The sequence below is a fragment of the Steroidobacteraceae bacterium genome (assembly GCA_041395505.1).
Taxonomy (GTDB): domain Bacteria; phylum Pseudomonadota; class Gammaproteobacteria; order Steroidobacterales; family Steroidobacteraceae; genus JAWLAG01.
The window spans coordinates 315001-430343 of the sequence record JAWLAG010000002.1 but is presented as its reverse complement, the minus strand read 5'-3'; the positions used below and the strand labels follow the sequence as shown (position 1 = coordinate 430343).

General features: G+C 64.5%; 95 protein-coding genes, 1 pseudogene and 1 riboswitch (1 of these 97 running past the window's edge). Of the genes and pseudogenes, 46 read left to right on the top strand and 50 right to left on the bottom strand.

Translation table 11 applies throughout. The features are described 5' to 3' along the window. The 12 genes from R3E77_14675 to R3E77_14620 all read right to left on the bottom strand — a co-directional run. Positions 1-314, bottom strand: the beginning of a protein-coding gene (locus R3E77_14675; protein MEZ5500654.1) for a type II secretion system F family protein. 883 nt of this gene lie to the left of the window's left edge; only the first 314 of its 1197 coding nucleotides appear in the window; its start codon is at positions 312-314; its stop codon lies off the left edge, out of view. A gap of 22 nt (positions 315-336) precedes the next feature. After that, positions 337-771, bottom strand: a complete 435-nt coding sequence (gene gspG / locus R3E77_14670; GenBank protein MEZ5500653.1) for a type II secretion system major pseudopilin GspG — start codon at positions 769-771, stop codon at positions 337-339. Further along, on the bottom strand, positions 764-2155 hold the full coding sequence (locus tag R3E77_14665; GenBank protein MEZ5500652.1) for a histidine kinase: 1392 nt from the start codon (positions 2153-2155) through the stop codon (positions 764-766). The genes gspG and R3E77_14665 overlap by 8 nt, the downstream gene beginning before the upstream one ends. 52 nt (positions 2156-2207) lie before the next feature. After that, complete coding sequence (locus R3E77_14660) at positions 2208-3980, bottom strand: S8 family serine peptidase (GenBank protein MEZ5500651.1); 1773 nt, start codon at positions 3978-3980, stop codon at positions 2208-2210. Positions 3981-4240: 260 nt separating this feature from the next. Further along, positions 4241-4855, bottom strand: coding sequence for a lytic transglycosylase domain-containing protein (locus tag R3E77_14655; protein ID MEZ5500650.1), 615 nt, complete (start codon positions 4853-4855; stop codon positions 4241-4243). Positions 4856-4950: 95 nt separating this feature from the next. Then, on the bottom strand, positions 4951-5607 hold the full coding sequence (locus R3E77_14650) for a response regulator transcription factor (GenBank protein ID MEZ5500649.1): 657 nt from the start codon (positions 5605-5607) through the stop codon (positions 4951-4953). A gap of 24 nt (positions 5608-5631) precedes the next feature. Continuing rightward, positions 5632-6192, bottom strand: coding sequence for a hypothetical protein (locus tag R3E77_14645; protein ID MEZ5500648.1), 561 nt, complete (start codon positions 6190-6192; stop codon positions 5632-5634). Between the two features lie 22 nt (positions 6193-6214). Then, a complete protein-coding gene (locus R3E77_14640) occupies positions 6215-8641 on the bottom strand; it encodes a hypothetical protein (protein MEZ5500647.1) in 2427 nt (808 codons plus the stop codon). Further along, positions 8601-12569 (bottom strand): hypothetical protein, encoded by a 3969-nt coding sequence (locus tag R3E77_14635; GenBank protein MEZ5500646.1) that lies wholly within the window; start codon positions 12567-12569, stop codon positions 8601-8603. Before R3E77_14635 ends, R3E77_14640 begins: the two co-directional genes overlap by 41 nt. Before the next feature lie 8 nt (positions 12570-12577). Next, positions 12578-14116, bottom strand: a complete 1539-nt coding sequence (locus tag R3E77_14630; GenBank protein MEZ5500645.1) for a cytochrome c3 family protein — start codon at positions 14114-14116, stop codon at positions 12578-12580. Positions 14117-14165: 49 nt separating this feature from the next. Then, complete coding sequence (locus R3E77_14625) at positions 14166-15263, bottom strand: hypothetical protein (protein ID MEZ5500644.1); 1098 nt, start codon at positions 15261-15263, stop codon at positions 14166-14168. Positions 15264-15285: 22 nt separating this feature from the next. Further along, complete coding sequence (locus tag R3E77_14620) at positions 15286-16581, bottom strand: hypothetical protein (GenBank protein ID MEZ5500643.1); 1296 nt, start codon at positions 16579-16581, stop codon at positions 15286-15288. 251 nt (positions 16582-16832) lie between these two features. On the opposite strand from R3E77_14620, the gene R3E77_14615 reads away from it, so the two are divergent. Both R3E77_14615 and R3E77_14610 read left to right on the top strand, forming a co-directional pair. Then, positions 16833-18149 (top strand): NAD(P)-binding domain-containing protein, encoded by a 1317-nt coding sequence (locus R3E77_14615; protein MEZ5500642.1) that lies wholly within the window; start codon positions 16833-16835, stop codon positions 18147-18149. A gap of 18 nt (positions 18150-18167) precedes the next feature. Next, on the top strand, positions 18168-21998 hold the full coding sequence (locus tag R3E77_14610; GenBank protein ID MEZ5500641.1) for a heme lyase CcmF/NrfE family subunit: 3831 nt from the start codon (positions 18168-18170) through the stop codon (positions 21996-21998). A gap of 21 nt (positions 21999-22019) precedes the next feature. Here the strand turns inward: R3E77_14610 and R3E77_14605 are convergent, their stop codons facing one another. The 6 genes from R3E77_14605 to R3E77_14580 all read right to left on the bottom strand — a co-directional run bounded on the left by R3E77_14605 (position 22020) and on the right by R3E77_14580 (position 27798). Next, on the bottom strand, positions 22020-22421 hold the full coding sequence (locus R3E77_14605; GenBank protein ID MEZ5500640.1) for a response regulator: 402 nt from the start codon (positions 22419-22421) through the stop codon (positions 22020-22022). Then, positions 22418-23905: an ATP-binding protein gene (locus tag R3E77_14600; GenBank protein ID MEZ5500639.1), complete on the bottom strand. Its 1488-nt coding sequence runs from the start codon at positions 23903-23905 to the stop codon at positions 22418-22420. The genes R3E77_14605 and R3E77_14600 overlap by 4 nt, the downstream gene beginning before the upstream one ends. Then, complete coding sequence (locus R3E77_14595; protein ID MEZ5500638.1) at positions 23893-24312, bottom strand: hypothetical protein; 420 nt, start codon at positions 24310-24312, stop codon at positions 23893-23895. The genes R3E77_14600 and R3E77_14595 overlap by 13 nt, the downstream gene beginning before the upstream one ends. 29 nt (positions 24313-24341) lie before the next feature. Further along, positions 24342-25436: a hypothetical protein gene (locus R3E77_14590; GenBank protein ID MEZ5500637.1), complete on the bottom strand. Its 1095-nt coding sequence runs from the start codon at positions 25434-25436 to the stop codon at positions 24342-24344. 110 nt (positions 25437-25546) lie between these two features. Further along, positions 25547-27199: a c-type cytochrome gene (locus R3E77_14585; protein MEZ5500636.1), complete on the bottom strand. Its 1653-nt coding sequence runs from the start codon at positions 27197-27199 to the stop codon at positions 25547-25549. Further along, the gene (locus R3E77_14580) at positions 27178-27798 is read right to left on the bottom strand and encodes an SCO family protein (GenBank protein MEZ5500635.1); all 621 of its coding nucleotides are present in this window, start codon (positions 27796-27798) and stop codon (positions 27178-27180) included. Before R3E77_14580 ends, R3E77_14585 begins: the two co-directional genes overlap by 22 nt. Positions 27799-28146: 348 nt before the next feature. Between R3E77_14580 and R3E77_14575 the strand changes: the two genes are divergently transcribed. From R3E77_14575 to R3E77_14560, 4 genes are read left to right on the top strand one after another with little or no spacing between them, the layout of a single operon-like run. Beyond that, positions 28147-35520, top strand: coding sequence for a multicopper oxidase domain-containing protein (locus R3E77_14575; protein ID MEZ5500634.1), 7374 nt, complete (start codon positions 28147-28149; stop codon positions 35518-35520). 20 nt (positions 35521-35540) lie between these two features. Next, complete coding sequence (locus tag R3E77_14570) at positions 35541-36983, top strand: multicopper oxidase domain-containing protein (protein MEZ5500633.1); 1443 nt, start codon at positions 35541-35543, stop codon at positions 36981-36983. Positions 36984-37011: 28 nt separating this feature from the next. Continuing rightward, positions 37012-38799 carry an Ig-like domain-containing protein gene (locus R3E77_14565; protein MEZ5500632.1) on the top strand — a complete coding sequence of 596 codons (1788 nt, stop codon included), beginning with the start codon at positions 37012-37014 and terminating at the stop codon, positions 38797-38799. Between the two features lie 5 nt (positions 38800-38804). Continuing rightward, positions 38805-39251 carry a hypothetical protein gene (locus R3E77_14560; protein ID MEZ5500631.1) on the top strand — a complete coding sequence of 149 codons (447 nt, stop codon included), beginning with the start codon at positions 38805-38807 and terminating at the stop codon, positions 39249-39251. A gap of 39 nt (positions 39252-39290) precedes the next feature. Here the strand turns inward: R3E77_14560 and rpoD are convergent, their stop codons facing one another. From rpoD to rpsU, 4 genes are all read right to left on the bottom strand, one after another. Then, positions 39291-41603 (bottom strand): RNA polymerase sigma factor RpoD, encoded by a 2313-nt coding sequence (gene rpoD / locus R3E77_14555; protein MEZ5500630.1) that lies wholly within the window; start codon positions 41601-41603, stop codon positions 39291-39293. A 212-nt stretch (positions 41604-41815) separates the two neighbouring features. Then, positions 41816-43603: a DNA primase gene (dnaG, locus tag R3E77_14550; protein MEZ5500629.1), complete on the bottom strand. Its 1788-nt coding sequence runs from the start codon at positions 43601-43603 to the stop codon at positions 41816-41818. Between the two features lie 310 nt (positions 43604-43913). Further along, positions 43914-44360, bottom strand: coding sequence for a GatB/YqeY domain-containing protein (locus R3E77_14545; protein MEZ5500628.1), 447 nt, complete (start codon positions 44358-44360; stop codon positions 43914-43916). Then, positions 44357-44563, bottom strand: coding sequence for a 30S ribosomal protein S21 (rpsU, locus tag R3E77_14540; GenBank protein ID MEZ5500627.1), 207 nt, complete (start codon positions 44561-44563; stop codon positions 44357-44359). Before rpsU ends, R3E77_14545 begins: the two co-directional genes overlap by 4 nt. A gap of 98 nt (positions 44564-44661) precedes the next feature. Here rpsU and tsaD point away from each other — a divergent pair, with 98 nt between their 5' ends. From tsaD to folK, 3 genes are read left to right on the top strand one after another with little or no spacing between them, the layout of a single operon-like run. Continuing rightward, positions 44662-45705 carry a tRNA (adenosine(37)-N6)-threonylcarbamoyltransferase complex transferase subunit TsaD gene (gene tsaD, locus R3E77_14535; protein MEZ5500626.1) on the top strand — a complete coding sequence of 348 codons (1044 nt, stop codon included), beginning with the start codon at positions 44662-44664 and terminating at the stop codon, positions 45703-45705. Further along, complete coding sequence (folB, locus tag R3E77_14530; protein MEZ5500625.1) at positions 45702-46073, top strand: dihydroneopterin aldolase; 372 nt, start codon at positions 45702-45704, stop codon at positions 46071-46073. The genes tsaD and folB overlap by 4 nt, the downstream gene beginning before the upstream one ends. A 2-nt stretch (positions 46074-46075) precedes the next feature. Further along, on the top strand, positions 46076-46573 hold the full coding sequence (gene folK, locus R3E77_14525) for a 2-amino-4-hydroxy-6-hydroxymethyldihydropteridine diphosphokinase (protein MEZ5500624.1): 498 nt from the start codon (positions 46076-46078) through the stop codon (positions 46571-46573). A 5-nt stretch (positions 46574-46578) separates the two neighbouring features. Here folK and R3E77_14520 read toward each other — a convergent pair whose 3' ends face one another. After that, positions 46579-47337 (bottom strand): pteridine reductase, encoded by a 759-nt coding sequence (locus R3E77_14520; protein ID MEZ5500623.1) that lies wholly within the window; start codon positions 47335-47337, stop codon positions 46579-46581. A gap of 21 nt (positions 47338-47358) precedes the next feature. On the opposite strand from R3E77_14520, the gene R3E77_14515 reads away from it, so the two are divergent. Further along, positions 47359-48540 (top strand): SAM-dependent methyltransferase, encoded by a 1182-nt coding sequence (locus R3E77_14515; protein MEZ5500622.1) that lies wholly within the window; start codon positions 47359-47361, stop codon positions 48538-48540. A gap of 22 nt (positions 48541-48562) precedes the next feature. Continuing rightward, a complete protein-coding gene (locus R3E77_14510) occupies positions 48563-49366 on the top strand; it encodes an undecaprenyl-diphosphate phosphatase (GenBank protein MEZ5500621.1) in 804 nt (267 codons plus the stop codon). Between the two features lie 18 nt (positions 49367-49384). Here the strand turns inward: R3E77_14510 and R3E77_14505 are convergent, their stop codons facing one another. Together R3E77_14505 and R3E77_14500 are read right to left on the bottom strand one after the other, a co-directional pair. After that, on the bottom strand, positions 49385-49630 hold the full coding sequence (locus tag R3E77_14505) for a hypothetical protein (GenBank protein MEZ5500620.1): 246 nt from the start codon (positions 49628-49630) through the stop codon (positions 49385-49387). Between the two features lie 92 nt (positions 49631-49722). After that, positions 49723-50955 carry a multifunctional CCA addition/repair protein gene (locus R3E77_14500; GenBank protein MEZ5500619.1) on the bottom strand — a complete coding sequence of 411 codons (1233 nt, stop codon included), beginning with the start codon at positions 50953-50955 and terminating at the stop codon, positions 49723-49725. Between the two features lie 7 nt (positions 50956-50962). Between R3E77_14500 and R3E77_14495 the strand changes: the two genes are divergently transcribed. Then, a complete protein-coding gene (locus R3E77_14495) occupies positions 50963-52078 on the top strand; it encodes an aminopeptidase (GenBank protein MEZ5500618.1) in 1116 nt (371 codons plus the stop codon). After that, complete coding sequence (locus R3E77_14490; GenBank protein MEZ5500617.1) at positions 52078-53445, top strand: amidohydrolase family protein; 1368 nt, start codon at positions 52078-52080, stop codon at positions 53443-53445. The genes R3E77_14495 and R3E77_14490 overlap by 1 nt, the downstream gene beginning before the upstream one ends. A 41-nt stretch (positions 53446-53486) precedes the next feature. Here the strand turns inward: R3E77_14490 and R3E77_14485 are convergent, their stop codons facing one another. After that, positions 53487-54434, bottom strand: a complete 948-nt coding sequence (locus R3E77_14485; protein ID MEZ5500616.1) for a complex I NDUFA9 subunit family protein — start codon at positions 54432-54434, stop codon at positions 53487-53489. A 3-nt stretch (positions 54435-54437) separates the two neighbouring features. After that, on the bottom strand, positions 54438-55832 hold the full coding sequence (locus tag R3E77_14480) for a Do family serine endopeptidase (GenBank protein ID MEZ5500615.1): 1395 nt from the start codon (positions 55830-55832) through the stop codon (positions 54438-54440). 415 nt (positions 55833-56247) lie between these two features. On the opposite strand from R3E77_14480, the gene R3E77_14475 reads away from it, so the two are divergent. The 3 genes from R3E77_14475 (at position 56248) to R3E77_14465 (ending at position 61864) form a co-directional block, all read left to right on the top strand. Next, positions 56248-58395: an adenosylcobalamin-dependent ribonucleoside-diphosphate reductase gene (locus R3E77_14475; protein ID MEZ5500614.1), complete on the top strand. Its 2148-nt coding sequence runs from the start codon at positions 56248-56250 to the stop codon at positions 58393-58395. A gap of 2 nt (positions 58396-58397) precedes the next feature. Continuing rightward, entirely contained in the window at positions 58398-59123 is a 726-nt protein-coding gene (locus tag R3E77_14470) for a hypothetical protein (GenBank protein ID MEZ5500613.1), read from the top strand. A gap of 458 nt (positions 59124-59581) precedes the next feature. Then, on the top strand, positions 59582-61864 hold the full coding sequence (locus R3E77_14465; GenBank protein ID MEZ5500612.1) for a transglycosylase SLT domain-containing protein: 2283 nt from the start codon (positions 59582-59584) through the stop codon (positions 61862-61864). A gap of 35 nt (positions 61865-61899) precedes the next feature. On the opposite strand, the gene R3E77_14460 is transcribed toward R3E77_14465, so the two are convergent. Then, positions 61900-62460, bottom strand: a complete 561-nt coding sequence (locus R3E77_14460; protein MEZ5500611.1) for a hypothetical protein — start codon at positions 62458-62460, stop codon at positions 61900-61902. 94 nt (positions 62461-62554) lie between these two features. On the opposite strand from R3E77_14460, the gene R3E77_14455 reads away from it, so the two are divergent. The 3 genes from R3E77_14455 to R3E77_14445 all read left to right on the top strand — a co-directional run bounded on the left by R3E77_14455 (position 62555) and on the right by R3E77_14445 (position 64862). After that, positions 62555-63115 (top strand): L,D-transpeptidase family protein, encoded by a 561-nt coding sequence (locus R3E77_14455; GenBank protein MEZ5500610.1) that lies wholly within the window; start codon positions 62555-62557, stop codon positions 63113-63115. Next, positions 63116-64501 carry a nucleotide 5'-monophosphate nucleosidase PpnN gene (gene ppnN, locus R3E77_14450; protein MEZ5500609.1) on the top strand — a complete coding sequence of 462 codons (1386 nt, stop codon included), beginning with the start codon at positions 63116-63118 and terminating at the stop codon, positions 64499-64501. Positions 64502-64637: 136 nt separating this feature from the next. Beyond that, positions 64638-64862 carry a hypothetical protein gene (locus R3E77_14445; protein MEZ5500608.1) on the top strand — a complete coding sequence of 75 codons (225 nt, stop codon included), beginning with the start codon at positions 64638-64640 and terminating at the stop codon, positions 64860-64862. Positions 64863-64880: 18 nt separating this feature from the next. On the opposite strand, the gene R3E77_14440 is transcribed toward R3E77_14445, so the two are convergent. Beyond that, positions 64881-65588, bottom strand: a complete 708-nt coding sequence (locus R3E77_14440; GenBank protein MEZ5500607.1) for a ParA family protein — start codon at positions 65586-65588, stop codon at positions 64881-64883. Between the two features lie 119 nt (positions 65589-65707). Between R3E77_14440 and R3E77_14435 the strand changes: the two genes are divergently transcribed. From R3E77_14435 to R3E77_14410, 6 genes are all read left to right on the top strand, one after another. Then, on the top strand, positions 65708-65878 hold the full coding sequence (locus tag R3E77_14435) for a hypothetical protein (GenBank protein ID MEZ5500606.1): 171 nt from the start codon (positions 65708-65710) through the stop codon (positions 65876-65878). Between the two features lie 97 nt (positions 65879-65975). Beyond that, positions 65976-67859 (top strand): molecular chaperone HtpG, encoded by a 1884-nt coding sequence (htpG, locus tag R3E77_14430; protein ID MEZ5500605.1) that lies wholly within the window; start codon positions 65976-65978, stop codon positions 67857-67859. Between the two features lie 7 nt (positions 67860-67866). Next, a complete protein-coding gene (msrB, locus tag R3E77_14425) occupies positions 67867-68271 on the top strand; it encodes a peptide-methionine (R)-S-oxide reductase MsrB (protein MEZ5500604.1) in 405 nt (134 codons plus the stop codon). Further along, the gene (locus R3E77_14420) at positions 68268-68714 is read left to right on the top strand and encodes an FKBP-type peptidyl-prolyl cis-trans isomerase (protein MEZ5500603.1); all 447 of its coding nucleotides are present in this window, start codon (positions 68268-68270) and stop codon (positions 68712-68714) included. Before msrB ends, R3E77_14420 begins: the two co-directional genes overlap by 4 nt. Before the next feature lie 32 nt (positions 68715-68746). Next, entirely contained in the window at positions 68747-70036 is a 1290-nt protein-coding gene (locus R3E77_14415; protein MEZ5500602.1) for an amidohydrolase family protein, read from the top strand. Further along, positions 70033-70680 (top strand): alpha/beta fold hydrolase, encoded by a 648-nt coding sequence (locus tag R3E77_14410; GenBank protein ID MEZ5500601.1) that lies wholly within the window; start codon positions 70033-70035, stop codon positions 70678-70680. Before R3E77_14415 ends, R3E77_14410 begins: the two co-directional genes overlap by 4 nt. A gap of 61 nt (positions 70681-70741) precedes the next feature. Here R3E77_14410 and R3E77_14405 read toward each other — a convergent pair whose 3' ends face one another. The 4 genes from R3E77_14405 to R3E77_14390 all read right to left on the bottom strand — a co-directional run bounded on the left by R3E77_14405 (position 70742) and on the right by R3E77_14390 (position 73399). Beyond that, positions 70742-71050: an HU family DNA-binding protein gene (locus R3E77_14405; GenBank protein ID MEZ5500600.1), complete on the bottom strand. Its 309-nt coding sequence runs from the start codon at positions 71048-71050 to the stop codon at positions 70742-70744. Positions 71051-71303: 253 nt separating this feature from the next. After that, positions 71304-71834 carry a YggT family protein gene (locus R3E77_14400; GenBank protein ID MEZ5500599.1) on the bottom strand — a complete coding sequence of 177 codons (531 nt, stop codon included), beginning with the start codon at positions 71832-71834 and terminating at the stop codon, positions 71304-71306. A 13-nt stretch (positions 71835-71847) separates the two neighbouring features. Beyond that, complete coding sequence (gene proC, locus R3E77_14395; GenBank protein ID MEZ5500598.1) at positions 71848-72669, bottom strand: pyrroline-5-carboxylate reductase; 822 nt, start codon at positions 72667-72669, stop codon at positions 71848-71850. Positions 72670-72697: 28 nt separating this feature from the next. Then, positions 72698-73399 (bottom strand): YggS family pyridoxal phosphate-dependent enzyme, encoded by a 702-nt coding sequence (locus R3E77_14390; protein ID MEZ5500597.1) that lies wholly within the window; start codon positions 73397-73399, stop codon positions 72698-72700. Positions 73400-73459: 60 nt separating this feature from the next. On the opposite strand from R3E77_14390, the gene R3E77_14385 reads away from it, so the two are divergent. The 3 genes from R3E77_14385 to R3E77_14375 are packed head-to-tail and all read left to right on the top strand — an operon-like array spanning position 73460 to position 76785. After that, positions 73460-74494: a type IV pilus twitching motility protein PilT gene (locus tag R3E77_14385; GenBank protein MEZ5500596.1), complete on the top strand. Its 1035-nt coding sequence runs from the start codon at positions 73460-73462 to the stop codon at positions 74492-74494. A gap of 12 nt (positions 74495-74506) precedes the next feature. Beyond that, on the top strand, positions 74507-75661 hold the full coding sequence (locus R3E77_14380; protein ID MEZ5500595.1) for a PilT/PilU family type 4a pilus ATPase: 1155 nt from the start codon (positions 74507-74509) through the stop codon (positions 75659-75661). After that, entirely contained in the window at positions 75658-76785 is a 1128-nt protein-coding gene (locus tag R3E77_14375; protein ID MEZ5500594.1) for a PilT/PilU family type 4a pilus ATPase, read from the top strand. The genes R3E77_14380 and R3E77_14375 overlap by 4 nt, the downstream gene beginning before the upstream one ends. A gap of 45 nt (positions 76786-76830) precedes the next feature. Here R3E77_14375 and R3E77_14370 read toward each other — a convergent pair whose 3' ends face one another. Next, the gene (locus tag R3E77_14370) at positions 76831-77034 is read right to left on the bottom strand and encodes a hypothetical protein (GenBank protein ID MEZ5500593.1); all 204 of its coding nucleotides are present in this window, start codon (positions 77032-77034) and stop codon (positions 76831-76833) included. Between the two features lie 31 nt (positions 77035-77065). On the opposite strand from R3E77_14370, the gene R3E77_14365 reads away from it, so the two are divergent. Continuing rightward, the gene (locus R3E77_14365) at positions 77066-77782 is read left to right on the top strand and encodes an NAD(P)H-binding protein (protein ID MEZ5500592.1); all 717 of its coding nucleotides are present in this window, start codon (positions 77066-77068) and stop codon (positions 77780-77782) included. 31 nt (positions 77783-77813) lie between these two features. On the opposite strand, the gene R3E77_14360 is transcribed toward R3E77_14365, so the two are convergent. From R3E77_14360 to gshB, 6 genes are all read right to left on the bottom strand, one after another. Beyond that, the gene (locus R3E77_14360) at positions 77814-78689 is read right to left on the bottom strand and encodes a dihydroorotate dehydrogenase electron transfer subunit (protein MEZ5500591.1); all 876 of its coding nucleotides are present in this window, start codon (positions 78687-78689) and stop codon (positions 77814-77816) included. Further along, positions 78686-79645, bottom strand: a complete 960-nt coding sequence (locus R3E77_14355; protein ID MEZ5500590.1) for an aspartate carbamoyltransferase catalytic subunit — start codon at positions 79643-79645, stop codon at positions 78686-78688. Before R3E77_14355 ends, R3E77_14360 begins: the two co-directional genes overlap by 4 nt. After that, positions 79642-80088, bottom strand: a complete 447-nt coding sequence (ruvX, locus tag R3E77_14350; protein ID MEZ5500589.1) for a Holliday junction resolvase RuvX — start codon at positions 80086-80088, stop codon at positions 79642-79644. The genes R3E77_14355 and ruvX overlap by 4 nt, the downstream gene beginning before the upstream one ends. Next, the gene (locus tag R3E77_14345) at positions 80081-80647 is read right to left on the bottom strand and encodes a YqgE/AlgH family protein (protein ID MEZ5500588.1); all 567 of its coding nucleotides are present in this window, start codon (positions 80645-80647) and stop codon (positions 80081-80083) included. The genes ruvX and R3E77_14345 overlap by 8 nt, the downstream gene beginning before the upstream one ends. Before the next feature lie 34 nt (positions 80648-80681). Next, the gene (locus tag R3E77_14340; GenBank protein ID MEZ5500587.1) at positions 80682-81620 is read right to left on the bottom strand and encodes a TonB family protein; all 939 of its coding nucleotides are present in this window, start codon (positions 81618-81620) and stop codon (positions 80682-80684) included. 63 nt (positions 81621-81683) lie between these two features. Beyond that, positions 81684-82640 carry a glutathione synthase gene (gene gshB, locus R3E77_14335; protein ID MEZ5500586.1) on the bottom strand — a complete coding sequence of 319 codons (957 nt, stop codon included), beginning with the start codon at positions 82638-82640 and terminating at the stop codon, positions 81684-81686. A gap of 197 nt (positions 82641-82837) precedes the next feature. On the opposite strand from gshB, the gene pilG reads away from it, so the two are divergent. The 6 genes from pilG to R3E77_14305 are packed head-to-tail and all read left to right on the top strand — an operon-like array spanning position 82838 to position 92079. Next, positions 82838-83209, top strand: coding sequence for a twitching motility response regulator PilG (pilG, locus tag R3E77_14330; protein MEZ5500585.1), 372 nt, complete (start codon positions 82838-82840; stop codon positions 83207-83209). A 5-nt stretch (positions 83210-83214) separates the two neighbouring features. Further along, a complete protein-coding gene (locus R3E77_14325; GenBank protein ID MEZ5500584.1) occupies positions 83215-83580 on the top strand; it encodes a response regulator in 366 nt (121 codons plus the stop codon). A 1-nt stretch (position 83581) separates the two neighbouring features. Further along, positions 83582-84145 (top strand): chemotaxis protein CheW, encoded by a 564-nt coding sequence (locus tag R3E77_14320; GenBank protein ID MEZ5500583.1) that lies wholly within the window; start codon positions 83582-83584, stop codon positions 84143-84145. A gap of 15 nt (positions 84146-84160) precedes the next feature. Beyond that, positions 84161-86197 carry a methyl-accepting chemotaxis protein gene (locus R3E77_14315; protein MEZ5500582.1) on the top strand — a complete coding sequence of 679 codons (2037 nt, stop codon included), beginning with the start codon at positions 84161-84163 and terminating at the stop codon, positions 86195-86197. A 17-nt stretch (positions 86198-86214) separates the two neighbouring features. Beyond that, positions 86215-91590 carry an Hpt domain-containing protein gene (locus R3E77_14310; GenBank protein MEZ5500581.1) on the top strand — a complete coding sequence of 1792 codons (5376 nt, stop codon included), beginning with the start codon at positions 86215-86217 and terminating at the stop codon, positions 91588-91590. Positions 91591-91602: 12 nt separating this feature from the next. Next, positions 91603-92079, top strand: coding sequence for a chemotaxis protein CheW (locus R3E77_14305; protein MEZ5500580.1), 477 nt, complete (start codon positions 91603-91605; stop codon positions 92077-92079). On the opposite strand, the gene R3E77_14300 is transcribed toward R3E77_14305, so the two are convergent. Together R3E77_14300 and R3E77_14295 are read right to left on the bottom strand one after the other, a co-directional pair. Continuing rightward, positions 92062-92811 (bottom strand): 16S rRNA (uracil(1498)-N(3))-methyltransferase, encoded by a 750-nt coding sequence (locus tag R3E77_14300; GenBank protein ID MEZ5500579.1) that lies wholly within the window; start codon positions 92809-92811, stop codon positions 92062-92064. The genes R3E77_14305 and R3E77_14300 overlap by 18 nt on opposite strands. Further along, a complete protein-coding gene (locus R3E77_14295; GenBank protein ID MEZ5500578.1) occupies positions 92802-94163 on the bottom strand; it encodes an adenosylmethionine--8-amino-7-oxononanoate transaminase in 1362 nt (453 codons plus the stop codon). Before R3E77_14295 ends, R3E77_14300 begins: the two co-directional genes overlap by 10 nt. 53 nt (positions 94164-94216) lie before the next feature. Between R3E77_14295 and ampD the strand changes: the two genes are divergently transcribed. From ampD to R3E77_14280, 3 genes are all read left to right on the top strand, one after another. Continuing rightward, positions 94217-94789, top strand: coding sequence for a 1,6-anhydro-N-acetylmuramyl-L-alanine amidase AmpD (gene ampD, locus R3E77_14290; GenBank protein MEZ5500577.1), 573 nt, complete (start codon positions 94217-94219; stop codon positions 94787-94789). Then, positions 94786-96027, top strand: a complete 1242-nt coding sequence (locus R3E77_14285; protein ID MEZ5500576.1) for an MFS transporter — start codon at positions 94786-94788, stop codon at positions 96025-96027. The genes ampD and R3E77_14285 overlap by 4 nt, the downstream gene beginning before the upstream one ends. Positions 96028-96210: 183 nt before the next feature. After that, positions 96211-98364, top strand: a complete 2154-nt coding sequence (locus tag R3E77_14280) for an EAL domain-containing protein (protein ID MEZ5500575.1) — start codon at positions 96211-96213, stop codon at positions 98362-98364. Here the strand turns inward: R3E77_14280 and R3E77_14275 are convergent. Further along, on the bottom strand, positions 98358-98915 hold the full coding sequence (locus R3E77_14275) for a cob(I)yrinic acid a,c-diamide adenosyltransferase (protein ID MEZ5500574.1): 558 nt from the start codon (positions 98913-98915) through the stop codon (positions 98358-98360). The genes R3E77_14280 and R3E77_14275 overlap by 7 nt on opposite strands. Before the next feature lie 4 nt (positions 98916-98919). Next, positions 98920-100674, bottom strand: a complete 1755-nt coding sequence (locus R3E77_14270; protein ID MEZ5500573.1) for a TonB-dependent receptor — start codon at positions 100672-100674, stop codon at positions 98920-98922. 94 nt (positions 100675-100768) lie between these two features. Further along, positions 100769-100978: riboswitch (cobalamin riboswitch) on the bottom strand. Positions 100979-101019: 41 nt separating this feature from the next. On the opposite strand from R3E77_14270, the gene R3E77_14265 reads away from it, so the two are divergent. Beyond that, a complete protein-coding gene (locus R3E77_14265; protein ID MEZ5500572.1) occupies positions 101020-101781 on the top strand; it encodes an inositol monophosphatase family protein in 762 nt (253 codons plus the stop codon). A gap of 6 nt (positions 101782-101787) precedes the next feature. Here R3E77_14265 and R3E77_14260 read toward each other — a convergent pair whose 3' ends face one another. Genes R3E77_14260 through pdxH form a run of 3 tightly spaced genes read right to left on the bottom strand, consistent with a single transcriptional unit; the run spans position 101788 to position 104017 of the window. After that, the gene (locus tag R3E77_14260; GenBank protein ID MEZ5500571.1) at positions 101788-102546 is read right to left on the bottom strand and encodes an ABC transporter ATP-binding protein; all 759 of its coding nucleotides are present in this window, start codon (positions 102544-102546) and stop codon (positions 101788-101790) included. Between the two features lie 2 nt (positions 102547-102548). After that, entirely contained in the window at positions 102549-103319 is a 771-nt protein-coding gene (locus R3E77_14255) for a hypothetical protein (GenBank protein MEZ5500570.1), read from the bottom strand. 17 nt (positions 103320-103336) lie between these two features. Continuing rightward, positions 103337-104017: a pyridoxamine 5'-phosphate oxidase gene (gene pdxH, locus R3E77_14250; protein MEZ5500569.1), complete on the bottom strand. Its 681-nt coding sequence runs from the start codon at positions 104015-104017 to the stop codon at positions 103337-103339. Between the two features lie 120 nt (positions 104018-104137). Here pdxH and R3E77_14245 point away from each other — a divergent pair, with 120 nt between their 5' ends. Continuing rightward, a complete protein-coding gene (locus tag R3E77_14245; GenBank protein MEZ5500568.1) occupies positions 104138-105244 on the top strand; it encodes a bifunctional chorismate mutase/prephenate dehydrogenase in 1107 nt (368 codons plus the stop codon). Positions 105245-105259: 15 nt separating this feature from the next. On the opposite strand, the gene R3E77_14240 is transcribed toward R3E77_14245, so the two are convergent. After that, positions 105260-106240, bottom strand: a complete 981-nt coding sequence (locus tag R3E77_14240) for an iron ABC transporter permease (GenBank protein MEZ5500567.1) — start codon at positions 106238-106240, stop codon at positions 105260-105262. Between the two features lie 86 nt (positions 106241-106326). Between R3E77_14240 and R3E77_14235 the strand changes: the two are divergent. From R3E77_14235 to R3E77_14215, 5 genes and pseudogenes are all read left to right on the top strand, one after another. Beyond that, positions 106327-106779, top strand: a pseudogene (locus R3E77_14235) (RNA pyrophosphohydrolase). Positions 106780-106900: 121 nt separating this feature from the next. Further along, complete coding sequence (locus R3E77_14230; GenBank protein ID MEZ5500566.1) at positions 106901-107626, top strand: DUF6776 family protein; 726 nt, start codon at positions 106901-106903, stop codon at positions 107624-107626. 46 nt (positions 107627-107672) lie between these two features. After that, positions 107673-108101 carry a polymer-forming cytoskeletal protein gene (locus R3E77_14225; protein MEZ5500565.1) on the top strand — a complete coding sequence of 143 codons (429 nt, stop codon included), beginning with the start codon at positions 107673-107675 and terminating at the stop codon, positions 108099-108101. 71 nt (positions 108102-108172) lie between these two features. Next, entirely contained in the window at positions 108173-108517 is a 345-nt protein-coding gene (erpA, locus tag R3E77_14220; protein MEZ5500564.1) for an iron-sulfur cluster insertion protein ErpA, read from the top strand. A gap of 29 nt (positions 108518-108546) precedes the next feature. Then, positions 108547-110082, top strand: a complete 1536-nt coding sequence (locus tag R3E77_14215) for a Ppx/GppA phosphatase family protein (GenBank protein ID MEZ5500563.1) — start codon at positions 108547-108549, stop codon at positions 110080-110082. Positions 110083-110112: 30 nt separating this feature from the next. Here R3E77_14215 and ppk1 read toward each other — a convergent pair whose 3' ends face one another. Further along, positions 110113-112176 (bottom strand): polyphosphate kinase 1, encoded by a 2064-nt coding sequence (ppk1, locus tag R3E77_14210; protein MEZ5500562.1) that lies wholly within the window; start codon positions 112174-112176, stop codon positions 110113-110115. Positions 112177-112268: 92 nt separating this feature from the next. Beyond that, on the bottom strand, positions 112269-113606 hold the full coding sequence (locus R3E77_14205; protein MEZ5500561.1) for a peptidoglycan DD-metalloendopeptidase family protein: 1338 nt from the start codon (positions 113604-113606) through the stop codon (positions 112269-112271). A 112-nt stretch (positions 113607-113718) separates the two neighbouring features. Here R3E77_14205 and tyrS point away from each other — a divergent pair, with 112 nt between their 5' ends. Beyond that, positions 113719-114921 carry a tyrosine--tRNA ligase gene (gene tyrS / locus R3E77_14200; protein MEZ5500560.1) on the top strand — a complete coding sequence of 401 codons (1203 nt, stop codon included), beginning with the start codon at positions 113719-113721 and terminating at the stop codon, positions 114919-114921. Positions 114922-115343 lie beyond the last annotated feature (422 nt).

The following is a 115343-nucleotide window of genomic DNA, read 5'->3' as shown; positions in this document are numbered from 1 at the left end:
CGTGCACGAATGGCCGCCAGGGACCGCTCGATCGCCGGATTCGTCTCCTTCTCCGCCAGCGTGTCGATGGCTTCGACCAGCGACAGACCGGCATCCAGCAGCGCAATGAGTTCCTGGCTGAAGCTGATCAGCGGAACGCGGGTGCCACGCGCTGTAAACGCAGCGCCTATCGAGTAGTCGCGCTCCTCGCGCATGCTGATGATGGCGCTGCCATCGGCCGTCAGCTGCCGACGCGCATCGGTCTCGTCGATTGCCTCGATCAACTGCTCGGTCAGGCTCGAGTCGGTCTTTACGGTTTTGGCTATGAAGCGCATGGTCGGTCGATTGGCCGTCTGGCTATTCCCAGTTGCCGATGTCGGCACTCTCGCCGGTGCCGCCCGCCCGGCCGTCCTTGCCGTAGGAGTAGAGGTCTATCTCCGTGCGAGTGCCCGGTTCCTGGTAAATGAACTCGCGGCCCCAGGGATCCTTCGGAACCGCCTTTTTCAGATAGGGCCCCGCCCAGCCTGGCGCGGTTGCGGGTGCCGCATTGAGTGCCGCGAGACCTTCTTCGGTGGTCGGATAGCGCCCGACGTCGAGCCTGAACTGATCGAGGGCGGATTCGAGCGCATTGATCTGCGCGCGCGCCGCCTTGACCTGCGATTTGCCGACCTGCGAGAAGTAACGCGGCGCAACGAACGCGGCCAGCAGGCCCACGATTACCATCACCACCAGCAACTCGAGCAGCGTAAAGCCGGCCGCCGTGACGCCATGTGTGGATCGAACGTCATGCATGATCGTGGCCCTCCACTTCGTCAGGCAGGAGACGCCATTCGATTCTTGCCACGGTACCGCCCCTCGGTGGCGAGTCGATCGTGAAGGCGCCGCCGCTCAACTCCGCACGCTCGCGGACATTGCGCAGGCCATGCCCCTGGCTGGTCACGGCGGCGCGGTCGAAACCAATGCCGTCGTCGCGCACGTCGAGGTTCAGGGTGAGATCATCCATGCGCAGCGCGACATTGACGCGACGCGCACGTGCATGCTTGGCGACATTGTTGAGCAGCTCCTGTACGCAGCGGAAGATTTCCGTATCCAGTCGATCCGGAATCTGCCTGTCATCGACCGCAACGTCGCAGTGCACATCGAGCCGGGTATAGATTTCGCCGAATTCGCGACAGAACCACGATACGGCCGACGCAGCTCCGAGATCGTCGAGCACCGTGGGTCGCAGGTTCATGGCGATGTTGCGGCTGCTCTCCGCAACCGCGCGCACGCCGCGCACGGCAAGATCGAGCGCCTTACCGGCGTCGTCGGCTTGACCCGCTGCGAGCAGCTGCACGGCGCGCTCCAGAGAATATTTGAGCGCGCTCAAGGTCTGTCCAACCGAATCGTGCAGCTCGAGTGCGATGCGTCGCCGCTCAGATTCCTGCGCATCGATCAGGCGTTCGGACAGCAGCACGAGCTCCGAATGCGATTCGCGCAATTTGCGTTCTGCGTTTTCGCGCCGCAGCACTTCGTTACGCAGCACACGGTTGGTGCTCCTCAGTTTGGCCGTGCGCTCCCTGACACGGTCCTCGAGCTCAGCATTGAGCGACTGCAATGCATCGCGCGCCTGGTGGAGCTCGGTTGTATCGGAAATGACCAGCACCGCACCTGGGTCGCGGACCTCGCGCGTGGCAGCGTCCCTCGCGAGCAGGCGCAGCCGAAAGCGCAGGCGACGCTCGTCGCCCCGAACCGCAACATTGTGCGCGAACTCCGTTTCGGTAACTTCGGCCAGCCGTTGCCAGGCGGCCCGCATCTGCTTGCGCAATGAACAGGCATCGTCACTGCAATCGCCGTGCAGCAATGCATGCGGTGAGCGGCCGGCTGCGTCCATGACCGTGGCGAGACTCCAGCGCTCGACGGTGCGGTTGGCACGTACGATGGTCATGCCCGGATCGAGCAGGCACACCACATCCGCGAGCGAGTCAGCTGTCGATTCCCACTCGAGCTTGGCGCGGGCAATGGCGTCGTTCAGCTGCTTGCGCGTCCTGCCGGTCCGGTTGCCGTCGCTTGCAGGGCCGTTGCGCAACATGCGCCGCGTGATACGCACGCCGTTGCCGATGGTTCGCGCGGGCTCGGCGATCGACAGGGACTCCGGCGCGAATGCCGCCAGCGATTCTTCGTATGCTTCGCTCATCTTCCATTTCCCTCGTTGCTGTGACGGTGCAAATCCCTGTGCACCATGACCTTTAGCGTCTGCGCGTAGGTTGGCGCGGCCGATCCTGAACCTCGCCTTCGGGACCGCGGATCGTCAATACGTCCTGCACGGCGCCGGCACTGGCCTGGTAAACCCAGTCGCGACGTGATTCACGCCAGGTCATCGAGCCTACGTCGACGATTTCAAGATTCGCGTCCGGGCCGAGTGCACTCGTTACGCGCACGTTCAGGCTTTTGCCGTCGTGCGAATAGACCGCGTATTTGACGTCGATGGTGAGGTCGAAACCATTGCAGTCCTGATCGATGCCATCACGCCGCGCTTCGGGAGCGCCCGGATGAATGCTCGCATCCTGGTCGTTGCAGTCGGTCTGCAGCGGGAAACCATCGTTGTCATCGTCGATGGGTTTCGCAATGGCATCGAGCGCACTCACCGCATCGACGAATCCGTAGCCGCTGTCGTTATCCGGCCCGGGCACACCGACATCGCGCGCCGTGGCGGCGATGGCGGCTTCGACTTCGCCGGCGGTTGCGGTCGGCCGGCCGCTGCGCAGGAGCGCGCTGACGGCAGCAACCTGGGGTGCGGAATAGGATGTGCCGGTGACATTGGCGTAGACAGGATTGCCGCCAGCGGAGAAGTCGGCAGTTCGCAGATCCTCGCCGGGGGCGACGACCTTGGGAAATATCGTGCCGTCGCAGGCCGACGGTCCGCGGCTGCTGAATCCGGAGACGGCGCCGCTGCGATCGACCGAACCGACACTCATGATGCCCGTGAGATTGGCCGGCGAGACGCTGGTCGCCGCGGCCGGGCCGTAATTGCCGGCCGAGAAGACGACGCTGATGTCTGCGGCCTTCAGTGCCGCGATGGCATCGGCGAATACCGACGAACAGGTATTCTCATCGGCGATGTCCCAGGCATTGACGACGACATCGGGCGCATCGTCGGTCGCAGGATCGCCGTCGGGGTCCAGCAGCCAGTCGAATGCGAGCAGGATCGCGCTCTCGAGTGCCCGGCCGGAGTCATCGAAGATTTTCGCGGCGATCCATTGGCTCTGCGGCGAAACGCCAATGGCCGTACCGCCGGCGCTGCCACCGACCATGAGCCCCATCACCTGGGTGCCGTGACCAAGCAGATCGGCAGGTGTCGCGTGCTGTCCGTAGGGGTCGTACCAGCTGTTGTTGCCGCCACGGTAGGCGCTGGCCAGGTCCGGATGCTGGTCATCAACGCCGCTGTCGAGACTTGCGATGACGATTCCCTGGCCTTCGATGCCCGCGTCCCAGAGTTCACTCGCACGCAGCGCGTCGATATTCCATTCGGCGGCTGCCGCCTGCGCGCTGATGCCTATCGGTGCCTGGCGCACGGCATCGAGCCGCACATCGAGGATGCGCGAGTCGGCGAGCAACTGCCAGATGACGCCGCGTGGCGCGCGCAGCGCGACGGCATTGGCCGACCAGATCAGCTGGACGTTGGTGGCGCCCGCGGCCTCGAGCATTTGCACCAGGTCATTGCCGCGCAGTTCGGCCTGCGTGCGCAGATCGCGTACCAGCGCGGCGCGGGTACGCTGACGAACACGCGCGACCCGAGCCGGTGATTCGCCGCCGTCCCAGTACGGCACTTTGCGAAAAGCCTCAGGCGCTGCGCTGCGCTGCAGTCGTGCAATCACCGCAATGGGCTCGGCATCGCCAGCACGATCGAGCGCGGCCTGCAGTTCGATCGCAGCGGATGAGTCTTTGGTTGCGGCGGCCGCCGGGCGCGGCGATCCGGCCAGCCAGGCACTCAAGCATATGACCAGGCATGCCGCTGCCATCAAGCGTCCGCCCGGATGCGCGAGCGGGCGTCCCGGTTGACGATCTGCGGCGGTAGGTTGGATCAGCTGGGTCAACGCGGTCCCTGACATTGCGATTGTCTGCGCACATTCGGCAAGGCTGCAGCACTCCCTGTTACTGCCGCCCGTGCTTGGCGCTCCTTGCATGCCAGACTAGGCCCTGGGACGGGCGCTGACAGCTGGGTCGATCGCTTAGCCGCGCTAGGCGATGGCCCCAAGGTCCGGTAGGGAAAGACTGTAGTTCAGCCCGATTCGGTCAAGCCGCGCAATTTATTGTATAAATCAAGGACTTTCGGAACGTATTCCCGGGTTTCGCGGTAGGGGGGAATGCGTTTTCCATAGCGCTCGACCGCTGCGGTCCCGGCATTGTAGGCAGCCAACGCGAGCTGCAGATCATTGCCGAATCGATCCATCAGCCGACGCAGGTATCGCGCACCCGCATCGACATTTTGCGCCGGGTCATGGGGATCGCGAACGCCGAGCGTGCGCGCTGTTGCCGGCATCAATTGCATGAGGCCACGCGCGCCTTTCGGCGAGACGGCATTGGGATTGAATCCAGATTCGACCACGATGACCGCGCGCAGCAATTCCGCAGCGACATCAGCGCTGTCCGCGGCACGTTCGATGATTTCGTCGTATTGGCTGGCGCGCGCCAGCATGCGGGGTGAAATACGCTCGCCCGCCTTGGAGTACTCAGGCGCCGCCTTGAGGATCAACTCGTAACGTGATTCGGTCGGGACATTCGAGTAGTGGGCGGTGCCCTTGGCGTCGACGTAATAGAAGATATCCGACGCCGAGGCCGACGTTGCGCCAAGCCAGCACGCCGCTGCCAGCCAGATTATCGTGCCGAGCCTCATGCACGACAGCAGAACCCAATTCCGCCGCGATGACTAGGTAGGAAAGGACTGTAGCTGCGTCGTTCTACCGATCCCTCAGGCCCGTTACCTGTGCGTCAGGGGTTGCAGTAGCCGTTGGCAATTGCGTAGGCGGTGACAGCGGCGGCGCTGCGTAGCCCGAGCTTGCGCATCAGGGAACCGCGGTGTTTCTCGATGGTCTTGGGGCTGAGCGCCAGCAGATCGGCGATTTCCCGGGTCCGCAGGCCGCTCGCGACCAGCTGCAGGACTTCACGTTCCCGCCGGCTCAGGCTGTCATCCTCCGCACGTGTACGCGCCATGGGGCTACGCATCAGGATGCGAATGATGTCGCGGCAGATACCGGGGCTCAGGTACTGCCGGCCGTCGAGGAGACTGCGCATCGCGAGGCGCAGTTCATCGTGCGGGTCGTCCTTAAGGACATAACCGTCGGCGCCGCTACGCAGGGCGGCATCGACGACCGTGTAGTCGCGCAGGAACGTCAGAGCGAGCAGTGGCAGTTGTGGATAGGCCGTGCGCAACTGGCGGATGGTTTCGATGCCACCGGCGTCGTTGGTGAGGGTGATGATGGCGAGTTCGACGCCGCGCTCCGAGACGTTGTTGATCGCATGGTCGGCCGAATCGAAGACGTCGACGGGTTCGAATTGGTCGTCCGCATCCAGGAGCTGCTGCAGACCATCGCGCAGCAGGCCCGGTTGTTCGATGATGATGATTCGGGGCTTGCGCGAGTGTTCCATGACCGATGGAGCCGTCAGCGGGGATTATTTTTCTGGGACTTCGCTCAGGAACTCCCGCAGTGCTTGCCGGCCATCCTGCCACAAACCATAGGGTCGTGTCGCCTTGTCGCCGTCGAAAAACGCTGCCAGGTGCTCGCTGCCCGCCATGTAATTCAATGTGGCCCAGTCGATGGCGAATGCGCCGGTGGAGTATTGGCTGACCGGCGGCGCGCCAAAGCGCGTTTCGGTGCGAAAACTGTCCAGCACCTCGGACATGGCCGGAAAGCGGATATCGCGGCCGTCGGCGACGACGACCAGTTTGGTCAGGTCCGTTTCGATTTCGCCGCCCACGCGAGAGTCGATGGTCGACCAGCGATAGACGACGAGGACGGTATTGATGCTACCAGCGCGATTCTCCGACACGGCGGTTGCCGTCAGATAGTCGCGTGCGTTGGCGGCCACGTCCTTTCGTTCGCGCGCGAAGACGATGGGTTCGTGCGCGATGGTCAGCGTTACGCCGGTATTGGGGTCGAGAAAGACCTGCGCGTCGGGCACCGGCGCAGCGGCACAGGCCGCGACTGCCAATGTCGGCAGCAGCCGGATCATGATCGCAACTTTCCGCAAGTGGTCAGAAATTGAAACGGTAGCCAATCCCAAAATAATATCTGCGTGATTTCTCTTTGTCCGCAGGAATATCCCGCTGGCCGAGTTCCGCCCCGGCTTCGAATTCGAACCAACTCGGCCCGCGCTGGTAATCGAGGCGCAATGCCGGTACGTAGAGTATTTCATCGGCGGCATCGACGCGGGTGGTGCGCATATCGACGCGCAGACGCGGCCCCAGGCGCCAATTCTGCGCGACCGGCAGTCGGGCCGCGAGGCCAACGGAGTCGAGATCGAAGGCATCGCTGCTCTGATGCCGCGCCGTGAGCGAGAACAGGTCGCCGGAGCGTAACCAGCTCGCCGCGAACAGCTGCAGCTGATAGGTCATATCGAGGCCCGACTCGGGCGTCGCCGCTACACCACCGGAGGCCGGCGTATCGGCATAGCGCGTGGCATAGGCGTCGAGCGATAGCTGGAAACGCTCGCCGAGCGGGCGCGCGAGCGAGACCGTATAGAGATCGCTCAGCACCGTGCGATCCTCCGCAAGCTGGCGGATTTCATCGTCGCTGAACAGCGTCCGCAATTCCGCGAGTGTCGCCACGGGCTGACCGATCAGCGCGTTGCGGGTGGTGAGCACGGGCGCATTGCGGTGATCGAGGTTGAAGCTCAGCGTCCAGCGCGCGGGCAGCGACCAGTTGCCCATCAGCACTGCGGTATTGAGCGTACCGAAGTAGGTGTCGAAATCGACGAGCGCGATCAGCGTGCGCCCCGGCACGAAGTAACGACCTTCGAAGCCGACGGCACGGCGGTCGGTGTCGCCCGAATACTGCTGGCCAACGACAAAGGTACCAAAGTCCCACTTGTCGTTGAAGGGGCCAAAATTGGCGGACAGGCCGACGAACTGGCGCGCAGTCGTCGGCGACTGGCGAGTCGATTCGACCGGGAAACCGGCCGCGGCGTTGACCGTGACACTGGGTTTCAGCTGGTATGACAGGTGCAGACCGTCGAAGGTGCCGAGCAGGCCCTCGGCGTTGCGTGCCTGGCGACCGACCCGGCCGGTCAGGCCGCGCTCGCGATCGCTGAGTTCGGCATAGGCATAGGAGACCCGGGTTTCATCGCCCGGTCCGCCGGTCAGCATGTCCTTGGCGAAACCCGCGGTCACGCGTCCGATGAAATCGAAGCGATCGCCGCGGTACTGGGAGATGAAATCGCCGTCCGTATACACGGCATTCTGGCTCTGGCGATCGATCGCCACTTCCGGGGCGTCCAGGGTGAATCGTTCCCAGCGATAGAGCTGCGAAGCACCGCCCCGAAAACTCCAGCCATGCTCGAATGCACCGAAGACATCGCGTGTCCCACGCTTGCCCGCCCGCCCCGCGAAGCGCAGCGCGCGCAGGCGCGAGCGAATGCGCCTGACGGCCTCGCCGTCGGGATAGCGGCGCAGATACTCCTCGTACTCCGCCTTGGCATGCGCGAGCTGGCCGGAGCGCTCGCGCGCAAGACCCAGCAATTCCTGCGCCTTGGCGCGCTGCAGGAATTCCGGTTGGCGGGTCAGTTTGGTGAGCAGCTCCACCGCTTTGGGGTAGTCCTTCTTGCGCAGCGCCGTTTCCGCCTGGTCCAGCAAGGCATTGCGCTCGGCGTCGGATAGTGGCGGATCGACCGGTACAGTGGCCGCAACGCTGGGATCGACCAGCGTACCTCCATCGGCCATGGTGACGGATTCGTCGTCGTCGATACCGAGCCAGGCGCGGGGGTATTGCTCCTTGGCCTTGCCAAGGAGGCGCTTGGCGTCGCGATCGTTCGCGATGGGGCCTACGCGCAGGCGATACCAGATCACGCCCTCGAGCTCCAGCGTCGAGACGCGGGCAGGAAGGCCAAGGAAGGCGCTCGCCGCGTCGATGTCGGTCTGCGAGAACTCGTTGCGCGATGAATCGAGATTGACCGCAAGACCGCTATAGGGCTGGTCGAATTCCTGGATCCGTACCGACGCCGGTTTGGCGGGTAGGGCATCGAGCAGGCGAAAACGAAAGCCACGGCCGTCGGTCGTTGGCGCCCACACGAAGTGCGACTCGTACTTCCAGCCGATGGTGATCAGCACCTCGCCAGGTACCGAGTCCTCGACGCGCACGCTGCGCACGAAATCCTCGCCGCCCACCAGCGGCGGTCGCTCACCGCCAATGAATTGCGGCGTGCCGCAATCCGCGCCGAGGCGCATGCGCACGGTGACTTCCTTGCCGAGATCCGCCGGTGAGTGCGACAGGTAGCGCAGCGAACAGTTGAACTGCAGGTAGATGTTGACGTTGCGCTCGGCCGCGCTGACATCGACGGTGTCTACCAGCCGCGTGACGCCCTGCGCCAGTGTCGTGCTCGACACAACACTGGCGAGGAGCGTAATGGCCGCAAGTGCCCGACCCTTAATTGAAGCCGTTGTCAGTAACTCGGTGTTGCGGGCCATTGCGGCGGCTCGAGATCGTGGTCAGGGTCGAATCGGTGTAGATATGACAGGCGCCCGAGCAATTACGCAGCTCGGAAACGGTGTACCTCGTATTGCCGTATTTTTTGTGCGGATCGGACTTGTATTGACCCGCATGGCAGCCCGCGCAGGCCGGGCGATAGGTTGCATTGCTCCATGTTGCCTGGTCCGTGTTGGTCGTATGGCAACTGGTGCAGGTCGTCGCCCGTCGGTGATCGCCCGGATACTCCGACGAGGTATGCCGGAAGGTGAGCGGTGTCCAGGCCGTGACCGAATGGCAGTAGATGCACTCGCGGCTCGTCTGCATGTGGCCGGTCGGCTTGCCCGTCGCCGAGGTGCCGTTGTGGCAGTTGTTGCAGCCGGTCGTCACGCCGGTATGGTCGAAGCCCGCCGGCAGCCAGGCGGTGGTGCTGTGGCAGACGTCGCACTCGGAATTCGTCTGCACGTGGTTGGTCGGCTTGCCCGTCGAGCGAATGCCATTGTGGCAAGTGCTGCAGGTGCCCGGCGCAACGCCCGCATGATCGAACACGGCCGGCCGCCAGGCGTTGGTGGTGTGGCAAGTGTCGCAGTTGTTGTCGCTCGGAATGTGGTTCTGCGTCTTGCCGGTGGCCGTGGTGCCGTTATGGCAGCTGAAGCAGGTGCCGCTCACCTGCGTGTGATCGACGCGCAGTGCCGGACGCCAGGCGGCCGTCGAGTGGCAGGACGCGCAGTTGTTGGTGCTGTTGATATGCGTCGGGTTCTTGCCCATCGCGATCGTGCCGTTGTGGCAGCTCTGGCACGTCCCCGTCACCTGGGCGTGATCGACGGTCGACACTGGCTTCCAGCCGGCCACCGTATGGCAGGCCTCGCAGGTATTGGTCGACGTGATGTGGCCCTGGTTCTTGCCGGTGGCATCGGTGCCGTTGTGGCAGCTGAAGCAGTTGCCCGTGATGCCGTTGTGGCTGAAGTTCGCCGGCAGCCAGGCCGTCGTGGTGTGGCAGTTCTGGCAGTTGTTGTCGCTCGCTATATGGTTCTGCGACTTGCCGGTCGCCGTCGTGCCGTTGTGACAGCTGAAGCAGCTGCCCGTCACCTGGGTGTGATCGACGCGTGAGACCGGTTTCCACGCCGCGACGGTGTGGCAGTTCTCGCAGGTGTTCGTCGAGTTGATATGACCCTGGTTCTTGCCCGTGGCATTGGTGCCGTTATGGCAGCTGAAGCAATTGCCCGTGATGCCGTTGTGGCTGAAGTTGGCCGGCAGCCAGGCGGTGGTGGCGTGGCAATTCTGGCAGTTGTTGTCGCTCGCGATATGGTTCTGCGACTTGCCGGTGGCGATCGAACCGTTGTGACAGCTGAAGCAGGTGCCGCTCACCTGGGTATGATCGACGCGCGTGACTGGAATCCAGGTCGTGGTCGAATGGCAGTTGCTGCAGTTGTTCGACGAATTGATATGGCCCTGGTTCTTGCCTGTGGCATTGGTGCCGTTATGGCAGCTGAAGCAAGTGCCCGTCACCTGCGTGTGATCGACGCGCGAGACCGGCTTCCAGACGTTCACCGTATGACAGGCCTCGCAGGTATTGCTCGTGTTGATATGGCCCTGGTTCTTGCCCGTGGCGTCGGTGCCGTTGTGGCAGCTGAAGCAATTGCCCGTGATGCCGTTGTGGTTGAAATTCGCAGGCAGCCAGGCGCTGGTGCTGTGGCAGTTCTCGCAGCTGTTATCGCTCGCCGGGTGATTCTGCGACTTGCCCGTGGCGGTCGTGCCGTTGTGGCAGCTGAAGCAGGTGCCGGTGACCTGCGTGTGATCGACACGCGTTGCCGGCTTCCAGGCGACGACCGAGTGGCAGCCTTCGCAGGTATTGGTCGAATTGATGTGGCCCTGGTTCTTGCCGGTGGCATCCGTACCGTTGTGGCAGCTGAAGCAATTGCCGGTGACGCCCGCGTGGTTGAAGTTCGCCGGGATCCAGGCATTGGTCGTATGGCAGCCCTCGCAGCTGTTGTCGCTCGCGATATGGCCCTGGTTCTTGCCCGTGGCCTGCGTGCCGTTGTGGCAGCTGAAGCAGTTGTTGGTGATACCCGCATGACTGAAATTGGCCGGCAGCCAGGCCGTCGTCGCGTGGCAGGTCTCGCAGTTGTTGCTGCTCGGAATATGGTTCTGCGTCTTGCCGGTCGCCGTGGTGCCGTTGTGGCAGCTGAAGCAGCTGCCCGTGACCTGAGTGTGATCGACGCGCGTCACCGGCCGCCAGGCCGTTACGGTATGGCAGGTCTCGCAGTTGTTGCTGCTGGCGATGTGATTGGTGTTCTTGCCAGTCGCCTGCGTGCCGTTATGGCAGCTGTAGCAACTTCCGGTGATGCCATTGTGGCTGAAGTTCGCCGGTAGCCAGGCGTTGGTGCTATGGCAGTTGTCACAGCTGTTGTCACTCGGAATGTGGTTCTGGGTCTTGCCCGACGCGGTCGTGCCGTTGTGGCAGGAGAAGCACGCGCCCGTGACCTGGGTGTGATCGACCCGCGTGACCGGCGCCCAGCTCACGACCGAGTGGCAACCCTCGCAGGTATTCGTCGAATTGATGTGACCCTGGTTCTTGCCGGTCGCATCGGTGCCGTTGTGACAGCTGAAGCAATTGCCCGATATGCCGTTGTGGCTGAAGTTGGCCGGTATCCAGGCGTTGGTGCTATGGCAGTTATCGCAGCTGTTGTCACTCGCGATGTGGTTCTGGCTCTTGCCCGTGGCGGTCGTGCCGTTGTGGCAGCTGAAGCAGCTGCCGGTCACCTGGGTATGGTCGACGCGCGTCACCGGCACCCAGCTCACGACCGAGTGGCAGCCCTCGCAGGTATTGGTCGAGTTGATATGGCCCTGGTTCTTGCCCGTGGCGCCCGTGCCGTTGTGGCAGCTGAAACAATTACCGGTGATGCCATCGTGGTTCACGTTCGCCGGCAGCCAGGCGGTCGTTGCATGGCAGTTCTGGCAATTGTTGTCGGTGGCCGGGTGATTCTGTGTCTTGCCGGTGGCCGTGGTGCCGTTGTGGCAGCTGAAGCAGCTGCCGGTGACTTCGTTGTGATCAACCTTTGTCGCCGGTACCCAGGCGGTGAAGGTGTGGCAGCTCTCGCAGCGATTGGTCGAACTGATGTGATCGGGCGCCTTGCCGGTCGCCTGCGTGCCATTGTGGCAGCTGTAGCAGTTGCCGGTGACACCCGTGTGATCAAAGCTCGAGGGCACCCAGGCCGTGGTCGAATGGCAGCGCTCGCAATTGTTGTCGCTCTGGATGTGGTTCTGCGACTTGCCCGTGGCATCGGTGCCGTTGTGACAGCTGAAGCAGGCGCCGATGACCTGGGCGTGATCGACGCGTGTCGGTGGCACCCAGAAATTGACGCTATGACAGGACTCGCAGGAGTCGGTTGAATTGATGTGGCCCTGGTTCTTGCCGGTCGCCTTGGTGCCGTTATGGCAGCTGACGCAGTTGCCCGTGACATTGGCGTGATCGAAGGCCGCGGGCAGCCAGGCCGAAGTCTTGTGGCAGGCTTCGCAACCCTGGGTGGTCGGAATGTGAGTGTCCGGCTTGCCGGTCGCCTGCACGTTGTTGTGGCAGGTCTCGCAGCTGCCGAGCGCGTCCGAGTGGTCGAAACGCACGGCCGGGGTGAACGTGGTTTCGTTGTGGCAGGCGTCGCAACGGTCGGTGCTGAGTATGTGAGTCGACGGTTTCGGCGTGGCGTTGATCTGCGTGCCCTTGGCATGACAGGCGGCGCAGTCGCGCGGCGTGCCGGAGAACACGGCATTGACGTGGCACAGCTCGCAGTTGACTTCGCGGTGCTTGCCGAGGAGCTCAAAGCCCGTCGTCAAATGGTCGAACTGCTGTTGCTGTTCTGTAGGTGCCGCTCCCGCGGCCAGCGAAACGAGAAGCAATATCGGCAACAGCAATGTAAGAGTGGATTTACGCATGGCGTCCCTCACTGGATGCGAGCGCCCTTGAATGTGATTGTTGTATGGCAGCGCTGGCATTGACGGCCGTACTGGCCGAGATGAATATCGTCGTCGCGATGGCATGACGCGCAGTCCTGCGCGAGCTTCACCTCACCGGCAGGTCGGCGGTGACAGTCGGCGCATTTCAACTTGCCGTGCGCACCGGTCAACGCGAAACCTGTTTCCTTGGCGTGGTCGAAATCCCAGATTTCCCAGCCATTGGTGTTGTGACAGTTGGCGCATTCCTCGCCGAGGCCACCCTTGTGCACGTCGCGATCGGCATGGCAGCCGTTGCACTCCTGGGGCGCGTCCTTGAACTCGAGCGTGCGATGGCACTGCGCGCAGCTGACGGCCACGTGCATGCCGAGGAGCGGAAACTCGGTCAGGTCGTGATCGAAGGCGATGTCGCTGTGCCAGTCATTCGTGCCGTGGCAGCTGTCGCAGGCAATGCCTAGTTTTTCGCCGTGCGGGTCGGTCGCGCGGTGACAGTCGATGCACTCCTTGCCGGGCTTCGCCTTGGCCACGGCTGTCGTGTGGCAGGCGTGGCAATCGAGTTTGGCGTGGGCGCCTTCCAGCGCGAATTTGTTCCGCGCCAGATGATCGTAGTCCATGTTCGCCCAGCCGTCGTTGTTGTGGCAGTCGTTGCACTTCTCGCCAAAGCGTCCGGCATGCGAGTCGTCGGCCGCGTGACAGCCGATGCAGGTGTTGGGGATTTCGTCCTCCATACGACCCGTCTTGTGGCAGTCGTTGCAGGCGATGACATTATGACGGCCGAGCAGCGCGAAACCGGTTTCCTTGGCGTGGTCGAATTTCGATACGGTCCAGCCGCTCGGCGTGTGGCATTCGGCGCAGTTCTCGCCGCGATCGCCACGATGCGCATCATCCGGCAGATGGCAGGAAATGCACGAGAGCGGAGCATTCTTGTACTTGCCGCCGAGGTGGCAGGCATTGCAGGCGACGTCCTTGTGCTTGCCGACCAGGGCGAATTTGGTCTTGCCATGGTCGTACTTGGCGGCGGCCCAGGTCGAGTTGTTGTGACAGTCGCCGCACTTCGCGCCGAGCTGGCCATCGTGCAGGTCGTCATCCTTGTGGCAGTTGCCGCAGCTCGATGACGCTTCGCGATAGAGTTTGCCTTTCTTGTGGCAGGCGGTGCAGGCCACGCTCTGATGTGCCCCTTCGAGCTTGAAGTCGGTCTGCTGGTGATTGAAGGTGGCGGGATTGAAATTGAGCACATCGCCATCGCGGCCATGGTGCTCGCTATGGCAGGCGGCACAGGCACCCGTCTCGATGGCGGCGAGGCGGCCGTGAAAACCGCGTTTCGCCTTGATGTCGTCCATGACCTTGTCGTGGCAATCGAGGCACAGCGCCGTCTGGCGGCTGCGGTCGGTCTTGTCGTGGCAGTTGCTGCAATCGGCTTCGTATTTGGCATGGGCAGCCGCGAGCTTGCCCGGCATGAGCAGCGTTTCGACATTGGCGGCCTGCCCCCTGGGGGCGAGCCCTGCAATGCTGCCGACGGCAATCACCAACCAAATCCTCCTGATCAACGAAGTCACTTTCATGCGTGCCCGGGCACGCTCAATAAACATGCACCGCAATGACGTGCACGATCCCGGCGATGAACAACAGGAACAGCAGCGGGACGTGCATCATGTGCCAGAGGGAGAACAATCGCTCATAGGTCTGGAACTCGGCCACCTCGCGCGTTGCTTTGAGGCGGTTGTTGATGTAGCGACGCAGCGCGCGCGAGAATCGCTCGTGCTGGGCGCTCAATGCCGGTGTGCGCACCGCAGCCTGTTGCATCTGGCGCAATACGATGCGCGTGACCCACCAGCGCTCGCGATACATGCGCAGTGGAATGGCGAACGGGCGCGTCAGAATCGAAAATGCGCCAGGCTTGTAGGCGAGGATGCGTTTCTCGGCCGTGTCGAGGTTCTCGAGCAGGTCCGGCACCAGCGCTGATCCGGACACTTTGCGCTTGAGGTCATCGGCTGCGACGCGCAATTCGCCCAACGAAGTCTTGCGACCATACAAACCGTGGTGGATGCGCGTGTAGAAGTATCGACCGACGAAACCGCTGCCGGCCACGGTGAGCATGGCGATCAGCGCCGCATTGCTGTTGGTGGCGCCGAGCGAGAAATTGGAGTGATACAGAATGAGCAGGGGTCCGATGATGCCAAGCAGCATATGGCCCTGGAACCAGACTTTCATGCCGCCCAGGACCTTCAGCCAGGTGAAGCGCTTGCGCAGCGGGTAGAGCAGGATCAGCAGCATGCTGCTGCCGCCGATGATGCCGAGCCAGTAGCCAACGCCTGTCTCCGGCGTGAGGTAACGCTCGGTCGGGAAATAGAAGCCGAAGATGATGGCAACGGCGGCGAGGCCGAAACCGAAGCGGGCCGACAGGAGCAGCGCGAGAAATTTCGATTCGACCGGTGCGACATGGTCCTCTTCGGCCGCTGCGGGTGCCGGCGCTGGCGGCCTGGGCTTGGGAGGAGTGGCTCCGGCCTGCGGTGGCGCGGCAGGTTTCGGCGCGCGCTGTGCGGTTGCCGTGCGGGCCGGATTGCGCGCCGGCGCTGCGGGCCGGGGCTGCGCAACCGGCGGACGCTTCGCTGCCGGAGCGCTGCGCGGAGGGGTCGCTTCGAGATCAGCGACGACGATTTTCTGTGGTCTGCTCATTTGTTGTTATCGCTTTGCCTGACTAGCCGACTTCTTCGTTGATGAGGACACGAACTGGTGCGCTCGCGGCTGACTGATCGATGACCTTGCTGCGTCCGCGGAGATCCCCGGGCGCCGGGTCTGCGGAACCACTTTGGGAAATCCGCGCCTCGACGACGACTCGCTGGAACTGCGAGAGCCGGCGGGTCGGCATCATGGCCTGACTGTCATCGAGACGAAATGTCACCGGCCAGGACTTCACGGCCGTGCGCAACACCGCGAGCGGCGGGCCGGGCTGGCCCTCGGCTTTTGCGAATACGTAGAGCACCGCGCCGGGCGCCGCCTTGGCCCGCCACCTGGCATCGATTTCGATCTCGCCGCTGATACCGGCGGACCTGGCAGCTGCGGGTGCCGCGGCTGTTGGTGCGCCGGTCATTTTCGCGCGGGCTTCGTCGAGATTGGCGCGGATGATGCGGGCATCGGAGGCATCGGCCGGCAACATTGCCAGCATTTTCTCCCAGGTGGCGGCCGCCGCCTTGTAATCGTCCTGCCGCGTCTGCCAACTGCCCTTCAACCACAGGCCTTTCATGTGATTGGGATCGAGCGCGAGCGCGGAGTCGATCATGCGGGCACTGTCGGCATTGAGGCCGCCCGATGAAGCCGCCGTTGCGTCCGCATAGTCGGCCCACAGATCGGCGTTCATGGCCTTCAACTGCACCAGGCGCTCGAAAGCAGCGAGCGAATTGGTGAAATCGCGTCGCTGCCGGTAGCCCTCGGCGAGCAAGGCCCAGGAATCGGCGTCGTTCGGGTTGTCACGCACGCGGGCACGCAGCGCCTCGAGACCCTGGTCGCTGCGCTGGCTACCGCCGAATTCCTCGGCGTTCCACGGCGAGACCTCGGTACCTGCACGCACGGCGTCGGCACGGGCCTGCGCGGCTTCTGCGGCAGCACTGCGTTGCTGGAATGCATAGGACTGCGACAGCAACTCCCAGCCATCGGCATCCTGTGGGCTCGCGCTCAAACGCGTCTCGAGATTGGCAATGGCCTGGGTCATGTCGCCCGCGGCCGCGCCGTCGCCCATGGCGCCGGCGTGAGGTGGCGCGCCCGCGGCCTGCGCGGACGCCGAGACTCCCGTCAGCGACCAGGAGCCAACCCAACGATAGGTGGCGAGTGAGGCAACGGGCACGATGATGGCAATCGCGAGTGCGATCAGCAGTCGACGCTTCTTGATGGCTGCGGCTTCGTCAGCTGTTGGCGCGCGCCAGAGCACCGGAGCGATCAAGGTGGCGCACACGGCGACGACCAGAACGGTAGCGATGGTCCAGAAGACTGGGTTCACAGGCGGGCTCCATTGCCGTCGCCGAAAAGCGACAGTAAGTTCCTGATTTGCAAACTAAACCGAGCGTGCAGAGTCTATGTTTTGGGCGCCCCCAACAAGTAGGGAATGCCCCCAAACAGGCGTCACAGCTCACATTCCCGGCGACAGCCGCCACGTTTCGGCAAATTGATCAAGCGACAGGCCGCAAGGGCAGGCTAAATTGCGCCTGCATCTGTTAAACGGCAAGTCCGGTTTCGAGGCGAATTCGGGTTATGGCGGAGTATTGGCAATGGGCGGTCTATGTCGCGCCGCTGGTTTTTCTGTGGTGGTGGTTTCATCGCCGCGCGAAGACCCGGCATGTCGCGAGTCTCGAAGTGCTCGAGGAAGCGCGCGAGGCCGGACTGACCGAACCGGTCTCGCTGCATCCGGTCATTGATCCCAACAAGTGCCTCGGCTGCGGCGCCTGCGTGCGCGCCTGTCCCGAGCAGCCGGAACACACGGTGCTCGGTCTCGTGCAGGGCAAAGCGCAGCTGATTTCGCCGACCGACTGCATCGGGCACGGCGCCTGCAAAATCGCCTGTCCGCTCGATGCCATCGATCTCGTGTTTGGTACGGAGACGCGCGGCGTCACCATTCCCGTCGTCTCGCCCACTTTCGAGACCAGCGTCCCCGGTATCTACATCGCCGGCGAGCTCGGCGGCATGGGGCTCATCAAGAATGCGTTGACGCAGGGGCGACAGGCGGTCGAGGCCATTCACCGCCTGCGCAAGAATCCGCATGCCAAAGTTGCCGACCTGATCGTGATCGGCGCCGGGCCGGCCGGTTTTGGCGCCGCGCTGACGGCCACGTCGCTCAAGATGAAATACCTCGTGCTCGAGCAGGAATCGCTCGGCGGCTGCGTTTTCCAGTACCCGCGCGGCAAGCTGGTCATGACCCAGCCCGCCGAGCTGCCCATCGTCGGGCGCATCAAGATCACGACCACCTCGAAGGAGGACCTGCTCAGCTTCTGGCAGGAGACCGAGCGCAAGGTACGCATGCCGATCCGCTATCAGGAGCACGTCAAGAGCGTCGAGCAGACGCCCCGCAAGACTTTCATTATTACGACTTCCAAGACACGTTACGAAACCAACTCCGTGCTGCTCGCCATCGGCCGGCGCGGTACGCCGCGCAAGCTGGGGGTGCCCGGCGAGGACTTGCCGAAGGTCGTCTATCGCCTGGTCGATCCGGATCAGTACAAGGGCCAGCGCGTGGTGGTCGTGGGGGGTGGTGACAGCGCGCTCGAGGCGGCCGCCAGCATCGCGGAAATCAACGACAAGCCCGTCATACTGTCGTACCGTGGCGACGCTTTCCAGCGCGCGAAACAGAAAAACCGCCAGCGTGTGGCGGCGGCAGAGCAGAATAAGCAGCTCACCGTGCTTCTGAAGTCGAATGTGCGCTCCATCGAGGCCGATACCGTTGTGATCGAGCACAATTCCAAACTCCTCAAGGTGGGCAATGACGCCGTCATCGTCAATGCAGGTGGCGTGCTGCCCAACGATTTTCTGAAATCGATGGGCGTCGCTGTGGAAACCAAGTACGGCACCGCCTGAGATCACTCCGGAGTCACCATGCTTGCAGAACTCGGTAGCCTCGCGCTGGTATTGGCATTGCTGCTCGCTCTCGTGCAATCGGTGACCGCGTTCGCATCGCTCAGCAATCCGCGACCCGAATGGGCCCTCATCACCCGCAATGCCCTCGTGGGTCAGTGCCTGTTGGTGTTCGCGGCTTTCGCTTGCCTGATCGCCCTGTTGGTGAGGCTGGATTTTTCAGTGCTTTACGTTGCGCAGAATGCCAATAGTGCGTTGCCCGTCTTCTATCGCGTGGCGGCGGCCTGGGGCGCGCATGAGGGATCGCTGTTGCTGTGGATCGTGGTGCTCAGTATCTGGAGCCTTGCGGTCCTCGCGACCAGCCGGCAAACACCGAACCATCTGACCCAACCCGTCTATGGCGTGTTGGGCGCCGTATCGGTCGGTTTTCTTGCGTTCACGGCCTTGACCTCGAATCCCTTTGCGCGACTATGGCCCGCGGCCGCGGATGGCAATGACCTCAATCCACTCCTGCAAGACGTCGCGCTCGCGGCGCATCCACCGATGCTCTACATGGGCTACGTCGGGTTTTCCGTTACTTTCGCATTCGCATTTGCCGGCATGGTCGTCGGGCGCATCGATCCGGACTGGGCGCGTACCACCCGCCGCTGGGCGAACCTCGCGTGGATCTTCCTGACGGTTGGCATCACGCTCGGCAGCTGGTGGGCGTATTACGAGCTCGGCTGGGGCGGCTGGTGGTTCTGGGATGCCGTCGAGAACGCATCCTTCATGCCCTGGCTGGTGGGCACGGCATTGATCCATTCGTTGATCGTCACAGAGAAGCGTGGCCTGTTCCAGAGCTGGACCTTGTTGCTGTCGATCATTGCCTTCTCGCTTTGCCTCCTTGGCACCTTCCTGGTCCGCTCCGGGGTCATCGTATCGGTGCACTCCTTCGCGGCGGATCCGGGCCGCGGCGTTTTCATCCTGGCCTTGCTGCTCTTCTATATAGGCGGCGCATTGGTCATGTATTCGTTGCGCGCCAAGTCGCTGCGCTCGACGGCGGGTTTCGCGCTGTGGTCGCGGGAGTCCTTCCTGCTGTTCAACAACATGTTGCTGCTCGCCGCAACGGGCGTGGTCTTCGTCGGCACGCTCGCACCGCTGTTCGCCGATGCGCTGGGCCGTCAGGCGTTGAGCGTCGGTCCGCCCTATTTCAATGCGACCTTCCTGGTGCCGATGCTGCCGATGTTGCTGCTGCTCAGCGTCGGTATGCACGCGGCCTGGAAACGGCCGCACTTCCTGCGGCCGGTGCGCAGGATCCTGCTGGTGGCCGCGATCGTACTCGTCCTCGCGCTCACCTCGCAGTGGTTCATGTACAGCCACCTCGACTGGCGCGCGACCTTGTTGCTGGTTGCGGGTCTGCCGGTGGCGGTTTCGGCGCTCGCCGAAATCGTGCTGCGGCTGCGCGAGCGGCAGACATTCACGCGCGAGCATCTCGGCATGTGCGTGGCGCATCTTGGAGTCGGCGGCTTTGCGGTGGCGATTGCCGTGGTGGCGGCGTTCTCCACCGAATCGGATACGCGGCTTGGCGTCGGCGATTCGGTGACCGTGGCGGGGTATCAATTCACCTTCAAGGCGCTGCGCAACAACGACGGGCCCAACTACCAGGCCGTGCAGGCGGATGTCGTCATCGCCAGGAACGGCAAGGCGGTCGCAACCCTCACACCAGAGAAGCGGGTTTATCGCGTCCAACAAAATCCCATGACCGAGGCGGGCATATTGCCGGGCATCACGCGCGACCTGTTCGTCGCGCTTGGTGAACCGCTCGGTGAAAATGCCTGGAGTTTCCGGATCCAGTACAAGCCCGCATTGCGCTACGTGTGGTTGTCGGCGTTGCTGATGGCGCTAGGCGCATTGCTGTCATTGAGTGGCCGGCGATTGCGGCAGGCGGCCGTCGCGGCCGCCGCAAGCGTGGCACTGGTGGGTAATGCAGCGGCCGCCGATGGCATCGAGAGCGCACGCGTTGCGATCCAGACCAAGCAATTCGCCGCGGCCGTGAAGCAGCTCGAGACGCCAGCCAGGGCGGGTGAGGCCGATGCACAATACCTGCTCGGCGTCGCGGCGTTGAACGGACTCGGCATGCCCGAGGATGACGCGCTTGCAAAGGAGTGGTTGCGCAAAGCGTCCGAGCAGCGCCATGGCGCTGCGGCATTCGCATTGGCGGGGATGCTTTCGCAGGAAGATGGGGCCTCGGTCGAAGAAATCTGGCGGCTGGTGCAAGTGGCCGCCGATGCGAAATACCAGCCGGCCATCGACGCTCTCAAGGACAAGCGCCTGCCCATGGCAGCCGTGTGGCCGGGTCGCGATGCAGCGCGGGAACTTCGCTTCGGCGTCGCGCGGCTTGCGGCTGCAGACGATGACAGTGGTCGGCTCGATGCCGTAGGGGCCGCCGAGTTCGCTACGACCCAGGACGGCTTCGGTCGCGGCTTGCTGCACGCGGCAGCCATGGCCGGTGCCGAGCGCAGCACCCGCTGGCTGCTCGAAAAGCAATTCCCCATCGATGCAGCGGATCAGTTCGGAACCACGCCGCTCATGCTGGCAGCCGAAGCCGACAAGCCGGCGGCGCTCGGCGTGCTGCTCGCTGCGGGCGCGAAACCGCAGCTGCGCGACAGCGCGGGCCGCGATGCGCTCGCCTATGCGACCTGGGCCAATCGCACCGGGTCGCTGACCCTGCTTCTCGACGCCGGCGCCAAGATCAATGCGACCGACAAGCGCGACTGGACGGCGCTCGACATTGCGATCCAGAGATCGCGCGATGAGGCGGCGGAACTGCTGCGCGCACGCGGCGGAGTTGCCAAGCAGGGCAGTCGCAGCAATGCGCTCGCGACCAATCTCGACACGGCGCGGCTTGGGCGTCTGTACCAAGGCTGGGAGCCACTGCAGCTGGCCGCGAGTCGCGGCGACGTCGCGTTGATGCGCCAGTCGCTCGCGCAGGGCGGCAAGGTCAACGCCGCTACGCCCCAGGGCGATCGTGCCATCCATTTGGCGGCGCGTGCAGGCTCCGTCGAGGCCGTCGACTTGCTGTTGAAGTCCGGCGCCGACGCTGCGGCAACAAACGCCAGCGGCCAGTCGTTGCTGACCCAGGTGGCCGCGAGCGGCAATGTCGATCTGGTGCAGCTGCTGCTGCGGGCCGGTGTCAGCACCGGCAAGGATGAGCCCGTATTGCTGGTGCAGGCGGCATCGCGTGGTGATGCAGCGATGGTGCGCACGGCGCTCGCCGCCGGGGCGGACGTCGAGAGCCGTCACGACAGCTGCGGAACCGCGCTGCTGTGCGCAACGCGCTCGGGCGATGCCGATACCGTGCGTGCCTTGCTCGAAAAGGGCGCGAACCCCAATGCCAATGACAAGGACCGGCGGGCAGCGCTGTGGTATGCCGCGAGTGCCGGCCGGGCCGATCTCGTTGCTCAATTGCTGGCGGCTCGTGCTTCGGTCGACGCCATCGACCGCAATGGCAGTACGGCGCTGATGGCCGCAGCCGGCAATGGCGATGGCAAGGTCGTGGCCGCTTTGCTGGCGGCCGGCGCCAACGTCAATGCCAGCAATGATCGCGGCAATACGCCGCTCATCGCTGCGGCGGAAGCGGCCGATGTTGCCGTCATCAAGTCGTTGCTCGCGGCTCGCGCGCGGATCGATGCGCAGAATACCCATGGCGACACGGCGTTGATGATCGCCGTGCGTCGCGGCCACGTGGCCGCCGCGAAGCTGCTGGTCGAGGGCGGCGCATCGCGCAGCATCCGCAACAAGGATCGCGCCACCGTGGTGGATGTCGCGAAGGAACGCGGGCTGAGCCAGCTGCTCGCCGTGCTCGGGTCCTGAACCGCGACGTCCGGGCCAGGCCTAGTGTTTCGCGTTGCCGCCCAGTGCGGCGAGTAATTCCTCGCTTGCGAACGGCTTGGTGAGCACGACGTCAGCGCCGCTTTTCTTTGCTGCCGCGAGATAGGCCGTGGTGGTGATCGCCCCGGGTTTGTAGGCGCTCGGTCCGAAGTTGCCGCCACCCGAAATGGCCACCACTCGCAGGGACGGTTGCAATTCTCGCGCAACGCGAATGAGTTCGACGCCATTGCCCTTCGGCATGATGATGTCGGTCACGAGCACATCGAAGCTCGATTCGCGCAGGGCGCTGACGCCGGCGTCAAAGCCCGACGCGACGGTGATCGTGAAATTCGATCGTTCGAGCACACGCTTGATGGCGTCGCGAACGTCGGGTTCGTCGTCTACGATGAGTACCGATGGCATCATGATGCTCCGCTGCTTGGTTCATTGTCGCCTGCGGCGATCGGAAATGACAGTGTGATGGTCGTGCCCTGTCCCGGTTCGCTGTCAACATCGATGCTGGCATTCAAACTGGTGGCGATACCGTGCACGACGGACAGGCCGAGCCCGGTGCCTTCGCCCACCTCGCGTGTCGTGAAGAAAGGCTCGAAAATGCGTTCGGCGACCTGTTTGTCCATGCCATGACCGCTGTCTGAAATCGCGAGCCGCAGCCAGCCCTGCGGCGCCTGCGAATCCGCCGGAGCGGTGCCGAGCGACACCGCGAGCCGGCCGCCGTCGGGTTGCATTGCCTGGTAGGCATTGCTGCAAAGGTTCATCACCACTTGCGTGATCAACGTATCCTGGGCACGGATCGGTGGGCATCGCACCGGGATATCGACAGCGAGCTCGATGTTTGGAGCAATGAGGGCCTCGAATACGTGCAAGGCATCCCGCACGACCGGTGCGATATCTATCGGTGTCAGCACCTCTTCATCGAGTTGCCTGCTGAAGGTGAGTATCTCGCGCACGATGCGTTTCGCACGGCCGGTGGCCTGCAGGACCCGATCGAGGTCCCTGCGCGCCTGGCTGTCGGCTGCCGTGTCGTCTCGCGCGGTTTCGGTAAAGAGCTGGATCGGAACGAGCGTATTGTTGATCTCGTGGGCGATGCCACCTGCCAATGTGCCGATGGTCTCGAGATTCTTCTTGTGACGCAGCTGACGCTCGAGCGCGAGCCGCTCGGCCTCGAGGCGCGCGCGCCGATCGATTTCGCCGCGCAGCCGCTCATTGACACCCACGAGCTGCTGGCGCATGCGTTCGAGATCGTGCGCCAGATCGCGTACCTCGACGAAAGTCGAATCGGTTGCGAGCGGCAGCGATGTTTCGCCCGATGCGACCCGGCGCGATGCCAGTGCGAGCACCTGCAGCGGACGTGACAGACGTGTCGCGAGATAGATGCCGAAGGTGAGCAGCAGCGTGAAATACACGGCCATCGCGAGCAATACCCGGGTCTTCGACGTGGCAATTTCGGCGGCAGTCAGTGTTTCGTCGAATCCGAGGTGCAGCGTTGCCGACAAAGGTGGTCGTTCGATCGGTACGGTGAGGAAATAGGTCGAGTCGCCGCCCGCGCCGAACTGGAAGTCGTCGGCGGGCGGGTGCTCGAGCTGCAGGGTGCCCACCGAGCTGCGCAGCTGCTGGTCACCGACAACGAGCGTGGCATAGACCCCTTCGCCGCTCAGTATCACGCTGTCGAGCAGGCTGATCGAGCGCACGTCGGATTGCAACGCGTCACCCAGTTCGAACTCATCGGCGACCAGGCGCGCGAAGGTGCGCACCTGGCTCACGAACAGGCTGGTGTGACTTCGCGTCAGGATGTATGACAGGCTCAGGTACAGCGCCGGCAGCAGCACGGCATGCACGAGGATCACGGCCAGGGCGATCCGGCCGCGCAATGTTCCGGTCAGTTTTTCCATATGACCCGCAGGATGCGCAGCGAGTCGATGTTGCCGACATCGCTGCGCCGGGCAAAGGCGATCGAATGCGGAAAATCGCGCAGTGCTTTCAGCAATTCTTCGCGCGACTTCACCTCGAGCGGGCGCAGGCGCCCCTGTTGCATGCCGAGTGTCAGCAGGCGATGGTCATAGGCCCGCTCGGACATCGCCGTGACGTTCTGCAGGAACACCTCGTCCATGCGGCCACCGTCGGTATGGCGAATGGCGCGAATGATGCGCCCGTTGCGCGCGACCGGCAGGCCAAGGAACAGCTTGCGAACCTCGATCGGATCGACGGATTCGATCCTGCTCGAGACCGGCGTGACCAGGACATACTCTTCCCGGCCGTCGGCCGCGCTAACCGCGCAGCCCAGGGCCAACGCGAACAATAGGATTGTTGCTCGGCGTGACATCGCGCTTACGGAAATGCCGCACTCCACTGCAGGCGCGCCTCGAAGAAATCGTCCTGCAAGGTCGTGGTATCGGCCAATTCGAGCGACAGCGCATTGCGGCGGCTGAGGGCGAAACGCAGGCCCGCGGCACTGCGGCGCGTGACCACATCCGGGAACAGTCGCAAATAGCGCGAGTCCGGCGCCTGCCCCATCTGCTCGTGGCGCGCAAAGGCGGCGAGGCGGTCATTGATGGGTGCTTCGATCTGGAGGTAACCAATAAGCAGACCATCGTGGCGCGGGTCCACAGCATCGACCAAGACCGTGTCGAGCCAGTACAGGGTGCCAAGAATGCGCAGATCGCCGACATTCCAGTTCACGCTGGCGCCGTACAACCATTGATCGATATGGTCGAATGCAGTGCTCGCAATGAGATCGCCGGTCTTTCCGACTTCGTTATGCGCGACCGACAGCGACAGCCGGTTCTCGCCCAATTGATGGGGCAGGTAGTCGATGCGCGCCGCATAGGCCGCCAGGTCGGGCCCGGTGCGGTTCTGGATGATCTCCGCAGGCTGCAACGCGAGATCGCCGACCAGCGGCGAAATGCCCGCGGCGAATGCGATGAACAGGCCCGCTTCGTTTCGAAGCGCGCGGCGCGACTCGATCATCAATCCTTCGACATGTTGGGGAATGATGCCGCCCAGGTCTTCCCAGCGCTCGGCAGCGGGCCGGGTAATCGCGGTCTGCAGGAACTGGCCGTGGTGGTGATCGGAATTCCAGAAGCTTGCCGGCTGATGGAAACGCCCGATCCAGATCAGGGTGTCGGGCAGGGGTTCCCATCCGATCTGGAAGCGCTCGAGGTCGGATTCATCGGTCGAGGCGACGAATTCCCCGAGCACGCGGAATTTGCCGAAACCGGCACTTCCCAGAATGTCGACGCTCGCGACAGCATCGGAGGTCTCGAAGCCGGCCTCACCCGCGGCGCCGTTGTCGCGCAATTCAATGCTGGGGAAAAACAGCAACTGCCCCATCGCGTGTTGATGGTCGGCAGCAGCAACCGGCAGCGCCACGAGCAATCCAAGCACCGCGGCAAGGTGCAAAAAGTGAGTCCGCGAGAACGGCATGACGAGGTCCCAAGAACGGCAATCCCGCCGCATTGTGCGGCGAGTGGTGGTTTACCACCAGTGCAGGGTGCCGCTTTCCAGCGGTTTTATGTCAGCTGACGGCGCCCGGTTCAGGGCTCGATCCATTCGCGACGGCCCACCTGCGGGTTCCCCGCCGCAAGGCTCACGCCCACCACGAAGGCACCGCGCGCCAGCGTGCGCTGGTCGGGCCCCAGGGTCGTGATCGGGTAGACCGTCGTCATCTGGGTGCCGTCGAGCGTGTGTTCCAGTGTCTCGAGCAGGTAGTCGCGGTAGAAATTGCTCTCCATGTCGGCCAGTGCTTCGCCGACCACATGGCAGGCGAACAGCACCTTGCCGGCCGGAACCGCTGCGAGGTGGCTCAAGCCGTAGCGACGCAGCCACATCACTTCGCGTGGAAAAGCGCGTGTGTCTGAACCCGGCAGACTATAGGGGTGCACGTGACGTATGAGCGGTAGCAGCGAATCGGGCAGATCGTGATCCCAGCGCGTGAAGGCTGCGGTGGTGTAGATGTCGTGGAGCGTGTAGCCCGGACTGGCGATGGCGAGCGCCGCGAGGGATTCAGGGTCGACCCAGGCAACGACCTGCTGCGAAACGCCGGCACGAAGCCAATCGCGCCATTGTTTCGCTGTCACGACTCGACCTGGGGCGATCGATCGTACGACGAGCGACGCCTGTTGCGCAGTTGGCCAGCGCTCCTTGAAAGCGCCCAACGCGGCCCTGCCGCGAGCATCATCGACATATACCAGCAAGGTTTCTTGCATCTGCGACAGTCGAGCACTGGCGTGGGCCGCCGTCACTTCGGCTTCGAGCGCCACGCCGCGCGAGAAGTACAGTGGATAAAAATCCCTGCGATGGCCCTCCGGGGCATCGGCCAGCGGCAGGATGCAAGGGATCTCCCGCGCTTCACAGAATTCATGCACGCCCGCCCAATCATCTCCGGCGGCGCCGGACAGCAAGGCAAAGGGCGGATTCGCCTCGTAATAGGCGTCGAGCTGCTCGCGCCAGGTGCTTGCCGGGCCGTGCAGGCGCCAGATGCGGAAATTCCAGTGCCGGAAAGCACGGTCCCGGCTTTGGCCATAGGCATGCTGGGCAGCCGCCGCGCGATCGGCTTCGCGCCGCGAGCCGCCATTCTTGAGCGCGACATATTGCGCCGTGACTTTTTCCACAGCGAGGCGCTCCTCTGCGCTTGCGCTGTCGGCAATGACGGTCGCCAGTTCAATTTCCTCGTCGGTTACGCCGGGTGCGGGGCTCCGTCCCAGCGTCTGCAGATAGGCAAATAGTGCATCGGCATCGGTTGCAGTCAGCTGGTATCTCGGCATCAGCGGATCGAGTGCGCGCCCATCGGCGGCGATGCCGGCGACCACAGCACGCAGGAGTGTCGACTTGTCATAGGCCGGCCGCAGGGGCGGGCGCTTGTTGGGCGCGAACAATGCAGGAGACGTCAGATTGAGAGAACGCGAATAGCCACCCTCGGCAATGCCGATGCCGCTGCGCCGATGGCAACTGGCGCAGGCACCCGCGCCTGCCGGCAGTGAGACATCGCCCTGTACGATGGCCCGCACGGGTCCACCGTCGACAGCGATCGCCTGGCGATAGATTCGCTTGCCGAGCCGCTCAGGACTGTCAACGGTTGTCGCTGTGGCGAGCGTCGCCGCAATCGCCAGCAGTGAGGTGCCGATCAGCGCCTGGCGACGCGCAGGTCGATTCGGTCGGGCTGCCGTCAGGAACTGATGTCCTGCCAAATGCTCGCCAGCTCCTTGGCCGACGTCAGTCCTTCGACACGAGTCCACTCGTGTGCGCCGCTCGGTCGGAGCAAGGTCAGGGCAAAGTGGTTGACCTTGCTGCCACGGTAGGCATCGAACACCCTGAGTACGCGCAGCACGTCGGCGCTGGAGCCTGTCAGAAATGTCCATTCGGCGCCGTATCGGGCGGCGTAGGCTTTGAGTACATCGGAGGAATCGTAGCTCGGATCGATCGAGATCGACACCATCACGGGCCGATGCGGATCGTCGGCAACCGCGCGCCCAAATTGCAGCATGGTCGCTGTCATGACCGGACAGATCGTGGTGCAGGTCGTGAAGATAAAGTTGAGCGCGATCGGACGCCCTTCGGCCAGCAGCTGTCTGAGATCGACTTCCTCACCTGTTTCGTCGCGCAGGCTGACGGCGGGAACGTCGTAGCTCACACGCGAGGTCGAAGTGGGTGTGGGGTGGGCCATCATGGCGTGATGCGCAGCGTGATCCTCCATGCCATCGGCTGCCGCAACGCTCGCCGCAACGCACAGGGCGAGGCAGGCGATCAGGTCGCGTGATGTTCTTTGCGCGCGGGCCAGGTAGCGCATGTCTTATCCCTCGAATGCCTCATCCGGCGACGGGGTAATTGTCGCCGCATGGACGGTGATTTTCCCATGGGCTTGGGCGCGCAATGCGATCTACAGTGTTGTGCTACCTCGCAAGCAGATTCTGCTGACGGTCGCCTGCAATACTTGACGTAATGTTGCTCGCCGCAAGTCAACTACCGACTTTACCCCACGGCCCTACAGGGTGTTGCGCCTCACGCGCTAGGGGTTGAGCCCGAGTTCCTTTCGTAGTCATTCAGGCTAGGTTTATGCCTGAGCGCAACTGCGCACGCGGCCATCTTGTGGGTCGCTAACGATTGCACAGCTTTGCCGTGCTAGGGGACGAAGAAGATGCACTACCAAACACTGGGTTTTGCCTTGCGACGATGCAGCATGATCATGGCAGCGCTTGTTGCCATCGCGTCTGCATCGACGCTCAACGCGGCTACCGTCAACGTCACGGTCACCAATCCGACGAATGATTTCGATCCCGCGCTGGGCGTTCGCTGGGTGCTCGAAGAAGACGTCACGCACGAGATCGATCCGGCCAATCCCGTTGCGCCGATCAGTCCGTCGGCAACACCGCCGATTTCGGGCGCGCAGATCGATACCGCGACGTTTACGTTTCACAAGAGCTACATGCCCCTGTCGCGCAGCGGTGAATCGGCCGGTCCATCCTTCGCAATTCCCGATGTCGACCCGGGCAAGCGCTACTACCTGAGCGTACTTCCCAATCGTCCCGCGGATTCGACCTGCACCACGACCGGCGCTGTCTGCTACACCATGTCCGGTGCTCCCGTACGTTTCCCGATCGGCGCGGCCGCCGATGCGGCGCTCGCGGTGCGCGTGGTACTCACCCCGCAACCCATTCCACCCGCCCAGGCCCGGGTCTATGTGTTCGATGACCGCAATCCCATCAACAACTCGCCCGACGCGACCGAGCCGGGCCTCGGCGGTTTTGCCGTATTCATTTATGACGCCGGTGGCGGTCCGATGGTCACCGACGCCTTCGGCAATCCGCTCGGCACGGTCTATGTCCTGTGCCCCAATGGTGAATGGCTGGATGACGATGCGGCGCCCTGCATCAATCGACTGGGCGATGGCACGATCCACACCATGACTGCAGCCGAGGTCGATGACCCGGTTTTGAACCCCAATCGCCTGAAAGTGGGTGAAGTGCTGATCCAGAATCTCGCACCCGGCAAATACGGCATCCAGGTGGTGCCGCCCGCGGGCCAGGGTTGGAAGCAGACGACGACCATCGAAGGCACGCCGGGCATCGATGTCTGGTTGCGTTCGGGTGAGCCGACGATCGCTGTCGAGTTCGGCCCGACGTTCGCGCATGCCTTCTTCGGCTTCGTCAAGGAATTCAACAATCTCTCCGGCACACACAGCATTTCCGGCAACGTCGTCACGCAGCGCATCGCGCGGCCCGGGCTCGACCCGACCATAGCCCGTCAGCTTTATCCGGGCGATCCGGTCAGCGCCTGCTGGATTGGTCTCAACGATTCAGCCACCGGCGAAGGTGTCTACGTCGGCAAATGCAGTGCGAGCGGTGACGGCACGTTCACCATCCCGAACGTGCCCGATGGTACCTACCAGGTTGTGGTATGGGATCAGTACCTCGATTTGATCATCACTTTCGCAACCGCTGTTGTCGATGGTGCCAACGTAACCGATCTCGAAATTCAGGCGCCCAACTGGTTTGCCGATCAAGAGCACTTCGTGTTCAACGATCTCAATGGCAACGGCGTACGAGACGCCGATGAACCCGGTATCCCCGAGCAGGCCATCAACATCCGTTTCCGCGATGGCAGCATCAATTTCGCCTCGGCGACCGACGTCGACGGCTACCTGCCGATCGAGGAGCTGTTCCCGTTCTTCAGCTGGGAAGTCGCTGAAGTCGATTTCGCGCGTTTCGATGCGTCGAGCGTGCGGGTTACCGTCGACGAGGGCGGTCCCCTCGGCAACACCCAGCCACCGCGCATCGAGACCACCGGCTCCTGCGGTGGCGCGGCCAATTGCGAGCAGGTCGACGCGCCGCCCTTGCTCGAGGGCTTCCAGTCCTTCTCGGGCACGAATCACACCTTTGAATGGGGCAAGAAGGCCTATGCGCCGGGCAAGAACGGCGGTATCACCGGCGTTGTGTACTACCAGGTGACGCGTGCGGAGAACGATCCGCGCTTCGCCGCGCCGGAGACCTGGGAGCCTGGCATTCCGCGCGTGCAGGTCAACCTGTACTCGGCGGACGCCAGTGGCAATATCCAGGACATCAATGGCATCGCGGGCATCCAGCTCGCGGACGTCGATAACTATCCGTTCTGCTGGTCGGATCCGGACTCAGTCGCCGACACCACGCTCTGCCCCACAGGCATTGCGCGCGGCCCCGAGGACGAAGTGCGTAGCGGCAATGGCGTTGCCTTCAGCCAGGGCGATGCCCTTGAAGTGACCCACACCGACAGCTGGGACGATAACCTGCCGACGGACTGCGTCAACGACACCCTGCTGGGCGATGGCCCCTGCTATGACGGTCTGCGCAACTGGACCCAGGTCCGCCCCGCGGTCTTCGACGGTGGCTATGCCTTCGGTGAGCCGTTCACCAGCTTGCACCTGAACCCCGGCACCTATGTCATCGAAGCCAATACGCCGGATGGCTATTTGCACCAGACCGAGCAGAGCAAGAACGTGGACTTCGGCGATACCATCCGGCCCCAGGCGCTGCCGCCGGTCTGTGTTGGCGATCCGACCCATGTACCTGGATTGCAGGTCGATGGCGTAACGCCAAACCAGGATTGGAACAATGTTCCCGGCGAGCTCGAGCTGTTCCCGGGCGTCCCGATCGATGCACGTTACACCGGCGACCGGCCGTTCTGTAACTTCAAGCAAGTCCTCGTGACCGACGGCAAGAACGCCGCGGCGGACTTCTTCATGTACACCCTGGTGCCGCTCGCGGGCCACATCCAGGGCAATTCGACCAACGACATCGGCTCGACGGCCAACCCGAATTCGCCGGCTTTCGGCGAGAAGCAGCCGCCGGCCTATATCCCGATCTCGATCCGTGACTATGCGGGCAACGAAGTCAATCGCCTGTACACCGATCGCTATGGCCGATACAACGGTCTCGTTCCCTCGACCTATCGCATCAATGCGCCGATGCCCACGGGCGTGTCGCCCAATATGGTGCAGGTCTGCCTGAATGCGCCGACGATGCCGAATCCGGCCGACCCCAGCATGCAGATTCCGGATCCGTATTTCGATCCGCGCTTCTCGCAGGGCTGCTACACCTTGAACTTCTCGCCGGCGACCACGACCTATCTCGATACGCCAGTGCTGCCGGTGGCCGCGTTCACGACGGCCGAAGAGTGGCAGATCGATACGAACTATCCGAGCGGTACGCCGGTTATCTATTCCGCCAGCGCAGCCGCCAACGGCGTCGGTGGCGGACCCTTCGTGCCAACTGGCGTTGCGACCACGCTGACATTGCGCGCGCTCGGCACGATCCAGGTACCGAATCCGGCGCTTGCGCGTCCCGCGACCGAGCCGCGTGATTACGGCTTCGGCAGCGGCGGTACGGTCACATTGAACGGCCAGCCACTCGCCCTGGTTGGTGCCTGGGATGCCAATGAAATCTCCGTGACGATACCGGCGGGTGCGACGACCGGTCAGCTGATGATCCAGCGCACCGACTCCCAGCTCTCCACGGTGACCGGTGTAACGGTCATCGTCGGCAACCCGGCCGCCGTGCGCGCGGTCGCACCGGGCGGCACTGTTCAGGATATCCAGGCGCAGATCGACGCCGCGGGCCCCGGTGGCATCGTGCTCGTTCCGCCCGGCCTCTACTACGGTGGCCTGATCGTGACCAAGCCTGTGCAACTGCAGGGCTGGGGTGCGCCGTCGGTCATCATCAACTCCGGCCGCAACGTCAATTACGCCAATTTCCTCGCCTGGCAGCGCGATGTGCACAACCGCGCCAACTGCACTGGCGAGATCGGCTTGCTTCCGGGACAGCCTAACAATATCGGCGGTGGCACCAATCTCTGCAATGGACTGCCCGGCAGTGGACTGTTTGCGACCGAGGAAAACGCCGGCGTCCTGATCGCACCGCGCTCAGGTGTGTTCGGCAGCGCCCCGGCGCGGGTCGATGGTTTCACGTTCATGAGCTCGGACTATGCGGCGGGCGTGCTCGTCAATGGCTATACGAGCAATCTCGTCATCAGCAACAACGTGGTGTCGAACAACCAGGGTCTGTCTGCCGGTGGCGTGCGCATCGGTCACCCGAACCTGGTGGATGGCAACGGCCAGTTGGTCAGCGCCTATAACAGCAACGTCAACATCCACCACAACAAGATCGCGAGCAACAGCTCGACCTTCGATCATGGCGGCGGCGTGGCGCTGTACCAGGGGAGCGACAATTATCGCGTCACCGACAACTACATCGTCGGCAACTTCACGCAAGGTGATGGTGCCGGTATCGCCCACTATGGGCGCAGCCCCGGCGGCGTCATCGAGCACAACCAGGTGCTCATCAACCAGTCCTATGACCAGACCGCGCAATCGCGCGGCGGTTCAGGCGGCGGCATTTTTGTCGCCGGTCACGAGGCGGCGGCCGGTGCCGTGGTCAATGTCAGCACCGGGTCGGGCTCGGTTCGCATCAATGCGAATCGTATCCAGGGCAACCAGGCCGGCGCCGGCGACGGTGGCGGTATCGCGCTGCGCTGGGTCAACGGCCAGGATGTCGCCAACTCGCCCAACGCCTCCAGCTGGGATCGCATCGATATCTTCAACAACATCATCACCAACAACGTCGCGGCACTGGCGGGAGCGGTCTCCCTGCAGGACGCACTGGCTGTCAACATCGTCAACAACACGATCGTGAACAACGACAGCATCGCGGCTGCATCAGCGGCGTTCACCAATGCGGATCCGAATGTGTCGGATCCACAGCCCGCCGGTATCGTGTCGCGGGCGCATAGCGCCGACCTTGCGGCGTTGCCCGGAGTCAATACCGATTTCTCCAATGCGCGCATCCGCAACAACATCATCCTGGGCAACCGCCAGCAGTACTGGAACGGCAACATTCCGCCGGGACCGGGCCTGATTGTCGTGCCGAACGGTGTGTCCGATCTCGCGGTGCTCGGTGCCGGCGGCGGTGCACGGCTCGATGCGGAGTACAACATCCTCACCCAGAATCCGTCGAATAACGGCTATCCGTCGAACAACCCGCGCGTGCCGCTGTCCAGCGAGGACGCGCTGCTGCGCGAGCCGTTCTATAACGGCAACACCAGCACGGCCACGTTCCCGTTCAACGCAGCGAGTTTCGATGTGCCGCTGGTCGCGGCCGCGGCGACGGACGAAGGCGGCAACTTCGTCAGTGCCTGGCACGGGCCGCTCGCGCCGGTGGGAAATTACCACCTCGAGGCCGGTTCGTCGGCCATCGACCCGAATCTCGGGGCGGGTGGCAACGGCACCAACAGCAACCTGAGCCTGGGTGCCGCGCTGGTGCGCGACTACGACGGCGACTCGCGTCCCGTTGACGGTACAGCCGGCAATGGCGTCACGATGCGCGCGGACATCGGTGCAGACGAAGCGCCGGCCGTGGCCAACGCGACGCCGGCGCCGCCGCAGATCCTGTCCGTGCCGCAAGGCTGCGCGACAATCTTCGGCACACCGACCTGCAATACCTACTTCGGCGTCCCATTCCAGTACCAGGTGATCGCGGCCGATCCGAACGGCTATCCGCCGCCCATCACTTATATCGTCGAGCGTGTCAATCTCTTCGGGGGGACGCTCGCACTACCCGCCGGTGTGTCGATTGGCAGCACGAGTGGATTGCTCACCTGGACGCCAACGTCGAGCCAGGGTGGTACCTATCTGTTGCGTGTCACGGCGTATACGGGCACGAACAACACCGCCAATCGGGCGCGCCAGACATTCGCGCTGATCGTGTCCGACGGGCAGGTGTTGCCGACGCCGGCCAACCAGAGCTTCGACGTGACCAGCAACGGTGGACTGTCGCAGCCGGCCCCTGGCGTCTTGAGTGGCTATCCTGCCCTGCCGGCGATCTTCTTCGGTTCGCCGAGCGCCGAGCTCGTTGGCAATCTGAACGAGGGCGGCACGGTGACGCTGGCGCAGGATGGCTCCTTCAGCTACCAGCCGGCTCCGAACTATGTCGGCACGCCGACCTTCCAATTCCGCGTCGGCGCGCCACGTGTGATCGGTGCCATCCTCGGCGATACGGCCTACAGCGATGTGGGAACGGTCACGCTCAATCGTGAACTCGCGGTGACCCGTGCCGAGTACTTCGCTGCCTCGGGTGGCGGCGGACGCTGGGAGATCTCGGGTCTCGGCAGCATCAATGGCCGAACCATCACCGTGACCCGCGATGGCGCCAACGAATTGGTCGGCAGCACGACCGTCGGCGGCGGCACATGGACGATCGTCGTGACCGGCGGGCCCGCCTGGGTCACGGGCGATACCGTCACGGTGGTGGCATCGGGTACCGGTGCACCTGGCGACTTCACGGTCGCTGCGGTACCGGTGATTGCGGGTGCAGCCTCCGGCACCGCGCCGGCAACCACGGCCTATGTGCAGTGCAAGGGCGATACCAATGGCGATGGCATCAGCGACACGCCGGGCATCGTCTGCCGCCACCTGGCCGCGGGCGATGGCTTCATCCGCATGGCTGACGGCCGCGAGATCTACACCTTCGGCTTCAACGACGTGACCGGCGTGCCGGAAAACGAAGCCATAGCCGAGGGTCTGCTCAACGCCAACTTCCCGGCACCGACGCTCGCGTTCGACGAGGGTGACGAGGTCTACCTGTCGCTCACCAACGTGGGCACGATCATGCGGCCGGACCTGTTCGATCCGCATACCGTGCACTTCCATGGCTTCCCGAATGCGGCGAGCGTGTTCGACGGTGTGCCGGAGAGCAGCATCGCCATCAACGGCGGGTTCACGTTCACCTACTACTACAACATCGTGGAGCCGGGCACCTTCATGTACCACTGCCACGTCGAGGCGGCGGAGCACATGCAGATGGGCATGCTGGGCAGCCTGTACGTGCGGCCGAAGCAGAACGCGTTGGCCGCGGGCGGCACCGTGTTCGGCGATGGCAGCTACAGCAAGTTCGTGTACAACGACGGCGACGGCTCCACGGGCTATGACGTCGAAGTGCCGATCCAGATCGGCTCGATGGATTCGAACTTCCATGACGAGCACCTGGCCGTGCAACCACTGCCGTTTGCCGACATGCATGACGATTACCCGATGCTGAATGGCCGCGGTTATCCGGATACGGTCAACCCGAACCCGATTGACCCGGTCACGGACGGCGACAAGGCGACCTCGGGTGTTCGCAATGCCACGACTTCGTCGCAGCCGGTGAGCGCGCTGGTCGAAGCACGGGCGGGCGACCGTGTGCTGCTTCGAATCAGCAATCTCAACGTGACCCAGTTCTACACGCTGGCGACCACGGGACTGCCGATGAAGGTCGTGGGTACGGGCGCTCACATTCTGCGCGGACCCGGCGAGGACGATCTGTACTACACGACCAATTCGATCACCCTGGGTGGCGGTGAGGCCGTGGACGTGCTGGTCGATATCCCGGCAGGCGCCGCGGTCGGCACGACGTGGATCCTGTACTCGACCAATCTCAACGAACTGAGCAACGGCGAGGAAGACTTTGGCGGCATGATGACCGAGATTCGCGTCGTCGCCCCGTAAAGGACCTGGAGGCAAGGAAAATGAGTACTGAGATGAAGACTTCGGGTGCCTGGCTGGTCGCGATGCTGCTGGTTGCGCCCATGACGCAGGCCGCGGTTTCGGGCATCAGCGGCACACCCTGCGCCGGTGCAAGTGCCTGCTTCGACCTGCAGGCACGGGCGGGGCATATTGCGCTTGGCGACGGCAACAGCCTGTTGACCTGGGGATATGGTGTTGCGGGGAGCGACATGCAATACCCGGGACCCACGCTGATCGTCAACCAGGGTGATACCGTGCAGGTCACGCTCACAAACACGGACATCCCATTGCCGGTGTCGATCGTGTTTCCCGGCCAGGTCGGGGTCAACGCTTCGGGTGGCACGACCGGGCTCATCACCAATGAAGTGGCGACGGGCGGCGGAACCGTGACCTATACCTTCACGGCCTCGAATGCCGGCACCTATATGTATCAGAGCGGCTCGACGCCCGAGCTCGAGGTCGAGATGGGTATGGTGGGTGCGCTGATCGTCCGGCCGTCAGGGTTCAACGCGGCGAGCCCCCATGCCTATAACTACGGCACGGTGGCCACGGCCTACGACCGCGAGTTCCTGTTTTTTCTGTCTGATATGGACCGCCGGGCGCATGCCGCGGTCGAAACGACGCTGCAGGCTGCGCTGGCAGCGGGTACGCCAATAACAGACGATCTGCTGGTCGCCGCCGCCGACCCGGCTGCCTACGCTGCGACGCTGTGGTTCATCAACGGCCGCAATGGCCCGGACACCATGCATCCGGACAATATTGGCTGGCTGCCGCGTCAGCCCTATGGCGCACTGGCGCGCATGCACCCGGGCGAGCGCACGTTGATGCGCATTGTCGGCGCGGGTCGTGATCTGCATCCCTTCCACCATCACGGCAACAATGCCTGGCTGATTGCCCGCGACGGCCGCGTGCTGGGCTCGGGTGATGCGACGCCCGAGGCACCCTATCCTGATTTTCTGCCACGACCTCCCGTCGCACCGCTCGCGAATCCCGATCTCGCTCCGGGCGGCGTGACCTCGGCGCGCTTGCCGGATCTCGCAACCTCAAACTACACCGTGCAGGTCGTACCCGGCAGCACCTATGACGCGATCTTCACCTGGACCGGACTCGGTCTCAACTGGGACATCTACGGCAATCGACCGGGGCACTCGCCATCGGATTGCGGCGCGCGTGAGCCGAACGAGGATCCAAACAGTCATTGCAAGGCGATACCCGTCGTGCTGCCTGAGCAACAGTCGCTCACTTTCGGTGGCCTGTGGAGCGGCAGCGCCTACCTCGGCACGCTCGAAGCGTTGCCACCCAACCAGGGCGGCTTGAATCCGGCGGGCGGCTTTTCGTACATGTGGCACTCGCATACCGAGCGCGAACTCACGAACGATGACATTTTCCCGGGCGGCATGATGACCATGATGATCATCGAAGGCCCGGAAGTTCCGCTCGACTAAGTGCTGCGGGCGCATGAGGACAAACGATATGAATACGATCTGTAAGCGATCCAATCTGGCGTTACTCGCCGCGGGACTGTTGCTCGCGAGCGCGACCGCTTCGGCGCAGACTGAAGTGTGGCTGCGTGTGCAGCAATTCAACAAGCGGGTCGCCGACGGCTCCGGCAATGGCAATGGCACGACGGCTGTCCCCATGTGGGGCTATCGTGAGTGCACGGCCAGTTTCGCGGCCTGCTCGGGTCCGGTGCTCTCGCCCGGCCCGACCATCAACATGGCGCCTGGCGATACGACGCTGACCGTTCATATCCAGAACCGCCTGCCACCGGGTCTGGCGAACATCACCAACGCGACCTCGGTCGTGATCCCTGCCTTGCCCAAGGCAATGAGTCCGGTGAAGTTCACGGATGGCGACGGTCGCGAGCGTGTCCGCTCCTTCGACACCGAAACTCCCCGCACGCCTGCAGCGGCCAGTGAAGGCACCTATGTGTGGGAGAACGTTCCGGCGGGTACTTATCTCTACCACAGTGGTACACACCCGCAGGTGCAGGTGCAGATGGGTCTTTTTGGCGCCGTGGTCAAGCGCGCCAGCGCGACCGAGGCCTATCCGGGCGTCGCGATCGACGGCGATCAGGTGCTGCTGTTCAGTGAGATCGATCCTGCGATACACGCCGCAGTGGATACCGATACTTATGGCGTTGCGCCCGGTCCCACCAGCACCGAGCGCTATCACCCGCGTTTCTTTCTGATCAATGGCGAAGCCTATCGCCCCAATGTCGATCCCATCGACGTGCCGGCTGGCAACGTGCTGTTGCGGCTCGTGAACGCGGGCATCGAGAGCCACGCGCCGCAGCTCATTGGTGAGTACTTCACGACGGTTGCCGAAGACGGCCATCCGCTGCCGGCACGCCACTCGCAATACTCGACACTGCTCGCCGCCGGCAAGACCCTGGATGTGCTGTTTGCACCGGCCACGGCGGCGACCTATCCCATGATCGATCGCACACTGCGACTGGCGAACAACAGCACGGCCGGCGGCGGCATGTTTGCCCGGTTGCGCGTTGGCAATACGCCGGGCGTCGGCAATCCGATCGCGGCGGACGACCTCTTCTGTGTGCAGTCGCCGACCGGCGAGGGCGTCTGCAACTTCGAAGGAGGCAACATCGTCAGTGGCGCCATCAATACGGGTGCGCCGGGCGTGCTCGGCAACGACAGCGACCCGAATGGCGACCCCATTCGCGTGTCACCGGGCCAGGCCTTCGTGCTCTCCGGCGTGGCGCAGCCGCCCGCAACCCTTGCTGTCAACGCAGGTACGGCGGCTGCCGCGGGTAGGCTGGCCTTCAATCCGCAGGATCCCACCTGGGTCGGCATCGCTTCGTTCACCTATACGGTGACGGAGAATGCGCCGGGCGTCATCCTGGCGGATCAGCTGGTGAGTGCGCCGGGCACGGTGCGCATCGTGCGCGACATGCGTGCAAGTTCCACGGTATTCCACAACCCCGCCGGTACGGCCCAGGATCAGTGGGAACTCGCGGGCGTCCTGCGTGATGCCCCGGTGGGCGGCACGGTGACAGTCCAGTTCGTACAGAACACCGGCAACACCAACTGCACGCGCGTCGGCCAGGGCGTCGATGGCGGTGCAACCCCGACGGTTGTGCCGGTGACAGGCAACAGCTGGACGTTCACGGGCCTCCTTGCGAATCCTGCCGGCTGCAACCGCATCCGGATCGAAGCGCGGATGCCCGACATGCCGGGCGAAGTGTCTGAACACAACACCGCCCTGGAAACCAACTTCCAGCGCGTCAACACGCCGCTTTGAAGAACTTGGATCCAGCGCGATACACGGCAGGCAGCACGTCGGCCGCTGCGCAAGGCAGCGGCCGCAACCTGGTGGCGACGCTTGGTCTGGTGGTCGCGACGCTGCTCGCGGGTTGTAACGCCGAGGACGCCAACAAAGTCGTATCCATCGACGCGATACGTCTGACGGCAGCGGGACACTATGTGGATCTTCGCTACCGCGTGCTCGATCCCAAACTCGCCAATGCGGCGCTCGGGCCCAAGGTGAAGCCGGTGTTGATCGACGAGGCGAGTGGGCGCGAGATGGAAGTCCCGATGACGGCGAAGCTCGGGCTCCTGCGTCAGTCGAATGCCGACCAGCACCCCGGACGCACATACTTCATTTTGTTCGCCAATACCGCGGCGGTGCGACCCGGCAGCAAAGTCACCGCCAAGCTCGGTTCGCTCGAACTCAAGCACCTCACCGTCGAGTAAGGCGCCGGGATTCGCGCGAATCCCGGGCGGATGGCGCAATCAGTCCTCGATCAGGAAACTGCGCAGCTGCTCGGAGCGCGAAGGGTGGCGAAGCTTGCGCAGCGCCTTCGCTTCGATCTGACGTATACGCTCGCGGGTGACGTCGAACTGCTTGCCGACTTCCTCGAGGGTGTGGTCGGTGTTCATGTCGATACCGAAGCGCATGCGCAGCACCTTGGCCTCGCGAGGCGTGAGCTGGGCGAGCACGGCGTGGGTCGTCTCGCGCAGCGATTCGCTGGTTGCCTGGTCGATGGGCGAGGCCACCGAGGTATCTTCGATGAAATCGCCGAGGTGTGAGTCCTCGTCATCGCCGATGGGCGTTTCCATCGAGATCGGTTCCTTGGCGATCTTCAGGACCTTGCGCACCTTGTCTTCGGGCATCTCCATGCGCACGGCGAGTTCATCCGGGGTCGGTTCGCGTCCCATCTCCTGCAGCATCTGCCGCGAAATGCGGTTCAGCTTGTTGATGGTTTCGATCATGTGCACCGGGATGCGAATGGTGCGTGCCTGGTCGGCGATCGAACGCGTGATGGCCTGACGTATCCACCAGGTCGCATAGGTCGAGAACTTGTAGCCGCGGCGGTATTCGAACTTGTCGACCGCCTTCATGAGGCCGATGTTGCCTTCCTGGATGAGGTCGAGGAACTGCAGGCCGCGGTTGGTGTACTTCTTGGCGATGGAGATGACGAGGCGCAGGTTCGCCTCGACCATTTCCTTCTTCGCGCGGCGTGCCTTGGCCTCGCCGATCGAGACCTCGCGGTTGATCTCCTTCACCTCGTTGATCGACAGGTGCAGGAGCTGCTCCAGCTGCTGCAGCTTGACCTGGCGGCGCTCGACCTCGGGGGCGAGCTGCTCGAGCGGCGCCGAATACTTCTTGCCGGCCTTGATGTGCTTGGTGATCCAGCGCGGGTTGGTTTCGTTCTTCGGGAAGGTCGTGATGAAGTCCTTGCGCGGCATGCCGGCTTCGCGCACGGCGAGCACCATGATTTCCTTCTCGAGCAGGCGCACTTCGGAGACGTGCGCGCGAAGGTTGGAGATGAGCGCATCGAACATGCGCGGCGAGAGCTTCAGCTCCATGAACTCATCGGACAGACGCTTGCGCAGCTTGACGGTCTTCGGTTCCTTGGCATCGGCCTTGGCGAGTGCCGCGAGCAATTGGGTTGCAAGCTTGCCGATCTTGGCGAAGCGTGCTGCGGCTTCTTCCGGATCGGGACCGGTGTCGACGGTCTCCTCGCTGTCGTCGCCGTCTTCGTCTTCGCTGTCGTCGTCTTCCGACTTGTTTTCATCGCGCGCCTCGACCTTGGTCGGATTCTGCGGCTGGGCAATGACGTCGGGCGCGTTCGGGTCGATGAACCCGACGATGATGTCGACCAGCCGGCCCTGACCGGCTTGCACCTGCTGATAGGCTTCCTGCAGGAAGGAAAATGTCGCGGGGTACATCGACAGCTGCAGGCGAACAGCGTCGAGGCCTTCTTCGATGCGCTTCGCGATGCGGATTTCGCCTTCGCGTGTGAGCAGCTCGACCGTACCCATCTCGCGCATGTACATGCGCACCGGATCGGTCGTACGGCCAAGTTCCGCATCGAGGGCCGCGAGCGCGGCCGCGGCTTCTTCGATCGCTTCTTCGTCGGTCGGACCGGAGGGCTCGGCGGCAAGCAGGGACTCGCTGTCCGGTGCCTTTTCGTACACCGGAATGCCCATGTCGTTGATGGTGTTGACGATCTCTTCGATCTGCTCGGGGTCGACGATCTCGGAGGGGAGGTGATCGTTGACCTGGGAGTAGGTCAGGTAGCTCTGTTCCTTGCCGAGCGCGATCAGGAGCTTGAGCTGCGACTGCCGATCTTCGGGCAGGGTGCCGCCGCTGCGCTCGGGCGCGAGCAGTTTTTCGATTTCGGGCGATGCGCGACGGCCGCGGCGGCCTCTGCGCGCGGGTGCCGCGGCGGTCGGTTGGGCCGGCGATGCGGGCGGAGTCTCGCTCGCAGTCGTTGTGGGGGCCGCAGTCTTGCGCGCGCGGACCTTGGCTTGGGCGGTTTTCGCTGCAGCGACCTCGGATTTGGCGGCCGCGCTGACTTTCGCCGCTGAAGCTGGTTTGGCTGACGCTGCGGACTTCGGCGCGCTTCGCGCCGGTACTTTTGCCGCCTTGACGCGCGCGGCGGGCTTGATGTTTTTCTTCGGCGCCGGCGCCGCCTTGCGCTTCGCGCCAGACCGGGTGGCACTTTTGCGTGGCGCAGCCGCGCTCCTGCGGCGTGCGCCTGCGGCGCGCGTCGCACGGTTTTTGGTTGCCGCTTTTTTCTTGGATTTCTTGGCCGTCATGTTTCCTTTGCCCGCAACCGGGGCACTGCGATCAACGCAAGATGATCGACAAACGCTCGGGTCGGAGGGACTGTGCTCGCAAGAGTTAAGCCGACAATTCTACTTTGACAGGGCAGTCATCGCCAAGTTTGCAGGCCGGCCAGTGGCAACTTGCCGAGCGCAAAGGGGGTACGCCGTGGCGCGGCAAACAGCGTGCCAACAAGGTGCTGAAGTCAGCGCTTTTCGCCGTCGCCGACCTTTGACATAAGCGCTTGAAGTTCCTGCTTTTCTTCGGCGCTGAGCTGGTCGCCCCGCGCGATCAGGGCGTCGATGCGCTCCCTCACCTCGCCCGCGATCAGACGGTCAACCGCCGCAGTGAGTTCCCGGGCAGCGGCCGATTCATCCGTCAGGGCAGGGGCATTGCCCGACAGCTCCGCCAGGCGTTCCTCGTAGCGATGGCCGCGCCAGCGCTCGAGCAGGCCGCCCATTGTGAGGCCCGGAGTCGCCCGCAGCTGCGCCAGGATTTCCGACAGCACGTCGACGCCGGGTCGCGCGCTGCGGGCAAGCGCCTCGCACCGTCCGTCGTCGATGGCGGCCGCTGCGGCGGGATAATGCAGGGCGATTGCGAGCGCCTGGGTGAGCAGATTGCCGCGCCCCGGCCGCATCCGGCTGGCGGGCCGCGGCGGGCGCTTGTGACTTGCCCCCGGCGCACTCGCGGGGCGCGCGCCATTCGCATCCACCCATAGGTCCTGCAACTGCGTGGCTGGCAGGCCGATCTCGTCGGCAATCCGGCTGATCAGCAGCGCCTTGTAGACACCGTCCGGCACGGCAGCCACCAAGGGCTTGGCCGCGGCGGCGAATCGTGCGCGACCGTCGGCGTGGGCCAGATCCAGATCCGCTGCCAGGCCGCGCACCAGAAATTCCGACAGCGGCTCGGCGGCATCGAGGCGTTGCTCGAACGCTTGCCTGCCTTCCTTGGCCACGAGGCTGTCCGGGTCTTCACCCTCGGGAAGAAAGACGAAGCGGATCTCGCGCCCCTCGCGTGCTTCACCGAGTGCATTGCCGAGCGCGCGCCAGGCGGCGCGGCGGCCCGCAGTGTCGCCATCGAAAGCGAATACCACTTCGCGTACCAGACGGAACGCGCGTTGCAGATGCTGTGCCGTGGTTGCGGTGCCGAGTGTTGCCACGGCATAGCCGATGCCCGCCTGGTGCAGGCGCACGACGTCCATATAGCCCTCGACGACCAGCAGCCGGCGCAGCGCATCGCGCTGCTGGCGAACTTCGTAGAGTCCGTAGAGTTCGTGGCCCTTGTGAAATAGCGGTGACTCGGGCGAGTTGAGGTATTTCGGTTCTCCGGCATCCAAGACCCGGCCGCCGAATCCCAGCACGCGGCCGCGAATATCGCGTATCGGAAACATGATCCGGTCGCGAAAGCGGTCGTAATAGCCCTCGCTCCCGCCGTCCCGCGCGATGATCAGGCCGAGTTCGGCGAGGTGTTGCAGGCGCTTGCGATCGGTCCCGAATCGTTGCAGCAAGGCATTCCACGATGGGTCCGCAAACCCCAGTGCAAAGCGCTCGATGTCATCACCCGCCAGACCACGGCGGCGCAGGTACTCGTTCGCACGTTTGTCCGCGCGCAGTTGTTGCTGGAAGTATCGCGCCACGTCATCGTTGAGGCGCTGCAGTTCGTCACGCTGGCGCTCGGCAGCATCGGCGGGCGCATCGCGTGGCACCTCGAGGCCGAGGCGCTGCGCGAGCTCGGCGATGGCGTCCGGGAAACTCAAGCGGTCGAACTCCATCAAGAAGCTGAGCGCGGTGCCATGCGCGCCGCAGCCGAAGCAGTGGTAGAACTGCTTGGCGGGACTCACCCAGAAAGATGGCGTTTTTTCGTTGTGGAACGGGCAGCAGGCCTTGTATTCGCGACCGGCTTTTTTCAGTTCGACGCGGCTGCCGATCAGTTCGACGATGTCGCAACGCGCGATCAGCTCGTCGATGAAATGCTGGGGGATCCGGCCTGCCATGTGGCTAATCGGCTGGTTCGCGGATCTCGATTGCGAGATCGTCAAGCACAGGCCGGCCTCGTGGCGCTCCGTTTCGCGCGTCAATTGCTGCGTGGCATCCCCCATTTTCCAGGACCGTGGCGCGCAGGGATGTGCGCCCCGTAGCCCCCAGGGAGGGGTTTACGGCGTTCCTGGAAAATGGGGGATGCCACGCAGCAGCCGTGGCACGCGTGCGTGAGCGCCGCGCGGCAGGCATGATCGGGATGTATTTGACGCGTGACATGCCGACAAGCATATCGCCAAACCGCCGCGACCCGCGCGGCCGGGACAATCAGCCGGCGAGCCGGGCCTTGACCTTCGCGCTGATGACCGACATGTCCGCCCGGCCCTGGGCGCGGGCCTTCACCGCAGCCATCACCTTGCCCATGTCCTTGACGGTGCTGGCGCCGGTTTCGGCGACGCAGGCATTCACCAGTTGCTCGATCTCGGCTTCACTCAGTTGCGCGGGGAGGTAGGCGGCGAGCAGTTCGACTTCGGCGGTTTCCTTGGCGGCGAGATCGGCGCGGTTGCCGGCTTCGAACTGGCTGATGGCTTCGCGCCGCTGTTTGATCATTTTCTCGATGACCACAAGGACCGCGGTATCATCGAGCGTAATGCGCTCATCGACTTCGCGCTGCTTGATGGCGGCCTGCAGCATGCGAATGGTGCCGAGCCGCTCTTTCTCGCCCGACCGCATCGCCGCTTTCATGTCTTCGGTGATGCGCTCCTTGAGTGTCATCGTGGGCGCGCGGTCCCGATGGTGGCGCGTTTGATGTGCCGCTTGATGGCGGCGGCCTTCTTGCGCTTACGTTCCTGGGTCGGCTTCTCGTAGAATTCGCGGCGACGGAGCTCGGTCAGGACGCCGGCCTTTTCGCAGGCACGCTTGAAGCGCCGCAAGGCGACATCGAAGTACTCGTTTTCTCGAACTCTCACGCTCGGCATCGAAACACCAACCTCTTGATTTTAATGAATTTATCCGGACTGCCCGACGGAACAAAGGCGGGCATTCTAATGACCCGCCAGACAAAAGGCAAAAAGCGATGACTAGCGGTGAGAAACCGCGCCTGGTCCTCGGCATCGAAAGTTCCTGTGACGAGTCGGCGGTGGCGGTGATGGACAGCGAGCGCGGCCTGCTGGGCCATCGTGTCTTCAGCCAGATCGAGCTGCATCGCGCCCACGGCGGCGTGGTGCCTGAGCTCGCGTCGCGGGACCACATCCGCCGCCTGCTGCCGATGATCGAACAATTGCTCGCCGACCTTGGGCTCGCGCGGGGCGAGCTCGATGCCGTGGCCTACACGGCCGGACCGGGGCTGGTCGGCGCGCTGCTCACGGGTGCGGCGCTTGGCGAGGCGCTCGCCTTCGCCCTGGGGATTCCGGCGCTGCGCATTCATCATCTGGAAGGGCATTTGCTCGCGAGCGAGCTCACGCGCGAGCCACCGCCTTATCCGCATGTGGCGCTGCTCGTCTCGGGCGGTCATACCCTGCTCATCGAGGTCGCGGCCCGCGGCCATTACCAGCTGCTCGGCGCGAGCCGCGACGATGCGGCGGGCGAGGCTTTCGACAAATGCGCCAAGCTCTTAGGGCTGTCCTACCCGGGCGGGCCACAGCTTGCGGCGCTTGCCGAGCGGGGTCGCGCCGGCGCCTGCGTCCTGCCGCGCCCGATGCTGCATCAGGATAATCTCGAATTCAGTTTCGCCGGCCTCAAGACTGCCGTTCGCCAGGCGATTCTCAATGAGCCCGAGCTCGGCGATGAGCGTCGCGCCGATATCGCGCGCGCTGTTCAGGATGCCATCGTCGAGGTGCTGGTCGGCAAGTCGAAGCGCGCACTCGAGCTGACCGGACTGTCCTGTCTGGTCGTCTCTGGCGGCGTCAGCGCCAATGCCGAGCTGCGCAGCGTGCTCGCGACGGAGCTCGCGGCGATGGGCGCGAGCTGTTATTTCCCATCGCTGGAATTTTGCACCGACAATGCCGCGATGATCGCGCTCACCGGGCTCCTGCGATTGACCAGCGGCGAGGGGCTGTGTTCCGATCTGGCGATCGTGGCGCGGCCGCGCTGGCCGCTCGAGGAGCTCAATACCCGATGAATTTCGACGACGGTGCCGATGTGATATTCCTGCGCGGCCTTACCACCGAATGCATCATCGGTTTCATCGATTGGGAACGGCGCGTGCGCCAGCGCGTCGTGATCGACCTCGAGATGCCGGCCGACTGTCGCCGTGCGGCTGCGCGCGATAGCGTCGATGACACGCTCGACTACAAGCGCGTGGCGAAACGCATCATCGCCTTCGTCGAAGAGTCGCAGTTTCATCTCGTGGAAACGCTGGCCGAGCGGCTGGCGGCGCTGCTCCTCGAGGAATTCGCCCTCGCCTGGGTGCGCCTGTCGATCAACAAGCCGGGCGCCATCCGCGGTTCGCGCGATGTCGGCGTGTCGATCCTGCGCCGGGCGGGCTGAACTTGGTTGCCGTCTATGTCGCCGGCGGCAGCAACGTCGATGCGCCGCGCAACGTCAAGCGCGCGGCAGCGTTGTTGCGCCAGCGATTCGCCGACATCCGTTTCTCGCATGCCTACCAGAATGCGCCAGCCGGGTTCGACGGCGCGGATTTCATCAACTTCGTCGCCGGATTCACGACCTCGGAACCACTTGCGGACGTCGTCGCGGCCTTGCAGAAGATAGAAGCCGCCTGCGGCCGCGCGCGCCTCGCGCCGAAGTGGGAGCCGCGCAGCATGGACCTCGACATTCTGCTCTATGGCGATGAGATCAACCTGCGCGGCTCGCCGCGACTGCCGCGTCCCGATCTGCTGCGCCGCAGCTACATGCTGGGGCCAATGGCGGAAATCGCGCCCGACGTCGTGCATCCGACGACAAGGCGCAGCGTTGGCGAGCTGTGGCGCGAGTTCGACGCGGCAAGCCATCCGCTCACGCCCATCGATCTCGATCTGGCGCGCGACTGAGCGCGTTACCAGCCGACGCTGCGGCCGCCATCGACCGCGAGCACCTGGCCGGTGACATAGTCGGCGGACGTCGCGAAGTAAAGGCAAGCTTTGGCAATATCGTCGGGATCGCCCGCGCGCTTCAACGCGGTGCGCTGGATGATGCTTTCGCGTTCGCTTTCATCGGGCCCGTCGTCCTCGGGCCACAACACCGGCCCAGGAGCTATGGCGTTGACACGGATCTCGGGACCGAGTTCGCGGGCCAGTGAACGCGTCAGTGCGATCAGCCCGGCTTTGGCGATGCTGTAGACCGGATAGTTGCGCAATGGGCGCATGCCGTGAATGTCGACGATATTGAGTATCAATCCCTTGCTCGCGCGCAGCAGCGGTGCCGCCGCCTGCGACAGGAACAGGGGCGCGCGCAGGTTGGTGCCCACCAGGTCCGCGAACTGTTGCTCATCGATGCTGCCGAAAGGCGTCGGATAGAAGGTCGAGGCGTTGTTGACGAGAATGTCGAGCTTGTCGTCGGGCGCTGCGGCTGTCGCAATGATCTGCGGCAGCAGTTCCAGATCGAGCAGGTCCGCCTGCACCAGCGCGACCGAACCGGCGCGATCGCGCTGCAGCGCTTCCGCCAGCTGCTGCGCCTGCTCTGCGCCGCTGCGATAGTGGATCACCACGCGCGCGCCCGCGCCATGGAGCTTGCGGGCCATCGCTGCGCCGAGGCGATGCGCTGCGCCCGTGATCAGCGCGGTGCGGCCCGCGAGCGGTGCTGAGTTTTTCGCCATGCAGCGATTATGATGCCACGCGTGAGCGGGACCAAGACGACCGTATTCGCCGATGCCGAACGCGCGCAGCTCGCGGCCGTGCGCGAGCGGGTGGATGACGAGCTCGCGCGCGCCGGCGGTTGGCTTGGTTTTGCCGACTACATGCGCCTCGTCCTCTACGCACCAGGCCTCGGCTACTACAGTGCCGGTGCAACCAAGTTCGGCGCCGCCGGAGATTTCGTCACGGCGCCGGAGATCTCGCCCCTGTTCGCGCTCGCCCTCGCCCGGCATTGCGCGCAATTGCCCGAAGTCCGCGGCGGCACGATCCTCGAACTCGGTGCCGGCACTGGTGCGCTCGCCGACGGGCTGTTGTGCTCGCTGCGCGAGCGCGGGCATCTGCCGAACCGCTATCTGATCCTCGAACCGAGCGCGGATCTCGCCTCGCGCCAGCGCGAGCGACTCGCGCGCCTGCCGGTTGAACTGGCCGCGCGCATCGAGTGGCTGACCCGACTGCCCGCCGCGCCGTTCAGCGGCGCGTTGATCGCCAACGAAGTCGCCGACGCACTGCCGGTCGAGCGCTTCGAAATTCGCGGCGACGGCGGCGTGGACGAGATCGGAATCGGCGTTCGCGAGGGACGCTGGCGACTCGTGCCGCGCCCCGCCCGCGACGCGCTGGCCGCTGCGGTCGCCGAATTGCGCGGCCGATTGCCGCATGCGTTGCCGGCCGGCTACCGGAGCGAGATCTGCCTGGAACTTCCACCCTGGATCGCAAGCCTCGCGAGCATGATCGCGGCCGGCAGCGTCCTCCTCATCGACTATGGCTTTCCAGCGGGCAGCTACTATCACCCGGATCGCAGCGATGGCACGCTGCGCTGTCACTTCCGCCATCGCGCGCATGACGATCCGCTCCTTCACCCTGGTTTACAGGACATCACCGCCTGGGTGGACTTTTCCGCGGTGGCGACGGCCGCTGCGGCGGCGGGTCTGCGGGTGGATGGATTCGTGACCCAGGCGGCGTTCCTCGCCGCCCTCGGTCAGTCAGAATGGCCGCGGCTGCTCGCGCAGCAGGACGATGAAGCGGGGCGACTGCGGCTTGCGAGCCAGATGAAAACGCTGCTGCTGCCCGGGGAAATGGGTGAAGCATTCAAGGTGATGCAACTTGGCCGCGGCCCCGTGCCAAGCTGCAGTGGCTTCGCGCTGCAGGACTTGCGTTACAGTCTCTGACCGGGAACGAAAGGCGGATTGCATGGAGTGGATACAGGTCGCGGTGCTGGCAATCATCCAGGGGCTCAGCGAGTTCCTGCCGATTTCAAGCTCCGGTCACCTGGTGCTGGTGCCGCATTTTCTCGGCTGGCCCGACCAGGGACTCGCCTTCGACGTTGCGATTCATGTCGGCACCCTGCTCGCCGTGCTGGTCTATTTTCGGGCCGATATCGGCGCCATCCTGGGTGGCCTCCTGCGCGCAGCCCGCGAACGTCGCCTCAACAACGGCGCGATGCTCGGCCTCTACCTCGGTTTCGCGACCATCCCGGTGGGCCTGGTCGGCGTACTCGCGGGGGATTTCATCGAAGCACGGCTGCGCGAGCCCCTGTTCGTGGCAGCGACGCTCGCGTTCTTCGGATTGCTCATGTGGCTCGCCGACGCCTATGGGCGGCGCAACCGCGAAGTGCACGGCCTGCGTTTCGGCGATGCCATGCTGATCGGCTGTGCGCAGGCGCTCGCGCTCATGCCCGGCACTTCGCGCTCGGGTGTCACCATGACGGCCGGCCTCGCGCTCGGCCTGACGCGCGAAGCCGCGGCGCGATTCTCATTCCTGTTGGCGGTGCCCGGCATCGGCGCCGCGGGTGCCTGGGAAGGCTTGCACCTGGCGCGGGTCGGCATGGACCTCGAGTGGAGCAAGATCCTGGGTGGCGTGCTGCTCTCGGCGCTCACCGGCTATCTTTGCATTCATCTGCTGCTGCGCGTGCTACGCAGTGTCGGACTTGCGCCGTTTGCCATCTACCGGCTGGTACTGGCGGTCGTGATCGTCGTGGTGTTCGGCGGCGCATGAACCGCCGCGGATGCCTGCCTATTTGAGCTTGCGGCCCGCGGTGTTGTATGGGTCGCCGCCCTGTTCGTCGCTGTCGCGCCAGGCGTTGACGAGCTTGAGGTCGGCATCACGCAGGGCGGGGACCGTGGTCGTGAACTGATTGTTCCACTGCGCTTCTGCGCCGCGCGGGTTGTCACGACGCGCACGCGTCGGCGCCTTGCCGTCCGGTTCCGGTGCGAATGTGAACGGGACGTCGTCGTCCGGTCGGCCATGACTTGTGCCCATAGTGGCTAAAGATTACCACCGTGGCGCGATCCGTGGCAGGTCAGCCGTCCGGCGTCAAGGCCCATTCGTCGGCGCGGCAACCGCCTGTCGCGTCAATGCGGCCGTCTGTCGGCCATGCGCTCGGCGAGACAGGCGAGTCGGCGTTCGTGCAGCCACTGGCGCATCGCTTCGCCCGACAGTTCGGCGATTTGCGCCGGGCCGGGTGCAACCCCTGCAACGGCATCCCGGAGCGCGGCAAGCCAATTCGCCTGCGGGTAGGGCTGTTGCTCCCGCCCCGTGCGTCCGCGGGCATCGTATTCGCAGCACGCGAGCAGCGCGTTGAACCTTTCCGGTCGACGCAGGGCGTCGGCCTGCTCGAACAATCGCAGCACGGTTGCGGGGCGAAGCTCGAACGCGCGATGCACCCGGGTGTGATGCGTCGCGGCCAGCACGGCGAGATCACGGAACTCCCGGGGCGCATGCAGACGGTCAGCGAGCGCGGCGGCAAGCCGCGCACTGCTCAGTTCATGCCCGCGATGGCTTGGCCACTCGTTGCGCGGTGTCAGGCCCTTGCCCAGATCATGGGCGAGCAAGGCGAAGCGGACCGCAACGTCGGCCTGCTCGCGGGCCGCCACTTCGAGACAGAGCATGACGTGCACGAAGCTGTCGATCTCAGGGTGCCAGCGCTCGGGTTGCGGCACGCCGCGCAGGGCCTGCAGCTCTGGAAAGACCACGGCCAGCGCGCCGCACTCGGCGAGCACCTCGAAGTAGCGCTGCGGCTGCGGCTCGCCCAATGCGCGCCGGGTTTCCTGCCAGACCCGCTCGGCAACGAGCGCGCCGGCTTCACCCGAGTCCACCATGGCGCGCATGAGCGCCATTGTTTGCGGTGCCACGGTGAATCCGAGCGCGGCGTAGCGCGCCGCGAAGCGCGCGACCCGCAGGATCCGCAACGGGTCTTCGGCGAAGGCGGGTGATACATGGCGCAGGATGCGCGCGCCGAGGTCGCGTTCGCCACCGTAGGGATCGAGCAAGCTGCCGTCGTCATCGCGTGCCATGGCGTTGATGGTCAGATCACGGCGGCGCAGATCTTCCTCGAGTGTGACATCGCTCCCGTGGTGCGTCTCGAAGCCGTGGTAGCCCGGCCCGACCTTGCGCTCGGTTCGCGCGAGCGCGTATTCCTCGTGGCTGTCGGGGTGGAGGAAGACCGGGAAATCCTTGCCGACTGCGCGATAGCCCTGTGCCAGCATCTGCTGCGGTGTCGCGCCGACCACGACCCAGTCGCGCTCTTTCACCGCACGACCGAGCAGCTGATCGCGAACTGCGCCGCCGACAAGGTAGACTTTCACGCTGCCGATGTTACCTGAGCGCAGCCGCCAGCTACGATTCGCCTTGTTGCTCGCAACGACCGGGGTTGCCTCGACCCAGCTCGGCGGCTGTGCGCTTGGTTACTACGCCCAGGCGGCGCGCGGCCAGTGGCAGCTGCAGCGTGCGCGCGAGCCGATCGGCGCAGTCATCGCCGATGACCGGCGCCCGAAGGCATTGCGCGAGCGTCTCGCGTTGCTGCGCGAGGCACGGGAGTTCGCGGTCACGGAACTGGCACTGCCCGACAATGCGAGCTATCGCAGCTATGCCGACATCGGCCGTCCCTATGTCGTGTGGAATGTCGTCGCGACCGGGGAATTCGCGCTCGAACCGCGGCGCTGGTGTTTCCCCATCGTCGGTTGCCTTGCCTATCGTGGCTATTTCCGCGAGTCCGCGGCGCGGCGGATGGCCGCGCGATTGTCGCGCCGGGGTGATGATGTTGCCGTCGGCGGCGTTGCGGCCTATTCGACGCTCGGGCGGTTCGCCGACCCCGTGCCGAGCAGCATGCTGCGTTATTCCGACGCCACCGTGATCGGCATCATGTTTCATGAACTCGCGCACCAGGTCGTCTACGTCGCCGGTGACACCGCGTTCAACGAGGCCTATGCGTCGGTCGTGGAACAGGCCGGCATCAGCGCCTGGCTCGGCCAGCGCAGGCCACCGCAGGCCGTGATCGCCTGGCAGGAAGAGCAGGTGCTGCAGCGACGGTTCGAAGGACTGGTGGCCGCTGCGCGCGATGATCTCGCCGCGCTCTATGCCGGCGGTGGCACCCCCGAGACGCTGCGCACCGCCAAAGCGGGTCGTCTTGCGATGCTCGCCGTGTCGGTCGGCGAGTTGCGTCGCGGTGGTGAGCAAGAGAGCGCATACGCAGCCTGGCTCGAGGGTGGCCTCAACAATGCGCGCCTCGCGGCGGTAACGACCTACTCCGACTGTGTGCCTGCATTGCGCCGGCTGTTGGACGAGCAGGGCGGTGACCTGCGGCGCTTTCACGAGGCGGTCCGTAAACTGGCGGCGCGCGATCAGGCGGCGAGGTCGTCATTCTGTGCCCGGATCGACGGCGGCACCGACGATGACGGCCCGGGCCATACCGCAACGAGGGAACCCTAATGACCATGCCACGCTTGGCTATCGTTCTGTCCTGCCTCGCCGCGCTGGCGGGCGAGGCCGCAACGCCGTTGCCGCCGCCGCAGGCCACGCTCGTCATCCGCAATGCCCGCATTTTCGATGGCAGCAACCCGAACCTGCTCACCGGACGTGACCTCCTGATCGACGCAGGCAAGATCATTGCGCTGCAGCCGGCGGGTGCGCTCCCGGCTGGGAGTGAGACCACGGTGATCGATGCCGGCGGTCGCGTGCTCGTGCCCGGGCTGATCGACGCCCACGTGCATCCCGCGCAGCCCATCCCCAGGGCGCAATTGCGCGACAGTGATCCGTCCTATGTGACCCTGCGCGCGGCGGAGGAGCTGCGGCGCATGCTGATGCGCGGCTTCACCACCATACGCGACATGGGTGGACCGTCTTTCGGGCTGAAGCAGGCCATCGACGAGGGCCTCATTCCGGGTCCAAGGATTTTTCCATCGGGTGCGATCATCAGCCAGACCGGCGGCCATGGCGATATGCGCGAACGCATCGCAACGCCCGCGGTCGCGCTCGGCGGGCCCGCGGATCCGCTGCAGCTGCTCGGCTATTCACTGATCGTCGATGGACCTGCGCAAGTGGCTGCCGCAGTGCGTGAACAGCTGCGCCTCGGCGCGACGCAGATCAAGCTGACCGCAGGCGGCGGTATCTCATCGCAGTACGATCCGCTCGACAGCGTGCAGTTCTCCGCCGCCGAACTCGAGGCGGCCGTGCAGTCCGCCGGCGACTGGGGAACTTATGTTGCGGTGCATGCCTACACGCCGGCCGCCATCAGGCGAGCCGTACAGGCCGGCGTGCGTTGCATCGAGCACGGCCATCTCATCGACGAGCCGACCATGCGGCTCCTGGCCGAGCGCGGCGTGTTTCTGTCGCCGCAGGCCTATTTGTTCAGCGGCGCCTTCGCGCCGCCACGTCGCGGTAGCGGGCCGCCGAGCGCCGCGCAGCTTGCCCAGCGCGCCAAGTCGCAGCAGGTCAGTGCCGGGCTCGATACCATGATGCAGCTCGCAAAGCGCTACAAGGTCAGGATTGCCTTCGGCACCGATGTCTTCGGCGCGGCATCGGTCTACGAATTGCAATCGCACGAGTTCGCGGCGCGCAGTCGCTGGTTCACCCCGGTCGAAATCCTGCACCAGGCGACGGCCAGCAACGGCGAGTTGCTCGACTGGTCGGGCCAGCGCAATCCCTACGGCAAGCTGGGCGTCATCGAGGTCGGCGCGCTTGCCGACCTGCTGATCGTCGACGGCGAGCCACTCGAGGACATCGCGGTCTTCGATGATCCCGAGCGCAGCCTTCGCGTGATCATCAAGAATGGCGCCATCGTCAAGAACACCTTGTGATACGGCCCACTGCGCCTCAAGTGGGATCTCGAGATGACGTACTAGCGTCCGGCCCTCTCGCGAAAGCCGGCAAGCCGCGCCTCGCGCGCGCCGCGACCCAGATAGGTGGGCGCGATGCTACCAAGCTGCGTGGGCCTGATGCCAAGTGCGGCGAGCCCATCGACGCTGCAGACCGAGTCGCGCTCCAGCGAGCGGAAGTTATCCAGGGTCAATGGCCGACCGGGCAACAGGCCGAGCACGGCTGCCTGCAGGGCGCCGAGGCTGTCGGGCAGGCGCAGGATATGGCAACGCTGGCCGGTCAATTGAGCCGCGTACTCGACAAGCTGCGCGAGTGTCAGTACCTGCGGGCCGCACAACTCGTAGCATTGCCCGGCAGTGGCCGGGTCGCGCAGCGCGCGGACGAATGCGCGCACCACATCGCCGACCCAGACTGGCGCAAAACGGGTGTCGGCACGCGCAAGCGGCATGATGCCGAGCGGGGCGATACGAAGCAGCGCGGCGAAGCGATTGAGCAGCGTATCGTTGCGACCGAAAATCACTGACGGGCGAAATATCGTCGTTGCGACACCGCCGGCCCCGGAGAGCAGCTGCTCGGCATCGGCCCTGCTGCGGAGGTAGGCGCTCGGCGCATCCGCGCTCGCACCGAGCGCACTCATCTGCAATAGACGCGGCACCGCGTTGGCGCGACAGGCCGCCAGCAGGTTCTTCGCGATCGACACGTGGGCGCTCGCATAGCGCTGCTTTGCATCACGGCCTTCGTTCAGGATGCCGATCAGGTTGATGGCAACGTCGGCATCGGCCAGTTCGCGCGACAGCGCCTGCGGCAGATGCGCGTCGGCGCGCTGCAATTGCAGCTGTGGCAATACCCGCAGATGGCTCGCGGCGAGGGGATTGCGCGTCAATACCCGCAGCTGATGTCCCCGGCGGGCGAGTTCGCCGACCAATGCACTGCCGACGAAGCCCGTGCCGCCGAGCACGCAGATTCGCATCGGTTAGCGCACCGGAACGACGACCAGCGCGCGGCCGCGCTTCAACAGCACGAGCAGGGTTCGCTGCCCGGCGGCGAGCTTTCGAAGACGCGCGAGGTCCGGAACTGCCTGGTTGTTGATCTCGGCGATGACATCGCCGCTACGCAGACCCGCCGCCGCGGCGCGGCTGCCGCGCGCGACCGAGCGCACCAGCACGCCACCGCCTTCGGCGTCGCCGAGCACGGCACCGGCGAGGCCCGGGTGCAGCGGCGCAGCGTCATCGCCCGGGACCTGGGCTGTGGCGTCTTCGGGCGGGCCGGAGACATTGTTCTCGGCGACCGTCGCGGCGATGCGCCGCGGTTGCCCGTCGCGTATCACGCCGATGTCGAGTTTCGCTCCTACGGGCAACAAGCCGATGGTGTTACGCAGCTCGCTGTCCGAACGGACCGGTTTGCCATTGACCGAAGTGATGACATCGCCGGGCTTCAGTCCCGCCGATTCCGCGGCGGAGCCCGCCACGAGTTCGGTTATCAGCGCGCCGCTCGCCTGCTTGAGGCCGAGTGCCTTGGCGATATCCGGTGTGACCGGTGCAATCGACACGCCGAGCAGGCCGCGTTTGACCGCGCCGAAACGTTTCAACTGGTCGATCACTGCGCGTGCCATGTTGACCGGTATGGCGAAGCCGATGCCGATGTTGCCGCCGCTGCGCGAGAGGATCGCCGAGTTGATGCCGATCAGCTCGCCGCGCAGGTTCACGAGTGCGCCACCGGAGTTGCCGGGATTGATCGACGCGTCGGTCTGGATGAAATCCTCCAGGCTGTTGCTGGTCGAACCGGCGATGCCGTTGCGCCCGAGGGCGCTGACGATGCCGGAGGTGACGGTGTTCTTGAGGCCGAAGGGATTGCCGATGGCGACCACATAGTCGCCGACTTCGAGTTGATCCGAGTCGCCGAGTCTTATTTCCGCCAGCTTCTCGGCCGGCACTTTCAGCAGGGCGATGTCCGACGGCGGGTCGGCGCCAACCACTTCACCCGCGAGTTCGCGACCGTCCTGCAGGTTGACGGTGATTTCGGTGGCATTCTCGACCACATGCGCATTGGTGATGATGTAGCCCTTCGCCGCATCGATGATCACGCCCGACCCGGCGCTCTGGAATTTGCGCTGCGGCCGGCCGGCGCCCGGAGGCAGGTCGAAGAAGCGGCGGAAGAACGGATCGTCGAACAGCGGATTGCTCGGACCGCCCTGCACGACGCCGCTGGTGGCGATATTGACGACCGCGGGCGAGACGCGTTTGACCATCGGCGCGAGGGATGGCATCGGCGCGGCCGCGGTTGCGGGGGTTTGTGCGATGGCAGGCGCCGCGGCCACCAGGGTGGCGAGCGCGAGTGCCGCGACAGAGGTTCTGATTGGCGATTTCATGGCGGCGAAAATTCTACCCTCTGATCAAGCTGTGGATGGTCTGTGGGTTCCTGGTGCACACAATATGTGGGGGTATGGCCGATCACGGGCAACGGAAAAATTTCCGGGTGAATCGCTGCAGGATTTTTCATAACTCCATGTACAGGCGCGAAAAAACTGCTCAGGCGAAGGCTGTCATATTACCTTGACGGTCGCAGACCGCAGTTTTACGCTTGTCCACCCAACACAAGATCTTGTGTCCCGGCCGGGCCAACTTGATCGAGTGCAGGGGGGAGTCGGGGAGGCGGCCATCTGACAGTGGCTGCAAAAGCGCCCAAAGAACGGAGTAGTCCTGATCGACGCGCGCCCAGCACGTGGATGGGGTGGGCACTTTCCCGTTTTTGGCAGGTCTGGATTTGCGGAGTCGCAGAACAACATGAACAGTGTCGTCAAGGTCGAGCTGCGCGATGTGAACGCCATTGCGTACCAGGAAGCCTCACTGGATATCTGGGACAAGAAATACCGTCTGGTTGCCAAGGACGGTACCGCAATCGACAAGTCCATGGACGATACCTTCAAACGCGTCGCGCGCGCGCTCGCCGATGTCGAGGCGCCGGTGTTGCGCGATCACTGGTATGAACGTTTTCTCTGGGCATTGCGCCGCGGCGCGATTCCCGCGGGCCGCATCGTCTCCAATGCCGGCGCGCTCGAGCACAAGCCGGCCACCTCGACCATCAACTGCACGGTGTCGGGCACGATTCGCGACTCCATGGACGACATCCTCGGCAAGGTCCACGAGGCGGGCCTCACGCTCAAGGCCGGTTGCGGCATCGGTTACGAGTTCTCGACGCTGCGTCCGCGCGGCGCCTATGTCACCGGCGCCGGCGCCTATACCTCCGGGCCGCTGTCGTTCATGGACATCTACGACAAGATGTGCTTCACCGTCTCCTCGGCAGGCGGCCGGCGCGGCGCGCAGATGGGCACCTTTGATGTCGGCCATCCGGATGTACTCGAATTCATTCGCGCCAAGCGCGAGAACGGCCGTCTGCGCCAGTTCAACCTGTCGCTGCTCATCACCGACGAGTTCATCCGCGCCGTGCGCGAAGGGGGCGACTGGCCGCTCGCGTTCCCGATTTCGCGAAGCGAATACGATGCCGAGCAACCGGATCTGACCGATCGCAGCCACTTCATCTGGCGTGAGTGGCCCGTCCGCGAGGGCTATGTCAGCAACGACGAAGGTCTCGTCGCCTGCAAGATCTACAAGACCGTGCCGGCGCGCCGCGTGTGGGATCTGATCATGAGCTCGACCTACGATTTCGCCGAGCCTGGATTCATCCTCATCGATCGCGTCAACGAGATGAACAACAACTGGTGGTGCGAGAACATCCGCGCGACCAATCCTTGCGGCGAGCAGCCGCTGCCGCCCTACGGTTCCTGTCTGCTCGGCTCGGTGAACCTCACCCGTTTCGTCCGTCATCCCTTTACCGAATTCGCCGAGTTCGACTGGGTCGAGTATCGCGACGTCGTCAAGGTATTCACCCGCATGCTCGACAACGTCGTCGAGATCCACGGCCTTCCGTTGTCGCGCCAGAGCGATGAAATCAATCGCAAACGCCGCCACGGCATGGGCTTCCTCGGGCTCGGTTCGACGCTGACTTTGCTCGGCATGAAGTACGGTTCGGCCGACGCGCTGCGCTTTACCGAAGATGTTTCGCGCGAGATGGCGGTCGCCGGCTGGCAGGCGGGCCTCGAACTTGCGCGCGAAAAAGGGCCCGCCCCAATCATGAACGAGCAGTTCGCGGTGACGGCGGAAATGCTGCGCAAGCGCCCGGAGATGGCGAGCGACGGCTGGAAGATCGGCGACCGTATCCCGGGCCGCAAGCTGCACGCCCGTTACAGCCGCTACATGCAGCGGCTCGCCGGCGTCGAGCCGGCGCTCGTCAACGAACTGGCCGAAGTCGGATCGCGTTTTACGCATCACAGTTCCATTGCGCCGACCGGCACGATTTCGCTCTCGCTTGCGAACAACGCCTCGAATGGCATCGAGCCGTCGTTCGCGCACCACTATTTCCGCAACGTCATCCGCCCGGGAAAGAAGACCAAGGAGAAAGTCGACGTGTTCTCCTTCGAACTGCTGGCGTATCGCGAGCTGGTCAATCCGCGCGCCATGCCTGGCAGCAGCGAAGCGGGCGAGCAGCTGCCCGATTACTTCACCACCGCCGAGGACGTCACGCCCACCGAGCATGTCGACATCCAGGCCGCGGCGCAGAAGTGGGTGGATTCGTCCATTTCCAAGACGGCCAACGTGCCGACGGACTACAAGTACGACGATTTCAAGGATATCTACCTGTATGCCCACGAAAAGCAGCTGAAGGGTTGCACGACTTTCAGGTTCAATCCTGAGGCGTTCCAGGGCGTGCTGGTCAAGGAAGAAGACCTCAAGAACACGACCTATGTCTTCACTACCGACGACGGCAAGGAGATCGAAGTCAAGGGCGATGCGGAAATCGAATACGACGGCGAACTGCACACGGCCGCCAACCTTTTCGATGCCCTCAAAGAGGGCTACTACGGAAAATTCTGACCATGAACGCGATCAAGATCGACAAGAAGATCGTCAAATACCGGGTGCAGAAGCCCGAGGAGAAGGCCGAAGCGCGACCGACCCTGGTCGTCGACCAGGACCTCGTGCGCGACAAGGATGGCAATACCGCCAAGGTCATCCGCATGCACGAGAAGCTCGAGCGGCCGGAGATGCTGGTTGGCTCGACCTACAAGATCAAGACGCCGGTGTCCGATCACGCCATGTACGTGACCATCAACGACATCGTGCTGAACGAAGGCACGCCCTACGAGCAGCGCCGGCCATTCGAGATCTTCATCAATTCCAAGAACCTCGACCATTACCAGTGGATCGTTGCGCTCACGCGGATCATATCCGCGGTGTTTCGCAAGGGCGGCGACGTGACCTTCCTCGTCGATGAGCTGAAGGCCGTGTTCGATCCGCGCGGCGGCTACTGGCAGCCGGGCGGCAAATTCATGCCCTCGATCATCGCCGAACTCGGCCATGTCATCGAGCGGCACCTGCAGTTCATCGGCCTGATGCGCAAGCAGGGGCTCGATGAGCATCAGCAAAAACTCGTCCAGGAGAAGCGTGCGGAATTCGAAGCGCGTCAGAAACAGACCGATGCCTTCGCCGATTCGCATTTTCCGGATGGCGCCCAGCTTTGCAGCAAGTGCAGCACCGCCGCGGTCGTGATGATGGACGGCTGCATGACCTGCCTCAATTGCGGAGACTCAAAATGCGGCTGAACTGCCGCTTGCTCGGTTAAAACGCGCCAGCACCGGGCTCCCCGCCTGGTTCCCTGCCCTGACGGGATTGGCGTGTTACTTAAAGGCAGTCGCAAGACTGCCTTTTTTTTCCACAAAAAAAGAAGCCCCGCTCGTCGCGGGGCTATCGGTCGCTTGCTTGTTTGTGGAGGAGTGTAACTCTTCTTGTTCTTGTTTCCCCCGATACGAAGCAAATGCCGTGCCAGATGGGCCGCGCAGGGCCGGCAGCGCCCTTGCGGCGGAACGATGGGCATTTCACCGCGCATTTTCGTGATCCAGGTCCGCGCCCGGCCGTGATCGCATTAAGTCATGTGCGGCATTTCAACGCCAAGCTGTCAAAATTGCTGACAATAGGCGGGCCTCGGCATTTCACGTAATCGCGGGTAGGGCAGGTTTTGCGCTCAACAATCAGCGGGTTGAATCTCCTGGTGGCACTGTAAATGCGTCCGACAACGCAGCAAACAAGGACTTTTTGGTGGTTTGCGGCCATCGCGGTCGCTTGCCTCATCGGCTGGCAGGACTTTGCCGCAGCCGGCACGGACATTCCGCGGCCAGCGGCGCTCAAGTCGGACGTCGACTTCTGGATCCGTGTCTATACCGAAATCACGACCAACGAGGGATTCCTCCACGATGAGCGCAACCTCGATGTGGTCTACGAGAAAATGCGCTTCCCGGCCGACATGTCGCCGGCGGGCCGTCAGAAAATAGTCGACGAGGCGCGCGACACCCATCTTGCGGTGATGCAGCGGCTCATCGACCTCGGTGACGCCACGCTTGGCGACGCCGCTGCGGTCGCCGGTCTCGATATCGCGGCGCGACGCATGCTCGAGCTGTGGCATGGGCGCGCAACGGTTGCCGAGCTCAAGGCCGCCCGCGAGCGGGTACGATTCCAGCTCGGCCAGGCCGATCGCTTTCGCGCCGGGCTGGTGCGTTCGGGCGCCTACGAGACGCATATCGCGGAGACGCTGGCCAATCTCGGCTTGCCGCCCGAGATCGCGGCCCTGCCGCACGTGGAATCGTCCTTCAATCCCGATGCCTATTCCAAGGTCGGCGCAGCCGGGTTGTGGCAATTCATGCGTTCGACCGGCCGGCGCTACATGCGTGTCGATGATGCCGTGGACGAGCGCCTCGATCCCTACCGCTCGACGGAAGCTGCTGCGCAACTGCTCGCCTACAACTACCGCGTGCTCGGCAGCTGGCCGCTCGCGTTGACGGCATACAACCACGGCGCGGCGGGCATGCGCCGGGCCAAGCAGAAGATGGGCACGGATGATTTCGTCACCATCGCACGCAATTACCAGAGCCGCACATTCGGTTTCGCATCGCGAAATTTCTATCCTTCATTCCTCGCCGCGCTCTCGATCGATGAAGACCCGCGCAAGTATTTCGGTGATATCGAGCGCGCGCCGGAGCAGAAGTTCACCGAGGTCGCGGTACCCGGCTTCGTCCCTGCGGCCGCGTTGTTGCGTGCAACCGGGCTCGACGAGCAGCGCCTGCGGGCACTGAATCCCGGGTTGCGTGACGCTGTCTGGCGGGGCAGCCGCCTGGTACCGCGCGATTACCGACTGCGCCTGCCGGCCGAGGGCGGGCCCTGGACCACGGCGATGCTGGCCGAGAAACTGTTCCCGCAGGAGCTGTTCGCGAACCAGGTGCAATCGCGATACCACAAGGTCCGTCGTGGCGATACGCTCGGCATCATCGCGCGAAAGTACGGCACATCGGTGGCCGAGCTCGCCGATCTCAATGACATTTCGCGACGCGCCATCCTGCGCCGCGGCGCGCTCCTGAAGCTGCCCGAGCGTGAGCCGGTATTGTTGGCCAAGGCCGCAGCGACCCCGGTGGCCACGACATCACGTGCCGCGAGTGCTGTCGCCGCGGCGCTGCCACGAGCTGGCGCGAGCGGCGCCGAGACCGCCGCCAGCGCCGTGAGCAGCGTGGTGCCATCCGGCAAGGCAACGCCCAAGGGCCAGGGATCGGCAGCCGGCACCACGGCAACCGAATTGCCACCTGCCGAGCCTTGGTTGCGCGGCGGCCCGCTGACCCGCACGGCGCCGGCGGCGAGTATTGCCAGGCTCAGGCGCGAGCGCGATGGCGAAGCCGCGGGCGGCGAGATTCCGGAGATCGAAATCACCGTTGCCCGTGCGGCCGCCGATACCGTGCGCGAAGCAAAAGCCGTGGCGCGCGAAGCCGAGGTGGCGCGTGACGCCCAGCCGGTCAGTGCCGGCCAGGCGGCGGAACTCGGGCCCTCGGTGGGGCCACCAACGGAAACGCCGCAGAGCGTGGATCTCATGGATCTCGCCGTCGATGAAGACGATTCAGTGCGGGTCTACGGCGAGGAGACGCTCGGGCATTACGCCGAGTGGCTCGAGACGACCGCGGCGCAGCTGCGGCGCATCAACCAGCTGCGCTACGGCCAACCGTTGTTGCTCGGTCGACGCATCAAACTCGACTTCGCGCGGGTCACCCGCGGCGTATTCGAGGAGCGCCGCCGCGATTATCACAGCCGTCTGCAGGCGCGGTTTTTCAATGACTACCGTATCGCGGGCACCGAAATCTACATCGTGCGCCGCGGCGACAGCCTGTGGACATTGACGCAGAAGTTCGGCTACCTGCCGGCCTGGCTGCTGCAGCAGTACAACCCCGACATCGACCTCGGCGCGCTGCGCGCCGGCATGCAGCTGGTGATACCAAAGACCGTTGCCACCGGGAGCGCGGACGCGTGATCGGTGCCGCGCGCGCGGCGCCATCCCGGCGTCCCTCAGCGCGTGGCGTCGTAGAAGGCGCGAAGGCGCGCCTCGGGCGCCGTACTGGTGCGTGCAAACCGTTCGCTGCCCGCGGTGACTGTCATGGCTTCGAGCGTGATCGCCTCGCCGTCGGCGAGGCAGGCCAGCAGTTCATCGGGAAGCGCGTGCACGCTGATCGCACTCCACGGTGCCGGGGCCGCGTAGGGCGCCATGCGCAGTGCATCGGGTCGCGGGTCGGCGCCCGATGACGCGAGCGGGTAGTCGACGACACCGCAGCGCAGCGTGACGGGCTCGATGGTCGCGCCATCGCCGGGCAGGGCCACCCACAGGTACAGGTGTCGTTCACCCATGCGATTGGTCTGGAAGGGCCCCAGGTAGGCGAAGGGGTCGCGCCCGCTCGTGCGCGGCGCGCCGGCGAGCAACTGCAGCGGCTCGGCGAGGCTCGTGAGGCCCATGCCGCTCGACGGATCGAGTCGCTCGGCAAGCGGGGTCTGCGGCGCCGCCGCGCAGGCGCAAAGGAGCGCAGTTGCAACGGCGCCTGCGCATCGTGCCGCACTGCGGGTTCGAGTGGCCATAAGCCAACAATAAGACACCATGCGGCGCCCTGGCTCAAGGGCTGTGACGGCTGCACGTTCGCCCCTGGCGCTGGCTCGTCCTATAATGAATTCCATGACTTGCGGGTCTTTCATCAGGTCCTTGTGCGTCGCCGCGACGGTCGCCCTGCTGGCGCAGGCCGCGCTCGCGCCGCCGGCCGAAGCCGATTCCATGCCCGGTGCGCTGAATGGCCAGAGTGCCGCGCAGCTGCCGGTCGCCGACCGGATCGTGGTTTTCAAACGCGAGCGGCGTCTGGAGCTGTGGCAGGGCGTCGATGTCCTGCGCCGCTACCGGATTTCCCTCGGCCTGAATCCGGTCGGCCACAAGGAAAGGGAGGGCGATTTTCGCACGCCGGAGGGTCGTTACCGGCTGGTGCGGCGCAATTCGCGGAGCGATTACTTCCTGAGCCTGCAGGTCTCCTATCCCAACGAAAGCGACCGGCGCAATGCCCGGCGCCTCGGCGTGCGACCCGGCGGCTCCATCATGATCCACGGCCTGCCAAACGACCCGCGCTATGCGCCCGATTACTACTCGCGCCAGGACTGGACGGACGGCTGTATCGCGCTGTCCAATGCCGACATGCTCGAAGTGTGGCTGCTGGTACCCGACAACATACCCATCGAAATATTGCCCTGAGTGGAAACCAGCGTTGTCCTTCCTGAGCTCGTGGACGCCCGCGTCGGTCCACGCGGCAGCCTCGAGAATCTGTCACAGGCCGAGATCGTCAAACTGCTCGACACCGGCCAGGGCGGCGTCTATCCGCTGTTCCGCCAGTGTGCGCTCGCCGTGCTCAACAGCGGCAATGACAACGACAACGCCAAGGAACTGTTCGAGCGGTTCCGCGATTTCGACATCCGCATCGTCTCCCACCCCTGGGGTGTGAAGCTCGAGCTGCGCAATGCGCCGGCGGCGGCTTTCGTCGATGGCGTGATGATCCGTGGTACCAAGGAGTTGCTGTTCGCGGTATTGCGCGACGTGGTGTTCATCGCCAACGAAATCGTCGAAAGCGGCCGCTTCGACCTTGGCAGTCCCGCTGCGATCACCAACGCGGTGTTCCACATCCTGCGCAACGCGCGACTACTTGAGTCGAAGCAGCGACCCAATATCGTGGTGTGCTGGGGCGGACATTCCATCGGCCGCGAAGAGTACGACTACACCAAGCGGGTCGGCTACGAACTCGGTCTGCGCGGTCTCGATGTCTGCACCGGTTGCGGACCCGGCGCGATGAAAGGTCCGATGAAAGGCGCCACCATCGGTCATGCCAAGCAACGCATCGGCAATGGCCGTTATGTTGGCATTACCGAGCCCGACATCATCGCCGCGGAGCCGCCCAATCCCATCGTCAACAATCTGGTGATCATGCCCGATATCGAGAAGCGTCTGGAGGCATTCGTGCGCTTCGGTCACGGCATCGTGGTCTTCCCCGGCGGAGTCGGCACGGCCGAGGAAATCCTCTATTTGCTCGGCATCCTCCTCGATCCGGCCAATGCCGAGCAGCCCTTGCCCTTCATACTCACCGGGCCGGCCGGCAGCAGCGACTATTTTGGGCAGATCCGCCACTTCGTGGCGGGCACGCTCGGCAAGGCAGCGGCCGAGCGGCTCGAGGTCATCGTCGATGACCCGCCCGAAGTCGCACGGCGCATGGCGGCCGGCATGACCCGGGTGCGGGAATTTCGCCGCGGCAAGGCGGACTCGTACAACTTCAACTGGCTGTTGTCGATCGGGCCCGCGCTGCAGCGGCCCTTCGTGGTCGATCATGCGTCCATGGCAGCGCTTGCGCTCGATGCCGCGCGGCCGGCGCACGAGTTGGCCGCCGACCTGCGGCGCGCCTTCTCGGGGATCGTCACCGGCAACGTCAAACGTCACGGCATCGAAGCGATAGAGCAGCACGGCCCCTATGAACTGCACGGCGACGCGCGCATCGTCGCGTTGCTCGATGAGCTGCTGACGGCATTCGTCGCGCAGGGACGAATGAAACTTCCCGGCGCCGTGTATCGTCCCTGCTATCGGCTGGTCGCGTAACATAACTCTTCAATAATGCAGCGGTGGCGAGAGTCGCATCGCATAAGCGTGCGTGCCGCGGCTCAACGTGAACCAGTTCCTGCGGATTGGCCGCGGTAATTCTTATTCTGCGCACCAGGTTGAGTGCGAGGTGCACATGAGTTCGTCGGATCGCTTTGACAACAGCAGTCGGCCGCAGCCGCGCGATGCCGTTGCCTCGCGGGCCACGGCCAACGAGACGCCTTACGGCAGCTGGATAGATCGCGTGCAACGTGCCCGCGGTCGTCATGCTGCCATCACCAAGAATCTCTACAGCCTGTCGCAGTACAAGAACTGGGCCGACAAGGTGCGTGGGGACTGGGACGAGACGAAAAAGGACTGATCCCGCACGGCCGCGCTGTTACAGCCCGGCCGCTGCTTCTGCCGGCGCGTCGAGCCCAGCCTCGCCCTCGGTCAACACCGCGCGATTTTCCAGCCAGTCGATCAGCGAGTGCCACTGATCGGTATCCTCGCGGGCCACGTAGGATTTCATCTCGTGGATGCCGATGCCGAGCTCGGCGCTGCGCACGTAGTTCTGCGAATCGCGCAGGGTCGCCACCACCGGCAGATTGAGCGAGTGCAGGAAGCGCAGCAGCGACTGGTAGACGAGGGTATTGCGCCGCACCCGGTTCGCTATCACTCCGATGCGGTTGTCGCCGCGTTTGATCTTCGCCACCAGCAGCAGATCGGCAATGCAACGCGCACTCGCGTGCAGGTCGATGTCCGAGGGCAGGATCGGCACGAGGATCTTGTCCGCATCGCGGGTGAGCTCCGGCATGCGCTGTGGCGTAACGCCGGCAGGCGTATCGACGATGACGCGACCGAAGCCGTCTGGAATTCGCAACTGCCAGGCGCGGGTCGTGCGACCATCCTGTTCGAAAGCCGCAATATGGTGAATCGGCATTTGTTGCGGTGGACGCTTCTTGATCCAGCGCAATGCCGAGCCCTGTGGATCGTAGTCCATCAGCACGGTTGGCTGGCGGTTGACGGCGTAATAGGCCGCGAGATTGATGGCTATGGTCGTTTTACCCGAACCGCCTTTGGGATTCAGGACGACGATGCGCTGCATGCGTCGAGCCTACGCACTAAACAGAATCAAAGCAACTTGCAAACTGTGCGCTGCGCCCAACTGGCGCTGTGAGATGGCGCACGGGAATGCGCGCCGCGAACGTCTAGCATGCGCGGCGAATGGAACGCCTGCTTTTGGTCTGGGACGAGCTCGATGACTGGCTGCACGCCAGCCGCCATGTCATTCGCGAGAGCGCGGGCGAGATCCTGCACCGCGGCGCTCACGCCGCCGCATCGCTGTCGGCGACCCTGGCACTTGCCGTGTTGCTCGCCGGCGCAAGCCTGCGCTGACTCCTGCCGCCGCGCCGGCGGTTGCAACCCTTGAAATTCGCGGCCCGAGGCCGCACCTTTAGCGCCCGCCAGATTTTCCACCGGAGGGCGAACTTCCATGTCCGAGGCAGCCGCGCCGCAAACCATGGCCTTTCAGGCCGAAGTGCAGCAATTGCTCAAGCTGATGATCCACTCCCTGTACAGCCACCGGGAGATCTTCCTGCGCGAGCTGATCTCGAACGCATCGGATGCCAACGACAAACTGCGCTTCGCTGCCCTTGCAGAGCCCGCTTTGCAGGACAGTGGCGCCGAGCTCGGCATCTGGATCGACGTTGATGCCACGGCCGGGACCCTCACCGTGCGCGACAATGGCATCGGCATGAGCCGCGAGGACGCGATTGCCAACCTCGGCACCATCGCGCGTTCGGGTACGGCGGAGTTCTTCCGCCAGATGAGCGGCGATGCGCAGAAGGACTCGCAACTCATCGGCCAGTTTGGTGTGGGCTTCTATTCGGCATTCATCGTCGCCGAGCGTGTCGAGGTGCTCACGCGCAAGGCGGGCGAACCGGCCTCTGCCGGCGTGCACTGGAGTTCGACGGCCGATGGCAGTTTCACGGTCGACACGCGCGACCTCGCCGCGCACGGCACGACGGTGATCCTGCACCTCAAGAGCGATGCCAGGGAGTTTGCCGATCCGTTCCGTATTCGCGCACTGGTGCGCCGCTACTCTGATCACATTTCCTTTCCGGTGTGGTGTCGCAAGGAAGGCGAGGCAAGCACCGACTACGAGACCGTCAACCAGGCCAAGGCCCTGTGGACGCGTCAGCGAACCGAAATCAGCGACGATGAATATCGCGAGTTCTACCAGCACATCGCGCACGATTTCACCCCGCCGCTCGCCTGGTCGCACAACCGGGTCGAAGGCAAACGCGAATACACGAGCCTGCTCTACCTGCCGGCTCAGCCACCTTTCGATCTGTACCAGCGCGATGCCGCGCATGGACTCAAGCTCTACGTGCGCCGGGTGTTCATCATGGATGACGCCGAACAGTTCCTGCCGCTGTACCTGCGCTTCGTCAAGGGTGTGGTCGATTCGAGTGATCTGCCGCTCAATGTCTCGCGCGAGCTGCTGCAGGAGGACGGCGAGGTCGGCGCCATCCGCAGCGCCCTCACCCGGCGAGCGCTCGATATGATCGCGAAGCTCTCGGCCGACGATGCCGCGGGCTATGCCACCTTCTGGCGCGCATTCGGCCCTGTATTGAAGGAAGGCCTCGCCGAGGATCCGGGCAATCGCGACAAGATCCTGCCGCTGCTGCGGTTCGTTTCGACCGCGAGCGAAGGGACGACGCCCGAGGTGACGCTCAAGCGGTATGTGGAGCGCGCCGGCAGCGCCCAGCAGAACATCTACTACCTGATCGCGGATTCGATCGAGGCGGCGCGCACGAGCCCCTATCTCGAGCGACTGAAGGCGAAGAACATCGAAGTGCTTTTGCTCGGTGATCGCATCGATGCCTGGGTGATGGGCCAGTTGAGCGAGTTCGACGGCAAGAAATTCAAGGACGTCGCGCGCGGCGACCTGGAGTCGAGCGGGCTGGCCGACGCGGCCGACAGTGCGCGCATCGACGAACTCAAGAAAGAGAGTAAGCCGCTCCTCAAGCGCCTCAAGGACAGCCTGGGTGAGCGGATTGCCGAAGCGCGCGTGAGCGCCCGCCTCGCGCACTCACCCGCCTGCCTGGTCGTCGGCGAGAACGACCTGGGGACCCAGCTCGCCCGCATGTTGAAGGCGGCCGGCCAGAGCGCGCCGGAGAGCAAACCCGTGCTCGAGGTCAATGTCGAGCATCCGCTGATCCGCCACTTGCAAGGATTGGCCGACAACGCCCAGTTCGAGGAACTGGCGCTCGTGATCTTCGATCAGGCCAAGCTCGCCGAGAGCGGCCAGCTTGGCAATCCCGGCGAGTACCTGCAGCGGCTGAACTCGCTGCTGGCGCGGCTCGTGCGATAATCGCCCGATGAGCAAGCCCGATGACAGCGAGCTGCGCAGCCGCCTGACGCCGCTGCAATACGAGGTGACCCAGAACAAGGGCACGGAACGGCCTTTCACCGGCAGCTACACCTATAACAAGGACAGCGGCACCTATCGTTGTGTCTGTTGCGGGGCCGAACTGTTCGCATCAAAGTGCAAATACGACTCGGGTTCCGGTTGGCCGAGCTTCTTCCGGCCGCTGGCAGGCGATCGCGTGCGCGAGGTGCGCGATGCCAGCCACGGCATGGTACGCACCGAAGTATTGTGCGCCGGGTGCGGCGCGCATCTCGGCCATGTCTTCGAGGACGGGCCGCAGCCGACGGGTTTGCGCTATTGCATCAATTCCGCTTCACTCGATTTTGCGTCGCAGAAGGAAGGACAGGAAACATGAAAGCTGGCGCGATTTGGGCGGTCGTGGCGATCGCATTGTTGTCGGGTTGCGGGCAGGACGAGGTACCACCGCCACCCGCCGTCGACCCTGGGAGTACAAGTCAAGTGCAGATAACCGAAATCACGCCGGGCAAAGGCGCCGCCATCGAGGCAGGACAAACAGCACAGGTGCATTATTCCGGCTGGCTCTACGCCGAGGGCGCGCCTGAGCAAAAGGGGCGCAAGTTCGACAGCTCCCTCGATCGCAACCAGCCGTTCGAATTTCGCATCGGCGCAGGCCAGGTGATCGCCGGTTGGGACCAGGGCGTCGCGGGCATGCGCGCCGGCGGCAAGCGACGACTGGTGATACCGCCCGAACTCGGCTATGGCGCGCGCGGCGCAGGCGGCGTGATACCACCGGGCGCCACCCTGGTGTTCGACGTCGAATTGCTGGCCATCAAGTAATCCGTCCCATCATCGGCGCAAAGGGGAGACTGATGCGCGCAATCCTGATGTCGCTCGCACTCGCGGGCGCGCTCATCGCCACGTCGATCGCCAAGGCGGCGACGTTGATACACGCAGGTCGTGTGCTCGCCATGAAGGACGATCGTGTCCGTGAGCGGCAGACCATCGTGATCGAAGACGGGCGGATCGTGTCCGTCAGCGATGGCCTGCGTCCCGCCGGGCCCGGTGACCAGTTGATCGATCTGTCCGGCATGACGGTATTGCCCGGTCTTGCCGACATGCACGTGCATATCACCAGCGAGTATCGAAAATCCTCCGAACTCGATCAGTTCAAGCTGAACGGCACCGATGTCGCGATCGACGGCGTCGTCAATGCGAAGCGCACATTGCTGGCAGGTTTCACCCTGGTGCGTGATCTGGGCGACACCTTTCTGGCGAGCCTGGCGCTGCGCGATGCGATCAATGCGGGCAAGGTCGAGGGTCCACGCATCTTTGCGGCGGGCAAGGCGATCGCCACCACCGGCGGGCACGCCGATCCGACCAACGGCTGGGCCGGCCACCTGCAGGGCGATCCAGGTCCTCGCGACGGCGTGGTCAATGGCCTCGCCGAGGCGGCGGCTGCGGTGAGGCAGCGTTACAAGGATGGATCGGATGTCATCAAGATCACGGCGACCGGCGGCGTGCTGTCGGTGGCACGCAATGGCCAGAACCCGCAGTTCAGCGAGGAGGAAATCCGCGCCATCGTAACCACGGCGCGCGACTACGGCTTCACGGTCGCCGCGCATGCGCATGGCGCGGAGGGCATCAAGCGCGCAGTACGCGCCGGCGTTGACAGCATCGAGCATGGCACCTTCATGGACGAGGAGGGCCGGCGCCTGATGAAGGAGCGCGGGACCTACTACGTGCCTACGATCACGGCCGGCTGGTGGGTTTACGATCGCGCGCAGGATGAGGGCTTCTTCCCGGCGCTGGTGCGCCCGAAGGCGCTCGCGATCGGGCCGCAGATCCAGGGCACATTCGCCAAGGCCTACAAGAGCGGCGTGAAGATCATGTTCGGAACGGACACGGGCGTCTCGGCACACGGCGGGAATGCGCGCGAGTTCAAGTTCATGGTCGACGGCGGCATGCCGCCCATCGAGGCAATTCGCAGCAGCACGGTCGTGCCGGCAGTGTTCCTCGGTGTCGACAAGGATCTTGGCACGATCGAGCCCGGCAAGTTTGCCGACCTGATCGCCGTCGCCGGAAATCCGCTCGATGACATCACCCTGCTCGAACGCGTGCGCTTCGTGATGAAAGCGGGGCAGGTCTACAAGTCACCGTGAGCCGCGCTGCGCCACCCAGGCCCCAGGCGCTCACCGTCGCGGGGCCCGCCGGCCCGATCGAGGCGCTGCTCGAGAACCCGCTCAGCGAGACGGCCGCAGCGTCGCGTTTTGCCGTGGTGTGCCATCCCCATCCCCTGCATGGCGGGACCATGACCAACAAGGTTGCGCACATGCTCGCCCGGGCGCTCAATGACGCCGGCATACCGGTGCTGCGCTTCAACTTTCGCGGTGTCGGTGCGAGTGCCGGGGTATTCGATGAAGGACGGGGCGAGACCCAGGATGCACTGGCGGTCATCCGCCATGGCCGCGAGCGGTTCGCCGGTGCCGCGCTGGTGCTGGCGGGTTTCTCCTTCGGCGGTTATGTCGCGCTCGCGGCCGCCGCCGAGGCCGATGCGCAAGTATTGATCACCGTGGCGCCAGCGGTCAGCAGGTTCGGTGCCGAGACCTTCGCCGCGCCCGCCATACCCTGGTTGTTGCTTATGGGCACGGCGGATGAGCTCATCGACTGGCAGGAGATGCGCAGCTGGGCACAGGCGCAGGCGCATCCGCCAGAATGCCGGTGGCTCGAAGGCGCCTCGCATTTCTTCCATGGTCGACTGACCGAGCTGCGCCAGGCGGTCGTCGATTTCGTCCAGAAAAACTGAAGCCCGGGCGGCACTGCGGCCGGCCGGGCTTCATGATCTTGAAGTAATTGCCTTGCAGCGATCAGTTGACCATCTGCTTGAGGTTCTTCAGCGGCAATACGCGCACTTTCTTGGAGGCAGGCTTTGCCTTGTACATCATCTTTTCGCCCGTGAAGGGGTTGACGCCTTCGCGAGCCTTGGTGGCCGGCTTCTTGACGACCTTCATTTTCAGAAGGCCAGGCATGGTGAACAGGCCATGCGAGCGCAAGCTCTTCTTGACAACACCGTTCAGCGAATCGAAAACCGATCCGACCTGTTTACGGGACAGGCCCGTGTCATTGGAAATGGAATTGAGAATGTCGGATTTGGTCGGTGCGCCGCTTGATGCCATGTGTGGATTCTCCTAGCAGGTTTGGTCCGTGAAAAGGCGGCTCACACCGCCGTTGATGAATCGGCGCGCAACATAACACATGCGAAGCCGCGCGGAAATGCCTTGTTTTATAGGCCGAAACCGTCTATGGCGCGACGCGGCTGTCGCCATTCGCTAACAGACGGCGCGGATCCGCATGTGCCGGTGAATTCGATTCTTGATGCGGACTGTGTCGTAAGTCGATGTCTTGCAAAGGGACTCGCGCACATCGAGTTCAACGAAAGACAATCAGCAGGGCCTGAATCAACAGCAGTGCAACGAGCGGCGAGAGGTCGAGACCGGCCAGCGGCGGAATGATCCGGCGTATCGGACGCAGGACCGGTTCGGCAATCGATGCCAGCAATGAGCCGAAGGGTGAGGGTACGCCTGGTGCGATGAGGGACAGCAGGGCATACAGCAGTATCGCCCCGAATGCGATCCACAACAGCAGCACGACGATCTGTTGCACGATGAGCCGCGCCCACAGCCAGGGCGCAACCGGGAGCCCCGCGCGCATCGCGAATTCGAGCGCCACGGTTGCCGCACTTGCCAGCAGAACGGCTACGACCGAGGCGGTATCGATGCGACCGATTGGCGGCAATGCGCGCCGCAGCGGCATGATCAACCAGTTGGTGAGGCGCATGACCGCCTGGGCAAGGGGATTGCGGAAATCGGCACGTGCAAACTGCAACACCAGGCGCAGCATGAACACGAACAGCACCAGCTGTGCGACCGATCCGACGAGAAAACGCAGTGCTTCCAGCATTCTTTGTACTCTATCAGCGCGTGGTGGTCGCCGCCGCCGCGAGTTCGCGGCTGCGTGCCGCAGCCGCATGCATTGCCGCGGCGACGATCTGATCGAAATGCCCCGCAGAGAAACTCGCAAGCGCCGCCGCCGTCGTGCCGCCCTTGGAGGTCACCGATGCGCGCAACGCCGCGAGATCGCCATCTGCATCGGCAAGGAGCGCGGTGCCACGCAGCGTCTGGCGGCAAAGACGCGCTGCCACATCGCGCGGCAGGCCAAGTTCGACGGCTGTGTCGATCATCGCCTCGGCGAGCAACAGGAAATACGCCGGGCCGCTGCCCGAGAGCGCCGTCACGCTATCGAGGTCGGTTTCGTTGGCCACCCAGACGGTTGCGCCGATGGCGGCCATGCACCGCTCGGCAAGATCGCGTTGCGCTCCGCCCGTGCCCGATTCGGCGAACAACGCCGTGGCCGACTCGGCGAGTGTCGCCGCTCGGTTCGGCATGGCGCGCACCACATCGCAATGTCCGCCCGTCCAGTCGCGCAATTGCAAGGTCGTAATCCCCGCCGCAATCGACAGCAGCAGCGGCCGCTCGCCAGGGGACATACGGGCTGCGAGCCGCGCGACCGTGGCGTGGCTGTCCTGCGGTTTGACTGCGAGGATCAGCACGTCGCTCGGTCGGGTCAGCTGAGCTGCGACTTCGATTCCAAGTTCGGCCTGCAGCCGCGCCGACTGCTCGGCATCTTTCTCGATAATGCGAAGTCGCTCGAGCGGCCAGCCGTCCTTGATCAGACCAGCGGCGATTGCGCGGCCCATGTTGCCGCCACCGATCAAACTGACAGATGGATGGGTCATGCGCATATTCTATCTGCAATGGGGCGCATCAGGCCGCAGGGCGCGGACCGAACAATGCCGTGCCGACGCGCACGATGGTGGCGCCGGCGGCGATCGCCGCTTCGAGGTCGGCGCTCATGCCCATCGACAGGGTGTCGAGTTTCATGCCCTTCGCATTCAGCGCATCGTAGAGTGCGCGGGTGGCATCGAACCAGTGCCGCTGGCGATCGAACGAGGTCTCGGCAGGCGGCAGGCACATCAGGCCGCGCAGCCGCAGCCGGGGCAGCTGCGCCACCGCGGCAGCCAGCGGCTCGAGCTCGGCGGGCGCGACACCGCCCTTGCCCGGTTCGGCGGCGATGTTCACATGCAGGCAGACATTGAGCGGCGCGCCATGGAACGGCCGCTGGGCCGACAGTCGCTCGGCGATCTTCAGCCGGTCGACGGCATGTACCCAATGGAAGCGCTCGGCGACGACGCGCGTCTTGTTGCTCTGCAGATGACCAATGAAATGCCAGGTGAGGTCGCGTTCACCGACACTGGCCATTTTCTCGAGCGCCTCCTGCAGGTAGTTCTCGCCAATATCCCACAGGCCGAGCTGCGCGAGCGCGGCAATGGCGGCCGCCGGTTGGCCCTTGCTGACGCCCAGCAACGTGATCGAATCGACAGTCCGGCCATGGCGTTCGGCGGCAGCAGCGATACGCCGGCGCGTGGTTTCGTACCCCGAGACCCAATTCTGCGGACCACCTAACATATTGGAGCCCCTGACCCTTCGCTATACTGCTCCGGCTTTTTCCCAGGAGCCCGCATGTCCATCGATATCGCGCAATTGCTCGCCTTTGCCGTCAAGAGTAATGCTTCGGATCTGCACCTCTCGGCCGGTATGCCGCCGATGATTCGCGTGGATGGCGATATGAAGCGCATCAACATGCCGTCACTGTCCCACAAGGAAGTGCACAGCATGGTGTATGACATCATGAACGACAAGCAGCGCAAGGCTTTTGAGGAGTTCTTCGAGACGGATTTTTCCTTCGAGATCCCGAAGCTCGCGCGCTTTCGCGTCAACGCCTTCAACCAGAATCGCGGTGCCGGGGCGGTTTTCCGCAACATTCCTTCTAACATCCTGTCGCTGGATGACCTGGCGGCGCCGAAGGTGTTTCGCGACCTGTGCATGCTGCCGCGCGGTCTCGTGCTGGTCACCGGGCCGACCGGTTCGGGCAAGTCGACCACTCTTGCGGGGATGCTCAATCACTGCAATGACAACCGCCCGGACCATATCATCACCATCGAAGATCCCATCGAATTCGTGCACGAGTCGCGCCGCTGCCTGATCAACCAGCGCGAGGTGCATCGCGATACGCTCGGGTTCAGCGAGGCGCTGCGATCGGCGCTGCGCGAAGACCCGGACATCATCCTGGTCGGCGAAATGCGCGATCTCGAGACCATACGCCTGGCGCTCACCGCGGCCGAAACGGGTCATCTTGTGTTCGGTACCCTGCACACGAGTTCCGCCGCCAAGACGATCGACCGCGTGGTCGACGTTTTCCCCGCCGCCGAGAAGGAAATGGTGCGCTCGATGCTCTCCGAATCGCTCCGCGCTGTGATTTCGCAGACCTTGCTCAAGCGCAATGGCGGCGGGCGCGTCGCCGCGCACGAGATCATGATCGGCACGCCGGCGATCCGCAATCTCATTCGCGAGGGAAAGATTGCGCAAATGTATTCATCCATACAGACCGGCCAGGCGCAGGGCATGCAGACGCTCGACCAGTGTCTGCAGGAAATGGTTGCGAAAGGCGTCGTAAGCAAGGAAGAGGCGCGCTACAAGGCGCAACACAAAGACTCGGTGTAACAGGGGTTCGGCATGGATCGTGAGCAAGCCATCAAACTGATGCAGGATCTGCTGCGTCGCGTCGTCGACAAGAAGGCGTCCGACCTGTTCGTCACCGCAGGATTTCCCCCCGCCATCAAGATCGATGGCGAGGTACGGCCACAGAGCGAGCGCGCACTGACGCCGGAGCAGTCGGCCGTGCTCGTGCGATCGATCATGAACGACAGGCAGTCGAAGGAATTCGACGCCACCCGCGAGTGCAATTTCGCCATCGCGCCTCCCGGCATCGGCCGTTTTCGTGTCAGCGCCTTCGTGCAGCAGGGCCATGCCGGCTGCGTCATTCGCCTGATCAACGCCAAGATCCCGAGCTTCGAGGAACTGGACCTGCCGCCCATCCTGAAGGAAGTCGTGCTGACCAAGCGCGGCCTCGTGATCGTGGTCGGCGGCACCGGTTCGGGCAAGTCGACGACGCTTGCAACCATGGTCGGCTACCGCAACGACAAGACGCGCGGGCACATCGTCACGATCGAGGATCCGGTCGAGTACGTGCACCAGCACAAGGGCTGCGTCATCACCCACCGCGAAGTGGGCGTCGACACCGATTCGTGGCACAACGCCCTCAAGAACACCCTGCGACAGGCACCCGATGTCATCCTCATCGGCGAGATTCGTGATCGCGAGACCATGGAGTACGGCATTCAGTTCGCCGAGACCGGCCACCTGGTGCTCGCGACGCTCCACGCGAACAGCTCCAACCAGGCGCTCGATCGCGTCATCAACTTCTTCCCCGATGAGCGCCGCGAACAGTTGCTCATGGACATGTCGCTCAATATCCGCGCCCTCGTGTCACAGCGCCTGATTCCGCGCGAGTCCGGTACGGGCCGGATCGCCGCCATGGAGATCATGCTGAATTCCCCCCTCATTCAGGACCTGATCTTCAAAGGCGAGGTCGCGAAGATCAAGGAAGTCATGTCGCGCTCGACGCGCATGGGCATGCGTACCTTCGACCAGTCACTTTTCGAACTGTACGAGGCAGGCTACATCTCCTACGAAGATGCGCTGCGCAATGCCGACTCGAAGAACGAGCTGCGGTTGCGGGTGAAGCTCGAGAGCAAGCGTGAAATCAAGAACCTCGACGACGGTGGCTCGTTGCACCTGGTCGAAGAGGAATCAGGCAGGGTCATTTGACGAACGATATGAATGCCGTGACGGAAGCCGTGGAAATGCGCAACGGTGGCGACGGACGCGCCGCCCAGCTCAATACCAAGCCACTTTTCAAGCTGATGGTCGAGCGCAAGGCCTCCGACCTCTTCTTCACCTCGAACGCGCCGATCAAGATCAAGATCGAAGGCGAGATCATGCCGATCAACAAGCAGGTGCTGACACCGGATACGGTGCGGCAGGCCGCTTTCGGCTTGATGAATCCCGAGCAGCTCGAGCAGTTCCAGCGTGAAATGGAAATCGACTTCGCGATCTCCGAGGCCGGCCTCGGCCGCTTCCGGGTGCATATCTTCTACCAGCGCGGCGTGCCGGCGATGGTGCTGCGTTACATCGCCGCCGAAACGCCGAAGCTTGCGCAACTCGACCTGCCACAGGTCTTTACCGACCTGTCGCTGCGCAAGCGCGGCCTGGTGCTGATGGTCGGCGCAACCGGCAGCGGCAAGTCCACTTCGATCGCCGCGATGATCAACCATCGCAATGAAAACCTGTCGGATCACATCGTGACCATCGAGGATCCGATCGAATTCCTCCACACCAACAAGCGCTCCATCGTGAACCAGCGCGAAGTCGGCCTCGATACGCGCAGCTTCGCGCGCGCCTTGCGCGGCGTCATGCGCGCCGCGCCGGATGTGATCGTGATCGGCGAGATTCGCGACCGCGAGACCATGGAGGCGGCGCTCAACCTGGCGGGTACGGGCCATCTGGTGTTGTCGACACTGCATGCCAACAACTGCGCCGAGACGCTCGATCGCATCATCAACATGTTTCCGCGCGATCAGCACAACCAGATCTTTCTGGACCTGTCGCAGTACCTGCGGGCAATACTCGCGCAGCGGCTGGTGCTTGGCCGCGACGGGCGGCGTTGCGCCGCCGTCGAGGTGATGCTCAACACGCCCCACATCTCCGAGCTCGTACGCAAGGGCGATGTAACCAGCATCAAGGAAGCCATCCGGGTCAGCACGGAGAAGGGCATCCAGAGTTTCGACATGGCGCTCTACGAGCACGTGAAGCAGGGCCGGATCGAAATGGAAGAAGCCCTCGCCAACGCCGATTCGCGCGCAAACCTCGAGGCGAAGATCAACTTCGGTTGAACACGAGCACCCCGGGCCGTGCGCGCGGGATCTGGCCGGGAGTTGTTAGCCGCGCTGGCCGAGGAGGCGAGCTGGCAGGAAGAGCAGCGCCCGTACGAGGCCGAGCACGGCCGACACGGCAATACCCGCTACGCGAAAGGGCAGCGCCAGCAGCCAGACCAATGGCCACAGTATGGCGACGGCGATCGCGAGCGGCCACGACAGTGCCAGCAGAACGAACCAAAGCAGCAGGGTGATGATAAATTTCACCACTCGATTATAGCGCTTTTGGAGTCGCCCGATGAAGCGTCCGCAGTGGATTCTCCTCGCACTGTTGCTGACCGCCTGTGCAGGTGCGCGAGCGCCCCAGGCTGTCAACAGCGGCGTACTGGTCTTTGGTGGTACGGGCCGCACAGGCTCGCTGATCGTGGCGCGGCTCCTCGCGCGGGGCGAACCTGTCACCGTGTTCGCACGTCCGAATTCCGATCGGGCGCGCCTTGCAGGCCTTGCAGTGAACTTCGTGGTGGGCGATGCCACGAATGCCCCGGACGTCGACAACGCAGTCGCCACCGCGAGGCCACGGGTGATCATCAATGCCATCGGCGGGCGCGGCAACCAGCAGGGTTTCTGGGACCGATCGCAAATGGCAATGACGGCGGCCGCCCGGAAACACGGCGTTGCCAAGCTGGTTTTTCTGAGTTCCGTCGGCGTTGGCGACAGCGCCAGGGCCTATTCGGCCGAAGCGCTCGAGCGGACCCGCGAAGCGCATGCGGAACGCTTCCGCGCTGAAGAGGACCTGAAGGCGAGTGGGCTCGATTACCTCATCATCCGCACCGGCATCGTCGCGCCAGAGCGCATGCGCGCGACGCATCGCGCCCATCTCACGCAGGATCGCAGTGTACTTGGGGCCGTCACTCGCGAGGACCTCGCGCAGCTCACGGTCGATTGCATCGACGACCCGGCCTGTCGCAACCAGACGTTCGCCGCGGTCGACGAGAGCCTCGACCTGTCGCGCTGAGGCGCCTCGGGCGGCAGCTGCTGCCGCGCAATCAGCCGAATACGGTCTGCGCCTCGAACACGGGCCCATCCACGCACACCCGTTTCATCGCCGGACCCGCGTCGGTCTGCACCCGCACCGTGCAACCGGCGCAGCCGCCTACCGCGCAGGCCATGTATTCCTCGAGCGACACCTGGCAAGGCAGGTTGAATTCGCGGCAAAGCGCCGCAACGGCCTCGAGCATGCCGTGCGGGCCGCAGGCATAGACCGCGAGATCGCGCAGCGGCGCGCCCTCCTGCGCTTCGAGCCACAGGCGCGCCAGATCGGTGACAAAACCATCGAAACAGCCGGTGATGCCGGCGCGACTTGCCAGCCGGACATCGACACCCGCGTCTTCGAGGAGCGTCATGCCTGCGGTGGCTGTCGCCGGCATGAACGCGACTGCCCGCGGCGCGGCGGCAAGCTCGAATGGAAAAGGAATTTCCGAGCCGAAGATGGCCAGCGGCCGTGATCGCGGATCGTCCTTGCGCAGTTGCAGCGCGAGGAACACGAGCGGCGGAATGCCAACGCCGCCACCGAGCAGCAGCGCCCGGGGTCGGCCGGCGACAGGCGTGAAGCCGCGACCGATGGGTCCGAGCACGCTCAAGGACTCGCCATTGCGCCGTTGTGCGAGCGCTGCCGTTCCTTCGCCGACGACCTTGTAGAGCACTTCGATCCAGCCCGCATCGGTATCGCGGCGATAGATCGACAGTGGCCGGCGCATCGGCAGGTCGGCAGCGCATTGCAGATGAACGAAACTTCCGGCGGTTGCCCGCGCCGCGCACACCGGCGCCGCGATGCGCAGCACATACTGCCCGGCCGGATGCGCCTCCTGCGCGAGCACCCGTCCGGCTTCGAGCGCGATCGTGCCGCGCGCGGCCTGGCTCATCGCTCGCCCCGGGCCGCAGCCGTGACGGCATCGAGCACGGCCATACGCACGGCGATGCCATTTTGCACCTGGGCGCGAATCGCCGATTGCGCGCCGTCGGCGACTTCGGAGGATATTTCTATGCCGCGGTTCATGGGTTGCGGATGCATGACCATCGCGTCCGCCCTGGCGAGCGCGAGGCGACGCTGATCAAGGCCGTATTCTGCGAAATAGCGGTCGGCATCCGGCATCTGCGCCTGCGCCATGCGCTCTTTCTGGATGCGCAGCATCATGATGACATCCGCATCGGCGATACCGGCGTCGAAATCGACGAAGCGCTCACAACCTGCGAACTCGCTGTCATCGGGCATGAGTGCTTCCGGGGCGACGATTCGGATGTCCGTCGTGCCCATGATGCCGAGGGCGTGAAACGCCGAGCGTGCGACCCGCGAGTGGCGCAGGTCGCCGACGATCACCACCCGCAGTCGCTCGAACTGCGGTTTGCGCTGGCGTATCGTCAGGGCATCGAGCAGGCCCTGGGTCGGATGGGCCGCGCTGCCGGCGCCACCCGACAGTACGCTCACATGCGCCGACACATTCGCGGCGACCAGATCAGGCACGTTGGCCTCCGAGTCGCGCATGACCAGTACATCGACATTGAGCGCTTCGAGCGTGTAGATCGTGTCGAGCATGCTCTCGCCCTTGACGCGCGAGGACAGTTGCACTTCGAGATTGACGACCTCTGCGCCGAGGCGCTTGGCGGCGAGTTCGAACGAAACCCTGGTGCGCGTCGACGGCTCGGTGAACAGATTCGCGACGGTAAACCCGCGCAGCCTGTCGAAACTGCCGTAGCGCGCGCCCGGCTCGACCACGTAGCGCTGCGCGCTGTCCAGCAATTGCCCGACCAGGGCACGCGGCAATCCCTCCAGCGTTATCAGGTGGTGCAGTCCTCCGCGACTGTCGAGTTGTTCGATCATGATTTCCTGCCTGCTCCGTTCAACCAGCGTTCGAGCACGATCCGGGCCGCGATCCTGTCGATGTCCTCTCTGCGCACGCGGCGACGCATCTGGCCTCGGGCGCGCGCGGCGCTGAGCTCTTCGGTGGCAATGGCCGAGCTGTAGCGCTCATCGACGTATTCGACCGGCAGGCCGTAGCGCCGTTCGAACTCGGCACCGAAGGCCGCCGCAAGCGGCGCCAGCCGGCCGGGTGTGCCGTCGACATTGTAGGGCAGGCCGATGACGGCCAGCGCGGGTGCGATGTCGCGCACCGCCGCGTCGATGGCCGTCCAGTCCGGGCCCTGTTGACCGACCGCGACGGTGCTGCGTTCGGTTGCCGTGCTGGTCACGGTATTGCCGGCGGCAATGCCGATGCGTTTTTTCCCGACGTCGAAGGCGATGACGACCCGGCCGCCGTCAGGCATGACCATGCTGCAGCGACATGCGCAGCGGATCGATGCCGAGCAATCGCCAGGAGGCAGACCAGCGCTCGGCATAGGGCAGGTCGAAAAGGACGCGCGCATCGACCGGCGCGCAGATCCAGGCATTGTCGAGCATTTCGCGCTCGAGCTGCCCGGCCTGCCAGCCCGCGTAGCCGAGTGCGAGGAACGCATCGCGTGGACCCTGGCCGGTTGCGATGGCGGCGAGGATATCCCGCGAGGTCGTGATCTGGATGTCGGGCGAGACACTATGGCTTGCATCCCATTCGCCGCCGGGGCGATGGATCACGAAGCCGCGATCCTGTTGCACCGGCCCGCCGAGCAGCACCGGCAGCTCGCTGCGGTTGTCGTCGGTGCACTCGACTTTGAGCTGCGCGAAAACCTCGCGCATGCTCATACTGAGGGGGCGGTTGACGACGATGCCGAGTGCGCCCTGGTCGGGGCTATGGTCACAGATGAGGGTGACCGACTGGGAGAAATTCGGATCCGCCAGTTGTGGCATGGCCACAAGCAGTTGGTTCGCGAGGCTCCCCGAAGTGCTCATTGCAAAATATTTTACCGCCTGCGGGGCCTCGCCGTCAGTCCGTTTCGGGGTCGGCCGGCTGGTCGGGATTCGCCCGCACCGTGCCGCGGCGGGCACCGCCGGCCTCGAAGCGCCATTCATAAGCGAAACGAAGCGACGCATAGCGCTCGCGCAGATCGGGCGGAAAGGCCGCGAATGGATTGCCAAGGCGCAGGATGGCGAGCGCCGCGGCGTCGAGTTCGCTCGAACCGCTGCTCTTTTGCACCTTGGCCTCGCGCAGGCTCCCGTCCGCGTTGATCGCGACCTCGAGTACGGGATTGGTCGTCGCCTGCGCGTTGCGCGCGATGGCGGGAAAATTGACGGTACCGAGCTGTTCCATGCGCTGGCGCCAGCCGTCCAGATAGGGCGCGAGCGCGGATTCGCGCGTATTCGGTGTTATCCACAACTCATCCTGGCGTTCGCCACGCAGCGCGATCTCATCGGGCTCATCGCTCGGCCGCGTCTGGCTCGATTCGCCGTCGAGCATTGCCGCGTCAGCGGCGCTTGCCGCGCTGCCGGCGCTGATGTTCGCGAGGTAGAGCACGTCGCCACTTTGTCCCTGGGTGGCAAGCACCTGCTCGGCACTGCCGGCAACGTCGGCGGCTTCGCCCGGGCGCGCATCGCTCGAGCGGCGGGCGCCGCCTGCGGGCGCAGCCGGCGCGTGGATCTGCGCGCGACTTTCCTCGGCTGCCGTGCCGGAACCGAGTTGCGAACGCTGCGCGAGATATTCGGCGCTGTCATTTTCGGGTACTGCCGGAAGTTCGCTGGTCACCAGCAGCACTTCGAGGCCCGGCGCGGATTGGCCGCGATCGCCGGCGCTCGAAAATGTCACGCCCACGATCAACATGCCGTGCAGCAGCGTCGCGAGGAAGACCATGCTCGCCAGCCGATCGCTTACCGACGCGACGGCGTGACGGGCAATACCTGAGCGAACGATTGAGGCGGGGTTCAGCATGTTGACCGGCCGATGATAGCGAATCGCTCGCCCATGGCGGCCGGCCTGCGTCGCAGAACCGGCTCAGCCAAGCCGTCGCTGAATGGCGTCGATCAGTGTGCCAGCGATATCGGTACCGAACTGGGCATCGAGCTCGCGTATACCGGTCGGGCTCGTCACGTTGATTTCGGTGACAAAACCACCGATTACATCGAGGCCGACGAACAACATCCCCTCCTCGCGCAGGTCCGGGCCGATGCGCGCGGCCAGCTGCCGGTCGCGCGCGTTCAACTCACGGCCGACGCCCTTGGCGCCCGCCGCGAGGTTGCCGCGATTGTCGGCGGCCGAGGGGATGCGCGCCAGCGCATAGGGCACGGGCTCACCGTCGATCAGCAGGATGCGGCTGTCGCCCGTCGTGACGATTTCGGGCAGATACCGCTGGGCCATGCAGTAGCGGCTGCCGTAACTGGTCAGGGTCTCGAAGATGACGTTGCGATTCTTGTCGCTGGCGTCGAGTACGAAAATGGAGCGTCCGCCCATGCCGTCGAGCGGCTTGACCACGATGCGATCGTGCTCGCGCAGGAATACGTCGAGGTCGGCGAGGCTGCGTGTGACCAGCGTATCGGTGCAGCAGTCGGGGTAGCGCGCGATCGCGAGTTTCTCGTTGTAATCGCGCAGGCCGCGCGGGCGATTGACCACGAGACTGCCCGCCTGCTCCGCACGCTCGAGTATATAAGTGGAGTAGATGTACTCCATGTCGAAGGGCGGGTCCTTGCGCATCAGGATGACCGGGAATTCACCGAGCGGCCATTCGCGGGCCTCACCCAGGGTGAACCAGCGCGCCGGATCGGCGCGCACCTCGAGCGGCCGGGCACTGCCGAAAGCCTCGCCGTTGCGCAGCCGCAGATCGCTCATTTCGAGGTAATGCAGTTCGAAACCCCGCTGCGCGGCGGCCAGCAGCATGGCCAGGGTCGAATCCTTCTTGTAGGCAATCTGTTGAATCGGATCCATCACGACTGCCAGGCGAAACGTGTGGGCCATCAGAAATCCCCAAGATGAGCAGATGCGGAATCAAAAACGTGATGCAGGTGGCATAGCGGGGGCCATACCGATATGTTAAAAGGCACGACATTAGCAGGTAATGCACCGCCGCGGATTTCGCGGCGGTCATGCCAGATCGGGTCGCATTGCAACAGATTGCGAGGAGCAGCGTGGAATTGAGTGCAGGCAACTCTAGGCTGCAGGGGCTCAAAGTCCTTGTCATCGATGACAGCAAGACCATACGCAGGACAGCGGAAACGCTGCTGACCAAGGAAGGCTGTCAGGTCATAACCGCCGTGGACGGGTTCGATGCGTTGGCCAAGATCGCCGACCATCAGCCGGATATCGTGTTCGTGGACATCATGATGCCGCGTCTCGATGGCTACCAGACTTGTTCGCTGATCAAGCACAACAAAGTTTTCAAGTCGACCCCGGTTATCATGCTCTCGTCCAAAGACGGTTTGTTCGATCGTGCGCGCGGGCGCATCGTCGGTTCGGAGCATTATCTCACCAAGCCATTTACAAAGGACGAACTGCTCAGCGCGATTGACATCCATATCGGGGCCTGACTGCCGTGCCGCTCATACTGATCATCGACGACTCTCCCACCGAAGTGCACGTGATGCAAAAGGCGCTGGAGCGCCATGGCTTTCGCACGGCCGTTGCGGCCGACGGTTCCGAGGGCGTGCGCCTGGCAAAGCAGATGAGCCCGGACCTCATATTCATGGACATCGTCATGCCGGGCATGAATGGCTACCAGGCGACCCGCATGCTGGCGAACGATCCGGCGACGCGCGGCATACCGATCGTCATGGTGACCTCCAAGGGCCAGGAGACGGACAAGATCTGGGGCCTGCGCCAGGGTGCCGTCGACTACATGGTCAAACCCGTCTCACCGGATGAGCTGGTCGCCAAGGCCCAAGCGACACTCGCCGCCTGACATGTCGGAGCAAAGCAACCTCAAGAGTCTTCGCGACCGCCCATTCGAATTGCTCTCGGAGCTCGACCGGCGTGGCCGCGAACTCACTGCGGCCGTCGCCAAGGAAAATCCCGAGCAACGCGAATGGGTCGGCGTCGCGCTGCGCATGGCGGGCGAGTTGTATCTGGTCGCTCGCGAGGAGACCCGCGAGGTTCTGAGCCTGCCGAGCCACGTCACGCGCGTGCCGGGCGCCAAGAGCTGGGTCAAGGGGCTCGCGAACATCCGCGGCCAGTTGCTGCCGCTGCTCGACCTGCGCCAGTTCCTCGGCAGCGGCGTCACGCCCGTCACGCGCAATACACGGGTCCTGGTCGTCAATCATCGCGATGTGCCGGCCGGGCTGATGGTGGAGGAAGTACTCGGATTTCGGCGCTTCACCGATGGCGAATTCAGTGCCGATGCGCCGCCGACGGTCGTGCGCTGCGAGCAGTATCTGGCCGGCTCGTTCCGCCGCGGCCAGGAGGTCTGGCCGGTGCTCAGCCTGCGTTCGCTGGTCGAGAGCTCGGCATTTCAGGATGCGGCGGCTTGATGGAAACGACCTGCCATGACTAATGCCAGCGCCAATAACGTCGCCGACTCGGCGCGCCTGATCAAACGCCTGACCTGGCTGGTCGCGCTCGCGGCGCTCCTTGCCGTGGCGGCGGCTGGTGTGTTCGCCTATTTCACGCTGCTGCCGCAGGGCAATGGCCCGGCGCAGGCGACAGTCAACGAACTGGCGGTGGCTGCCGCCCGGGCCGTGCGCGGCGACAAGGATGCGAGCAAGTCGGTGGCCGACGGTGCCGTGCGCCTTCGGCAATTGGCGCAGCAGGATGCGGCATCGGCATGGGCACGTGACGGGCGGCTCGAGCAGCTGCTCGCCAATGCCGACCTGGTCGCCAAGGCGGACCAGGCAAATCAGGTGCTGGGCGCCGCCGTGCAGGATGCGCAGCAACTCGTGCCGCAGATACTTGAACAGCTCGGCGTGCTCGCTGGTGGATTTACCGGTGCCGATCTTGAGGGGCTCAAGCGGCCGCTCGAACGATTCGAACTGCGCGCGCAGCGCCTCAAGGTCGACCTGCAGGCATTGGTCTCGGGCAGCGGCACGACACAGGCGGCCCAGTCGCTCGCCGAGAGCAGCGACTACATGGGGCAGGTGATCGCCGGCCTTGCCGGGCGCGACTCGACGCTCGGCCTGCCGCGCGCGAGCGGCCAGGCGGCGGAACAGCGCTTGCAGGCACTGCAGTCTGTTTATGACCGCCTCAACAAGAGCATCCGCGAAGCCGTGTCGGCGGCGCCGGCATTGCCGGCTGCGCAGACCGCGAGCGCCCGGGTGGTCGATCTCGCGACGGATCTGATCGGCAGCATGCCGCAGCGTGGCGGTCAGGCCGGCTGGTGGCCCATTGCGCTGGCGCTTGCCGTCCTGCTGCCGCTCGCCTGGCTGTTGGTGAAGCTCATGCAATTGGCCGCGGATGCGCGCCGGCAGCGACTGCAGAGCGTCGTGCAGCGGCGCGACACCGATCGCAACCAGGAGGCGATCCTGCGCCTGCTGGATGAGCTGTCGAGCCTTGCCGACGGCGACCTTACCGTGCAGGCGACGGTTACCGAGGACATTACCGGCGCGATTGCCGATTCGATCAACTATGCGATCGACGCCCTGCGTGGACTGGTCACCACGATCAATCGTTCCGCCGTGCAGCTCGACGGCGCGACCCGGCAGACACAGTCGCTCGCACAGCAGCTCGCCAAGGCCTCGGCCGCACAGGCGCAGCAGATCACATCGGCGACCGAGTCGGCTGGCGCCATGGCGAGTTCGACCGAAGAGATCTCCGGCAATGCCGAGCGCGCTGCCGACGTCGCCCGACATTCAGTCGATGTCGCGCACAAGGGTGGCGATGCGGTGCGCCGCACCATCGATGGCATGAACACCATACGCGAGACCATCCAGGAGACGAGCAAGCGCATCAAGCGCCTTGGCGAGAGCTCGCAGGAGATCGGCAACATCGTCGAACTGATCAACGACATCGCCGAACAGACCAATATTCTCGCGTTGAATGCCTCCATACAGGCATCGATGGCGGGCGAAGCGGGCCGGGGATTCGCAGTGGTTGCCGACGAGGTGCAGCGCCTCGCCGAGCGCGCCGCCAATGCCACGAAGCAGATCGAAGTGCTGGTGCGCACGATCCAGACCGACACCAACGAAGCGGTGGTATCGATGGAGCGCAGCACCACCGACGTGGTCGGCGGCGCACTGCTCGCGGAGAATGCCGGCGCTGCACTCGATGAAATCGAGCAGGTGTCGAATCAGATCGCCAATCTCGTGCAGAACATCTCTGGCAGCTCCAGGCGCCAGGCGAGCGGCGCGCAGAATGTCGCGCGCAGCATGCAGGCCCTGAAGGACATCAGCGCACAGTCGACGCGTTCGACGAATGCCACCTCGCTTGCGATCGCCAAGCTCGCCGAACTCGCTGGAGCTTTGCGCATGTCGGTATCGGGATTCAAACTGCCCGAGGGCGAGGAACTCAAGTCGCAGACGATCAACGTGCCGGCTCCTGATTTTGCCAAGGCAGGCGAGCCCAAGGTGCGCGATGCGACGGCTCGTTAGGCCCGCGGATCCCATTCATGTCTGAAGTCTCATCACAAACACTCGATCTCGTTGGCCGTGAGCTCGCCGCAACCGTTGGCGAGGCGCGCAACGCGCTCGAGAACTTCATCGAGCAACCGGAGAACACCTCGCTCCTCGAGCGATGCGTCGAGGACATCCATCAGGCACAGGGCGTGCTGCGTGTGCTCGAGATCTACGGCGCCGCCTTGCTCGCCGAGGAGATGGAGCAGGTGGCGCGCTACCTGCTCAGCAAGTCCTCTGAGCAGAAGAACCAGGCAGAGAGCCTCGATGCATTGATGCGCGCCATCGTGCAGCTGCCGGCCTACATCGAGCGTGTGCTTGCCGGCGGGCGCGACCTCGCGTTGGTGCTCCTGCCGCTGCTCAACGATTTGCGCGCCGTTCGTGGCAGCCCATTGTTGTCGGAAGGCACGCTGCTCCTGCTCAACCTCAAGTCCGAGCAACAAGCGACGCCACAGGCTCCGGAGCCCGGACGCCCGTCGCTGTCGGTGGAGCAGTGGTCCAGGCGGCTGCGCGCGCAGTTCCAGGTCGGACTGATCGGATGGATACGCGGCGAGCGTATCGACCAGAACCTCAATATCCTTGCGAGCGTCGCGCGCAAGCTCGAACAGGTCGCCACGCAGCAGGAAGTGTTCCAGCTGTGGTGGGTCGTCGGGGCCGTACTCGAGGCCCTGCGCGAACGTGGCCTCGATGGCGGCGTCTCGATCAAGCGCTTGCTGGGTCTCGCCGACCGTGAAATCAAGCGGCTCTATGAAATTGGCGAGACCGCCTATGCGCGTTCGCCGCCCATCGAACTGCTCAACAACCTGCTTTATTACGTGGCTCGTACGACCAGCAACGGCCCGCAGGTGTCCGCCGTGCGCGCGTCCTTCCGTTTGACGGAACTGCTGCCGGTCGACCAGTCCATCGAAGAGGAGCGCGAAAATCTCTCTGCGCCGAGCGTCAAGCTGATGCACACGGTTGCTGCGGCGATTCGCGAGGACCTGGGCAAGGTCAAGGATGTCCTCGACATCTTCGTCCGCCGCAGCACCGGCAAGCCCGATGAACTCGGCCCGCAGGTCGAGATGCTGCGCAAGATTGGCGACACGCTGGGCGTGCTCGGGCTCGGCGGCCTGCGAGAACGCATCCAGGGCGAAATCGAGCGTCTTTCGGCGATGGCCGAGGGGCGCCTGCCGGTCACGGACGCCGCCCTGGTGGAAGTCGCCTCGGCGCTCATCCATGTCGAAGATCGGCTCGATGCCGATCTCGTCGGCATGATCGTGCCGCGTTCGGGCGGCGCACCGGTACCCGACACCGCCGGTGGCGACAACGAATTCCAGGCCGTGCAGGCCGCGGTCATGCGCGAGTGCATCGTCAATCTCGCGCGTATCAAGGAAGCGGTCGCGCAGAATGTGCGCGGCACGCTCGATGTGGCAAGTCTCGACGCCTGGCCCGCGCTGGTGCGTGGCCTGAAGGCAGCGCTACTGATCCTGGGCAAGTCGCGGGCAGTCGATATCGTTGACGGCCTGACCGAAGGCCTGAAGCGCGTCATGCGCCCGGGCGGCGCCGCGCTGCCGCCGCAGTACCTCGATCGCCTGGCCGATTCGATTGTCAGTCTCGAGTACTATCTCGAGACACTGCAGGCAGGGCGCAAAGACCCCTGGTACATGCTCGACAACGCGCAGCGATGCCTCGACGCAATCGCCGCCGAACCCGATCAGGTCGTGCCGACCGTGCCGCCGATGGGCGAGGAGACCTACCCGCGCACCGTCGTCATCGAGCCGCCGCGCGACTCCGACGACGCCACCATCGCCGAGCTCACCGCGACGGCCGAGCCACAGGTCGAGCCCCCGGTGCTTGCCGCACATGTCACGACCCAGCCGGCCGTGGCCGACGTCGACCCCGAGCTGCTCGCTATCTTCGTCGAGGAGGCGCGCGAGGAAGTCGAGAAGATCAGCAGCGAGTTCCCGGTCTGGGAGAACAATCCGCTCGAGCACGATGCGCTGCTGGTCGTGCGCCGTTCCTTCCATACGCTGAAGGGCAGCGGCCGCATGGTCGGTGCGCGCGAACTCGCCGAGTTTGCCTGGGCAATCGAGAACCTGCTGAACCGGCTGATCGACAACACCCTGAGCCGCACGCGACAGATTCTCGACACCATTCGCGAGGCCGTCGCGTTGGCGCCGCGCATGGTCGATGATCTCGAATCGGGCGGCCCGTCCCGGATTTCGGCAACCGCGCTCATCGCACGTGCCCACGCGCTCGCGGCGGGTCGGGACGAAATTGCGCCGAGTGCGGCCGAGAGTGAAACACGCGCCGGAACCATGACCGTCGCCGCGACGCAGATTCCTGCGAATGATGGCACGGTGACACCGAGCGCGCCGGCGGCGCCCGCGGCGGCGGATGGCTCCCTGTGGGACATCTACGCCCGTGAGGTCGGGGCCCATATCAGGAGCGTCCGAAGCTTCGTGAGCGCGGCCCGCGAGAGCCGCGCGCCGCACCGTGTCACCGACGAGGTCTATCGCGCCTGCCACACTCTGTCGGGAAGTTCGCGCGCCGCCGAGGCGCGTCACGGCACGCAACTCGCCGTGCCCCTCGAGCGCTGGCTGCGCAAGGCCCACGAGAACGAACAATCCCTGTCCGATGCAGAGGTCGACCTGATCGACAAGTGCATGGATGCGATGGAAGACATCGCGACTCATCCGGACGAACCCAGCGGTTATTTCCGCGACCACGACCAATTGCGCCAGCGCATCTCTAAGGCCGAGTCGGAACTCGACGCACGGCTCACCGAGCTTGCCGCACAGAACGAGCGCGCCTCCCAGGAGGAAGCGGCGGCCCAGGCGGCGCCGGCCGCCGACTTCGATCCGGAGGTGGCCGCAATTTTCGCCGAGGAAGCCACCGAGTTGCTGGAAGCGGCCGAGTCGGCGCTGCACCGTTTTGGCGATGACGGCTCTCTCGATGCACTCGCGGGCCTCAAGCGCCCATTGCACACCCTGAAAGGTGGCGCGCGCATGGCCGGCCTCACCTCCATGGGTGACCTCAGCCACGAGCTGGAGACCCTCATCGGCCGCGCCGAATCCGGGGCAACCTTGTTCGATGCATCGACGCGCCAGTTGCTGCAGCAGTCGCTCGATGAACTCGCGCGTATGCGCGAGCACGTTGCCAACGGTGTCGCGCCCGCCGCCAACGTGGACCTGCTGCGCCGTGTTCGCGCGGCGGTCAGCGGCCGGAGCGAGGCGCCCAAGCTCGCGCCCGTGGCGAGCGTGGCAAAGCCGGTCGAAACGCCTGCGCATCCGCAGGAGCCGCCAACCGCCAGGTCAGCATCGCCTGCGCAGCCGGTCGAAGCCGTACCCGAACCCGAACCCGAACCCGAATTCGATCCCGCGGCAACCTTCGTCGCCGCCAAAGCGCTCGAACCGGATTCCGCCTTCGACTTCGCGGTGTTGAACGAAGCCATGCCGCAGCCCGATGCGGGCCAGGAGCTGCCTGCCGAAAAGCTCGCAGCCCCCGCACCGCTGCCGCCCGGACGCGAACCCGCCGCCGGCGGCGAGCGCGCCGAAATGGCGCGCGTCGACGCCATATTGCTCGATCAGCTGCTGAACAATGCCGGCGAGGTGAGTATCGGGCGCAGTCGTCTCGAGCAGCAGCTCGGCGCGATGAATTTCAACCTCGGCGAACTGTCGCGAACGGTCACGCGCCTCAAGGAGCAGCTGCGCAAGCTCGAGATCGAAACCGAGAAGCAGATCCTGCACCGCCACGAACAGGACAGTGCCAAACGCAGCGACTTCGACCCGCTGGAACTCGATCGATACTCCGCCATCCAGCAATTCTCCCGCGCACTCGCCGAGACGGCCAGCGACGTGGCAAGCATCCAGGGACTCCTGGAGTCGCTCACTTCCGATACCATGAACCTGCTGCAGCAGCAGGCGCGCGTCGTAACCGAATTACAGAACGGCCTGATGCGCACCCGCATGGTGCCTTTCCAGCGTCACGTGCAGCGCCTGTCACGTATCGTGCGCCAGGCCGCTACCGACACCGGCAAGCGCGCTGAACTTCATATCGAAGGCGCAGCGGGCGAACTCGACCGCCAGGTGCTCGAGCGCATGTTGCCGCCGTTCGAGCACATCCTGCGCAACGCCGTGGTGCACGGCATCGAACTGCCCGAGCAACGGCGCGCGCGCGGCAAACCCGAAACGGGCCGCATTGCGGTTGCCCTGCGTCGGGAAGGCGCCGAAGTGATCGTCGATATCGTCGATGATGGTGCCGGCATCGACCTCGGTGCGGTGCGCGAGAAAGCGCAGCGCATGGGCATGGTGCGCGCCGGCCAGCAGCTGAGTGATGGCGATGCCATCCAGCTGATCCTGGAGCCGGGATTCTCCACCGCGAGTACGGTGACCCAGCACGCCGGACGCGGCGTCGGCATGGATGTGGTTGCCACGGAGCTCAAGAAGCTCGGCGGCTCGCTGCAGGTCGAATCAAAGGCGGGCGAAGGCGTCAGGTTCACGATCCGTCTGCCGTTCACCCTCGCCATCAGCCATGCGCTGGTCGTCCGTGCGGGCGATGAACTCTATGCCTTGCCACTGCCGACCGTCGAGGGCGTGGTGCGCCTGTCGAAGGACGACCTGGCGCGACGCCTGGCGGATGAGCAGGCAAGTTTCGAATTCAACGGCCAGACCTATCGGCTGCAGCAACTGGCAACGCTGGTGGGGCTCGAGCCTGCGCCGCTGCCGGACCAGGATGCGACCATTCCGGTGGTCATGGTGCGCGCCGGCGATCATTCGACCGGCATCGTCGCCGAGGAACTCATCGGCAGCCGCGAGATCGTCGTCAAGAGCGTCGGTCCGCAGATCGCCGCGATCCGTGGAATTTCCGGCGCGACCATCCTGGGCGACGGCCGTATCGTCGTGATCCTCGACATCGGCACGCTGCTGCGCAGCGAATGGCGCATGCGCGGCCAGGCGCCCGTTGCGCGAGACAAGGTCGACCGTCGTACCTTCGCGCTGGTGGTCGACGATTCGATCACCGTGCGCCGCGTGACGCAACGCCTACTCGAACGCAATGGCATGCGCGTCATGACCGCGCGCGATGGCATGGACGCGGTCGCCGTGCTCGCCGAGCACGTGCCCGACATCATACTGCTCGACATCGAAATGCCGCGCATGGACGGCTATGAAGTCGCTGCGCATGTGCGTAACGATGCGCGCCTGAAGAAGATCCCGATCATCATGATTACATCGCGGGTGGGCGAGAAGCACCGCGCGCGGGCGATCGAGCTCGGTGTCGATGACTACCTCGGCAAACCGTATCAGGAAGCGCAGCTGCTCGAGGCGATCGAGCCATTGGTGAGCCGCCGTCACGACTCAGCGGCTGGCGTAACCGCCGGGCAGCAGGGCTAGCGGGAGACAGCAGTGGCGGAACGAGTTCTGGAAATCTACAGCCTGCTGATCCCCCTGGCCGAGGAACGCCTGATCATTCCGCGCTCCTGTGTCGCGGAAGTCGTCGCCTACGAGGAGCCTACGGAAATGGCGGGCGCGCCGCCCTGGTACCTCGGTACGATCCAGTGGAACAGCCGCAGTGTGCCGCTGGTGTCTTTCGAAGCACTCTGCGGCCAGCCCGTGCCGCCCTCGTCGCAGCGTGCGCGTGTGGTCGTGTTCCATTGTCTCGGCGATGCGCTCGAAGGTGGCCACTTCGCCATCCTGTCCCAGGGTTTTCCGCAGCTGGTGCGCGTCAGCAGCGACGTGATCCGCCCGGACAACAGCCGCGCGATCGGCGAGCGTCAGCCCATCCTCTGCCAGGTGCGGATGCTGAACGAAATGCCGCTCGTGCCGGATCTCGAGCGACTCGAGGAACTGATCAGCGAGGAAACCTCAGTCGCGCTCGGTTGAGCGACCGGCGAGGTCGCCGCAGCGCATTTGCAGGGCCGTGAGCGCGGCGAGCGCGGCGGTCTCGGTACGCATCACCCTCGGCCCGAGTCGCAGCGCGCGGAATTCGGCGTCGGCGAGGGTGCGCGACTCACGCTCGCTGAATCCGCCTTCCGGCCCGATCATCACGGCCGCCTGGGCGAGCGCCGTGTCGAGCTCATCGACGGTCATGGCGCCGCGCGGCTGCAGTACGAAGCGCTGCGCGGGCAATGCACCCGCCAGCAATTGCGCGAGCGAGGTGAGCTCGATCTGCGGCAATACGCTCCTGCCGCACTGCTCGCAGGCATTGATCGCGATCGTGCGCCAGTGTCGCAGGCGCCGCTCGCTCCGCTCGGCGGCGAGCCGCACGACCGATCTTTCGGTTGCGATGGCGACGATGCGCTGCACGCCGAGCTCAACGGCCTTCTGGATCACCCAGTCCATTTTCTCATTGCGCAGCAGGCCCTGCAGAAGGGTGAGCGACAGGGGCGATTCGGGAATCGCGGGCCGTTCGGCCAGCAGTTCGACCTCGCCCTCGCCCGCACGCGCCATGATCAGCCGCGCCGCGAAGGCGCGGCCATGGCCGTCGAATACTTCGATGTCGCTGCCGTTCGCCAGGCGCAACACACGCCCCAGATGCACGGCCGCTTCGCTGCCAAGTGCGAGCCGCGTGCCGACGTCACGCGCGTGCGGCAGATAGACGCGCGTCAGTCGCATGTTGCGAGCTCGATACCGCTCATCGCCACCTCGACCATCAGGCGCAATTCCTCATCGTTGATCACATAGGGCGGCATGAAATAAACGACGTCGCCGAGCGGGCGCAGGAGCACGCCGCGCTCGAGCGCGTGGCGGTAGATGCGCCGGCCGCGCCGTTCGCGCCAGTCGTAGGCCCGGCGCGGTTCGCGACGGCTGACCAGCTCGACGGCGGCAATCATGCCGTGTTGGCGTATCTCGGCGACATGCGGGTGATCGGCGAGCGGCGCGAGCAACTCGCCGAGTCTCGCGGCGAGCCTTCGGTTGTCGGCAAGCACCGGTTGGTCGCGGAATATTCCAAGTGTCGCGTTGGCTGCAGCGCAGGCGAGTGGATTGCCTGTGTAGCTATGCGAGTGCAGGAATGCATTGAGGCGGATGTAATCGTCGTAGAAGGCCTGGTAGATCCCGTCGCCAACCAGTGCAACCGACAGCGGCAGGTAACCGCCCGTCAGTCCCTTCGAGAGGCACAGTATGTCCGGAGTGATGCCAGCCTGTTCGCAGGCGAACATGGTGCCGGTGCGGGCGAAGCCAACGGCGATCTCATCGGCGATGAGGTGCACGTCATATTCATCGCAGATCCGTCGCAGCAGTGCGAGGTAATGCGGGTCATACATGCGCATGCTGCCCGCGCACTGCACCAGGGGCTCGACGATCACCGCGGCAATCTCGCTGCCCTGGCGCTCGAGCGCGGCGCGCATCGGTACGATCATGCGCTCGGCATGCTCGCGCCAGCTGCTGCCCGGTTCGCGCAAATAGCAATCCGGGCTCGGCACGGTGATCACCTCCATCAGGAGCGGGTGGTAGATCGACTTGTAGAGATCGACGTTGCCTACGGCCAGTGCGCCGAGCGTCTCGCCGTGATAGCTGTTCGCCAGCGTCACGAAACGGCGCTTGTCCGGCTGGCCACGATTGCGCCAATAGTGAAAGCTCATCTTGAGTGCCGCTTCAATCGCGGCCGAACCATTGTCGGCGAAGAACGCGCGGCTGAGACCTGGCGGCGCCAGAGCGACAAGTTGCTCCGCGAGCTCGATTGCCGGTTCATGAGTGAAGCCCGCGAGTAGCACGTGCTCGAGCCGCGCCGCCTGCGCCTGCACGGCAGCGCTGATCACCGGGTTGGCGTGGCCGAACAGATTGACCCACCACGAGCTGATGGCGTCGAGGTAGCGCTTGCCGGCAAAGTCCTCGAGCCACACGCCGCTGCCGCGTGCGACCGGAATCGGTGGCAGCGACTCATGATCCTTCATCTGGGTGCAGGGGTGCCAGATTCGCGCCAGGTCGCGCGCAATCCAGCTCGCGTTGGGATCGTCCGCGGTCATGGAGTGATTTTCGCACAGGCGGCGCGGACATTGATTTGGCATGATATCGCCGGATGGGCACCAACCTCAGCCTGGACAAGCGCACGGGCCTGCTGCGCGCAGTGCGCCAGCTGCTCTCGCCGCACTGCGATGAACGCCCCGCGGGCAGCTCGATCGAGCTGCTTGTCGTGCATGGCATCAGCCTTCCGCCGGGGCAGTTCGGTGGTCCCTGGATCGATCAGCTGTTTGCCGGCACGACACTGCCGGCCGCCGATCGGGAGCTTGCACGCGTTTCGCGCATGCGTGTGTCGGCGCACGCATTGATACGCCGCGACGGCAGCATCACCCAGTACGTGCCCTTCACTTTGCGCGCCTGGCACGCGGGTCAATCGGTCTATCGGGGCCGCGAACAATGCAATGATTTTTCCATAGGCGTCGAGCTCGAGGGTACGGATGAGCTCGCCTACGAAGCCGTGCAATATGAGCGCCTGGCGGCACTCGCCCGCTTGCTGATGAGCGAATATCCTGCCATTCACACCGATCGCATCGTTGGCCACAGCGATGTCGCCCCGGGCCGCAAGAGCGATCCGGGACCGGCATTCGACTGGCCCCTGTTGCGGCGACTCGTTGACGAAGGATCAAAATGAACCAAACTGGCCAGTTGCGCCGAATCTATCCCTGGCTGATTGCCGCCATGGGCCTGCTGATCCTCGTGATCAGCAACGGGCTCACCGCCACTTCCATTTCCGCCTTCGACCGGGCACTGCTCGATGAATTCGGCTGGAGCCGCGGCGACCTGAAATTCCGCGACTTCGTCAATTTCGCCTGCGTCGCAGCGTTCGCGCCGCTCGGCGGCATCCTGGTCGATCGCATCGGCATCAAACCGATGCTGATCGGCGGTTGCCTGGTCTTGAGCGGCGCCTACTTCGCCTACAGCCGCCTTGCCAGCGTGCACGAGATGTACTGGATCCATGCCGGCTTCGCGTTGGCCCTGTCCGGTATCGGCACCATGGTGGTCATCATCATGATCTCGGCCTGGTTCGTGCGCCATCGCGGTCTTGCCATCGGCATCGCACTTGTCGGTACCAGCCTCGGCGGCATCGTGCTCACGCGCACCAACATCGAGCTGATCGAGGCCTTTGGCTGGCGGCAGGCGTTTCGTTACGACGCCTTGTTACCGATCGTCCTCGCGGTGCTGATCGTGCTGCTCGTGCGTAGCGCGCCGCAGGACATGGGCGCGAGCGCTGTCGGGCAACAGGCCGGCGACGAGGATCTGCGACGTCATGGCCTGTCCTTCGCACAAGCGGTGCGCACGCGTACGTTCTGGGCAATCGGTCTGTCGGGCGCGGCCACCTACTACTCGATACTAGGCCTCCTCAATCATCTGTTCCTGTACTTCACCGACCTCGGTTTCGAGGCACGCACGGCCGGCGCATCGATTCAATGGCTGTTGCTGATGGCCATGATCGCAAAGCTCGTCAACGGTGCGATTGCCGACGTCATCGACCGTCACAAGGTATTCCTCGCCTGCCTCGCGGTCATGTTCGTCGGGGTCGTGCTGCTCGCCAGCATGCGCCATGAACTCCTGTGGGTTGCCGTCGTGGTGATCGGACTCGGCTGGGGTGGCCTGTTCACGCTCTACAACATGCTCGCCGTCAACAATTTCGGATTGCGCTCGCTCGGCAAGATCAACGGTGTCATCAGCACCATGGAGTCGCTCGGGGGCGGTCTCGGCATCTGGCTGACGGGCGTTCTGTTCGATCGCTACGGCAGCTACCAGGTCGCCTTCGGCACCATTGCCGTATTGGTGTTGTTCGCCCTGCTCGTCGGTACCCAAATAAAGAGCGAAGTCGATGCAACGGGACGGCCGTTGCGCCCGATTTGACCTAATACCGGTTTTGCCTGTCGCGACTGTGGGCGCGGTCAGCGCGAATGGCACGGCCATTCAATAAGCTTGTGGAGCTGCCGACACAGGTTCTTGCGTAGCTGCCACGGACAACCAGTTGACCCTCATGCCCAGCGGATCGGGAAACAAGTCGCGCCAGCGGCGACGACGGAGTCGCCCATCATGAGCGGCGATCGCGTACTCATTGCAGACGATGATGTCGCGACACGGCTATTGATGCGTACCGCGCTGACCCAGGCGGGCTTCAATGTGATCGAAGTCACAGATGGCGAGGCGGCGGTAGCGGCCTGCAGGGAGTGGCTGCCCCACGCCGTGTTGCTCGACGTGGAAATGCCCGGCATGGACGGATTCGCCTCCTGCGCCGCCATACGGGCGCTGGAGGGCATAGGTGACGTACCCGTCATGATGGTGACCGGCCGCGACGATGTTGCCTCGGTCGAGCTTGCCTACCAGGCCGGTGCGACCGACTTCGTTGCGAAGCCGCTCAACTGGGGCTTGCTCGGGCATCGCGTCCGCTACCTGATCCGCGGCGGCAAGACACGGCAGGCCCTGCTGACCAGCGAGCGACGCAATGCGGCCCTCCTCGATGCCTTGCCCGATCCGCTGTTGCTGGTCGACGGCGCCGGTGCGTTGATCGCCAAACTGGGCGGCGGCGGGGAAGGGCGCGTCGCCACGGACCTGGTCTTGTCGTCGCTGCAAAGCGCACCGAGGCTGATTGATGCCGGCGGTGTCGCAAAGGTCCTGCAACAGGCTCGCGAACAGTCCGAACCGCTCGAATTCGAACTGCCCGTGCGTGCCCAATCGCCTGGCGGCCAACAGACCTTCGAAGTGCGCTGCGTGGCGGCAGGTGCCGATGAATACATGCTTCTGCTGCGCGATATCACCGAGCGCAAGCGTGACTCCGATCGCATCACCCAGCTGGCGTATTTCGACGACCTGACCGGCCTGCCGAATCGCCAGCGTTTCAGCGAAATCCTGCAGCGGGAGATCAACGCGGCGAACCTCAATGACGCGCGACTTGGGCTGCTGTACGTCGATCTCGACAACTTGAAGCACATCAACGATACGCTCGGCCTCGCAGTTGGCGATGCCGTGATCAAGAGTTACGCCGCGCGTCTCGAGACGCTGCTGATGTTGCATGGCGGCACTCTGGCGAGTCCCACGGTCGCGCGCTTTGGCGGCGATGAGTTCATGCTGTTGCTGCCTTCACTCAAAGACACGCGACAGGCGCTGCAATTGGCTGAACGCATTCTCGCGGTGTCGGCCGAGCCGATGCGCTGCGGCGAACACGAGGTGTTGATTACGGTCACAGTGGGTATCGCGGTGACGCCGGACCATGGCACCGAAAGCGCGGACCTCATGCGTAACGCAGTGACCGCGTTGCATAGCGCTCGTGACGGCGGCCGCAACCGCTTGCAGCTGTACCACGAACCGGCCGGTGCCGCGCTCCGCGACCGCATTGCCCTGCAGAACGATCTGCGGCTCGCCGTCGCACAGAATCAGCTTGCGCTGGTGTATCAACCACAACTCGAGATCAAGACCGGCCGCGTGGTGGGCGTAGAGTGCCTGCTGCGCTGGCATCACCCGCAACGTGGCCCGGTGCCACCGTCGGCGTTCGTGCCACTCGCCGAAGAGTCGTCGCTGATCATGCCGTTGTCGGATTGGGTGTTGCAGGAGGCACTGCGCCAGGTGTTGCGCTGGCAGCGCGAGGGTTTCACGGATCTGGCAGTCGCAGTCAATGTTTCGAGCAAGCTGTTCAGCCTGTGCTCGGTCAGCGAGTGGGTCAGCTGCGCGCTGCGCGATGCCGGCGTCGCGGGTTCGGCGCTCGAGATCGAAGTTACCGAAAGCGCCTTGCTGCACGATCGCGCCGTGGTGATGCATGCGCTGGCGGCGCTTGCGGACAACGGTGTGCGCACTTCGCTCGACGACTTTGGCACCGGGTATTCGTCATTGTCCTACCTCAAGGACCTGCAACTCGATACGCTCAAGATCGATCGCAGCTTCATTGCCGATATCGCCGATTCACCGAGCAACTCCGCGATCTGCGGCGCGATCATCGCCATGGCGCACCGCCTCGGCCTGAAGGTCGTCGCCGAAGGCATCGAGACGCTCGAGCAGCTGGCCATGCTGCGCCTGCAGGGCTGCGACATGGTCCAGGGCTATTTCGTGGCGCGGCCCATGCCCGCCGAGCAGTGCACTGCGGTGCTGCAGGCGGCGCGCAGCCGCAACCTGTCCGCTGGCGGCATCAACCTCGCGGACCTCGGGCAACTATCGGGCGATGATGTCGGGCGGTTGCTCGGAACCGGTAGCTACTGACCGCGCCGCTCGTGGCGCCAGATGACCTCGCTGCCGCCCCCCGCGCGCGCCAGCACGCGGGCCATGACAAACAGCAGATCCGACAGGCGGTTGAGAAAACGCAACGACTCGGCGTTGACTTTCGCGCTGCGTGCGAGCGTGCAACAGCGCCGTTCGGCACGCCGGCATACGCTGCGCGCCACGTGGCAGGCGGCGGCGGCGGGCGTTCCGCCAGGCAGGATGAAATCCTTGAGCGGCGGCAGGTCTTCGTTCAGACCATCTAGAACCCGCTCGAGCCGCTCGACCTGCGAGGCGACGATGACCTGCCGCTCCGGAATGCACAGTTCGCCACCTAGATCGAAAAGTTCGTGCTGCACTTCAGCCAGGCAGGTTGCGATTGCGCCGGGCAGCGGGCCGTGCGCCAGAACGACGCCGATGGCACTGTTCAGTTCATCGACCGTGCCATAGGCCTCGACCCGCGGATCGTCCTTTGCGACACGGCTGCCATCGCCGAGGCCGGTGGAGCCGTCATCGCCTGTGCGTGTGTAGATTTTGCTGAGACGATTGCCCACGGTGTCAGTCGAGTCGCAATCGCGCACCGATGTTGATGCTGCGACCCGCGGTATTGTACCCCGCGGCGAGCTGGTAGCGCTCATCCAGGGCATTGTCGAGACGTGCATACCAACCAAGGCGGTTCGATTGCTGGAAGCGCGCCACCGCGCCGACGAGCAGGTAGCTGTCGAGTCGGGTGGGGTCTGGAAATCCGAAATCCGCTCGCGAGCCGCTCCACTGCATTTGCATACCCGACTCGATGCGCCCATGGCGATAGAGCAGGCTGCCCTGCACCTGGGTGCGCGCGCGGCGCAACAATAAACTGCCGTCGTCGCGATTGCGCGGATCGCTGAAACTCGCTTCCAGCCGCGCACTCCAGTTTGCTTTATCGAGGCCATAGCCCAATTCGACGCCGCGGATCCGGGCGCGCCCGACGTTCTCGTTGCGACCCGCGAAGGTGACAGGATCCTGCACGACATAGACGATCAGGTCGCGAATGTCGTTGTTGAATGCGTTCGCGTGCAGCTGCTGCCCGGCCCCCAGCTGGTAGCGCAAGCCGATTTCAAGCTGGCGCGAAAACTCCGCCTCGAGGTCGGGATTGCCGCCGAAGCCGAAGCGATCTGTGCCGTTCGGCGCGCGCATCGCCGTACCGGCCGCGAACGAGAGGCGCATTCGCGTGCCGAGCGCCACGCTGTATTCGCTGTTCCACGTCAGCTGATTGCCGAAACTCTCGTGCGTGCTGTAGCCGAGCGCCAGCAGCGCTGAATGCTGTCCCGCGTTTATGCGGTCCTGGATGAAGAAGGTACGAAGCTCGCTCGTTTCGGCAAGGCCCGAGCCAAAGGACAGTGCAGTGACATCCTCCCACTCGAGCAGGGCGCCCACCGTGAGCGCCTGCCGCTCACCGAGCGGCTGGTCGAATTGCAGGTCGGCCGCCAGGCGCTCGGTATCGACATGGTCGGCCGATTCGCGTTGCGCAATTGCATCTTCGATGCGGCTGACGCGCAGTTGCAGGCGCTGTGCCTGCGAGGGTCGCCAATCCGCCGCGATCGAGGCGGCGCTGTTGCGAAAGTTCTGCGCCACGGCGAGCCCGAAGAAGTCGGCATATTCGCTCTCGCCACGTGCCATCCAGCCGCGCGCCGACAGGGTCAGCGTGTCGGTGGCATCGAATTGCGCGAACAGATTGCCGTTCAGGTTGCTGAAACCATGCGCATCGACGCTGGCCTGCTGGGCAGGGAACCCGTCGCTGCGTTCAAAGCCGAGGTTGCCGCCCAAGCGCCATGCGGCCGCGGGATTCCCGGCCGCCTCGATTGCAATGGTCTGTGTGCCGTAGCGGCCACTGGTTGCGCTTGCGCCTACGCCCGTGCGTGTGCCGGCGCGGGTAAGGATATTGACCACGCCGCCGATCGCATCGGTGCCGTACAGGCTTGAGCGCGGGCCCTTGACGACCTCGATGCGCTCGACACTCTCAGGTGCGATGTTCTGGATCGCGGCGCCACCGATGGTACCGGGATTGATTCGCACGCCATCGATCATGACGACGGCGTGATCGCTGTTGGTGCCCCGTATGAAAAGCGAAGTGCTCTGGCCCGGACCGCCGTTGCGCGCGATTTCGAGTCCGGCATGATGGCGCAGCAGCTCGCCGATATCGCCCGCCAGCGAGCGCTCGATTTCCTCGCGGTCGATGACGATGACCGGTACCGCAATTTCCGCCAGCGGTGTCGGCACGCGCGTTGCGGTCACGACGATGGTGTCGAGACTTTCCGCGCGAAGGCCAGTCACAAAACAGAATAACGGCAATATCGCCAACCACGCGACAGCCGGCCGCTTGCAACGATGCATATGATCCGCCTCCCGTGCTCGCCCGCACGATCAATGTGGAAGAACGTCGCAAGGCCGGTCTCCGGGCTTGCAAGCGGAATCTCGCGGATCCCAGCCGGTGACGCCTTCCCACGTCTGTGCAGACGCAGTGGCTCTGGCCAGCGGCATATGACTTGCTTACCGTTGCGGGGGCAGCGCCGGACTGACGAAGCCATTTGCGCTTCGTGTCACCGGCTTCCCGTACACCTCGGACCAATCGACTTTAGGGTTCGGCGCCCTCGGCTGTCAATGGTAAAGTTCGCGCCGATGTATTCAGCCGAACTCAAGGTTGCGGTCGACGCGGCCAACAAGGCAGCGGAAATCATTCGCTCGCTGTACCAGCGCAATCTCAAGGTCGACACCAAGGCCGATCGCTCGCCGGTCACCGAGGCCGATGTACGCGCGGAGGAGGCGATCCGCGCCATCCTGATGGGCGCTTTCCCGCAACATGGTTTCTATGGCGAGGAGACGGGCCAGTCGTCACTCGATGCGGAGTCCCTGTGGCTGGTCGACCCCCTCGATGGCACCAAATCGTTCGTGCGCGATTGCCCGTTTTTCTCCACGCAGATTGCGCTGATGCGCGCCGGGCGCCTGGTGGTAGGCGTGTCGATCGCGCCTGTGAGTGGCGAATTGGCCTGCGCCGAGGCAGGCAAGGGCGCCACCGTCGACGGCCAGCCGGTGCGCGTGAGTCACGTCGAGGCGCTGCAGGATGCCATCGTATCCACGGGCAACATCCGTACGCTTGCAAGCGGCGAGCGCTGGCCGCGCTTCGGCGAGTTGTTGCAGAAGATCAGTCGGGTTCGCGGCTATGGCGATTACCTGCACTACCACCTGCTGGCGCGAGGTGCCATCGACGCGGTCATCGAGTCCGATGTCAACATACTCGATATCGCGGCGCTCGCGGTCATCGTGCGTGAGGCCGGGGGTACGTTCACGGATCTCGACGGCAAGGAGCCCGGGCTCGAAACGACCAGCGTGCTCGCGGCGAACGGCGCATTGCACGCGAGCCTCCGCGCCTGCCTCGGCTGAGCGGCATCAGGCGATGGTGAAGGTCGGACGTCCGGCAATTTCACCGCGCGCGATGGGCGCATCATACAGCGTGGACAGCGGCGCTTCCTGCAGCATCGATGCGGCATCGCCCTGCTGCCAGCGGCCATCACCGTGCAACAGCAATACCCGGGTCGCATACCGGGCCGCCAGGTTGAGGTCGTGCAGTGCCGCGATGACGCCATGGCCGGCCACCGCGCGCGCTTTCAGCAACTCCATGATCGCAATGACATGTCGCGGATCGAGATGGTTGGTCGGCTCATCGAGCAGCAGCAGCGGTGGGTCCTGTGCCAGGAGGCTTGCGATGGCGACGCGACGCCGTTCGCCGCCGGACAGCTCGCCGACGTTGCGATCGGCAATTGCCGCAAGGTCCATCGTTTCGAGCGTGCGGGCGACGAGGTCGCGATCGGAGCTGCCTGGCCATCCCCAGCCGCTGCCATGTGCGTAGCGGGCCAGCAGTACCGTCTCGCGCACGGTTGCGGGCAGCGTGGCTTCGCTCTCCTGCAGCAACAGACCGACCTGCCGCGCGATCTGTCGCCGCGAAAGTTGTTCGAGTGCTCGCCCGCCGAGCAGCAGTTGGCCCGATGCGATTGGCCGCAGACCCGCGAGACTGTGCAGCGTGAGCGTCTTGCCGGCGCCATTGCGCCCAAGCAGGACCAGGAAGTCGCCTGCCTGCAGCGTCAGATCGAGATCCGCGACCAGGCAATACTTCGCTGTCGATATCGAAACGCTTCGCGCCTGCAACATGGTCACTGCGACCTGCCAGTCCAGTTGATTTCGCGCGCGGTCTTGCTGCCGACCCGCACGAGACGCAGCGATGAGGGCATCGCCGCATCGGTTGCGCTCAGCGCGCGCCGGCCGGCCATGATTTCCGCATAGCGCTGCGGCAACAAGGGTTCGCGCTCGGGTTCGGCATAGCCATCCGGATAGAGCGGCATGCTGCTCGCCGGATCGTACTTGTCCGTAGCGCCGACGGTGTGCATGATCTCGTGAGCGATGACGATGTTGTTCTGCGCGGTCATCCGGTGGTCCGCGAACGCATGCACCACACCGAGCAGACCCTTCTGAAGCCCGACCGAATGTGGCAAAGCCTGTTCTTCCGCTGCCGGATGATAGACAACGAACACCCGCACGTTGACCGGACGGTCGCCACCTTGCCGCCACGCATACCAGCGCAGGCGCAAACTCCAAAACGCCGTTACGAGTGGACCATCGCGCGGATCCCGCGCGGGTGGGGCCATTTCGAGCGCCGGGTAGAGCTCGACGTGCACCGGGGCCGCCTGACGAAGACCATAGCGCTCGCCTTCACGGCTGAAGAATTCCTCCAGCGCAAGGAAGTCATCTCGTTCGAGGCCATTGATGTAGGTGTCGATGCCGGCATCGGCGCTGATGGCCACCGGCCAAACACCGATCCACAGCGGTTGGCGCCACTCGGTGCTGCGCTGGCGCGTCAACCAGGTGCTCACGCTGACTGCGAGCAGCACGCCAAGCAACACGATCATGCGCAGGAGTTTCCACATGCGAGGTGGTCGCGCGCTCAGGGCTGCAGTCGGGTTCTTGTCCAGCCGCCCGACCGGACGGGAGCCGCGGCGTCGTGGAGTGCACGTTCGTAGCGGACCCGATCATGCACGCGGGCCGCGCCTTCGACCCAGAATTCGATGGCGGTGAGCCAAAGTCGGTAGCCGCCCCAATGGGGTGGTCGTTCGAGGTGCACGTCGATCTGCGTAGCCGTGCTGTCGAGCGGCGGCGTGCCAAGCCGCTCGGCCGTTTGGCGCACTTGCTCGAGCAAGGCCTCGCGCGATGCGATCGGCTCGCTTTGATGGCTGGCCCAGGCGCCGACACGACTCTGCCAGGGCCTGGACTGGTAATAAGAGTCACTATCGGCAGCCGGCAGCTTGTCGATTCGTCCTTCCAGGCGCAGCTGGCGATGCATCAGGTCCCAATGCAACACCGCGGCCGCACGCGGGCAGGCGGTCAGTTCGCGGCCCTTGCGCGAATGGTAATTCGTGAAGAAGACGGCCACTCCCTGGGTGCTGTCCAGGCCCTTCAGCAATACGATGCGCGCCGCGGGTCGGCCCTCGGCATCGACGGTGGCGAGCGCCATGGCATTGGGATTCGGTGTGCCACTGCGCTCCCAGGCATCATCGAGCCAGCGCTCCGCGAGTGGCAGCGGGTCGTCCGGCATGATCGGCGGCAGTGTTTCCATCGGCATGTCCATCGCCACATGGTAGCGGGCAAACGCCGGACACGGCCAGCCTGACCCCGCCAAATGTTCCTTGCGCTCCGCGCGCGTCCACCTTAAAACGTCAGCTGACCGTCAAACCCAACTGGATAGAACATGGATCTCAGGGACTTGCGCCGCCAACTGGATGAAATCGACCAGCAGATGCTGGAATTGTTCGCGGCGCGGCAGCGGGCGTCCGAGGAAATTGCCCGCGCCAAACGCCGTGACGGTCGCGCCACCCGCGATTTCTCGCGCGAACGCGAAGTCGTCATGGCGGCACGCGCACGCGCCGAGAGTCTTGGTGTCCCGGGCGAATCGGCCGAGGCACTCATGCGTCTGATGATACGTGCATCGCTTACCACCCAGGAGCATGCCGCGCTGGCCGCCGACGGCGCCGGCAGTGGTCAGCGGGCGCTCGTCATCGGTGGCGCCGGCAACATGGGTCGCTGGTTCGTCGGCTTTCTGCAGTCGCTCGGTTTTGCCGTGTCGGTGAGCGATCCGGCGGGCACGCCCGAGGGCAGCGTACAGGTCGACTGGCGCAAAGAAACAGTCGATCACGAAGTGATCATCGTAGCGGCGCCGATGGTCGTTTCGAGCAAGGTCCTGCTGGAGCTCGCGGTGCGCCGCCCGCCTGGGCTCATCTGCGATATCGGTTCGCTCAAGTCGCCCTTGCGCGCCGGATTGATGGCGCTGAAATCCCACGGCTGCAAAGTGACTTCGATACACCCGATGTTCGGTCCGGGTGCGCAACTGCTCTCGGGCCGGCACGTCATTTTCATCGACCTCGGCTGCGAGGAGGCATTGGCACAGGCGCGTGCCCTGTTTGCCCCGACCATGGTCGAGCAGGTGGTGATGACGCTCGAGGAACACGATCGGTTGATCGCCTACGTGCTCGGCCTGTCGCACGCGCTCAATATCGCGTTTTGCAACGCGCTCGCGGCAAGCGGCGAGGCCGCGCCGAAACTGTCACGCCTGTCGAGCACCACATTCGATGCGCAATTCGACGTTGCCGCCCGCGTGACCGAGGACAATCCCGAGATGTACTACGAGATCCAGAGCCTCAATGACTACGGCGCGGAGCCGCTCGAGGCGCTGGCACGTGCGGTCGAGCGCCTGCGCACCGCCGTATTGACGCGCGACCACGATACCTTCGTGTCGATGATGCTGCAGGGGCGTGAATACATGGAAAACCGCCGCGACCTGGCAGCACGACGCGCCTGACCGACTGACCCCGCGTTAGCCGCGGCGCGGCGCGCTCCGTGCCAGCAGCGCCATGAACATCGGTGCGCCGATCAGCGCCATGACGGCTCCGACCGGGAGCTGCCGTGGCGCAAGGGCGCTCCGCGCGAGCAGGTCGGCGGCGGCGAGCAAGGCGCCGCCGCTGATCACCGCCACGGGCGCCACGATGCGATGATCGCTGGTGCCAACTGCAAGGCGCACGGTATGCGGCGCGATCAGTCCCACGAAGCCGACCATACCGGCCGTAACGACCGCGAGACCGGTCAGCATCGCACTCGCAGCAAAGAGCAGCGCGCGCCAGCGCCGCACGTCAAGACCGAGTGCGGCGGCGCTGAGCTCGCCGGCCGCCATGACATTCAACGCGGGCGCAAACCATGCCATCCCGGCAAGCGCCAGCAGGAGCACTGCCAGCGCCGCGAGTGGTTGACTGGCAAGACCGAGGTCACCGAGCAACCAGAAAACGATACCCTTGAGTTGTCCAGGATCTGCGAGCGCGAGCAGGACGGCAACCAGCGCTCCTGCGGCACTCGCGAACACGACGCCGGTCAACAGGAGGCCCGCGCCGGCCAGGCGCCTGCCGAGCGCGAATACCAGGGCCGCGGCGAGCAGTGCGCCGGTGGCTGCCGCGGACTGGGTCAGCAAGGTGCCGGCACCCGCCAGCATGGCCAGTACGGCGCCGACCGCAGCGCCACCGGAGACGCCCATCACATAGGGGTCGGCAAGCGGATTTCGCATCAGGGCCTGAAGAATGACGCCGGCCAGCGCGAGACTGCCGCCGACGGCGAACGCCGCAATGACTCGCGGCAGGCGCAGGTCGAACACGATGCTCGCGTGCATCGGTTGCCGGGCGCGGCCGATCAAGGCAAGCAAGGCATCGGAGGGTGCGACCGCGCTGCCGATTACGAGACCCAGTACGCCGACCGCGCAGGCGGCAATGCACACAATGGCCAGCCGCGAACCCATGTTTGATCGACTCATGGCCGCAGACTAGGCCAGGCACGCACTCTACGACAAGCGGCTTGTGGTTCGGCGCAACTGGGGTAACACTTTAGTTCATGACCGACATCATCGACACGCAGGGTTACCGCGCCAACATCGGCATCGTACTGATGCGCGATGACGGCAACGTATTCCTGGGGCGACGTGTCGGCCGACGCGGCTGGCAGTTTCCGCAGGGCGGCATGCAGCACGGCGAGGAGGCCGAGCAGGCGATGTATCGCGAGCTCCATGAGGAAATCGGGCTCGAGCCGCAGCACGTGAAGTTGTGCGGCGCGACGCGTGACTGGTTGCACTACCGCCTGCCCGCCCGGTACGTGCGCCGCGATTCGAAGCCGTTGTGCATCGGCCAGAAGCAACGCTGGTTCCTGCTCAAGCTCCGTTGCGATGACAGTGAGATCCGCTTCGATACGAGCGCGGAACAGGAATTCGATCATTTCCGCTGGGCGCAGTACTGGGAACCGTTGCGCGCCGTCATTCCCTTCAAGCGCAAGGTCTATGAACAGGCGCTGCACGAACTCGCGCCGCTGGCATTCCCGGGACAGTTGCCGCCCTATCCGGCGTGGTGGCCGGACATCGCGCCATCGGCGGCGCGCGATCGCAGGCAATCCCGGCAAAAGTCCACCGGCGAGCGGGCGCGGCGTGGTTGACGGCGCACCGCGGGTCGTCATCCGGCGGCAGACACCGATGCGACGCACGGTGTTCATCGCGGCCTGCCTGCTGCTCGGCCTCATCGTCCTGTACGTCGCCTATGAATTCGGGCGGTTCGATGCCGGCTACGACAGGCTGGCGGCGGCGCAGCGCCAGCGCGAACAGACGCATTTGTTGCGCGAAATGGATGGCCAGAACCAGCAATTGCGTGCGCAGCTGGCGGAACTCGAGACCTACCGGGTAGGTCAGTCGCGCGAGCGCGCGGAGCTGTCGCGCACCATCGGCGAACTGCAGGCGCAGGTCGCCCGGCAGTCGCAGGATCTCGCGTTCTTTCGTGGCATCGTCGCCGAGAAAGCCAATGCCGCGGAAGTGAAGATCCAGCAGTTTCGGATCGCCTCGACGGCTACGGCGCAGCACTTCCAGCTGCGTTTCACGCTGGTGCAGCCCGTACGACCGGAAAATGTCGTCCAGGGCGGCGTCGAAATCATCGTCGAAGGCGCGCAGGGCGGCCGACCGCTCAAGCTCGACCTCACGGCGCTCGGCGGCGACGCGGCCGCCGAGCTGCCCTTCAGCTTTCGTTACTTCGAGAACTTCTCGCCCGAAGTCACACTTCCCGAAGGGTTCGTCCCGGAACGGGTCACCGTTACCGTTAAATCGCGCCGCAAAGGCGTCGAACCCGTGACGCAGTCGTACCTCTGGAGCGTCGATTCCCTGTAATTTGGCGCCAAGTCGCCCGCTGCTTGAAAACACCGCGAGGAAGCCCATGTTTGGTCGTCGCAAGACTCCCGGAACCGAAATCGATACGCTCATAGGCCGTGCTGCATCGGTATCAGGTGATCTTGATTTCACCGGCGGACTGCACCTCGATGGTCACGTTGCGGGCAACGTTCGCGGCAGCACGGGCAAGGCGGCGACGCTGTCGGTGAGCGACTCAGGTTGTATCGAGGGTTCGGTCGACGTTCCGGTGGTCGTGCTGAACGGCAAGGTCAAGGGCGACATCGTGGCGCGCGAGCGTGTCATCCTGGGTGCTACCGCCCGGGTCGAAGGCAATGTGCATTACGGCGTCATCGAGACGGCACCGGGTGCGCAGATCCAGGGCAAGCTGGTACCGTTGAAGAGCAACGCGAGCGCAAGTACGAGCCTTGGCGCGAGCCTGGAACCCGCTGGCGCGGCGCTGGTCGAACCTGCCTGACCCCAGGATTCGGGACGCGCGCGTTCGTTTTTGACGCGCCCGGGCGCTGGTCCTAAACTGCACCGATGGACATGGCGGTAGAGAGCGACAACAGCCTGGTATTCACCGATGCGGCGGCACGCAAGGTTGCCGACCTGATTCGTGGTGAAGGCAACCCCAACCTCATGCTGCGCGTATTCGTGCAGGGCGGCGGCTGCTCGGGCCTGCAGTATGGCTTTGAGTTCGACGAAGCCTTGCAGGATGGCGATACCTGCGTCGAGAACCAGGGCGTCAAGCTGCTGGTCGATCCGATGAGCGTTCAATACCTTACCGGCGCGGAGATCGACTACCGCGAAGACCTGCAGGGCGCGCAATTCGTCATTCGCAATCCCAACGCCAAGACCTCCTGCGGCTGCGGCTCCTCTTTCTCCGCCTGAGACCGCGCACCACGCGGTCATATTGAGCGGTGGCAAGAACGCAAACGGCCCCGCAGGTTCTCGCCGCCGTTGACCTGGGCTCCAACAGCTTCCACCTGATCGTCGCGCGCAATGAGGACGATCGCCTCGTCGTCGTCGACCGATTGCGCGAAATGGTGCGCCTGGGTGCCGGGATCAACGCCGACGGCAGCATCGACCGCGAAGCCGCGGCGCGCGCCATTGCCTGCCTCGAACGTTTCGGTCAACGCCTGCGCGAATTCAAGGCGGGCACCGTACGCGTCGTCGGCACGAACGCGCTGCGTCATGCGCATCGCAAGAAGGGCTTTCTCAACCGGGCGCGCGAGGCGCTTGGGCACCCGATACAGATCATCTCGGGCAGCGAGGAGGCGCGGCTCATTTACAGCGGCGTCGCGCATTCGGTGCCCCAGCATTCGGGGCGCACCCTGGTCGTTGATATCGGCGGCGGCAGCACGGAACTGATTATCGGCGCCGGCTTCGAACCGCTGGTGCTCGAGAGTACACAGATGGGTTGCGTGAGTTTTGCCCAGCGCTTTTTTCCCAATGGCCGAATAACCGCAAAGCGCATGCGACGTGCCCGTCTCGCGGCACGACTGGAACTGCAACCCGTCGAGGCCGAGTTCGTACGCACCGGCTGGGAGCGGGCCTTTGGCAGTTCCGGCACGGTGCTCGCAATCGCCGAGACCCTTGTCGAACTCGGCATCGCGGGCAGCGGGATCAGCAGCGATGGGCTCGAGTCGCTGCAACGCAGCTTGATCACGGCGGGCCGCGCAGATGCGCTTGCAGCGACCGCGATCTCACGCGAGCGCGCGCCCGTCTTCGCTGCCGGCGTGGCCGTGCTGGCAGGCATATTCGAAGTTCTGGCCGTGCGCGAAATGCAGGTTGCAAGCGGTGCGCTGCGCGATGGCCTCTTGTACGACATCATCGGACGCTACCGGCATGAGGATGCGCGCGAACTCAGCGTGCGCGCAATGCAGTCACAGTATCGCGTCGACGTCGCACAGGCGGCGCGCGTCGAGGCGACGGCCTTGCGCCTGTATGCGCAGGTCGCCGGGCCATGGCAGCTTGGCGATGAATTCGCGCAGCAACTTCTGTCGTGGGCCGCGCGGCTGCACGAGATCGGCCTTGCCGTATCGCATTCGAAATATCATCAGCATGGCGCCTATCTGCTCGAGCATTCGGACATGCCCGGGTTTGCGCGCGATGAGCAGCGGTTGCTCGCGCGCCTGGTCGCTACGCACCGGCGCAAGATGGTGCTGGGCGGCTTCGACGATCTGTTGCCGCCCTGGGATGAGCGCGCGATTTTTCTGGTCGTGCTGTTGCGGCTCGCGGTGCTGCTGCACCGCAGCCGCAGCGACCAGCCTTTGCCGGCGCTTGCGCTGCAGCCGCGCAGCAATGGCATGGAACTGCGCTTTCCGGCGAACTGGCTGCGCGAAAATCCGCTGACGGTGGCCGATTTGAGCCGCGAGATCACGCAAATGCGCGCGCTCGGATTTCGCCTGAAGGTATTCACGCGGCGTGGCGCACCGCTCGAATCAGCCGCATGACCAGAGCCGGGCAATGCTTGGGCGCGATGATTACAGCTGCGCGTAATCGCTGAGCAATTCATTCTGCGCGCTCACCACGGGTTCCTCGCCCGGCTGCAGGCGCCGATAACTGCCGTCCTGTCCCAGTTCCCAGGCGTCACAGTTATCCCAAAGATAGGTCTCGAGGTCTGCCACGATCCGCGCCTGCTCGCTGCTCGCGAGTACCGGAAATGCGATTTCGACTCGCGCAAAGAAATTGCGCGGCATCCAGTCAGCGCTCGCGAGCAAGGTGTCGGGCTGACCGTCGTTCGCGAAATAATAGACGCGCGAATGCTCGAGGAATCGACCGACAATCGAGCGCACGCGGATGTTCTCCGAAACGCCCGGTACCTGTGGCCGCAGCGCGCAGATGCCGCGGACGATCAAGTCGATGCTGACGCCCGCGCGCGAGGCTTCATAGAGCGCCACAATGATATCGGTGTCGAGGAGGGCATTGACCTTGGCGATGATGCGCGCGCTGCGCCCGGCGCGGGCATGGTCGGCCTCGCGCCGGATCTTCTCGCACAGGGCCGCATGCAGGCCGAAGGGCGCCTGGATGAGTCGCGTGAGGCGGGGCGATTTCGTGAGACTGGTCAACTGCAGGAAGATTTCGTGTACGTCCTGGCAGATCTGCTGATCGGCACTCATCAGGCCGTAGTCGGTGTAGGCGCGGGCGGTCTGGGGGTGATAATTGCCGGTGCCGAGATGACAGTAGCGGCGGATGCCGGACTCCTCCCGCCGCACGATCAGGAGCGCTTTGGCATGCGTCTTGTAGCCGACGACGCCGTACATGACGTGGGCACCCGCTTCCTGCAGCCGGTTCGATAATTCGATATTCGCTTCTTCATCGAAGCGTGCGCGCAGCTCGATCACCACCGTGACGTCCTTGCCGTTGGCGGCAGCCTCGAGTAGCGCTGCCGCCATGGGCGAGTCGACGCCGGTGCGGTACAGCGTCTGCTTGATGGCCAGCACGTTGGGATCGCGAGCCGCCTGGCGCAGCAGATCCACGACGGGCGTGAAACTCTGGAATGGGTGGTGCAGGAGCACGTCCTGCTGGCGCAATACGGCGAAGAAGTCGGGATTGTTGCGAAGGCGTGGATCCGTCGCCGCCGTGAACGGCGGGTATTTGAGATCAGTGCGCTGCACGAGGTCATAGAGCGTTGCGAGCCGATTGAGATTGACCGGGCCATCGCAGTAATAGAGATCGTCCGCGCCGAGGGCGAAGTGGCGCAGCAGATAGTCCGTGGTCTCGGCCGGGCAGTCACGCCATACTTCGAGCCGCACGGCGGCGCCGTAGCGACGGTGCAGCAGCTCGCCTTCGAGCGCGCGGCGCAGGTCATCCACATCATCCTCATCGATAAGCAGATCGCTGTTGCGGGTGACCCGAAATGCATAGCAGCCAAGTACGGTGACGCCTTCGAACAGACGCGGCACGAACTCCTGGATCACGGCGGAGAGCAGGACGAAGCGCTTGCTCGCGCCCGCCGCGGGCAGCGGCACGACGCGTGGTAGCGAGCGCGGCGCCTGCACCACGGCATACTCGCTGTCACGACCGAATGCGTCCTTGCCATCCAGACGCGCGATGAAATTGAGGCTCTTGTTCTGGATGCGCGGAAATGGCCGCGCCGGGTCGAGCCCGAGCGGCGACAGTACGGGTTCCACTTCCGTTTCGAAGTAGCGCTCGAGCCAGCGATGCTCCTCCTCCGACCAGCTGCTGCGACCGGCGATGACGACACCCGTTTCGCGCAGCGCCGGCAGCAGGTCCTCGTTGAGGCACTGGTACTGGCGTTGCATCAGCTCGACCGTGGCGGCGTGGATTGCCTCGAGCTGTTCGCTCGCGCTGCGCCCGTCCGCGGCGCCGCCGTCGCGCCCGAGCTCGATCAGTTGCTTGAGTCCGGCGACGCGGATTTCGAAGAATTCATCGAGGTTGTTCGATGAAATGCACAGGAAACGCAGCCGTTCGAGCAGCGGCACCCGTTCGTCTTCGGCCAACGCGAGGACGCGCTCGTTGAACGCGAGCCAGGACAGCTCGCGATTGATGAAATAGCCGGGATTGCGCAGATTCTCGGTGTCCATGGCGCAACTACGAGTGTAGCGCCGCGGCCACTGTCACACTGTGACACGGCAGCGGCTTTGGGCCGCCGGAGTGAGAACAACGCCCGCCCGGTTCAGCGCGCGGCGACGACCGTGCTTGTCGCGCCCTGGCGATCGAGGGTCGCAAGCGCCCAGTGTGCCTGGGCCTCGAAATCGCCGCGCCAGCGCTCCGGCACGGGATCGGCGCTCGGCAGTGGAACCTTTAGCGGGTCGCGGTGGCGGCCATTGACCCGATATTCGTAATGCAGGTGCGGGCCGTTTGCGAGACCGGTCATGCCCACATAGCCCACCAGTTCGCCCTGCGCGACCTTGCGGCCGCTGCCGAGCCCGCGCGCAAACCGCGACAAATGCGCATACACGGTGACGATGCCGTGGCCGTGATCGAGTTCGACCACGCGCCCGTAGCCGCCGCGTACACCGACGAAGCGAACGCGGCCATCGCCCGAGGCGCGCACCGGCGTGCCCGTGGGCGCGGCGTAGTCGACGCCCTTGTGGGCGCGGATGCGGTTCAACACCGGGTGGCGGCGGTTCGGATTGAAGCGCGATGAAACGCGCGTGAATTTGAGCGGCGCGCGCAGGAAGGCCTTGCGCATGCTCTTGCCGTCCGGCGAGTAGTACTGCGTGTTACCTTCCGGATCGACGTAACGCACGGCGCGATACTCGCGCCCGCGATTGGTGAAGCTGGCAGCGATCACTGCACCGTCCTTCACGTACTTGCCGTCCTGCTGCAGCTCCTCGTAGACGACGCTGAAACTGTCGCCGGGGCGGATGTCGAGCACGAAATCGATATCCCAGGCGAAGATGTCCGCCATTGCCAACGCGATGGAGTCGCTGACGCCGGCTTTCGCCGTGGCTTCGAACAGGGAGCTCGTGATCGTTCCGCTCGCACTGCGCGCCTGCCATTCAAGTGGATTTTCCAGGACCTCGGAGGCAAAGCCCGATTCGGTGCGTGCGACGTTGAGCGTCTTGCTGACCGAGAGCTGGCGCTCGAGGCCGATGAGATTGCCGCCATCGTGCACCAGCGTGAGCGCGTCGCCGGGGTGCAGGCGATCGAGCATTGCGCGCAGTGTCGGCACGGCGCGCAACGTCGCAAGATCGCCGAGCGATAACTGCAGGCTGCGAAATATCCCATCGAGGGTGTCGTTGCGCGCGATGGTGACGACTGTCGAAGCTGCCGCCGGGTTATTGCGCAGGTGATCGGCGATGCTCGGCAAGCCACTCGTCGCGGGTTCGGGCGGGGCCACTTCTGCCTGCGCCTGCGGTTCTGCGATGCCGGTCGCCGGCTCGACCCGCGAGGCCGGTTCGCGCCCGAACAACCAGGCCGCAACGATGATCGCGCCACCCAGGATCTGCACCGCGCGGCTGCGCAGCAAGCGATACCAGCGATGCGCCGATTTTTCCCGGGTCTGCATCCTCAAGGAGCCATAAAATAGCCGAAACGGCAACCGTAACCGAGCGGGTATGCGCGGGTCAACGTGGCGCGCGGGCCTTGTGACGCAGGCCGCGCCGCGCCGAGGGGAGAGAATGACGACGGTCGATACGCAGATGGCGGAGTTGAAGCGCGGCACTTCGGAGGTGCTGATCGAGACGGAACTGCGTCGCAAATTGGCCCGCGGCAAGCCCTTGGTCGTCAAGACAGGCTTTGACCCCACGGCGCCCGATCTTCATCTCGGGCACACCGTGCTCATCAACAAGATGCGCCAGTTCCAGGACTTCGGCCACGAGGTCGTGTTCCTCATCGGCGACTTCACCGGACTGATCGGCGATCCGACCGGTCGCAACGCCACGCGTCCGCCGCTGACCCGCGCTGACATCGACGCCAATGCGGCGACCTATCGCGAACAGATATTCAAGATCCTCGACCCGAAACTGACGCGCATCGAATTCAACTCGAAATGGCTCGGTGCGATGAATGCTTCGCAGGTCGTGGAGCTTGCCGCGAAGTACACGGTGGCGCGCATGCTCGAGCGCGACGATTTCGCGAAGCGCTACAAGGCGGGGCAGCCGATCTCGATCCACGAATTCCTCTATCCGCTCGCCCAGGGCTATGACTCGGTTGCGCTGAAGGCGGACGTCGAGCTCGGCGGCACCGACCAGAAATTCAACCTGCTGGTCGGTCGGCACCTGCAGGAGTCCTACGGGCAGGAGCCGCAGATCGTGCTCACCATGCCGTTGCTCGAAGGTCTCGACGGCGTCAACAAGATGTCGAAATCGCTCGGCAACTACGTCGGCGTCACGGAAGCGCCCGACGAAATGTTCGGCAAGCTCATGTCTATCTCCGATGAGCTCATGTGGCGCTATTTCGAACTGCTGAGTTTCCGTCCGCTCGGCGATATCGACGCATTGCGTCGCGCCATTGCCGATGGACGCAATCCGCGCGACGTCAAGTTCGAACTCGCGCGCGAAATCGTCGCGCGCTTTCACGACGCGCCAAGCGCACAGACGGCACAGGAGAATTTCATCGCTCGATTTCGCGAACGCGCACAGCCGACGGACCTGCCGCTTACATCGCTTGCGGTTGCGCCCGACGGCGCTCGTCTCGTTGTGGTGTTGCGCGAAGCAGGACTGGCGGCGAGCAATTCCGAAGCCGGCCGCAAGATCGGCGAAGGCGCGGTGCGCGTCAATGGCGAGAAAGTCAGCGACCGCAACATGACGCTGGAAAACGGCGTGGAATACCTGCTGCAGGTCGGCCCGCGGCGCTTCGCCCGCGTGCGGCTCGGGGGCTGAGGGCGGCGCTCGCGCGGGACGCCGGCTGGAAAACCCGGCGGCGGGTCCTCAGGGTCGCCCTTGTTGCGCCGCGGAACCGCGCCTCTGGCGCCGCCCCCAGTGCCAAAACCCCTGAAAAAACAGACTTTCGTATATTTTTTGTGCGCTGCGTTGACAGCGCCGCCCGGCCCCCTATAATGCGCCCCCTCGATCAAGACCGCCCTGCGGATCCTGTAGAGCGGTAGCAAGTTTTACGTATATTGGAAGGAAAGAGCCGCGGGGCTATACTTTCCGGCCCTCCCTCGGCCCCAAGCGGCCTGGGCGCTCTATAAAAATTCGGTAGGTAATTTGTGTGGGAACTCGCGTCGATGTGTCCTTTGCGGATGCAAGACCTGAGTGACCAGAAGTCCAGCAATGGGCTTGTGATTCACTCTTTTTGTTTG

Coding starts and splice junctions, on each gene's coding strand:
- gspG (MEZ5500653.1), bottom strand. CDS start 771: ATGCATGACGTTCGATCCACACATGGCGTCACGGCGGCCGGCTTTACG.
- R3E77_14665 (MEZ5500652.1), bottom strand. CDS start 2,155: ATGAGCGAAGCATACGAAGAATCGCTGGCGGCATTCGCGCCGGAGTCC.
- R3E77_14660 (MEZ5500651.1), bottom strand. CDS start 3,980: ATGGCAGCGGCATGCCTGGTCATATGCTTGAGTGCCTGGCTGGCCGGA.
- R3E77_14655 (MEZ5500650.1), bottom strand. CDS start 4,855: ATGAGGCTCGGCACGATAATCTGGCTGGCAGCGGCGTGCTGGCTTGGC.
- R3E77_14650 (MEZ5500649.1), bottom strand. CDS start 5,607: ATGGAACACTCGCGCAAGCCCCGAATCATCATCATCGAACAACCGGGC.
- R3E77_14645 (MEZ5500648.1), bottom strand. CDS start 6,192: ATGATCCGGCTGCTGCCGACATTGGCAGTCGCGGCCTGTGCCGCTGCG.
- R3E77_14640 (MEZ5500647.1), bottom strand. CDS start 8,641: ATGGCCCGCAACACCGAGTTACTGACAACGGCTTCAATTAAGGGTCGG.
- R3E77_14635 (MEZ5500646.1), bottom strand. CDS start 12,569: ATGCGTAAATCCACTCTTACATTGCTGTTGCCGATATTGCTTCTCGTT.
- R3E77_14625 (MEZ5500644.1), bottom strand. CDS start 15,263: ATGAGCAGACCACAGAAAATCGTCGTCGCTGATCTCGAAGCGACCCCT.
- R3E77_14615 (MEZ5500642.1), top strand. CDS start 16,833: ATGGCGGAGTATTGGCAATGGGCGGTCTATGTCGCGCCGCTGGTTTTT.
- R3E77_14610 (MEZ5500641.1), top strand. CDS start 18,168: ATGCTTGCAGAACTCGGTAGCCTCGCGCTGGTATTGGCATTGCTGCTC.
- R3E77_14605 (MEZ5500640.1), bottom strand. CDS start 22,421: ATGATGCCATCGGTACTCATCGTAGACGACGAACCCGACGTTCGCGAC.
- R3E77_14600 (MEZ5500639.1), bottom strand. CDS start 23,905: ATGGAAAAACTGACCGGAACATTGCGCGGCCGGATCGCCCTGGCCGTG.
- R3E77_14590 (MEZ5500637.1), bottom strand. CDS start 25,436: ATGCCGTTCTCGCGGACTCACTTTTTGCACCTTGCCGCGGTGCTTGGA.
- R3E77_14580 (MEZ5500635.1), bottom strand. CDS start 27,798: ATGCGCTACCTGGCCCGCGCGCAAAGAACATCACGCGACCTGATCGCC.
- R3E77_14575 (MEZ5500634.1), top strand. CDS start 28,147: ATGCACTACCAAACACTGGGTTTTGCCTTGCGACGATGCAGCATGATC.
- R3E77_14570 (MEZ5500633.1), top strand. CDS start 35,541: ATGAGTACTGAGATGAAGACTTCGGGTGCCTGGCTGGTCGCGATGCTG.
- R3E77_14565 (MEZ5500632.1), top strand. CDS start 37,012: ATGAATACGATCTGTAAGCGATCCAATCTGGCGTTACTCGCCGCGGGA.
- rpoD (MEZ5500630.1), bottom strand. CDS start 41,603: ATGACGGCCAAGAAATCCAAGAAAAAAGCGGCAACCAAAAACCGTGCG.
- dnaG (MEZ5500629.1), bottom strand. CDS start 43,603: ATGGCAGGCCGGATCCCCCAGCATTTCATCGACGAGCTGATCGCGCGT.
- R3E77_14545 (MEZ5500628.1), bottom strand. CDS start 44,360: ATGACACTCAAGGAGCGCATCACCGAAGACATGAAAGCGGCGATGCGG.
- rpsU (MEZ5500627.1), bottom strand. CDS start 44,563: ATGCCGAGCGTGAGAGTTCGAGAAAACGAGTACTTCGATGTCGCCTTG.
- tsaD (MEZ5500626.1), top strand. CDS start 44,662: ATGACTAGCGGTGAGAAACCGCGCCTGGTCCTCGGCATCGAAAGTTCC.
- folB (MEZ5500625.1), top strand. CDS start 45,702: ATGAATTTCGACGACGGTGCCGATGTGATATTCCTGCGCGGCCTTACC.
- R3E77_14520 (MEZ5500623.1), bottom strand. CDS start 47,337: ATGGCGAAAAACTCAGCACCGCTCGCGGGCCGCACCGCGCTGATCACG.
- R3E77_14510 (MEZ5500621.1), top strand. CDS start 48,563: ATGGAGTGGATACAGGTCGCGGTGCTGGCAATCATCCAGGGGCTCAGC.
- R3E77_14505 (MEZ5500620.1), bottom strand. CDS start 49,630: ATGGGCACAAGTCATGGCCGACCGGACGACGACGTCCCGTTCACATTC.
- R3E77_14495 (MEZ5500618.1), top strand. CDS start 50,963: ATGTTACCTGAGCGCAGCCGCCAGCTACGATTCGCCTTGTTGCTCGCA.
- R3E77_14490 (MEZ5500617.1), top strand. CDS start 52,078: ATGACCATGCCACGCTTGGCTATCGTTCTGTCCTGCCTCGCCGCGCTG.
- R3E77_14485 (MEZ5500616.1), bottom strand. CDS start 54,434: ATGCGAATCTGCGTGCTCGGCGGCACGGGCTTCGTCGGCAGTGCATTG.
- R3E77_14480 (MEZ5500615.1), bottom strand. CDS start 55,832: ATGAAATCGCCAATCAGAACCTCTGTCGCGGCACTCGCGCTCGCCACC.
- R3E77_14475 (MEZ5500614.1), top strand. CDS start 56,248: ATGAACAGTGTCGTCAAGGTCGAGCTGCGCGATGTGAACGCCATTGCG.
- R3E77_14470 (MEZ5500613.1), top strand. CDS start 58,398: ATGAACGCGATCAAGATCGACAAGAAGATCGTCAAATACCGGGTGCAG.
- R3E77_14465 (MEZ5500612.1), top strand. CDS start 59,582: ATGCGTCCGACAACGCAGCAAACAAGGACTTTTTGGTGGTTTGCGGCC.
- R3E77_14460 (MEZ5500611.1), bottom strand. CDS start 62,460: ATGGCCACTCGAACCCGCAGTGCGGCACGATGCGCAGGCGCCGTTGCA.
- R3E77_14455 (MEZ5500610.1), top strand. CDS start 62,555: ATGACTTGCGGGTCTTTCATCAGGTCCTTGTGCGTCGCCGCGACGGTC.
- R3E77_14445 (MEZ5500608.1), top strand. CDS start 64,638: ATGAGTTCGTCGGATCGCTTTGACAACAGCAGTCGGCCGCAGCCGCGC.
- R3E77_14440 (MEZ5500607.1), bottom strand. CDS start 65,588: ATGCAGCGCATCGTCGTCCTGAATCCCAAAGGCGGTTCGGGTAAAACG.
- R3E77_14435 (MEZ5500606.1), top strand. CDS start 65,708: ATGGAACGCCTGCTTTTGGTCTGGGACGAGCTCGATGACTGGCTGCAC.
- htpG (MEZ5500605.1), top strand. CDS start 65,976: ATGTCCGAGGCAGCCGCGCCGCAAACCATGGCCTTTCAGGCCGAAGTG.
- msrB (MEZ5500604.1), top strand. CDS start 67,867: ATGAGCAAGCCCGATGACAGCGAGCTGCGCAGCCGCCTGACGCCGCTG.
- R3E77_14420 (MEZ5500603.1), top strand. CDS start 68,268: ATGAAAGCTGGCGCGATTTGGGCGGTCGTGGCGATCGCATTGTTGTCG.
- R3E77_14415 (MEZ5500602.1), top strand. CDS start 68,747: ATGCGCGCAATCCTGATGTCGCTCGCACTCGCGGGCGCGCTCATCGCC.
- R3E77_14405 (MEZ5500600.1), bottom strand. CDS start 71,050: ATGGCATCAAGCGGCGCACCGACCAAATCCGACATTCTCAATTCCATT.
- R3E77_14400 (MEZ5500599.1), bottom strand. CDS start 71,834: ATGCTGGAAGCACTGCGTTTTCTCGTCGGATCGGTCGCACAGCTGGTG.
- proC (MEZ5500598.1), bottom strand. CDS start 72,669: ATGACCCATCCATCTGTCAGTTTGATCGGTGGCGGCAACATGGGCCGC.
- R3E77_14390 (MEZ5500597.1), bottom strand. CDS start 73,399: ATGTTAGGTGGTCCGCAGAATTGGGTCTCGGGGTACGAAACCACGCGC.
- R3E77_14380 (MEZ5500595.1), top strand. CDS start 74,507: ATGGATCGTGAGCAAGCCATCAAACTGATGCAGGATCTGCTGCGTCGC.
- R3E77_14365 (MEZ5500592.1), top strand. CDS start 77,066: ATGAAGCGTCCGCAGTGGATTCTCCTCGCACTGTTGCTGACCGCCTGT.
- R3E77_14360 (MEZ5500591.1), bottom strand. CDS start 78,689: ATGAGCCAGGCCGCGCGCGGCACGATCGCGCTCGAAGCCGGACGGGTG.
- R3E77_14355 (MEZ5500590.1), bottom strand. CDS start 79,645: ATGATCGAACAACTCGACAGTCGCGGAGGACTGCACCACCTGATAACG.
- ruvX (MEZ5500589.1), bottom strand. CDS start 80,088: ATGCCTGACGGCGGCCGGGTCGTCATCGCCTTCGACGTCGGGAAAAAA.
- R3E77_14345 (MEZ5500588.1), bottom strand. CDS start 80,647: ATGAGCACTTCGGGGAGCCTCGCGAACCAACTGCTTGTGGCCATGCCA.
- R3E77_14340 (MEZ5500587.1), bottom strand. CDS start 81,620: ATGCTGAACCCCGCCTCAATCGTTCGCTCAGGTATTGCCCGTCACGCC.
- gshB (MEZ5500586.1), bottom strand. CDS start 82,640: ATGGCCCACACGTTTCGCCTGGCAGTCGTGATGGATCCGATTCAACAG.
- R3E77_14320 (MEZ5500583.1), top strand. CDS start 83,582: ATGTCGGAGCAAAGCAACCTCAAGAGTCTTCGCGACCGCCCATTCGAA.
- R3E77_14315 (MEZ5500582.1), top strand. CDS start 84,161: ATGACTAATGCCAGCGCCAATAACGTCGCCGACTCGGCGCGCCTGATC.
- R3E77_14310 (MEZ5500581.1), top strand. CDS start 86,215: ATGTCTGAAGTCTCATCACAAACACTCGATCTCGTTGGCCGTGAGCTC.
- R3E77_14300 (MEZ5500579.1), bottom strand. CDS start 92,811: ATGCGACTGACGCGCGTCTATCTGCCGCACGCGCGTGACGTCGGCACG.
- R3E77_14295 (MEZ5500578.1), bottom strand. CDS start 94,163: ATGACCGCGGACGATCCCAACGCGAGCTGGATTGCGCGCGACCTGGCG.
- ampD (MEZ5500577.1), top strand. CDS start 94,217: ATGGGCACCAACCTCAGCCTGGACAAGCGCACGGGCCTGCTGCGCGCA.
- R3E77_14285 (MEZ5500576.1), top strand. CDS start 94,786: ATGAACCAAACTGGCCAGTTGCGCCGAATCTATCCCTGGCTGATTGCC.
- R3E77_14280 (MEZ5500575.1), top strand. CDS start 96,211: ATGAGCGGCGATCGCGTACTCATTGCAGACGATGATGTCGCGACACGG.
- R3E77_14265 (MEZ5500572.1), top strand. CDS start 101,020: ATGTATTCAGCCGAACTCAAGGTTGCGGTCGACGCGGCCAACAAGGCA.
- R3E77_14260 (MEZ5500571.1), bottom strand. CDS start 102,546: ATGTTGCAGGCGCGAAGCGTTTCGATATCGACAGCGAAGTATTGCCTG.
- R3E77_14255 (MEZ5500570.1), bottom strand. CDS start 103,319: ATGTGGAAACTCCTGCGCATGATCGTGTTGCTTGGCGTGCTGCTCGCA.
- pdxH (MEZ5500569.1), bottom strand. CDS start 104,017: ATGGACATGCCGATGGAAACACTGCCGCCGATCATGCCGGACGACCCG.
- R3E77_14245 (MEZ5500568.1), top strand. CDS start 104,138: ATGGATCTCAGGGACTTGCGCCGCCAACTGGATGAAATCGACCAGCAG.
- R3E77_14240 (MEZ5500567.1), bottom strand. CDS start 106,240: ATGAGTCGATCAAACATGGGTTCGCGGCTGGCCATTGTGTGCATTGCC.
- R3E77_14225 (MEZ5500565.1), top strand. CDS start 107,673: ATGTTTGGTCGTCGCAAGACTCCCGGAACCGAAATCGATACGCTCATA.
- erpA (MEZ5500564.1), top strand. CDS start 108,173: ATGGCGGTAGAGAGCGACAACAGCCTGGTATTCACCGATGCGGCGGCA.
- ppk1 (MEZ5500562.1), bottom strand. CDS start 112,176: ATGGACACCGAGAATCTGCGCAATCCCGGCTATTTCATCAATCGCGAG.
- R3E77_14205 (MEZ5500561.1), bottom strand. CDS start 113,606: ATGCAGACCCGGGAAAAATCGGCGCATCGCTGGTATCGCTTGCTGCGC.
- tyrS (MEZ5500560.1), top strand. CDS start 113,719: ATGACGACGGTCGATACGCAGATGGCGGAGTTGAAGCGCGGCACTTCG.